The organism is Pseudooceanicola sp. NS-SX9, assembly GCF_057380705.1.
Map to the genome: position 1 here is coordinate 555,819 of NZ_CM170818.1, position 111,885 is coordinate 667,703.

The window sequence follows — 111,885 nt, forward strand, 5'->3', positions numbered from 1 at the left end:
TCTGGGGGTGGGCGGCCTGACCGACCGCCTGGGGGCGGCGACGATGCAGTTCTGGGGGCTGGTGGCGGCGGCGCTGGCGACGCTGCTGGCGGCGCTGCTGCCGGGCTACGGCGCCTTCCTGGTGGTGCGGGCCCTGCAGGGGATGGCGGCCTCGGCCATGGCGATCGGCACGCTGGCGCTGATCCCGGCGCGCTTTCCGCCCAATGCCCGGCCGCTGGCGGTGGCGGCCATGGGGCTGTCGTTCCTGATCTCGGCGCCGGTGGCGCAGATCGCGGTCACGCTGACGGCAGAGGCGGGGCTGACCCGGCTGATGCTGGGCATCGCGGCGCTTTATGCGGTGCTGGCGGTGGTCTTCCTGCTGCTGGGCCTGTCGCCGCGCCCGCAGCGCCGCGTGGCCATGGGGCCATCGGGGCAGGAGGGGCGGCCGCCGCATCGCGATCCGGCGGTGCTGACGGCCTGGGGCTGCTCGATCGTGGTGCTGTTTTCCTACGTGGCCTTCCAGGCGGGGCTGGTCGATCTGCAGGCGCATCTGCCGGTGACGCTGGAGACGTTGCACCTGGTCATCCTGCCGCCGCTGCTGCTGGCGCTGGCCACCGCGCCGCTGGCGATCCGCTTTGGCGCCGGGCGCGTCGCCCATGCCGGGCTGGCGCTGATTGCGCTTGGCGCGGCCATCGCCGCCAGCTGGACCGGCCCCGGCCTGATCGCCGGCACCCTGGTGCTGAGCGCGGGCACCGCGCTGACGGTGCCGGGCCTCATTGCCTTCATCTCGGGGCAGGCGGCGCCGCGCTACCGGGGGCTGGCCCTGGCGATCTACAGCTTCATCATGTTCCTCGGCGCCAGCCTGGCGCCGCCCGCGGCCTCGGTCATGGCGGGGCGGTCGCCGCTGCTGCTGTGCCTGGTGCTGGCCGGGCTGACGGCGGTGGCCTCGGTCGCGATCCGCATGGGGTCACGCCCCCGCTTCGTGCCCTGACCCGGCCCGGCGGGGATATATCCCCGTGATTTCAGGGGCCTCTCTGGTTGTATGTGATGAAATATTGTGCATCCGCACTTTTTATTCATTGCTATGCACCCAGAGCAAGGCGGGTCTGACGGGGTGTCTGTTGCCCGAAGCGGCCAGACATGAGACAACCTCAGTACAGGCGCTAACACAGCACCTGATGAGTTTCCTGGATCTCCTCCTCCTCCCTGAGATCCGGAAATTGGCGGCAGTCCCTCCTCCTCCTCCCTGGGACTGCCGCCCCCTCTCATCCCCTCCTGAAGACGCAGCGGCCAAGGGCCGCTTTTTTCTTGTCTTGTCCGTGGCTTCAGGGCTGGGCGGGTTGGCGGCGCCAGGCCTCGGGGGTGGTGCCGTGGCGGTCGCGGAAGACGCGCACGAAATGCGACAGGTCGCAGAACCCGGTGGCCAGCGCGATCTCGGTCACCGAACGTTCCGAGCGTTGCAGCAGGAACGAGGCCTGCGCCAGCCGCACCCGCAGAAAGGCATCCCCCGGTGCCAGGCCCAGGGCCTCGCGGAAGTGGCGTTCCAGCTTGCGGCGGCTGACGCCGAGATGGCTTGCGACCTCGGTCACGCGGGGCGGGGTTTCCAGGTTCTGCTGCACCAGCGCCAGCGCGCGGCGCACCAGCGGATCGCGGGTCTTCAGTTCCAGCGGGACGCCGGGCTGGGGATCGTCGGCGGCCAGGACCTCGTCGATGATCATGATGTTCAGGCTTTTGCGGGCGGCGGCGCGGCCGATGTGGCGATCAACCAGCCAGGCCGCCAGATGCGCGGAACTGGCCCCCCCCGAACAGGTCAGCCGTTCCCGGTCGACCACGAAGATGCGGTCCGACACCGGCGTGAGGCCGTCGAACTGGTCCAGGAAATCGTCGTGGTGAAACCAGCTGACGCAGCACTGGTAGCCCTGCATCAGCCCGGCGCGGTGCAGGATGAAGGCGCCGGTGCAGACCCCCACCAGCGGGATGCCCGCCCGCGCGGCGGTGCGCAGGAAATCGGTATAGGCGGGGGCGAGGCGCTCGATCTCGTCGATCAGGCCGCCGACCACCACGATGTAATCGAACCGCGAGGGGTTCCCCAGCTTCTCGTCCGGGCTGACCGCGATGCCGCAGCTGGAGCGCACCGGCTGCAGGTCCGCCGACAGCACCGTCCAGCTGCAGTGGATCGGCCGCGAACGGTCGCCCTCGTCCGCGGCCAGCCGCAAAACGTCCACGAAATTGGCAAATGCCGACAGTGTGAAGCGCCGCGCCAGCACGAAACCGATGCGCAGACGGGGCTGAGAGGGGGGGATCACGCTCATGGCGCAAAGATAATGCCAACCTGACGCAAATATCCAGTCCGCGGCGCCGCGTTTCTGCATAACTGTCGCGAACCCTCACGACTCTCCCAGCAGGATGGCGCCATGACCAAGTTCTCTGCCCTGTCGCTCGTCAAGAACGCCCTTACCGGCCACAAGGGCTGGACCGAGCAATGGCCCGAGTGCCAGCCCAAGAAGGAATACGATGTCGTCATCGTCGGCGCCGGTGGCCATGGCCTGGGCTGCGCCTATTACCTGGCCAAGGAACACGGCATCACCAATATCGCCGTGATCGACAAGGGCTGGCTGGGCGGCGGCAACACCGGGCGCAACACCACCATCATCCGCTCGAACTACCTGTATGACGAAAGCGCGCGGCTGTTCGATCACTCGGTCGACCTGTGGCAGAACCTCAGCCAGGAACTGAACTACAACGTCATGTATTCGAACCGGGGCTGCCTGATGCTGGCCCACAACGTCCATGACATCCAGAGCTTCCAGCGCCATATCCATGCCAACCGTCTGAACGGCATCGACAACCGCTGGCTGACCCGCGAAGAGGTCAAGGAATACTGCCCCGCGGTGAACACCTCGGAAAACGCGCGCTACCCGGTGCTGGGCGGCGCGCTGCAGGAACGCGCGGGCACGGCGCGCCATGATGCGGTGGCCTGGGGCTATGCCCGTGGTGCCACGGCGCGCGGCGTCGACATCATCCAGAACTGCGCCGTGCAGGCGATCCGCCGCGGCCCCGACGGGGCGGTGATCGGCGTCGATACCGACAAGGGCTTTATCGGCGCGAAGAAAATCGCCGTTTCGGCCTCGGGGCACAATTCGATGGTGATGGCGACCGCGGGCGTCCGGCTGCCGCTGGAATCCATGCCGCTGCAGGCGCTGGTGTCGGAACCGGTGAAGCCCTGCTTCCCCTGCGTGGTCATGTCGAACGCCGTGCACGCCTATTGCAGCCAGTCCGACAAGGGCGAGCTGGTGATCGGCGCGGGCACGGATGCCTATGTCTCCTATTCGCAGCGCGGCGGCCTGCCGCTGATCGAACACACCATCGCCGCCATTTCCGAGGTCTTCCCGATCTTCAACCGGATGCGGATGCTGCGCAAATGGGGCGGGATCACCGACAACACCCCCGACCGTTCGCCCATCGTCGGCAAGACGCCGGTCAAGAACCTGTATGTGAACTGCGGCTGGGGGACGGGCGGCTTCAAGGCGACGCCGGGCTCGGCGCATCTGCTGGCCTATACCGTCGCCAAGGACGAGCCGCACCCGATCAACGCGCCCTTCTCGCTGGAGCGCTTCACCACCGGGCGGCTGATCGACGAAGCCGCCGCCGCCGCCGTCGCCCACTGAAAGAGGTCCGTCATGCTGCTGATCCATTGCCCCTATTGCGACGAGACCCTGCCCGAACCCGAGTTCGCCTATGCCGGCGAGGCGCATATCGCCCGCCCCGAGCTGCCCTCGGAAAAGACCGATGCCGAATGGGCGGAATTCCTGTTCATGCGCTCGAACGTCAAGGGCGTCCACTTTGAACGCTGGCGCCACATCCACGGCTGCGGGCGCTTCTTCAATGCCGCGCGCCATACCGTGACCGACAAGTTCCTGACGACCTACAAGGCGGGCCAGCCGCGCCCCGAGATTGCCGCCCTGACCGGCGCGAAGGAAGGTGAGAAATGAGCCGTTATCGCATCCAGGGCCGCGGCCGGGTCGATCACTCGGAGCAGGTCTATTTCACCTTCGACGGCAAGACCTACACCGGGCTGCGCGGCGACACCGTGGCATCGGCGCTGCTGGCGAATGGCGTGCACCTGATGGGGCGCTCGTTCAAGTATCACCGTCCGCGCGGTGCCGTGTCTGCCGGCTCGGACGAGCCGAACGCCCTGCTGGGCACCCGCCGCGGTGCCGGCCGGTTCGAACCCAACACCCGCGCCACCCTGCAAGAGATCCGCGGCGAGTTGGAAACGACCTCGCAGAACAAGCTGCCCAGCCTCAAGTTCGACATCGGCGCGATCAATGATGCCGGGTACATGATGTTCTCGGCCGGGTTCTACTACAAGACCTTCATGTGGCCCAAGTCCTTCTGGGACAAGGTGTACGAGCCCTTCATCCGGGCCGCCGCCGGTCTTGGCGTGGCGCCGAACGAAGAGGACCCGGACCACTACGCCTCGCGGTTCCTGCATTGCGACCTGCTGGTCGTGGGCGGCGGCGCGGCGGGCATCATGGCGGCGCTGACCGGTGCGCGCGCCGGGGCCAAGGTGGTGCTGGTCGATGAAACCGCCGAGATCGGCGGCGCGCTGCTGTCGGAACCCGATGTCGTCATCGGCGGCGCCCCCGCCTGGGACTGGCTGAAGGCCCAGCTGGACGAGCTGGAAAGCCTGGGCGCCAGGGTGATGACCCGCACCACCGCCATCGGCTATTATCACCAGAACCTGGTGGGCCTGGCGCAGCGCGTCACCGATCACCTGGACCACCTGCCCGAAGGTGCGCCGCGCGAACGGCTGTGGCGGGTGCGGGCGAAACAGGTGGTGCTGGCGCAGGGCGCGCTGGAACGGCCGCTGGTCTTCGACGGCAACGACCGTCCTGGCGTCATGCTGGCCAGCGCCGCGCAGACCTACCTGAACCGCTACGGCGTCAAGGTCGGCAACACCGCCGTCATCATCACCTGCCACGACAGCGCCTGGTACGCGGCCTTCGACCTGGCGCTGGCCGGTGTGCGCATCGCCGCCATCGCCGACACCCGCGCCCATCCCGATGCCGCCCTGATCAGCCGCGCCCGGGCCCTGGGGATCGAGGTCCTGCCCGCGCATACCGTCACCACCACCCGGGGCCGGCTGCGGATCAAGTCGGTCTCGGTCGCGCCCGTCACCGCCTCTGGCGTCGGCCCCTCGCGGATCATCCCCTGCGATGCGCTGCTGATGTCGGGCGGCTGGACGCCCTCGCTGCATCTCTTCTCGCATACCCAGGGCAAGCTGAAATGGGACCCGGAGGCGCAGGTCTACCTGCCCGACGTCAAGACCGAAGAGGTCGAGATCGCAGGCGCGGGCCGGGGCCTGTGGGGCTATGCCGCCGCGCTTGAGGATGGCGTGGTGGCGGGCCGTGCCGCCGCCAAGGCCCTGGGCCTGCGCGCCACCGCCCGTGCGCCGGGCGTCTCTGTCGACCGTATCGGCACCGGCGAGCCGGTCCGCGATCTGCCCACCAACGGCGATCCGGGCAAGGCGCGCGCCTTCGTCGACTACCAGAACGATGTCACCGCCAAGGACATCCGCCTGGCCGTGCGCGAGGGCATGAAATCCATCGAGCACGTCAAGCGCTATACCACCAACGGCATGGCGACCGACCAGGGCAAGATGTCGAACATGAACGGGCTGATGATCGCCTCGGACGCGCTTGGCAAGGCGCCGCCGCAGGTCGGCCTGACCACCTTCCGCCCGCCCTACACGCCCACCACCTTCGGCACCTTCGCCAACTACATCCGCGGCGAGACCTTCGAGGTGACGCGCAAGACCACGATCGACGGCTGGGCCGCCGAACAGGGCGCCGTCTTCGAACCGGTCAGCCAGTGGCGCCGGGCCTGGTACTTCCCCAAGGCGGGCGAGGACATGCACGCGGCCGTGGCCCGCGAATGTGCCGCCACCCGCAAGTCGGTCGGCATCTTCGACGCCTCGACCCTGGGCAAGATCGAGGTCGTCGGCCCCGATGCGGTCGAATTCATGAACCGCGCCTATACCAACCCCTGGACCAAGCTGGCGCCGGGCCGGACCCGCTATGGCCTGCTGCTGGGCGAGGACGGTTTCATCCGCGACGACGGCGTGATCGGGCGGCTGTCGCAGGACCGCTTCCATGTCACCACCACCACCGGTGGCGCGGCGCGGGTGCTGAACATGATGGAAGACTACCTGCAGACCGAATGGCCGGATCTGAAGGTCTGGCTGACCTCGACGACCGAGCAATGGGCGACCATCGCCCTCAACGGCCCCAATGCCCGCAAGGTGCTGGAACCGCTGGTCGAGGGGCTCGACATCTCGAACGAGGCCTTCCCGCACATGTCGGTTGCGGATTGCACCGTCGCGGGCCTGCCCGCGCGCCTGTTCCGCCTGTCCTTCACCGGCGAGCTGGGCTTTGAGATCAACGTGCCCGCCTCGAAGGGGCGCGTCCTGTGGGAGGCGCTGATGAAGTCGGGCGCCGAATATGACATCTGCCCCTATGGCACCGAGACGATGCACGTCCTGCGCGCCGAGAAGGGCTATATCATCGTCGGCCAGGACACCGATGGCACGGTCACGCCCGGGGATGCGGGGCTGGACTGGGCGCTTGGCAAGAAAAAGCCCGATTTCATCGGTATGCGGTCCCTGTCGCGGCCCGACATGGTGGTGCCGAACCGGCGCCAGCTGGTCGGCCTGCTGACCGATGACCCGCAGGTCAGGCTGGAAGAGGGCGCCCAGATCGTGCTGGACCCGAACCAGCCCAAGCCGATGAAGATGGTCGGCTGGGTCACGTCGTCCTACTACAGCGCCACGCTGGGCCGGACCATCGCCATGGCCCTGATCGAGGGCGGCTTCGGCAAGATGGGCGATACCGTCTACCTGCCGATGATCGACAAGACCCACAGCGCCAAGATCACCGGCACCGTCTTCTACGACCCCGAGGGCGAGAAGGTGAAACTCTGAGAGGATGCGGCAGATGACGTTCGAAAAGAAGACCGCCGGTGGCGTCACCATCGAGGAACTGCCCGCCGAGGCACGTTTTTCCCTGCGCGTCCGAGAGGGGGAACGCGCAGCCCTGGCCGCGGCCCTGGGGCTGGAGCTGACCGCGAAGGTCGGCACCCAGACCAGCGGTTCGGGCCGCAAGGCGCTGTGCCTGGGCCCCGATGAATGGGTCCTGAGCGGCGCGCCCTCGGATGCGGGGGCGATCACCGCCGCCGCCGCCGCGGTCTATGACACCGCCCCCCATTCGCTGGTCGAGATCAGCGAGCGCGAGCAGTTCATCCGCGTCTCGGGGCCCGCGGTCGAGGACATCCTGGCCACCGGCATCGCCCGCGACCTGTCGCGGATGGCGCCGGGGCAGGGCGCGCGCACCGTCTTCGAGGGCACGCCCGTGGTGCTGGTGCGCGAAAGCGCCGACAGCTTCCGGCTGAACATCTGGCGCAGCTTCGCGGGCCATGTGGTGGGGCACCTCTACCACGCCCAGAAGGAATTCGCCTCGGGGCTGTAAGGCCCCTCCGGTCCTGACAGTCCGGTGACCTTGCTTCCGGGGCGGCGGAAACCGCTGGCCCGGACCCGGCGCGCCTGCTTCACTGCCGGTGAAGGAGCGCGCCCATGACCCCCGATCATTTCCTGATGGCCCTCGACATCTTCTCGACCGTGGTGTTCGCCACGACCGGGGCGCTGGTGGCGTCGCGCAAGCAGATGGATGTCTTCGGCTTCCTGTGGCTGGCCTGCGTGACCGGCATCGGTGGCGGCACCCTGCGCGACCTGCTGCTGGGGGTGCCGGTGTTCTGGGTCCAGCATCCCTGGCCGCTGATGCTGTGTGTCGCGGTGGCCGTGGTGCTGCATTTCACCGCCTTCCTGATGAACAGCCGGATCCACTGGATCGTCTGGTGCGATGCCTTCGGCATGGCCTTCGCCGCCACCGCCGGCACGCTGAAGGCGCTGGATCTGGGGGTGTCGGGGACGGTCGCGGTGGTGATGGGGCTGTTCTCGGCCACGGTGGGGGGCATCGTGCGCGACCTTCTGGGGGGCGAGCCCAGCATCATCATGCGCCGCGAGATCTACATGACCTGCGCCACCCTGGGCGGGCTGACGGTGGTGGTCTGCGAAGCACTGCAGGCGCCCGCGACGCTGGCGGCGGTGGCGGGCTTTGTCACCGCGCTCAGCCTGCGGATCGCGGCGATCATGCGCAACCTGACGCTGCCGGCCTTCCGGCCCCGCAAGGGACGTGCCTATCCCGACAGCTTCGCCCCGCCCGAAGATCCCCATGCCTCCTGACCAAAGCAGGGGGTGTTGCGTGCAGGTGTTGCGTCAGGGTTAACTTTCAACCCAGGGTTTAATCCCTTGTTAAGCAATTCTGCCAACTCTGGATCCTTGTAGCATGGGACCTGCGCCGGACGGGGCGCTGGCCCTGCCGGGGCAGGAGACGCGCCATGTCGGTGTTTTGGGGACGTCAGGACGACAGGGCGCGGGGATGCCTGCGATGACACCGCAGGAGCGAGACGAGGGCAGCTCGCTCCTGCGGCCACGCTCCGAGGGGCCGGTGGCCGAGCGTCTGGGGGCAACCTCGGCCGGGGCCGAGATGCGCCTGGCGCTGGAGGCCCAGCTGCGGCTGGTGCAGCGCGGTCTGGGCCTGAGGGCGCTGGCCGTCCAGATCCGCGAGGGGGCCGTGCCGGGGCTTGCGATGCCCGCCGTGATGAGCGGCGACAGCGAAGGCTTTGATATCCTGCGTGCGGCGCTGCGCGGCCGCCATCTGCATGCCGCCGAAGATCCCCGCACCGGGCCATGGCTGCGCAGCCTGCGCCTGGTCTCGGGGGCCGAGGTCGGCCTGCTGGTGCTGTTGCCGGGGACCGGGCTGACCCCTGCGGTCCTGGATGCCGCCGCCGCCGCCTTCGAGGCGCTGTTGCAGGGCTGGTCCGACCGCAGCCGGCTGGAACAGGACCTGGCCGAGAGCCGGCGCCTGGGCACCCGGTTGCAGGACCTGGCCGAACGCGATCCGCTGACCCAGGTGCTGAACCGCGCAGCCTTTGCAGCCCGGATGCGCACCCGCCTGGCCGAGACCTGCGGCGCCATCGCCTTCGTGCTGATCGACATCGACCATTTCAAGAAGATCAACGACCTATATGGTCATCCCTACGGTGACCAGTTTCTGCGCACCGTGGCCGAGGCCATTGCCGGCTGCATGGCCGGTCAGGGGCTGGCAGGGCGGCTGGGCGGCGATGAATTCGGCCTGCTGCTGGAGCTTCCCGCGCCTTGTCGCGGCACTGTCCAATCGGTGATGATGCAGTGCCGCAACAGCATCCTGCGGGCCTGCGCAGTGCTGAACCGCCCCGAACTGGGCCGCGTCAGCATGGGGGCCGCGCTCAGCCCCGCCGATGGCAGCGATTACGAGACGCTTTACGAGCGCGCCGACCTTGCGCTTTATGCGGCGAAATGTTCGGGGCGTGGGATGTCGGTTCTCTATACCGCCGAGCACGGCGCCCGCCGCGACCAGGCCGAGCTGCTGAAAAGCTTTCGCCAGGCCTGCGAGGCCGGGCAGGTGCAGCCGCATTTCCAGCCGATCCGGCATCTGCCCTCGGGGCGGATCACCGGCTACGAAGTGCTTAGCCGCTGGCACAATCCGCGCCTGGGGCTGTTGCCGCCCGCCGCCTTTCAGGAGGTGTTCCGCGATCCCGCCCTGGCCTGCGCCCTGACGCGCCACATCACCCGGGCCGCCCTGGCCCGGTTCGCCGATGCCCTGCCACGGCTGGACCGCGATGCGCGGCTGTCGCTGAACCTGACCTATTTCGATCTGATCGACCGGGAATTCGTCTTCGATTTCCAGACTGCCCTGGCCGAAACCGGCATCGGCTGGAACCGCATCATGATCGAGGTCACGGAGACGGTGATACTGGACGAGGATTCGGGGCAGATCTTCCGCTCGCTCGAGGAATTGCGGCAGCGCGGTGCCAGGGTGGCGCTGGACGATTTCGGGACCGGCTACGGCGGGCTGCGGCACCTGCGCGACTGGCCCGTGGATCTGCTGAAGATCGACCGGTCCTTCGTGCAGGGGCTGTGCAGTGATGCGCGGGATCGGGCCATCGTGCGCTCGGTAGTGGCGCTGGCGCGCGATCTGGGCTATCCTGTGGTCGCGGAGGGGGTGGAAAACGACCAGCAGCTGCGCATGTTGCGTCTGCTGGGCTGCACATTCGGCCAAGGCTACGCTATCGGGCATCCGGAGCCGCTGGAACGGTTTGGGGCCGGTCCCGTTTCCACGTCGTCCATGAATCATGGCATCTCCCCTTGATATGCCGCAAATGCAGCCGGGGGCGCGGGCAGCCGCGCCGCGATGCCCCGGTTTCTTTTAAAATTTGGCAGGAACCCGGATCTTGGGACCATGGATCTGACAGCAACCGCCCTCGAGCACGGAACCCATCCGCTGGTGGCTATCGCGGCCTCGGCCGGCGGGCTGGAGCCGCTCGAGGCGTTCTTTGCCGCCGCTCCCGAAACCGCCGGCTGGAGCTACGTGGTGATCCGCCACCTGCCCGCCGATGGGGTGTCGCATCTGGACCGGCTGCTGGCGCGCCAGTCGGGGCTGCGCATCCTGGAGCTGGCCGATGGTATGACGCTGCAGCCGGACACGCTGTACCTCAGTCCGCCGGGGCATCTGGTCGAGCTGCACGAGGAACAGTTCCGCACCCGTCCGGCCCGCCGGGGGGCGGGGCAGGGGCCGCTCCGGCCGATCGACGTGTTCTTCACCTCGCTCAGCGAACGCGATCCGCGCGCCAGCTTTGCCGTGGTGCTGTCGGGGGCCGGGTCGGATGGCGCCGAGGGGGCGCAGGCCTTGCGCCGGGCCGGCGCCATGGTGCTGGTGCAATCCCCGCAGGAGGCCGATTTCCCCTCGATGCCGAGCGCGGTGCTGAAGGCGGGGGCCGCCAACCGCGTGCTGCCCGCCGCCGAGATCCCCGAAGCGATCCGGGCCCGCATTCAGGATGCCGATGCGCCCGCGCCGCCGCTGCAGCCGGTGGCGCGCACCGCGGCCCAGGCTTTGCTGGAACGCCTGCAGCAAGAGCACGGCCTGGATCTGGCGGCCTATCGCCCGCAGGGGCTGATGGGCGGGCTGGAGGCCTGGCGCAGCCGCCGCAACCTGGCCTCGCTGAACGAGGGGCGCGACCTGATGATCGCCCGCCCCGAGTTGCAGGAGGAGCTTTACGAGGCCCTGTTCTCTAAAGGGGCGGGTTTCTACCGCGATCCTGATGCCATCCGGGCGCTGCGCCGCGAGGCGCTGGAGCCGATGCTGGCCGAGGCCGCCCCGGGCCGTGCCTTCCGCATCTGGGTGCCGGGCTGCGCGGGGGGCGAAGAGGCCTATACCATCGCCATCGAGATGGCCGAGGTGATGCGCACCCTCGGCATCGACCGCAGCTTTCGCATCATCGCCACCGACCTGCACCGCGGCGCCATCGACCGGGGTTCGGCCGGGCGTTACAGCGCGGCCGCGCTCGCGCCTGTCGCCGAAGATCTGCGCACGCGCTATTTTCGTCCCGATGGGACGGGCGGCTTTGTCATCGACCCGATGTTGCGCCAGCGGGTGATTTTTTCGGTCCATGACGTGCTGTCGGACCCGCCGTTCATGAACCTCGATCTGATCTCGTGCCGGAACCTCTTGGGTCTGCTGACCGAGGAAGCGCAGCTGCGGGTGCTGTCGATGTTCATCTTCGGCCTGCGTCCGGGCGGGCATCTGCTGCTGGGGCCGCAGGAAAGCCTGGGTCGGCACGTCATCCACTTCCGCATTCTCGACAGCCGCTGGCGGCTGTTCCGTGGCGCCATGAAGGGGCGGGTGCTGGATCCGGCCATGCTGCCGCAGCGCCCCGCCACCCCCGGGACCGACCCGCAGGAGGACCCGCCCGCCGCCGATGCGCCGCGCGACCGGCGTGGTGACAGCAGCCGCGTCTGGGAGGCGCTGCTGGGGCGGCATGACCGATCCGAAATGGTGGTCGCCCCCTGGGGCCAGGTCGTCGCCGTTTTCGGGGCCGCCGCGCGCTATGTCAGCGTGCCGCCTGGCGGCGACCGCTCGATCCGGGCGGCGCTGCATCATGACCTGCAATTCCCGGTCTCGGTGGCGCTTGGCCGGCTGCGGCAGGATCAGCTGGACCGGTTCGAACGCGACATCAGCCTGCATGACGGCAGTGGCCACAGGCACGACCTGCACCTGACCTGCACACCGCTGTCGATGCCCTCGGGGCCGGATTTCCTGCTGCTGGAGCTGGAAGATATGGCGGGCGCGGCCGCCAGTGTCATCCCGGTGTCGCAGGGCGCGGGCGAAGAGGCGCGGCTGCGCTACCGCCTGCAGGCGCTGGAACGCGACCTGCGGCTGACGGAACATACGCTGGCGCGGATGACCGAAAAGCTGGAGGCCAGCAGCGAAGAGCTGGAAAGCTCGAACGAGGAGCTTCTGGCCACCAACGAGGAATTGCAGACCTCCAACGAAGAACTGCAAAGCTCGAACGAGGAGCTGCATGTGGTCAACGAGCAGCTGGTGACGCTGACCGCCGCGCACGAGACCAGGATGCTGGCCATGGAAGAGGCCGCGCAGGACATGACGCGGATCCTTGAGGGGCTGGGCCTGGGGGTGCTGCTGCTGGACGAAGGGCTGCGGATCTGCCGGTTCGGCGGCCGGGCCGGGCAGGATTTCGGCCTGGAGGAGGATGATCTGGGTCAGCCGCTGGCGCGGGTGGCCGCGCAGATCGCGCTGGCCGATCTTCAGGCCCTGGCCGAGGGCATCCTGGCGGGCGATGCGCCCGGGGCCTCGGTGACAGGGGCCTTCGGGGGGGCGCCGATGCAGCTGCGCCTCAGCCTGCTGGCGCCGCGCCGCCCCGGCGAGGGGCGGCTGATCCTGCTGACCTGCACCCGCCCCGACGCCTGGGACTGACCTGCGGGTTCCGTGCTTGCGGCCGTGCTGCCCCTGCCGCAAGGGCCGCTGCCCCGGCGTGGCATCCGGTCCGGTGGGATCGGGGCGCAGGCCCTGGCGGATCGGGTGCCGCTGCACAGGCCCCGGGCGGATCCGCATGGCCCGCCCTGCAGTCGACCCGCGCCCTGGCCTGGTGCTGAGGTGCCCGGATCGCAACCGTTACGCGCCCCGACAGTGCGCCCTTTCGTGGGCTCTCATTGCCAAGCTGATGAAACGAAAAGGAGGCCGACGCGCAGGAAGCGACCTGCGCGCTGACGACTTTTCCCATCAGGCTGCTCGTCTGATTGCTGTGCCCCTTTGCGTCCAGTCAGATCCTCTGGCAATGCCGGGCGCATGCTTTTGACGATACGCAAGGCGGGGGCAGAACGGGGGGATGTCAGGGCGTGATTTTCCGCACGGAGCGGGCCTGAGCATGCTTTCCGCCCGGGGCCTGGTCCAAGACATGCGCGGCAAGGGCATGCGGGGGGCGTCCTGAAACTGGCCTCTCACCCGGTCCCGAGGCGGGCATCGGGGCCCCCGGAGCCCCCTTGCAGGCAAAATGCCGGGGGAAGGGCCTTGGCACTGTCCCGGGCGGCCCCCGGGGCTAGAGGATGAAATGAGCCGCCGTCAGGTCGGTGATATGGACGCCCGCCACCAGAATGCGGTTGCCATCGCCATCCAGGATGGTCACCCCGGCGGCGGTGTCGACCAGGTGATGCGCGAACAGATCTTCGGCATCGGTGATGGCATCGACATCGCTCAGGTCGATCTTTTCCAGCGCGCCGGTGATGTCGAAATCGGTGATGATGTCCTGGCCAAAGTCGTTGTGGAAGACGAAGGTATCGGCATTGAAATCGCCGGTCAGCCGGTCGTTGCCGGTGCCGCCATCCAGCGTGTCACGACCCGATCCGCCCGACAGCCGGTCATCGCCTGATCCGCCCATCAGCAGGTCGTTGCCGGTGCCGCCCAGCAGGTTGTCGCCGCCGCCACCGCCAAGCAGACGGTCGTTTCCGGCCTCGCCGAACAGGCCGTCGCCGGTGTCGCCGCCGTCCAGCAGATCATCCCCCGATCCGCCGAACAGCCGGTCCAGCCCCTCGCCGCCGAACAGGCTGTCCTGGCCGGTGCCGCCGAACAGGTTGTCGGCCTGTCGCCCGCCGTCCAGCCAGTCATCGCCGGAACCGGCTTCCAGCCGGTCATAGCCGCCTTCCCCCTTCAGCGTGTCGTTGCCCGCATCGCCGAACAGCCGGTCCTGACCGGTGCCGCCCAGCAGCAGGTCATTGTCGCGGTCGCCATGCAGCCAGTCGTTCTCGGATCCGCCAAAGAGGCTGTCGTCGCCCGATCCGCCATACATGTGATCAAAGCCCTGTTCGCCCACCAGCCGGTCCCGCCCGCTGCCGCCATAGATCGTGTCGGAATGCCGCCCGCCGTTCAGCACGTCGTTGCCGGCCTCTCCGTAGAGGGTGTCCATGCCGCCGTCGCCGGTGACGGAATCGTCGCCCTGGTCGCCATGCACCTCGTCGTCGCCGACATTGCCGATCACCATGTCGTCGCCGTCACCGCCCCAGGCATGGTCATTGCCCCAGCCGCCGCGCAGCTCGTCTGCCTCGGTGCCGCCGTCCAGCGTATCGTCGCCCGAGCCCCCCAGCAGCTGGTCGCGGCCGCCTTCGCCATAGAGGGAATCCGCCCCGTCACCGCCTTTCAGCGCATCCCGGCCGGCGCCGGCCGACAGGATGTCGTTGCCGCGCCCCCCCAGCAGGTGATTGGCGGCCGAACTGCCGGTGATCGTATCGTTGCCATCGCCGCCGGCGACATTTTCAAAACTGCCGGTCAGGCTGGCCCAGGTCTGGCCATCCACCCGCAGGCTGCCAGAGGTATCGCCCAGCCGCAGCTGGGCATTGCCGCTAAGTGCGGCCAGGTTGATCCAGTCGCTGCCGCCGTCGGAATCGGTGATCTGGCCGCGGCTGCCCTGTGCCGCCTTCAGGGCCTGGAAATCATCGGTGAAGGTATAGATCTGGTCGGTACTGGCCTTCTGCCCCTCGAAGGTCATGCCGAAGCCGCGCAGCAGGCCGGTATCGCGCTCTGCGTGATCGGTGGCCTGCAGGCGCCAGGTGCCCTGCTGGCTGATGCCGCGCAGCGAGGTGATGCCGAAGGTCCAGGACCCGTCAAAGCTGTTGCTGCCATCCCGGGCCAGCAGGTCGACCTCGGTCCCGTCCGGGGCGATCAGCACCAGCGTCAGATCCGAGATCCAGCTGTGCTTGAAGTCGACCGTGACATAGACGTGGTCCAGCACGATGTCGCCGCTGGCGGCGGTATAGCTCAGCTCGGACGTGCCCAGGTCCTCGATCGCGACGGGGGTTTCGGGAATGCAGGCAATGGTGCGGCTGACCTGCCGGTCGGCCGTGTCGGGGGCCATCAGGCTCCAGACCTCGGCCATGCGCACTGCCGCACGGGCATCGATCATGCCATAGCCGTAGTTGACGTGATAGCTGAGGCCGCCGCCATTCCAGGTGGTGGCGCCATTGGCGAACCAGCTCGAGACCTCATAGCCCTGCGCCCCGCTGCCAAAGCCCGAACCGGTCTGGCCAGCCGAGACCGCCAGGATGTTCTGCACGTCCGTCCAGTGCAGCCGGGCATTGGCCTGAAGCATCAGCGCCGCCACCCCCGAGACAACGGGCGTGGCGGCAGAGGTGCCGCCGAAGGTCGTCGTGCTGTCGCCCGAGCTGTATCCGGCGGTGCTGGTCATGTCGGTGGTGATCGAGGCCGCCGGGGCGGCGACCAGGATGTTGTGGCCCCAGTTGGAATAGCTGGCGACATTGCCCTTGGTGTCGGTGGCGGCGACCACGATCATCTCGTGCAGGTTGTTCAGCCCGTCGCCATGGCCATTGCCGTAGATCCCCAGGGCGGCGGCATAGGCGTCGTTGGCCTCGTTGCCGACGGCCTTGGTAAAGACCGTGCCCAGCCCGTGGCGTCCGGTCTCGGCCGCCATGCGGATGCCGGCGGCCTCGCGCGCCACCTGGCTTTGGGCATCGCTGAGGCTGGCATGGTAATTGAACCCCGGCAGTGACCCCCAGGAATTGTTGACCACGTCAAAGCGCGCGGCCTCTTCGAAGATGCGGAAAAAGTCCTTGGCCGACAGGTAGATCGCATCACGGACGTAGTCGACCGAGGTGATATGCGCCCCGTAGGCGACGCCCAGACCGCCGGATCCGTTGTCGGCGGCGGCAATGATCCCGGCCACGGCCGTGCCGTGACCGGCGTCACTGCTGTTGGGCGTGCCATTCAGGAAGTCGTATTCCAGCGAGGCATCGTAATTGGCGATCAGGTCGGATTGTCCGGCCTCGACGCCCTCGTCGAAGATGCCGATGCGGATGCCGGCGCCGGTGTAGTCCTGCCAGACGTCCTCGATCCCGCCAAGAAGCGAGAAATGCCACTGCTGCTTGTAAAGCGGGTTCAGGCCCGTGGGCATCTGGGGTCTCCGGGTGCGGTCGCGCGACAAGGCTAGGGGATGCGGGTTAATGGCTTCTGCCCTGCAGACGGATCCCTGAAGGGGAAATGAATAGGATTTTCAGTGTGTTCCCAGGTTTGGCCCCGCCTGTGCCCGGCTTTCGCCGCATTGCCCTGCCCCGATGCCGGTAACGAAGGCTTGACCAATCCGCCTTATCCCGGAAGCGGGCTGGTGCAGGACGGATCGACATGCAGGCGCAGGCAGACGGGCAGGAACGGCTTTTCGGGCATCTTTTCCTCAGCGTGGGGGCGATGAAGGCGGGGACGACCTGGCTGTTCTCGGTCCTGGAGCGCCACCCCGAGCTGCATTTCACCCCCGAGAAGGAGCTGCATTACTTCTATCACCGCTACTGCAATCCCGGGCAGTTGTCAGACCGCAACCGCCTGGCCCGTGTGCGCGAGCGTTACCTGGACCGCTACGACCCCGAGACCGCCAATCCCGACCGCATCCGCCTGCAACTGCACTGGGCGGCGCAGTACCTGTCGCGGCCGGTCGATGATTTCTGGTACCGCAACCTGTTCACCCGGCCGCGCGGAGAGCTTTATGCCTGCGATTTCTCGAACCTGCAGGCCCATCTGCCGCAGGAGGCCTGGACCGCGATCGAGGCCAGCTGCACCCGGCTGCGGGTGATCTACACCCTGCGCCATCCGGTCAGGCGACTGTGGAGCCACGTGAAATTCCACCTGCAGGTGACCGGGCAGCTGGACCGGCTGGCCAGCTGGGGCCCGGCCGAGCTGCAGCGCTTTCTGCGGCAGGAGTTCATCTGGTCGAACGCCGAATATGGCGCCGTGCTGCGGCGACTGGGCGCGGGGCTGTCGGCGGATGTGGTGCTGCCGCTCTTCTACGAGGACATGCGCAGCGATCCCCGTGGCGTGCTGGCCCGGATCGAGGCGCATCTGGGCATTCCCCCCCATGACTACCCCGAGGCGCTGGTGACGCGCCGGGTCAATGCCTCGGCCAGCCTGCCGATGCCCGAGTTCTTCCCCGCCCTGGTGGCCGAGGATGTCGCCCGCATCTGCGACGAGCTGCGCGCCCTGGGTCTGAGCCTGCCAGAAAGCTGGGACGCCTGACCCCCCGGCGAGGGGCGAACGTCGCACTGGTCGGCAAAGCGCTCTCCGGGGCGGCAATCCGTGTCTGGCGCGAACCGGTGGCGCATGTGCCTGCGGCACGTGCGCCCGTGCAAGCGGGCCCCTGGACGAAAGCCCCCCCCCCCCGACGTCTGCACGCCCGGGCCGGTGGCCGCAAATGGCCCTGCCTTGGGTGCAACCGGCGTGGCCTGATGCCTTGGCGGGCCTGCTCTGGCGTGGCCCCCTGTCGTGGTCGTGGTCGTGGTCGTGGTCGTGGTCGTGGTCGTGGTCGTGGTCGTGGTCGTGGTCGTGGTGCTGTGCGAAGGGGCCTGTCCGCCGGCGATGTCCGCGACTGACTTGGCAGAGGTTCAGGGCAGGGCGCGCCGGGGCAGGGCATCGGCCAGGGGGATCGGGTCGCGGTTCAGCAGCGGCCGTGTCAGCTCGACGAAGGCCTGTGCCTGCTCGGCAAAGCCGTCGAGGGGGACGGGCGCGACCTCGCGCGTGGGCTGGCGCAGGGTGCGCAGGATCTCGCGGCGCAGGGCTTCGGGCGGGGCGCCGATCGGCAGGGCATGGGCGCGGTCGGGCCCGGGATGTTCCATCGTGCCACCGCTGTCGGTCTGGATCACCCGGATGCCACGCGCCAGTGCCTCGCGCAGGGCCAGGCCGAAGGTTTCCTTCCATTGCGAGGGGAACAGCAGCACGTCCACCTGTGCCCAGAAGGCATCCATGCTGTGCTGTTCATAACGCGGATGCAGGCGCCAGTCGCCCGGCAGGGCCGAGAGGTCCTGGGATCGCCACCAGCTCTCGTGCAGGCCGCCATCTGCCAGCAGCACGCGGAAATCGCTGCGGCCCAGGCCCTCGAAGGCGCGGCGGATCAGCGGCCAGCCCTTCAGCGCCGAGGGGCCGCCGCAGAAGGCGAAGACGGTGCGCGGATCGGCGGCCCGGCGCGCGGCCTGGCGGGCGGCAAAGCCGGGGCCCGGGCGGGTGATGCCGTTGCGCCAGACCTCGGCCCGGGCGGGGGCCAGCCCCGAGGCCAGGCAGAGCCCGCGGGCGAAATCCGATGGGAAGGTCATCAGCGGCACTTCGGCTGCCACGTCGGCCAGCCGGTTCCGGCGGTGGCGCATCGGCGCCATGTCGGGGCCGCAGGACCGGCAGGCCTCGATCCGCACCGGGTCCTGGGCGCAATAGCGGCCGTCGGGGCGGATCATGAACTGGCGGTCGCAGATCCACCAGAAATCATGCGCCGAGACCACCACAGGCACCCCCGCCGTCCGCGCCGCCGCCAGCGGGGCGATGCCCAGTTCCTGGATGCAGTGCAGGTGCAGCAGGTCGGGCTGGAGCTGGTGCAGCAGGCGGGCAAAGACCTCTCCGACCTGGGGATTGTCGTACATCTGGGCATAGCCGCGCCGGGGGGGCAGGTTGATCAGCCAGCTGGCAATGGCGCCGCTTTGCGCGCGGCGCAGGGCATAGTCCGGCAGGTCGCGGCGGCTGACTGCCGAAACGGCGCTGACCTGCCAGCCGTGATGGGCATGCAGGGCACGGGCGACCTCTTCGGCGACGACGGTGGCGCCGCCATAGCTGTAGGGGGCAAAGAAGATGTTGCCGACAAGGACATGCGGGCGGCTCATGCGGCGATCCACCGGATCAGCCCGGGATCGACCACGGGAGACGACAGGCGGGCGCTCCAGCCCTCTTGCAGGATGGTGCGGGCGGCGGCGCCCATACGCGTTAGGGCTGCGCGGTCGCGGGCGGCTGCCTGCAGGGCCTCGGCCCAGTCGTCAGCCCCGGCCAGGACCCGGCCCGTGCCGCCGTCCTCGACCATGGCGGCCATGTCGGACCCCGCGGACACGAAGCTTGGCACCGCGACCGACGCCGCGTCGATCACCCGCACCGCGCTCTTGCAGCGGTTGAACAGGTCGTCCTGCAGCGGCAGCAGCGCCAGATGGCATTGTGCCAATTGCGCCAGATAGTCGGCATAGCCGGTGAAGGGATGGGATTCGATCTGTGGTCGCAGCCGGGCCGGCAGGCGGGCGGTGTCGAAATGGCCCAGAAGCACCAGCCGATGCGCCGGATCGCTGCGCAGCAGGGCTGCAACCGGTTCCGCGATCAGGGCAAAGTCGGCCTCATGGCCATGCGAACCGCTGGCAAAGCACAGCCGCAGCCCGCCCTGGGGCGGGGGCAGGGGGCGGGCCTCCAGCGTCTGGGCATCGGCGAAGTTGCGGCGCAGGAAGACCGGGCGCTGGGTGAATTCGCGGGCGTGGCGCTGCAGCGCCGGGGTCGAGACGCAGACCGCATCGGCGGCATTCATCACCTCGGCATAGGCGGGGGCCTCGGCGATGAAATGCTGGCGCAGGCCGGCCGGCAGGGCCTCCATATTGGCATAATCCGCATAGGCCGGCACCGAAAACAGCGGGTCGTCGATGTCATACAGCACCGGCAGACGCAGCCGTCGGGCCTCGTAAAGGTATTGCGTGACAAGAGGATGGCTGCGCAGGCGGTACAGGATCACATGGCTGGCATCCTGCAGGATATCCATGCAGCGCGGCACGTCCTCGTAATGCGAAAAGGCATAGTCGGCACCGGCCAGGCGGAACAGCTCGGCCGGTTGTTCGACCCGGTACTTGCGGCATTGGGGCAGGTTCAGATCGCCGATCAGGGCGATCTTGCGGCGCCGGTCGGTCGGCACCTGCGCAGGGATGCGAAAGCCGTGCCGCAGCGAAAGCTCGGTCCAGAAGCTTTGCAGATCGCCCGCCCCGGGCTGCCCCGCCTGCGGCTGCAGCATCGAGGGGCGCCCCCCCGCCTGCCACCACAGCCGCATGCGCCTCAGGGTCGCCCGGGCGCCCTCGTGGCGCAGGAAATGCAGCGCGCGCCGCAGCTGCCGGATGCCGATATGTCGTCCCATGATCCGTCCGTGAACCGCCTCTGGTCCAGCGTTACGCGCAACGTGCTGAAGAGACGGTTAATGGCATGCGGATCCCGGGAAATCGGCAAGGCGCACACCGGTCCTTAACGGCTGCGATGCCAGGGTCGCGTCAAAGCGAGGGATGCGGAGGCAAGATGCTGATCCTGATGGCCGTGAAGAATGGGGCCCCCTATCTGCCGGCACAGCTGGCCAGCCTGGAGGCCTCTTTGGCCGCGGGTTGGGCATTGCGGGTGGGCGACGACGGGTCCTCGGACGGGTCTGCCGAGATTGTGCGGGCCTTTGCCGCCGGTCAGCTGCCCGGCCGGGTGCGGCTGTCGCAGGGGCCGGGGCAGGGGGCCGCGGCGCATTTCCTGTCGCTTCTGGCAGGGCTGCCGGATCTGCCGGGGCTGGTGGCGCTGGCCGACCAGGACGACATCTGGCTGCCGGGCAAGCTGACGCGGGCGCAGACGCTGCTGAACCGCGTCCCGGGCCATGTGCCGGCCTTCGTCCATGCCCGCCGGATTGACTGGTGGCCGGTCCGGGACCGCCATCGCCTTTCGGCCCATCCCCGGCGCGCCCCGGGGTTCGAGAACGCCTTGCTAGAGAACGTGGCTTTCGGCAATACGCTGGTTTTGAACCCCGCGGCCGCCCGTCTGGCCCGGCAGGCCGCCCCGCGCGCGGGCGGGGTCTATGCTCATGACTGGTTTCTCTATCAGCTGCTGACCGGGGCCGGGGCTCTGGCGCTTTATGATCCGGAACCTGCGCTGCTGTACCGGTTGCACGGCGGCAATGTGATCGGCGTGCCACACTGGTTGGGCCGCAAGCGGGCGGTGCTGGGCGGCGTCTATGCCCGCCGCGTGGCCGCGCAGCTGCAGGCGCTGCAGGCCTGCGAAGACCTGTTGACCCCGGAAAACCGCACGACGCTGCACGCCTTTGCCCGGGCCCGGGTGGCCCCGCGGATGCGCCGCCTGGGCACGTTCCGCAAGCTGGGCCTGTACCGGCAGACCTGCCAGGGGCGGCTTGGATTCTGGGGGGGGGCGCTTCTTGGCCTGGTCTGATTCTGCTACGCCCGAGCCGCAGAAGATCATGCTGCTGGGCGGCGATGGCGGTTATTCCGGCGTGCCACGGCATCTGGCGCATCTGGTCGAGGGCGGCCGCGGCCTGGTGCGTTTCGTCGTGGTCAGCGATCTGGATCGCGGTGGCTATGCCTTCCTCAGACGGGCTCCGGCGCGGCACATGCAGGTGCGGGGCCTGTCGACCCGCGGCCGGCTGATCTGGCACCTGAGCGCGGCGCGCACCCTGCAGCGCCTGATCGAACGGGAACGTCCGGCGCTGGTCTGGGCCCATGCCCGCATGGCGGTGCTGCTGCTGCGGCTGTTGCTGATCCTCGGCCGGGTCTCTGGCCCGGAGGTTGCGGTGACCTATCACGGTCTGCCCTTCGGCCCGGGTCACCGGCGGCTCTGGGCGGGGCTGTCGCTGTGGTTCGAGCGCCGCTGCCTGGCGCGGGGGCCGCGCCAGACGCTGATCTTCCTGTCAGAGGGCGCGCGCGCGGCGCATCGCAATGCCGTTGGGGCCGCGCTTTGCGACCGGCACCGATGCCTGGTGCTGCCGAATTGCTCGGATCTGGGGATGGTGACGCGCCTCGACGAGGGGCCTGGCCGACGGCGCCTTCTGGTGATCGCCCGCCCCGGCTGGCAGAAGAACCTGGAGCGCGCCTTCCGCATCTTTGCCCATCTGCCCGGCCATTACCGGCTGAGCCTGGTGGGCGAGGGCACGGATCTGCCGCCCCTGCGCCAAATGGCGCGGCGTATCCTGGGGCCTGCGGCGGTGCGACGGGTCGAGTTCATCGGTCCGCTGGACGATCTCTCGGACAGCTTGGCGCGGTCTGATGCCTTCCTGCTGACCTCTCGCTACGAGGGGATGCCGATCGCCGCGCTGGAGGCGTTCGAGGCCGGTCTGCCGCTGGCGATGAGCGATCTGCCCGGCACCCGCGACATCCTGCAGGCCCATCCCCATGCCTGCGCTTTGACATCCGGCGGCGATCCCCGCGAGGATGCGCTGCGTGTCCTGGCCCTGACCGAAGCCTTCTGCCGCGATGCCGCCCGCCGCCAGGCCGAGATCCGGCACGCCTGGAGCCTGCATTACGCGCCGCTGGCCTGGTCGACCCGGATGCGGCGGATGCTGTTTTCCATCCTGCCCCCGCCTGGCCCGCCGCCCGCGCGCCGACAGACGGGGCCGGCGCGGGTGCTGCGCTTTCCCGATCGGGCGCCCCGGGCCGGGCCGGAGCAATCCCGTGATTCGTCCGGCCTGCCGGGGCAGGGGGGCTAGCGCCGGGTGTAGCGGATCACCGGCACGCGGACCGCAAAGCAGGTGCCCTGGCCCGGGGTCGAGGTCAGCGTCAGCTCATGCCCCAACAGGGTGCAGGCGCGCTCGACGATGGCCAGGCCCAGGCCCATGCCGTCGGTGGGGCTGACCGGGGCATTCAGGCGCTCGAACTCGCGGAAAATGTCTTTGCGGCGGTTCTCGGGAATGCCGGGGCCGGTGTCATGGACCTCGATCCGCAGGAAGCGGCCAGACCTGCGGGCGCCCAGCAGGACACGGCCGTTGGGGGTGTAGCGGATCGCATTGCTGAGCAGGTTCTGCAGGATCCGCCGCAGGTAGGTGGCATCACTGGCCACCACCGCCGCCGAGGGGCAGAGCCGCAGCGCCAGCCCGCGCGCCTGCGCCTGGGGCAGCATCTCGTCCGCCAGCTGGCGCATCAGGCGGTCGACGGGCACGGCGCCGACATGGACTTCGACCCGCCCGGAATCGAGGCGCGAGATATCCAGCAGCGCCCCCATCAGGTGCTCGACGCTTTCCAGCGCGCGCCGGGCCTTGCCCAGCACCGGGGCGGCCTGGGTGCCGATGCCGTTGTCCTCGGCCGCGGCCAGGAACAGCTTGGCCGCCGACAGCGGTTGCAGCAGATCGTGGCTGGCGGCGGCCACGAACCGCGTCTTCGAGGCATTGGCGCGCTCGGCCTCGGCCAGGGCGGCCTCCAGTTCTTCGGTGCGTTCGGCGACGCGGGCCTCGAGCATTTCATTGACGGCGCTCAGCGCCCGGGCGGCGGCGCGTTCGGCGGTGACATCGGTGACCGAGATGACGAAGCCGCGGTCCGGCATCTCCTGCGCCGAGACCGACAGGGTGCGGCTGGCGCCCTGGGCGATCTCGAAGATCAGGGGCGCGCGGCCATGCGACTGGCGGGTCCAGGCGCGCAGCCTTGTGGCATCGGTGGTGCCCAGAAAGGCGAACTGGCCGGCCATCCAGCCGATCAGCGCCTCGGCGTCGATGCCGATGTGGAAATTGCGGATCGGATAGGACAGCAGGTCGGCCAGCCGGGCATTCCAGCCCGCCAGCCGGCCGTCCCGGGTGAAGATGCAGACCCCCTGGTCCAGGTGATCAAGCGTCGCCCGGATCAGCCGCGCCTGGTCGTCCAGCATCCGCGCCCGCTCGCGCCGTTCGATGCGCATGATATCGGTGACGTCGGTCTGCAGGATGACGATGCCACCGTCGGGGGTGCGGTGTTCGCTGACCTGCAGCCAGCGGTTGCCGCGCAGGCGGACGTTGAACATGCCGTGCTGGTCGCCGTGGCGCGCCATCCGCCCGGCCCGCCATCCGGCCCGGGTTTCCCCCGCCGGCAGCATCAGGTGCCGGCTGTCGGACACCATCAGCACGTAATCGGTAAAGCTGAGCCCCGGCGCCAGCTGTGCCTGCACGTCCGGCAGTTGCAGCGCGAAACGCGAGTTGAACAGCACCAGTGCCTCGTCTGCGGAAAACAGCGCAAAGCCCTCCTGCACCGTCTCGATGGCATTGGTCAGGTTGGTGCGCGCCTCGTCGGCCTCGTGGCTGGCGGCGGCCAGCCGGGCGTTCGACTGGTTCAGCAGGTCGAGGGCGCGCTCCAGCTCGGCGGTGCGGGCGCGGACCTCCTGTTCCAGCAGGGCGGCGCGCTGGAACTGGGCAAAGGCGGTGCCGGGGGCGGCATTGGCCTGCTCGACCCGGTACATCAGCGCATCGGCAATGGTCAGCAGCTTGACCACCTGGGCGGTCGGCGGATCGTTTGGGTCCAGCAGGTCGCGGGCGGTCATGGGCGGGCCTCGGGGGGGTAGATGGCGACCCCGGTCAGGGTCTGGTTGACATGCAGCGCCCCCATCTGCTCGCCATAGGTCGAGAAGCCGCGCATCCGGTGTTCGCGCATCAGGCCGGACAGGGCGGCGGTCTGCTGGTGATGGCGCGCCTCCAGCCGGCGCAGCAGGCAGTCGCAGCCCAGCACGATGTCGGGACGGGCGTTGCGCGACAGCTCGGCCAGGGTCGAGGAAAGATGCCCGGCCATGTCGGTGCCCTGGGCGACGCTTAACACCAGCCCCAGGCCGATGGCGGAATAGAAATGCAGCGCCCCGTCATCGCCCACCCGCCGGATCGAGCGGACGTGGTATTCGCCCGCCACATGCACCACCAGCGGATGCGAGGCCAGGAAGGCATGGTCCAGCGCCGCGGCCGGAATGTCGAGCAGCCTTGCCAGTTCCCCCGCCGCCGGCGCCCCGTTGATCGAGGTCACGACCCGGCGTTCGGGATCGGCGCCGGTCACCACCATGCGCCGCGCGGTGGGGGCGAAATGGTCGGTCTTGAAGACCTTGACCGGGCAGGTGCCGCGCACCAGCAGCAGCGCCGCGCCGCCGGGCGCGATGCTGTCGCCGGCAAAGACGCGGGTGCTGTCGAAACGTTCCATGTCGCCGGCCGAGCCGCCGAACAGCGGCACCGAGCCAAGCGCCGCCGACACGCCCGGGGCCAGGTGGTCTTCCTGCTGCGACAGGCCGTCGATCAGCAGGAAGGCGAATTCGTGGCGCCAGTCGGGGGCGGCCCGGGCCAGCGCATTGCGGGTTTCCAGCATCTCGCGCATCAGCTGCTCGACCGGCAGCACCGAGGGCGGCGCCAGCGGCAGGACGGCGGCGCGGAAATGGCTGCGGGGCAGGCCGATGGCCAGCACGCGCCCCTCGGCATAGCCGGTCTCGTCGATCTCGCCGGCGGTGGTGCAGCCGATCAGCCGGGCGCCGTCCAGGTGCCGCGCGGCGCCGGCCAGCAGCGCCTCCAGGTCGCAGGCGGGGGCGGCGAACAGGATCACGGCCTCAAGCCCGGGACCAAGGGCGCCGGCCAGCAGGCGGGCGGCATCGGGGGCGCTGGCCGCGACCGAGGCAGCGCGGACGATGGGCGGGGGCGGGGTGCCGTCCGGGCCCTTGGGTGCAGTCATCAGGTGGTCCTCCCCGACCCCCCTCTCCCCGGGGATCGTCAGGGAAATTTGGCCTCTTGCCCGTCCTGTTGCAAGACGTTCGAGAAGCTGGCGCGGCTGGCCAGCAGCGCCGCCTGGGTGCGGCTTTGCACCCCGAGCTTGCGCATGATCGCCGTCATGTGCGCCTTGACCGTGGTTTCCGCGATCGACAGTTCATAGGCGATCTGCTTGTTCAGCTTGCCCTCGGTGATCAGGCTGAGGATGCGCGCCTGCTGGCCGGTCAGCATGGCGATGCGGGCCAGGGCCTCGTCGCGGCTGATGCCGTCGTCATCCTCTTCCTCGGCGGGCAGAAAGCCTTCGGGCAGGTAGGTGCCGCCGCGGCGCAGGGTCTCGAAGGCGGTGCGGAAGACCTCGCGCTGGCTGTGCTTGGGGATGTAGCCCGCCGCTCCCGCCTTCATGGCGGCGGCGACCACGCGGTCCTCGGCCATCGAGGACACCACGACCACCGGCACCCGCGCCGCGCCCTGCATGCGGATCAGCCCGTCAAGGCCGCGCACGTCCGGCAGGTTCAGGTCCAGCACCACGACATCGGGGGCACCGCCCCGGCGGACCTCTTCCAGGGCCTGTTCCAGGGTGGCGGCGGTGCGGATCTGGCTGATCCCGGCAACGCTGCCCAGGGTGATCGCCAGCGCGTCGCAGAACAGCGGGTGATCGTCCACCACCAGCGCCGAGCGCATCTGTCTGTCCGCCATCGGGTCCTCCCTGAACCTGGTGTCGCATCATAGCGGGGGCAGGGGGCCCCGCGCCAGAGCCTTCCATCCTAGACCGGGTGGCGGGGTCATGCACTTGGGCCTTGGTCGCAGGGCTACGACTTTGGTCGTATGGCGGTCCGGCGAACCGCAGGCCTAGCTTGACGTAGCGTCCGGTCCGCCCGCGGGCCGGAAGGCCAAGGGAGGACACATCATGAAGATCACCATGACGGTGAACGGACGCCCCTGCACCGCCGAGGTCGAGGGGCGGACGCTGCTCGTCCAGTTCCTGCGCGACATCCAGGGCCTGACCGGCACACATGTCGGCTGCGACACCTCGCAATGCGGGGCCTGCACGGTGCATGTGGACGGGCTGCAGGTGAAAAGCTGCACCATGTTCGCCGCCGAGGCCGAGGGCGCCCAGGTCACCACGATCGAGGGCATGGCCAATGCCGATGGCAGCCTGTCGGTGATCCAGCAGGCCTTTCAGGACCACCACGGCCTGCAATGCGGCTTCTGCACGCCGGGCATGGTGATGGCGGCGGCGGCGCTGCTGAAGGACAATCCCCGCCCCACCGAGGCCCAGGTCCGCGCGCATCTGGAGGGGAACCTCTGCCGCTGCACCGGCTACCACAACATCGTCAAGGCGATCCTCGCGGCCTCGGGCCAGCCGGTTGCCGTGGCGGCCGAATAGGCCGCCGTCACCCGACGGGCGCGTTGGGAGGCGTGCCCTTTCCAGAGGGAGGAGAGAATGCCTAAGGACGGCATCGGCGCCAGCCCCAAGCGGCGCGAGGACATCCGTTTCCTGACCGGTCGCGGCCGGTACACGGACGACATCAATCTGGCCCGCCAGGCGCATGTGCATTTCCTGCGCGCCGACGTGGCCCATGCCAGGATCAACGGCATCGACACCGGCACGGCCGCCGTCATGCCCGGGGTGCTGCGCATCTTCACCGGCCGCGATTTCGCTGCCTTGGGCGGTCTGCCCTGCGGCTGGCAGGTCACCGACCGCGAGGGCCAGCCCATGCAGGAACCCCGGCATCCGGTGCTGGCCGACGGCAAGATCCGCCATGTCGGGGAAATCGTTGCCGCCGTGGTGGCCGAGACCCTCGAGCAGGCCCGCGACGCCGCCGAGGCGATCGAACTGGACCTGACCGAGCTTCCGGCCGTCATCGACATGAAGGCCGCCTGCGAAGCGGGGGCCACGAAGGTGCATGACGATCTGACCTCGAACCTGTGCTACAGCTGGGGCTTCGTCGAGGACAACCGCGAGGCCGTCGACCGCGCCATTGCCGCGGCCGCCCATGTCACCACGCTGGATCTGGTCAACAACCGCCTGGTCGCCAACCCGATGGAACCCCGCGTGGCGATTGGTGATTATGCCTTCCACGACGACAGTTCCACGCTTTACACCACCTCGCAGAACCCGCATGTGATCCGGCTGCTGATGGGCGCCTTCGTGCTGGGCATCCCGGAACACAAGCTGCGCGTGGTGGCGCCCGACGTGGGCGGCGGCTTTGGCACCAAGATCTTTCACTATGCCGAAGAGGCCTTTGTCACCTTCGCCGCCAAGGAACTGAAGCGGCCGGTGAAATGGACCTCGACCCGGTCCGAGGCCTTCATCAGCGATGCCCATGGCCGCGATCACGTCACCAGGATCGAGCTGGCGCTGGATGCCGAGCACAACTTTACCGCGCTGCGCTGCCTGACCTATGCCAACATGGGCGCCTATCTGTCGACCTTCGCGCCCTCGGTGCCGACCTGGCTGCATGGCACGCTGCTGGCCGGGAATTATCGCACGCCGCTGATCTACACCAATGTGCGCGCGGTCTTCACCAACACGGTGCCGGTCGATGCCTATCGCGGCGCCGGCCGCCCCGAGGCGACCTTTCAGCTAGAGCGCGTCATCGACAAGGCGGCGCGGGAATTGGGCGTTGATCCGGCGGCGCTGCGGCGGCAGAACTTCATCCGCAAGGACCAGTTCCCCTATGCGACCCCGGTGGCCGTCGAATACGACACCGGCGATTACGAGGCGACGCTGGACACCTGTCTGGGGCTGGCCGATTACGCGGGCTTTGCCGCCCGGGCCGAGGCCTCGAAGGCCCGGGGCCGGCTGCGCGGCATCGGTCTGGCGCATTACATCGAGGCCTGCGGCATCGCGCCCTCGAACCTGGTGGGGCAGCTGGGCGCCCGCGCCGGGCTTTATGAATCGGCCACGGTCCGGGTCACGGCCACCGGCGGGATCGTGGTCATGACGGGGTCCCATTCCCATGGGCAGGGGCACGAGACCTCTTTCCCTCAGGTCGTGGCCGACATGATCGGCATTGATGCCTCGCAGGTCGAGATCGTTCATGGCGATACGGCCAATACGCCCATGGGAATGGGCACTTACGGGTCGCGCTCGATCGCGGTCGGGGGCTCGGCGATGGTGCGGGCGACGGAAAAGATCATCGCCAAGGCGAAGAAGATCGCGGGCCACATGCTGGAGGCTTCGGATCAGGACATCGAACTGAAGGAGGGCCGTTTCAGCGTTGCGGGCACCGACCGGTCGCTGGCCTGGTCCGAGGTGACGCTGGCCGCCTACGTGCCGCACAACTACCCCCTGGACGAGATCGAGCCGGGCCTGGAGGAAACCGCCTTCTACGATCCGGCGAATTTCACCTATCCCTCGGGCTGTTACATCTGCGAGGTCGAGGTCGATCCCGACACCGGCCGGGTCGAGATCTGCAGCTTCACTGCCGCCGATGATTTCGGCACCATCATCAACCCGATGATCGTCGAGGGGCAGGTCCAGGGCGGCATCGGCCAAGGCATCGGCCAGGCGCTGCTGGAACATTGCCGCTACGATGCGGACGGGCAACTGCTGTCGGCCAGCTACATGGATTACGCCATGCCGCGGGCCTCGGACGTGCCGGGGATCGTGGTGGACCATTCCTGCTGCACGCCCTGTACCCACAATCCGCTGGGGGTGAAGGGCTGTGGCGAGGCCGGGGCGATCGGGTCTCCGCCGGCGGTGGTCAATGCGGTGATCGACGCGCTGCAGCGCGCCGGCCACCCGGTCGCGCATATCGACATGCCATTGTCGCCCGCCCGCGTCTGGGCGGCGATGCACAGCTGAAGGGAGATCCCGGGATGTACGACTTTGAACTTCTCCGGCCCCGCACCCTGGCCGAGGCCGTCGCGGCCCTGGCCGGGGACGAGGCCCAGCCGCTTTCGGGGGGCCAGACCCTGATCCCGGCGATGAAGCAGCGGCTGAACGCGCCCGGTACCCTGGTCAGCCTGCTGGGGATCGAGGCGCTGAAGGGCGTCTGCCGCGATGGCGACCAGCTGGTCATCGGCGGCGCCACGGCCCATGCGGTGGTGGCGGCGCAGGCGGCGGCCTATCCGGCGCTGGCGGCGCTGGCGGGGGGCATCGGCGATCCGGCGGTGCGCAACCGTGGCACCATCGGCGGCAGCCTGGCCAACAACGACCCCGCCGCTTGCTATCCGGCGGCGGCGCTGGCCTCGGGGGCGACCATCGTCACCGACCGGCGCGAGATCGCCGCGGATGACTATTTCCAGGGGATGTTCACCACGGATCTGGCCGAGGCCGAGATCATCACGGCGGTGAAATTCCCGATCCCGCAGGCGGCGAATTACCAGAAGTTCGAACAGCCCGCCTCGCGGTTCGCCCTGACCGGCGTCTTCGTGGCGCGGTATCCTGCGGGGGTGCGGGTCGCCGTCACCGGCGCCTCGGAGGATGGCGTCTTCCGCTGGAGCGACGCCGAAGAGGCCCTGTCGGCCGATTTTTCCCCCGCAGCCCTCTCGGGGCTGAGCGTTCCGGCCGAGGGGATGATCACCGACCTGCACGGCACCGGCGCCTACCGGGCGCATCTGGTGAAAGTGCTGACGGGCCGGGCGGTTCTGGCCGCCTGACCCCGCCCCCGGGTCCTGGCTGTGTCCGGGACCCGGGTCATTTCGGTTCGGCCAGCCAGCCGGGGGCCCAGTCGATGCCATCGAGCCCGGCAAAGCGCGTGACGCGGGTCAGTTCGGCCTCAAGCCGGGCGATGCGGCCCTTGCCGAACGTGATGCCGCGTTCCGGCCAGAGGCGCGTCACCAGCAACCGTCCCGTCGTGCGGTCCGCCTTCATGTCGATGCGGCCGACCATGGTTTCCCCTTCGAGCAGCGGAAAGACGTAATAGCCGTAGACCCGTTGCGGCGCGGGGACGAAGATCTCGATCCGGTAGCGAAAGCCGAACAGCCGCTCGGCCCGGGCGCGGTCGCGCAGCGCCGGATCGAAGGGGCTGAGGACGCGCATCCGGGCGGGGGCCGGGGGCAGGGCGGCTGCCTCGCGGGTCGTGCCGGGGCGGGCAAAGACCCGGCGGGGGCGGTCGAAGGTGATCTCGATCTCTTCCAGGGTGCCGTCGGCGCAGGCGCGGGCGCACCAGTCGCGGGCCTCGGCCGGGGTGGCGATGTCCCAGAAGGCCGCCAGTTCGCCGCTGGTGGCAAACCCCAGCCGGTCCAGGGCCGCCGCGTTCAGCCAGTCGAGCGTCTGCTGCGGGTCGGGCGTGTCGCAGGGGCCCAGCACGCGCTCGGCCAGGTCGTAATGCTTGCGGAACCCCTCGCGCCGGGTGATCGCCAGCCGGCCGCTGCGCCAGAGGTATTCCAGCGCCGCCTTCGAGGGATGCCAGTCCCACCAGCCGGTGGATTTCTGCGCCTCCGCGGCCTTCAGATCGGCCGCGCAGACGGCGCCATGGGCGGTGACGTGGTCCAGCACCTGCGCCAGTTCCGCCAGAAAGGCCTCGCCCTGCCAGCGCGGCCAGCGGGCGCGCAGCCGTTCAGCATCGCGGGCGAAGCGCAGCTGCCAATGCGGCAGGAAGGCCCGGGGCACGATGGCGGCATCGTGGGTCCAGTGTTCGAACAGGCTGCGGTCGCGTTCTAGCAGCGGCGCCAGATGGCCGGGCCGGTAGGCGGGGCGGCGCGCGAACAGGATCATGTCATGGGCGCGCGCCAGGGTGGTGACGGAATCGACCTGCACGAAGCCCAGCCGCGTCACCAGATCCAGCAGGTCAGTGCCACGGCCGGGGCCTGCGGGCATGTCGCCCAGCAGGTGACGGTGCAGGAACAGCCGCCGCGCGCCGGCCGGGTCCAGCTGCGCGCGGGGCATGGTCAGCTCATCCGCAGGGTGTCGCCGAAGTCGATCTTGGGCGTCAGTTCGACCTTGCCGGCAGAGGGCGCCTCGGGATTTTCGACGCGCTCCAGGATGATCTCGGCGGCGCGGCGGCCGATCTCGTCCCGGCAGCTGTCCATGGTGGCCAGGCGCCGCGGCAGGCCCTTCAGCAGCTCGACATCGTTGAAGCCCGCAAGCCCCAGATGGCCGGGAATGTCATAGCCCTGTTCCATCGCCCACAAAAGGCCGCCTGCGCCCACGATGTCATTGGAATAATAGAGACAATCCAGATCGGGGCGGCGTTGCAGGATGGCTTGGGTCAGCTCTCGCCCCTTGCCCAGGGCCGAGCCGCGCAGGTAGAATTCACTATCCGCGATTTCCAGCCCATCACGGGCCAGGGCCTGGGTGAAGCCCTCGAACCGTTTGCGGGCGCGGTGGTCGAGGCCCAGCTTGGTCCCCAGGAAACCGATCTTGCGATAGCCCGCCCGGGTGATCGCCTTGGCCATTTCCCGCCCGGCGCGGCGGTGCGAAATGCCGACGGCGGAATCGATCGGCTCTCCGTCGGTGTCCATGATCTCGACCACCGGGATGCCCGAGGCCTGCAGCATGGCGCGCGAGGCATCCGAATGTTCCAGGCCCGCGATGATGATGCCCGAGGGACGCCAGGACAGCATCTCGTAGAGGACCTTTTCCTCTTTCTCGGGCTGGTAGTCGGTGATGCCGACCACCGGCTGCAGCGGCGAGGTCTCAAGTACGCGGGAAATGCCGGTCATCACTTCCGGGAAGACCATGTTCGACATCGAAGGGATGATCACTGCAACCAGGTTCACCCGCTGGCTGGCCAGGGCGCCGGCGATCTTGTTGGGCACGTAGCCCATGCGCTTGGCGGCGTGCAGGACCTTCTGGCGGGTGGCCTCGGACACGTCGCCGCGGTTGCGCAGGACCCGGCTGACGGTCATTTCGGAAACCCCGGAGGCCTCCGACACGTCACGGAGCGTCAGGGGGCGGCTGGGCGGCTTGTTCACGGGCATCTTCCTGTCGTTTACCCGGTGATGGTATCCCGTGCCCCCCCCGCTTCGCAAGGTGACTTGCTGTCAGCGGGGCGCGACGTTCCGTTGCCCTGCCCGCACCCGGCCTGCTGTTGCGGGCCACGGGGGGTCAGAATTCTGCCCAGTCATCTTCCCCCGAAGCCGCCGCCGGTGCATTGACCACGGCACGGGTGGCCGCGGGGGCAGGGGCGGGCGCGCGTTCGGGCATCGCCTGGGTTCCCCCGTGTTCCACCTGGAAGCTGCTGGAAATATTGCTGAGTTTCGCCGCTTCGTTGACCATCAGCTTGCCCGTGCCATGCACCGAGGAGGCGACGGCGGCGTTCTTCTGGGTGACGCCATCCAATTGATCGACGGCCGTGTTGATCTCTTGCAGGCCGACGGATTGCTCGCGTGCGGCAGTGGCGATCGACGAGACCGAGGCCGAAACCTTGTCGAATTCTCCGATCATGCCGTCAAAGCTCTTGCCGGCGCGTTCCACCAGTTCGACGCCGCCGGTGACGTTCTCGGCGGATTCCTGGATCAGCGCGTTGATCTCCTTGGCGGCTTCCGAGCTGCGCTGCGCCAGTGCCCGCACCTCAGAGGCGACGACGGCAAAGCCGCGCCCCGCCTCGCCCGCCCGTGCCGCCTCGACGCCCGCGTTGAGCGCCAGAAGGTTGGTCTGGAAGGCCAGATCCTCGATCACCGAGGTGACCTGGGTGATCTTCTTCGAGGAATGCGAGATCTTGTCCATCGCGACCATGGCCTGCGAGACGACATCGCCATTGCGTTTGGCATTATCCTTGGCCCGCAGCATCACCCGGTCGGCTTCGCCGGCGGAATCCGCCGTCAGCTTGACCGAGGCCGAAAGCTGGGTGATCGCGGCGGCGGTCTCTTCCAGGTTGGCGGCCTGTTCGATGGCCCGCTGCGACAGGTCGTTCGAGGCGTTTTCGACGTCGCGGGCGCTGCGGTCGATCTCCTTGGCCGAGCCGACGAGCTGCGAAATCGTCTGGTTCAGCTGCGCCATAGCCCTGTTGAAGCCTTCGCGCAGCCCTTCATAATCGCTGGCAAAGCGGGTCTGGATCGTCGCAGTCAGGTTGCCGCGTGACAGTTCCGCAATCGCCTTGGTCAGATGTTCGACGACCTCGCGCTGCTGGGCGGCCTGTCGGTCCTGCTGACGGCTCATCTCGGCGGCGACCGACAGCTTGTCGCGCAGGTTCTCCAGGTTGCGGGCCAGGCTGCCGACATCCTCGCGCCGGTTCGTCATCGGGATCGGAGCGCTCAGGTCGCCTTCGGCCACGCCCCGGATAGCATTGCCGATGCGCACGAAGGGCCGCGAAATCGACTGGCCGATCACCACGCCGATGACGGTGATGATCAGCGCCAGCACCACGGCCTGGGTGATCAGCACCTGGCGCAGCCCGGTGATCGGGGTCAGCACCTCGGCCTCGTCCTGCTCGACGACCATGTTCCAATGCGCGCCGGGGAAGTCGATGCGCCCGACCATCGTCAGAACGGCCGTGCCATCCGGGTGCAGGACCTTGGAAAACTGGACCTCGCCCTTCACCTTGCTGGCGGTTTTCAGAATGTCGTCGGGCACCTTGGCGAGCATCTTCGCCCCCTGGGGAAAGCGCGAGTCGCTGCGCATCCGCCCGTCGTCGCCCAGCAGGTAGGCCTGACCGGTCTTGCCCAGGCCATCGGCATTGACCATGATCCGGTCGACCATGCTGGTGGGCATCCGGAACACCAGGACCCCCATGGTCTTGCCGTCGCGACCCATCAGCGGCGTCCCCATGAAGGCGGCGGGCTGCTTGCCGATCGGGGCATAGGGGGCGAAATCCTCGAAGGCGACCTGGCCCTCGGGCATCGCCATGGCGGCCTGGACCACCGCACCCAGACCCGAGACCTCGCCAGGGACATTCAGCACGTTGGTCGCGAAATCATCGGTCTTGTCGCTGGAATAGATCACGTCCCCGGCGGCCGAGACCAGGTAGACATCCGCCAGCCCCCGGGAATGGATCAGCTTGACCAGATAGGGATGATATTTCTCGTGGATGCGGTCGTACTGGTTCGGCTTCTCGACCGAGACCATGTTCTCGCGCTGGAAGGGCGGGTTGGGGTTGTTGGTGATATAGGTGGTCTGCAGCGTCTTGGTGGCATCGGCCCCCAGGCCGCTCCAGGCCAGCAGGAAACTGTTGACGGCGGACAGGAGCGTCGGGTTGCTGGCCTGGGTGTCGATCAGGGCTTCGGACTGGGTCAGCATGTCCTCGATCTGGTCACTGCGGATGTTGACCACGCTCTGCATTTTGCGGCGGATCTCGTCCTTCATGATGTCGCTGGCGTCGATGTAGGACGTGTAGGTCAATGTGGCGGCCATCACGACGCTGACGGTTGTGATGATCAGAGGCAGCTTCACGGCCAGGCGCAGGTTCCCGAAAATCGCAAATGGCGATCTCTTCGAAACGACGGCCGGTGTGGCGGCCAGGTGATCGGTCATTATCGCAGTCCTCCAGAGCCTTGGCAGTCAGCCGGGGCGGGAGCCGCCGAGTGGCGCTCCGGCACCCTCCGGGCGGGTTGCGCACCCGGAGTTCAGCGAGAAATGACAGCTGTGCTTTAATGCTGGCTTAAGCCGGGCCCGGCCTGATCCAGGGGCGCGCGGGAATTTACCTTGAATTCGACCGACCCCGGGGCGCAATCGGCCGATGACAAGCCCGTCGCCAGCAGGTAAGACGTCCGAGACGGCGCATGCCGTGGCCCCGTGGCTCAACTGGATAGAGCAATCCCCTCCTAAGGGATAGGTTACAGGTTCAAGTCCTGTCGGGGTCACCATCTTCTTCCTTGTGTGCCAATGCACCATAAGTTTGCACGTTTTGGCGGATTTCATGCCCCCCAAGAGAAATGTCGCGACGGGTGAAGCTTGGCGCTGTTCCTGATGGCTCGAGATCGCGGGCATCGCGACATCGGCGCAGATCGATAGGGTCCGCCTCCGGCCCTTCAGGCTGGGACGGCTTGACGCCGGCCGCAGCGGACAGCGCGAATATCGTGTTGCGACGTGGTCCGGTCTCCCGGGGGATCATCGTGGGCGTCACGACCCTCTGCCGAAAATCCGCGATTTCGGTTGCGGACATCAGCCCCTGCAAACGCGCCGTCTTCGGGCTTTTGACCTGAGTGGCAGCAATATGGCCCCCTCGATCAGAGCGATGATGGCCCAGTAATCTCTCAATCGGATCGAACCGGCAAAAGCTGCCGCAGCCATCTGTTGTTGATGGTAACCGGCCTGCCAGACTGGGGCGCACCGCGTTAAGACAGGTGTCATGAGCGACGTGTCTTATCGGGAGGCGCCTTGCCGGGCGAAGTTCTGGGTGTCGAAGGGCGCCATCCCTGGCGTGATGATGCGATGCCGGAGATCATTCCAGAGGTTGGCATCGCCGCAGCACAACATGGGCGCGCCGGTGGCCGTACCGGACGCGCGCCTCGCAGATCTCCCCGATCCGCATCTCGACAGTGGCCTGAACCCTGCGCCGGGACATGTCGAAGCAGATGGCCCCCTGATCGCCCCCGGTCGATGCAGATCCCGGTGACCTGCGCGTGCAAACGGCCGGGCTTCGGCACTTTCGCCGAATGACGTCCTGCAACATTTCACCTGTCCACAGTGAGGGCCGCGATGATCTTAGTCCGCCGCGTATTCTCATCCCCAGGCGCCTTCAGTCGGCGCATCTCGTCACGTAGCAAGCCACCATATTTGAAGGATGTCGCCTGGCCGATCCCGTTGTTTGCGACACTCGATCGACCGGATCGATTGCTATCCGCTCCAACTGCGACAGATCTCCGCGACCGGCGCGCCTGGCTGGCCCCACTTCAGGATGAAGGCCTTCTGCGCCTCCTCGAACCTCGATGCTTTCATGCCTTTCCGCTCCTTTCCCAGCCAGGAAAGATGAGCGGAAAACCCAGAGTCAAACGGTCCAGTTTTCTGGGGGCAAAGCATATTGCAGGGGCTTCCCCTTGATCGCGCGGGTCTTTACGAGAGGGCGCGCGGCGCCTCAGGCCGTAAAGACCCGTGGCCCGGGGAGCAGGGCCGTCTCTGCATCAAAGGAACGAGACATGAGCATCAAGCGCATCGAAGCGGGCGCCCGCATGAGCCAGGCCGTCGTCTACAACGGCATCGTCTATCTGGCCGGCCAGGTCGGCGAAGGCGCCTCGGTGACCGAACAGACCCAGGCCGCGCTGGCCGAAGTCGACCGCCTGCTTGCCGAAGCCGGTTCGGACAAGGCGCATCTGCTGTCCACCACCATCTGGCTGGCCGACATGGCCGATTTCGCCGAAATGAACGCCGTCTGGGACGCCTGGGTCGATCCGGCCAACGCGCCCGCACGTGCGACCGGCGAAGCCAAGCTGGCAACCCCCGACTACAAGGTCGAGGTCATCGTCACCGCAGCGGTGGCCTGATCTGCCGGGCTGGCGCCGGGGGTGTCCCGGCGCGGCCTCTCCGGTGCCGCCAGGCCCGATCAGGCGGTTGCCCAAGACAGCCGCAGGGCCATCGACTGGCCCTGCGGCTGTGGCCCGGCCGCCCATGCGTCCCGGCCTGACAACCGCATCGCCCTTGATCCGGCGGCCCGGGTGCCTGAGGTCTTTGCGCGGCAGAAGGTCCCCCGAAGACCCGGCCACCTGGCCCTCCAGGCCGACAGACCGCTGGGGATCGCGCCGGGACTTGGCCTCGATCTGTCACTCATCGGCCGCCCCTCCTGTCCCGATGCCGATCCGATCAGCCGTTTCCGCTTCCGTCAGTGGCGCTCGAAGAACATGCTGATGGGGATGCCGATCAAGAAAGCCATGGCGCGCGCATGGGGCGTGATCCAAAGTCGCCGGCGCCGAACCGCCATGGGGTGGGCCAAACGTCCAGGCCATGGATGGCGCGGCGCTGCCAGGCGGCCGCATCACCGGCGCCACGCTGACGCGGCTGCTCTCGACGCCCAGCCCGCAACGCGCCACTCTGACACGACAAAAGCGGCGGCCCCGCCCGGGGATCCGCCGCCCTGCCATTTTCTTGTCCCAAATACCTCGGGGGAAACCGGCCGCAGGCCGGTTGGGGGCAGCGCCCCCTTACGCCGCCAGCCCTTTCGAGCCCATTTCCAGGAATTTTTTCCGTCGGTCCGCGATCAGCGCCTTGCGGTCCAGCTTCGACAGGTCCGTCAACACGGCTTCCAGCGCCCGGCCGACGGCCGCGATGGCTTCCGTGGGCGCCCGGTGCGCACCGCCCATGGGTTCGGTGATGATGCGGTCGATGACGCCCAGCGTGTGCAGGTCCTGCGCCGTCAGGCGCATCGCCTCGGCCGCTTCGCGCATCTTCTCGGCGTTCTTCCACAGGATCGAGGCGCAGCCCTCGGGCGAGATCACCGAATAGACCGAATGCTCCAGCATCGCCACGCGGTTCGCCGCGGCAATGGCCACCGCCCCGCCGGATCCGCCCTCGCCGATGATGACCGACACCATCGGCACCCCAAGCTGCAGGCATTTTTCGGTAGACCGCGCAATGGCTTCCGACTGGCCGCGCTCTTCCGCGCCCTTGCCCGGATAGGCGCCTGCAGTGTCGACCAGCGACACGACGGGCAGGCCGAACCGGTCCGCCAGATCCATCAGCCGGATCGCCTTGCGATAGCCCTCGGGGCGCGCCATGCCAAAGTTGCGCTCCAGGCGCGACTTGGTGTCATTGCCCTTTTCGTGGCCGATCACCACGACGGGACGGTCGCCCAGGCGCGCCAGCCCGCCCATGATTGCCAGATCCTCGGCAAAGTTGCGGTCGCCGGCCAGCGGCGTGAACTCGGTGAACAGCGCGTCGATATAGTCGCGGCAATGCGGCCGGTCGGGATGGCGGGCCACCTGGCATTTGCGCCAGGGCGTCAGCTTGGCATAGAGATCGACCAGCATGTCCGCCGCCTTCTTGTCGAGCGCGGCGGCCTCGGCCTCGATATCCATCTCCTCGTTCTGCCGCGCCATGGCGCGCAGCTCTTCGGCCTTGCCTTCAATCTCGGCCAGGGGACGTTCGAAATCGAGGTAATTGGTCATCAGGGACTCCCACTTCGGTTAGCGCCGTATATGACGGCGAGGGGCGCCGGATGCAACTGGCCAGAGGCCCCGACGCAGCCGGAGGCAGGGCGATGCCGAATTGGTGAAGAGGTTTTTCGCGCTTCAGTGTCGCAGCACCGGCCAGAGCGAGGCCGGCAGCAGCCCCACCATGGTCCGGTAAAAGGCGTGCAGCATTCCGGGCCCCTCTGGAGGTTGGCGCACCGCCTGGCCCGGCAGCCCCCATGGCGTCCGGCAGGGCAGGGTGATCAGCGCATCACGCTCGCCGGTCCTGCGACCTGCAAGGCCTTCCATATCAATGTGCCGGGGACCCTGCCGAACGTCTCGGCCCTGACCCGCATGGTGGTCCTGGCCTCTGCGAAGGACGACAGGGCCCGAGGGCTCAGCGGCAGTAGGCGCGCTGTTCGGCGATGGCCTGGGCGGCACCGGTCAGGTCGATCGGGTGGCTTTGCCCCGAAACCGTCAGCCGGTGACCGGCGCGCAGGCTTTGCAGGAAGGCGTCGCGGGCCTGGGGCGAGGGAAAGTTCACCCGGTAGCTGTAGATTTTCGCCCGGGCGATCTGCGGATCATTGGTGACGCCGGTGGCCTCCATCGGCACCTGCATCCGGTGGCCATCGACCTCAAGGTCGACATCCTTGCCGCGCGGCGGCTTGTTGAAGCCCAGCTTGACCGTGGGGCCACGGCCTTCGCAGATGACCGAGAAATATTCGCCCGCGCGCGCGCGCGGCGTGGTCAGGTACATCAGCAGGCCGTGCTGCTGGGGGTCCTTGCTTTGCATCCACTTGCCGGCAAAGACCTTGGCGACGGGGCTGTCCTGGACATCGGCGCCGGGCTTCGGCCCCTGCGCCAGGGCGGGGCCGGCAAGGGTTGCGGCCAGCAGGGCGGCCAGCATCATTCGGGCGGGACGGTCAAGTAACTTCTGGCGGCGCATGGAAACTCCGGATCTTCGCGACGATGGCCGGAGCCTAGTGTGCAGGCCGCCAAAGCCAAGGGTGGATCCCGCAGGTCAGGGGTATTTCCCGATCACGTTCCATCTATCGGACTGCATGGGGGTGTTTTCCAATGAAAGCGCCCGCAGGTCCTCCTCCCGCGGGCGCTTCACCGAGCATGCCATCAAGTCTTCAAAGAGACGCGGCGATCAGCTCGGCCTGTTTCACGATCACTTCTGCCTGTTTAATGGACGCGATGTCAACCAGCCTTCCCTTGTAAACGGTTGCACCCGCGCCCGTGCGTTTCGCCTCGTCCATGGCGGCCAGAATAGCCTTTGCTTCCTCGACCTTGGCGGTGGGCGGGGTGAAGACCTCGTTCGCCAGGGCGATCTGCTTGGGGTGGATGGCCCATTTGCCGACCATGCCCAGCGTGGCCGAGCGCAGCGCCTGCGCGCGATACCCCTCGTCGTCCGAGAAATCCCCGAAGGGCCCGTCGACCGGCAGCACGCCATGGGTTCGGCAGGCGGCGACGATTGCCGCCTGGGCCCAGTGCCAGGGATCGGACCAGTACCGGCTGCCCTCACGCAACATGTAGTAGTCTTCCTGAGTGCCACCAATACCGGTGGTCTGCATCCCCATCGAGGCGGCGAAATCCGCGGCGCCCAGGCTCATCGCCTTGAGGCGCGGCGAGGCGGCGGCGATCTCCTCGACATGGGCGATGCCTGCGGCGCTTTCGATGATGACCTCGAAGTCGACGGGTTTGGTGCGGCCGGTGGCGCGCTCGATCCCCGTGACCAGCGCATCGACCGCATAGACATCGGCGCCGCAGCCGACCTTGGGGATCATGATCCGGTCCAGCCGGTCACCGGCCTGTTCCATGACCTCGACCACGTCGCGGTACCACCAGGGCGTATCCAGCCCGTTGATTCGCACCGAGAGGATCCTGGTGCCCCAGTCGACGGTGCGAATCGCCTCGATGACATTGGCGCGGGCCTGCACCTTGTCGTCGGGGGCGACCGAATCCTCGAGGTCGAGGTTGATCACATCCGCGGCCGAGGCCGCCATCTTGGCAAAAAGCTTGGGATTGGAGCCCGGGCCGAACAGCTGGCAGCGATTCGGGAAAGCGGGCGCGGGAGGCTGGAGGCGAAACGACATCGGCGATCCTGTTGGTAACAAAGTTGCGTCGATAAGGTTGTTAACGATTATGAAATTACCCATCCGATCTCAACGTGTTTTTGCGTCGCAGCGTTGATTTGTCCGGGTGGTGGATTCTTCGAAGAATGCCGTAAAAAGGCGGACAGTCTTGCGTCTGCAGACCTTTTCACGCGAACTTTGCAAGCACTTTGATGCGATGCAGGCGCAGAGTGCGGGAAATTCCTCAGGGAGCACTGAACAATGATCGAGACCCCGTACCTGCTGTTCCTCGGCGACGCGCCGGACGCCCTTGCCGCCAAAGTGGCCCAGGGCATCAAGGACTGGCGCCCCGAGAACTGCGTGGGCCAGTTCCGCATGGAAGGCTGCAAGGCCGACATGAAGCTGACGGACATGACCCTGGCCGAAGCCAAGGCAGCCGGTGCCAAGACGCTGGTGATCGGCGTGGCGAACCGTGGCGGCGTGATTTCCCCCGCCTGGAAGAAGGTGCTGATCGAGGCACTGGAAGAGGGCTTTGACCTGGCATCCGGCCTGCACAACCTGCTGCGCAACGAGGAAGACCTGGCCGCCGTCGCCAAGGCGACCGGCCGCACCCTGCATGACGTGCGCATCCCCTCGGTCCAGTACCCGATCGCCAATGGCAAGAAACGCACCGGCAAGCGCTGCCTGGCCGTGGGCACCGACTGCTCGGTCGGCAAGATGTACACCGCGCTGTGCATGGACCGCGAGATGAAGAACCGTGGCCTGAAGTCCAGCTTCCGCGCCACCGGCCAGACCGGCATCCTGGTTACCGGCGACGGCGTGCCGCTTGATGCCGTGATCGCCGACTTCATGGCCGGTTCGGTGGAATACCTGACCCCCGACAACGATGCCGATCACTGGGACATGATCGAGGGCCAGGGCTCGCTGTTCCACGCCTCGTATTCGGGCGTGACGATGGCGCTGGTGCATGGCGGCCAGCCCGACGCGCTGGTGTTGTGCCACGAGCCGACCCGCGAGCACATGCGCGGCCTGCCGGGCTACAAGCTGCCGTCGCTGGAGGCGCTGCGTGATGTCGCGCTGACGCTGGCGAAGGTGGTGAACCCCGACGTCAAGGTCATCGGGATCTCGGTCAACACCCAGCACATGGCGGAAGGCGAGGCCAAGGGCTACCTGGCCAAGCTGGAGGCCGAGATGGGCCTGCCCGCCACCGACCCGTACCGCTTTGGCGCCGAGCGCCTGGTGGACGCGCTGCTGGCCTGATCCGTTGCGCCGGAGGCGGGCGTCGCTTCCGCCTCCGGCGGGCATATTTGTGGAAAGATGAAGGAGGCAGGCCCGTGCAGATCGAGGTGAGCCGCGACACGTTCCCGCTGGCGCAGGTGTTCCGCATCAGCCGCGGTGCCCGCACCGAATCCGAGGTGCTGACCGTCCGCGTGACGGACGGCGCCCTGAGCGCCTGGGGCGAATGCGTCCCCTACGCCCGCTACGACGAGACGCTGGACAGCGTTTCCGCCCAGATCGCGGCGCTGCCGCCCGACATCACCCGCAAGGGCCTGCAGGAGCTGATGCCCGCAGGCGCCGGGCGCAACGCGGTCGATTGCGCGTTGTGGGACCTGGAGGCCAAGAAGTCCGGCAAGCGGGTCTGGGAACTGGCGGGGCTGGTCGCGCCCAAGCCGCAGATCACCTGCTATACCCTGTCGCTGGACGAACCGGCCGCGATGGAAGAGCAGGCGCGCAAGAATGCCTGGCGCCCGGTGCTGAAGATCAAGCTGGGCACCCCCGACGACATGCCGCGGCTTGAGGCCGTGCGGCGTGGTGCCCCGAACCCCAGGATCGTCGTCGATGCCAATGAGGGCTGGACCCCCGAGGTCTATGCCGATCTGGCGCCGCATCTGGTGCGGCTGGGCGTGGCGCTGGTCGAACAGCCGCTGCCTGCGGGCCTGGATGACGCGCTGATCGGCATGGAGCGCCCCGTTCCCGTCTGCGCCGACGAAAGCTGCCATGACCGGTCCAGCCTGGCCCATCTGAAGGGCAAGTACGACGTGGTGAACATCAAGCTGGACAAGACCGGCGGCCTGACCGAGGCGCTGGCCCTGCGCGAGGCCGCCCTGGCCGAGGGCTACAAGGTCATGGTGGGCTGCATGGTCGGGTCCTCGCTGGCGATGGCGCCGGCGGTGCTGGTGGCGCAGGGCGCCCTGGTGACCGACCTGGACGGCCCGCTGCTGCTGGCCTCTGACCGGCCGGTGCCGCTGGTCTATGACGAGGCGGGCGTGCATCCTTCCGACCCCGCGCTCTGGGGCTGAGGCCCCGGATCGCAGCCTCCGGGACGAGAACCGCCCGTCCCGGATCCCTTGCAGGTCGCCGTCCCTTCCGGCGACCTGCCCTTTCTTCCCGACGAATGACCTATGGCCTTTTGGTTCCCATGGGAGCAAAAGCCATGCCGTGATGCATCCGTGGCCCGGCGCCGCGGTATCCAAGGAGCGATGAGATGAGCCGCATTGTCTATGTGAATGGTGAATACCTGCCCGAGGAAGAGGCGAAGATCTCCATCTTCGACCGTGGCTTCCTGATGGCGGATGGCGTTTATGAAGTGACCAGCGTGCTGGACGGCAAGCTGATCGACTTTGACGGCCATGCGAAACGCCTGGAGCGTTCGCTGAAAGAGCTGTCGATGAACGCCCCCGTGACCATGGACGAGCTGCTGGAGATCCACCGCCAGCTGGTGACGAAGAACGATCTGGTCGACGGCATGATCTATCTGCAGGTGACCCGCGGCGCCCCGGGCGACCGCGATTTCGTCTTCCCCGATCCCGAAACCACCCCCTCGACCCTGGTGATCTTTACCCAGAGCAAGCCGGGCCTGGCCGACAGCCCCGCTGCCAAGGTCGGCAACAAGGTGATCTCGGTCGAGGACATCCGCTGGGGCCGCCGTGACATCAAGACCGTCCAGCTGCTGTGGCCGTCGATGGCCAAGATGATGGCGAAGAAGGCCGGCGTCGATGATGCATGGTTCGTCGAGGATGGCTTTGTGACCGAGGGGTCCTCGAACAACGCCTATATCGTCAAGGGCAACAAGATCATCACCCGCGCGCTGTCGAACGACATCCTGCACGGCATCACCCGCGCCGCCGTCCTGCGCTTTGCCAAGGAAGCCCAGTTCGACGTCGAGGAGCGCAACTTCACCATCGCCGAAGCCCAGGAGGCCGACGAGGCCTTCACCACCTCCGCATCCGCCTTCGTGATGCCGGTGGTCGAGGTCGACGGCGTCAAGGTGGGCGAAGGCGTCCCCGGCAAGGTCGCCCCCCGCCTGCGCGAGATCTACCTGGAAGAGATGCGCAAGCTGGCCATCTGATCCGGCCCATTTGCTGATGTCGGACGGCCCGTCGCGCAAGCGGCGGGCCGTTGGCGTTTCGGGGGGCGTTGGCCCGATGGGGCGGCCGCGGGGCGGAGGAGGGCGCCTCGGGCGGGGCCGCGACAGGGGGGGCAGGACGGGTGGCCCTGTCCCTGGCGCCGGATCGCCTTAGGTTGCAGGGAAACGGAAAGGATTTCCCATGTCCCGCATTCTGCTGATCGGGGCCACGGGTGGCGTGGGCCACCGGCTGGTTCCCCTGCTGATCGCCGCCGGCCATCAGGTCACCGGCCTGCACCGCGCCCCCGAACAGGCCAAGGCCCTGGCGGCCCAGGGCGCCACCCCCCTGCGTGGCGACCTGATGGAGCTGACCGCGCACGAACTGACGCTGGCCGCGACGGACCATGACATCATCGTCTTTTCCGCCGGTGCCGCGGGCAGCGGGGCCGAGCGGACCTCGGAGATCGACGGGCAGGGGCCGATCAAGGCGCTGGCCGCGGCCGAGGCCAACGGCATCCGGCGTTTCTATCTGGTCTCGGCCTTCCCCGAGGCCGGGCGCGACAAGGCTCTGGGCGAGGGGTTCGAGCATTATATGCGCGTCAAGAAACGGGCGGATGCGGCGGTGGCGGCCTCGGGGCTGGACTGGGTGATCCTGCGCCCCGGCACCCTGCGTGATGAAGAGGCCGACGGCCGGGTCAGCCTGGGCTGGGCGCTTGGCTATGGCACGGTCAAACGCGGCAATGTGGCGGCGGTGCTGGCCACTCTGGTCGATCACCCCGAGATCCGCCGCGAGATCATCGAGCTGACCGACGGCGACCTGCCCATCGACACCGCGCTGGAGGCCATCCGGCGCTGACGGCAAAAGGGCGCCCCGTGGGGCGCCCCTTGTTCCTGGTCTGAATGCGTCGGTGGTCCGAAGGTCAGGCGGCCTTGGCCTTGGCGGGCTCCGGGGCGTGGCGCGAGGCCATCTTCAGCACCGTGAAGCCCAGCACCGCCGAGATGGCCGAGCCCACCAGCACCCCCAGCCGGACCGAGTTCATCAGCGCCGCATCATCGAAGCTGAGCGTGCCGATGAACAGCGACATGGTAAAGCCGATCCCCGCAAGGCAGGCGACGCCATAGACATGCATCCAGCTGGCGCCCGCGGGCATTCGCGCCAGCCCGGTCTTGACCATGATCCAGACGACGGCAAAGACGCCCACCTGCTTGCCGATCACCAGCCCGCCCGCCACGCCAAGCGCCAGCGGGTCCAGCAGGTCGGCAAAGGTCATGCCGGTCAGGTTCACGCCCGCATTGCCGAAGGCGAATAGCGGCACGATGAAGAACAGCACATAGGGCGACAGGGCATGTTCCAGCGCGTGCAGGGGGGATTTGCCGTAGCGGTCCTTGATCGGGATGAAGAAGGCCGTCAGCACGCCCGCCAGCGTCGCATGGATGCCCGATTTCAGCACCAGGAACCACAGCACCGCCCCCAGCAGCAGCAGCGGCGCCACCCGGTGCACCTTGCGCTGGTTCAGCACGAACATCGCCGCCAGCGGCAGCAGCGCCATCAGCAGGTAGTGGACCTGCAGGTCGGCCGTGTAGAACAGCGCGATCACCACGATGGCGCCCATGTCATCCAGGATCGCCAGCGTCAGCAGGAAGATCTTGAGCGAGGCAGGCACCTTCGGCCCGACCAGCGCCAGCACCCCCAGGGCAAAGGCGATGTCGGTCGCCGCCGGGATCGCCCAGCCGCCAAGGTTCGCCGGCTGGCCCAGGTTCAGCGCCACGAAGACGATCGCCGGGCAGGCCATGCCGGCGACGGCGGCCATGCCGGGCATGATCACGTCACTGGGGTTCTTCAGCTTGCCTTCCAGCAGTTCGTGCTTCAGCTCAAGCCCGACCAGGAAGAAGAACACCGCCATCAGACCGTCGTTGATCCAGTGCAGGAGCGAGTTCTTCAGCTCGCTCTCGCCGAACGAGATCTTCAGGTAGGTGTGCAGCCAGTCCTCGTAGGCAGGCCCCAGCGAGGAATTCGCAACGATCAGCGCCAGGGCTGTTGCAAGGATCAGGAATATGCCCCCCGAAGCATCGCTCGAGAAAAACCTGTCCAGTTCGCGCCGCAGCCCCATCAATCCCTCCATCGTTCCGGGTCATCCGGTCCGAAATGGGGACTGACGGGGGAAGCTCAAGGTTTCGTTACCGAAAACTTGCCTTTCAGCTGTCTTTTTCGCCGACGTTCTCGCGGAAGGCGGTCTTGAAGGCCTGCTTCTGGTCGTCCGAGGCCTCGGTCTGGAAACCGGCGGTCCATTCGGCATAGGGCATGCCGTAGAAGATTTCGCGCGCTTCGTCCTTGGTCATCGCGATGTCGCGGTCATGGGCGGCTTCCATGTACCAGCGGCTCAGGCAGTTGCGGCAGAAGCCCGCCAGGGTCATCAGGTCGATGTTCTGCACATCGGTGCGCTTTTCCATCAGGTGATGGCGCAGGGCGCGGAAGGCGGCGGCCTCCAGTTCGATCCGGGTCTGTTCGTCCATGGTGTCTCTCCTGTCTGCTCAGCCCTTGCGGAAGGAATCCGAGCGCATGGTGACGGTTTCCAGCGTGCGGGCGACATCGCCGGGGACCATCTGCTGCAGCGTGGCGTGAAGTGCTGTGGCCAGCTCCTGATGCTGCTGGGCGGGGCGGTTGTCCAGCAGGCGCAGCGTCACGTGCACCATCGCGGCCTCGCCGGTGGCGACGAAGGCGTGAACCTCATGGGCGCGCAGCTTGACGTTGGCGGCGGGGATGCGGGGATCGGCGGACAGCGTGCGCACCAGCGCCCGGCAGAGCGGTTCCAGCCGGTCGCCAAGACCCGAATGTTCGATGACGATATGGGGCATGAAGGGATCCTTTCACAGGCCCGCGTCGGCCAGCGCGCCGGTCAGCACGGGGGCCAGCCGGGCGGCCCAGCGGGCCTGGCTGTCGGGGGTGGCGATCAGGTCGTTGCGCAGTTCGATCAGCGCGTTCGGACGGCCATGGGCCGTGGCGTGCCGGTCGACCGCATCGCCGGGCAGATGCCCGCCATAGGGTTCGTTGGCACCGACGCACAGGTCGCCCTCGGCCTGCAGGCGGGCGATCAGCGGGGCGCTGAGGCGTTCGTCCTGCGCGAACAGCACGCCCACGTGCCAGGGGCGCGGCGGGCGCCCGTTCAGCCGCGGCGTGAAGGAATGCATCGCCAGATAGACGGTATCGGGCCGGGCGGCGGCCAGGCGGGCGACCTCGGCGTGGTAGGGGCGGTAGCAGGCGTCAAGACGCGCCTGCACCTCTTCGGGGCCGGCATGGCGGTTCGCGGGAATGATCGTGCCGTCGTAAAGCTTCATCAGCAGCGTCGGATCGTCCTCGCCGCGGTTCGGGTCGATCACCAGCCGCGAGAAGTTCGTTTCGATCACCGGGCTGTCCAGCAGCGTGCCAAGGGCGCGCGCAACGCCCGCCGCCCCGGGATCATACGCAATGTGGCGCGCCATGTCGCTTTCCGTCAGGCCGAGGCTTCCGCCTGCCACGAAATTCGGTACGGTGTTCGCAGCGTGGTCACAGGTGATCAGCCAGCGTCCCTTACGTTGCGCTCCGGTAACCGTGAAGGGGGCATAAGTCATGAGGGTGTCACCTCCATTGGCAAGTGTCGCCGGAAGGATTATGGGTGAATGTGACCGCTAACATCCGGGGTTTTCGCCCCGAACCGCGACAATAGGGGATGACCTGAATGATACGTCAGCGCAACACGAAAATCGTCGCCACCCTCGGGCCCGCGTCCGAGACCTACGAGACGATCCGCGCGCTTCATGAAGCCGGGGCGGATGTCTTCCGGCTGAACATGTCCCACGGCAGCCATGACGAGATCCGCGAGAAGCACCGCATCATCCGCGAGATCGAGCGCGACATCGATGGCACCATCGGCATCCTGGCGGACCTTCAGGGCCCGAAGCTGCGGGTGGGCGTCTTCGCCAATGATGCGGAGGACCTTGTCGTGGGCGCCGATTTCCGCCTGGACCTGGACAAGACCCCGGGCGATGCGACCCGCGTGAACCTGCCCCACCCCGAGATCTTCGCGGCGCTGGAAGCGGGCGCCAGCCTGCTGGTCAACGACGGCAAGATCCGCCTGAAGGTCAAGGACTGCGGCCCCGACTTCGCCAATTGCGAAGTGACGGTGGGGGGGACGATCTCGAACCGCAAGGGCGTCAACGTGCCCGACGTGGTGCTGCCGCTGGCGGCGCTGTCGGAAAAGGACCGCAAGGACCTGGAATTCGTCTGCCAGCTGGGTGTCGACTGGATCGCGCTGTCGTTCGTGCAGCGTCCCGCCGACATGCAGGAGGCGCGCAAGCTGGTCGACGGCCGCGCCGCGATCCTGGCCAAGATCGAGAAACCCGCCGCGGTGAAGGTCTTTGACGACATCCTGAAGGTGTCGGACGGCATCATGGTGGCGCGTGGCGATCTGGGCGTGGAACTGCCGGTGCATTCCGTGCCGCCGATCCAGAAGCGCCTGATCCGCAAATGCCGCGCCGCCGCCAAGCCGGTGATCGTGGCGACCCAGATGCTGGAATCCATGATCGAGAGCCCGATGCCCACCCGGGCCGAGGTCTCGGACGTAGCGGCCGCCATCTATGAAGGCACCGACGCGGTGATGCTGTCGGCCGAATCGGCTGCCGGCAGCTACCCGGTCGAGGCCGTCACCACGATGGACAACGTCGCCAAGGAAGTGGAGGGCGATCCGCTGTATCGCGAGGTGATCGAGGCCCAGCGGGCGGCGATCCGGGGCATCGGTTCCGTTGCGGACGGCATCGTCGCCGCCGCGCGCGAGATCGCCGAGAAGACCGACATCAAGGCGATCTGCTGCTTTACCCAACGCGGCACGACCGCGCTGCTGGTCTCGCGCGAGAAGCCGCGGGTGCCGATCCTGGCGCTGACCTCGGAACGCTCGACCTCGCGGCGGCTGACGCTGACCTGGGGCGTGAACTGCCTGATGACCGGCGAGCTTTACCGCTTCAAGCAGGCGGTGGTGAACGCCGCCCGTGGTGCCCGCGTCACCGGCCTGGCCACCGAGGCCGACCAGATCGTCGTTACCGCCGGCGTGCCGTTCAACCAGACCGGCACCACGAACATCCTGCGCGTCGCGCCCTGCGACGAACGCCTGATCTTCGCCGCCGACGACGAGTGACATCATGAAGAAGGGCCCTGTCGTGCTGCGCCTCGCCGGGGCCCTTCTGATTCTGGGGGCGGCGGTGTGGATCCTGCTGCCGTTCCTGACCTTCTGGGTGGTGGTGGCCACCGCCTGGCTGGTGAACCACTGGGCGGCGGGGCTGAACCCGACGCTTTGGCCGGTGCAGATCCTGCGCGGCCTGGCGGGGCTTTTTTCGGGCGGCTGACGGTCTGGGGCAGGGGATGCGGAAGCCTCTTGCCAAAGGGCGAATCCCTGCCTATACGGCGGCTTCCTACCGCGCGGCCGGCCAGTGAGGCATGCCGAGTCGCGTGTTCACTCTGAACATAGGAGCTGAAAATGCCCAAGATGAAGACGAAATCGAGCGTCAAAAAACGCTTCAAGGTTTCGGCCACCGGCAAAATCATTGCTGGCCAGGCCGGGAAACGCCACGGCATGATCAAGCGGACGACCAAGTTCATCCGCGACGCACGCGGCACGACCACCCTTTCGAAGGCAGATGAGCAGATCCTTATGCCCATGATGCCCTACGCAAAGAAAAAGAAATAAGGAGGTCGCGACATGTCCCGCGTTAAAGGTGGTACCACTACCCACGCCCGCCACAAGAAGGTTCTCGACGCAGCGAAAGGCTATTACGGCCGCCGCTCCAAGACCTTCAAGGTTGCCCGTCAGGCCGTCGACAAGGCAAACCAGTACGCAACCCGCGACCGCAAGGCGCGCAAGCGTAACTTCCGCGCCCTGTGGATCCAGCGTATCAACGCCGGCGTCCGCGCACATGACGAAGCGATGACCTACTCGCGCTTCATCAACGGTCTGGCCCTGGCCGGCATCGAAGTGGACCGCAAGGTTCTGGCGGACCTCGCCGTGAACGAGCCCACCGCTTTTGCAGCCATCGTCGAAAAGGCGAAGGCCGCGCTCGCTGCGTAATACCCCCTCAAAGGGTAAGATTTCAGGAGAAGCCGCGGACCTTTCGAGGTCTCGCGGCTTCTTGTCTTTCAGGGCCCGCTTTCGTAGCAGGGTGGCAAACCGGAGCAGGAGTGGATCGGATGGACGATCTGAAGACGAAGTACCTTTCGGCGATTGCGGACGCCTCGGACGAGGGCGCGCTGGAAGAGCTGCGGGTGCAGGCCGTCGGCAAGAAGGGCGAGATCAGCCTGAAGATGCGCGAGCTGGGCAAGATGACCCCGGAAGAGCGCCAGCTGATGGGCCCGCAGCTGAACGCCCTGAAGGACGAGATCAACTCGGCCCTGGCGGCCAAGAAGGCGGCGCTGTCGGATGCGGCGCTGGATGCGCGCCTGCGTGCGGAATGGCTGGACGTGACGCTGCCCGTGCGCCCCGGCCGCACCGGCACCATCCACCCCGTCTCCCAGGTCTGGGAGGAATGCACCGCGATCTTCGCCGACATGGGCTTTGCCGTGGCCGAAGGGCCGCAGGTGGAAACCGACTGGTACAATTTCGACGCGCTGAACATCCCCGGCCACCACCCCGCGCGGGCCGAGATGGACACCTTCTACATGCACCGCGCGGAAGGCGATGACCGGGCGCCGCATGTGCTGCGCACGCACACCAGCCCGGTGCAGATCCGCTCGATGGAAAAGCTGGGCGCGCCGATGCGCATCATCTGCCCGGGCCGCGTCTACCGCGCCGATTACGACCAGACCCACACCCCGATGTTCCACCAGGTCGAGGGCCTTGCCATCGGCAAGGACATCTCGATGGCGAACCTGAAATGGGTGCTGGAGGAATTCTTCTCGGCCTATTTCGGCACCAAGGTGAAGACCCGCTTCCGCGCCTCGCACTTCCCCTTCACCGAACCCTCGGCCGAGGTCGACATCCAGTGCTCGTGGGAGAACGGCACGGTGAAAGTCGGCGAAGGCGACGGCTGGCTGGAGGTCCTGGGCTCAGGCATGGTGCATCCCAAGGTGCTGCAGGCCGGCGGGATCGACCCGAACGAATGGCAGGGCTTTGCCTTCGGCATGGGGATCGACCGGATCGCGATGCTGAAATACGGCATCCCCGACCTGCGTGCCTTCTTCGACAGCGACCTGCGCTGGCTGCGCCACTACGGCTTCAGCGCGCTGCAGGTGCCGACGATCCGCGGCGGCATCTGAGGCCCGCGGCCCGGTCCCGAAGGGGGCCGGGTGCCCATCCTGTGCGCGCGCGTCCCGGGATCCGCCCGGGGATGCCGCCTGCAGACCGGACCCGCGCCCGGCTGCCCTGATCCGAGACATCAAACCCTAGCCGGGCGACGCCGCCTGCCGCGCCTGACGCCTGAAGGACTGACACATGAAATTCACGCTTTCCTGGCTGAAAGACCATCTTGAGACCGAAGCCTCGCTGGATCAGATCCTCGAGGCGCTGACCGACCTCGGCCTGGAGGTCGAGGGCGTCGAGGATCCCACAGCGAAGCTGAAGGGCTTCACCGTCGCGAAGATCCTCGAGGCCGAGCAGCACCCCGATGCCGACAAGCTGCGGGTCTGCAAGGTCCTCTCGGACGAGGGCGAGACGCAGATCGTCTGCGGAGCCCCGAACGCGCGCGCCGGCATCACCGTCGTCCTGGCAAAGCCCGGCACCTATATTCCCGGCCTCGACATCACCATCTCGGTCGGCAAGATCCGCGGTGTCGAAAGCTTTGGCATGATGGCCTCCGAGCGCGAGCTGGAGCTGTCGGACGAGCATAACGGCATCCTCGAGCTGGACAGCGGCGAGGTGGGGCAGGATTTTGCCGCATGGCTAGCCGCCAACCGTCCCGCCCTGGCCGACCCGGTGATCGAGATCGCCATCACCCCGAACCGTCCCGACGCCCTGGGTGTGCGCGGCGTGGCGCGCGACCTGGCGGCCCGGGGCCTTGGCACGCTGAAGCCGATGCCCGCCTATGCGCTGACCGAGACCGCCGGCCCCTGCCCGGTGGGCGTGACCATCGACGACAGCGCCAGGGACGGCTGCCATGTCTTCGCCGGTCGCCTGATCAAGGGCGTGAAGAACGGCCCCAGCCCCGAATGGCTGCAGCAAAAGCTGCGTGCCGTGGGCCTGCGGCCGATCTCGGCGCTGGTCGATGTGACGAACTTCTTCACCTATGACCTGAACCGCCCGCTGCACGTCTTTGACGCGGCCAAGGTGACGGGCGATCTGGTGATCCACCGCGCCCGGGGCGGCGAAGAGCTGCTGGCGCTCGACGAGAAGACCTACACGATCCCCGCGGGCGTGCTGGTGATCTCGGACGACAAGGGCGTGGAAAGCATCGGCGGCATCATGGGCGGCGAGGTCTCGGGCTGCTCGGACGAGACGACGGATGTCTTCGTCGAGGCGGCCTTCTGGGACTATATCTCGATCGCGGAAGGCGGCCGGGCGCTGAAGATCAACTCGGACGCGCGCTATCGCAATGAACGCGGCATCGACCCGGCCTTCAACATGGAGGCGCTGGACCGCGCCTGCGCGATGATCGTCGATCTGTGCGGCGGCGAAGTGACCGGCACGGTCGTGGCAGGGGCGGTGCCCGACGTGTCGCGCGCCTATCGCCTGGACACCGATCGCTGCTCGTCGCTGGTGGGGATGCAGATCCCGGCCGAGGAACAGCGCGCCACGCTGGAACGCCTGGGCTTCGTGATGGATGGCGACATGGCGCAGGTGCCCTCCTGGCGCCCCGACGTGCTGGGCGAGGCCGACCTGGTGGAAGAGGTGGCGCGCATGGCCTCGCTGTCGAACCTGCAGCCGCAGCCGATGGCACGGATGCTGCCCGGCGTGCCGAAGCCGATCCTGACCCCTATGCAGAAGCGCGAGCAGGTGGCCCGGCGCACCGCGGCGGCGCTTGGCTACAACGAATGCGTGACCTACAGCTTCATCGACCAGGCAACGGCGGCGATCTTTGGCGGCGGCGATGACGCGACCATGGTGGCCAACCCGATCTCCTCCGAGATGAGCCACATGCGCCCCGATCTGCTGGCGGGCCTGCTGCAGGCCGCGGCCCGCAACCAGGCGCGCGGCATGGCCGACATGGCCCTGTTCGAGGTCGGCACCGCCTTCACCGGCGGCGAGCCCGGCCAGCAGCACCTGCAGGTCACCGGCCTGCTGGTCGGCCAGACCGGTCCGAAGGATGTCCACGGCGCGTCCCGCGCGGTCGACGTCTTCGACGCCAAGGCCGATGTCGAGGCGGTCCTTGCCGCGATCGGCGCGCCCGCCAAGGTGCAGATCCTGCGCGATGGCGCCGCCTGGTTCCACCCGGGCCGCCATGGCCGCATCTGCCTCGGTCCCAAGAAGATGCTGGCCGTCTTCGGCGAGATCCACCCGAAGGTGCTGGCGCAGCTTGACGTGAAGGGCCCCGCCGTGGGCTTCACCATCTGGCCGGAAGAGATCCCGCTGCCGCGCAATGCCTCGGCCTCGAAGGGCGCGGTGCTGCTCAATGACCTGCAGCCGGTCGAGCGCGACTTTGCCTTCGTCGTCGATGCCTCGGTCGAGGCGCTGACGCTGGTCAATGCCGCGGCCGGTGCCGACAAGGCCCTGATCACCGACGTCCGCGTTTTCGACGAGTTCATTGGCGGCTCTCTGGGCGAGGGCAAGAAGAGCCTTGCGATCACCGTGCGCCTGCAGCCGCAGGACGCGACGCTGAAGGAAAAGGACATCGAGGCGATCGGCGCCAAGATCGTCGAGAAGGTCACCAAGGCCACCGGCGGCACGCTGCGCGGCTGAGGGACGGGGTCGGACGCTCTCTCCCGTTCCGGGAGAGACGCCCCGCCCACCGTCCCGCACCCCGGCGGTTCTTTCATCTGACCGGAAATACCCCCGCCGGAGGCGCACGGTTCCGACGGGCGATCCCGTAACGAAAAGGGCGGCCCCCCTGGGGCCGCCCTTTCTGATCCTGCCGCCGCGATCAGCCGCGCGGCGGGATGTTCTTGGCCTTCTCGACCGCCGGGCGGGCATAGAAGCGGTCGACATAGGGCTGCAGATTGGCGAAATCGCTCCAGCCCAGGACCTCCCGGGCCTCGTAGAAGGCGGTGGCGTTCAGCCAGGGCGCGATGGCGATATCGGCGATCGAGAACGCGCCCGTCACCCAGTCGCGGCCCTCAAGCTGGGTGTTGATCACGTTCAGCAGGCGCTTGCCCTCGGTGATGAAGCGTTCGCGCGGGCGGGGATCCTCGATCTCCTTGCCGGCGAACTTGTAGAAATAGCCCAGCTGGCCCAGCATCGGCCCCAGCCCGCCCATCTGCCACATCAGCCATTTCAGCACCTCGTAGCGCGCCGCGCCCGAGGCCGGCAGCAGCTTGCCGGACTTGTCGGCGAGGTAGATCAGGATGGCGCCGCTCTCGAACAGCTCGACGACCTCGCCATTCGGGCCATGGGGGTCGATGATCGCCGGGATCTTGTTGTTCGGCGACAGCGACAGGAATTCCGGGCTGCGCACGAAGGCATCGCCCAGCGGCACGGTATGCGCCTCGTAGGGCAAGCCCATTTCCTCCAGCGCGATCGAGACCTTCACGCCGTTCGGCGTCGGGAAGGAATAAAGCTGGATCGCATCCGGGTTCTGCGCCGGCCATTTCGAGGTGATCGGGTAATCATCGGGGAACATCGCGGTCTCCTGCAGTCGTTTGACGCGATATAAGCGCCGCTTCGCCCGCTCCGCGAGGGCAGTCGCGGCAAAACTGGCTTTGTCCCCGCACCAATGCAGATAAAAGATGCAGGTGACACACGTAAAAAGGGGGTCATCATGCTGAAGGAATTTCGCGCCTTCATCGCCAAGGGCAATGTGCTGGACATGGCGGTGGGCATCATCATCGGGGCGGCCTTTACCGCCATCGTGAAATCCATGGTCTCGGACCTGCTGAACCCGGTGCTGGGGCTGGTGACGGGGGGCTTGGATTTCTCGAATCATTACCTGCTGCTGGCGGGGCAGGGGCCTTATGACAGCCTGGCTGCGGCACGCGATGCGGGGGCGGTGGTCTTTGCCTATGGCTCTTTCCTGTCGGCGGTGATCAACTTCCTGCTGGTGGCCTTCGTGGTCTTCGTGCTGGTGCGCTACGTGAACCGCCTGAAGGACAGCGTCCTGCGCGAGGAAAAGGCCGCCCCCGCCGAGGAAAAGCCCGCCGGTCCCACCCAGCTTGACGTGCTGCTGGAAATCCGCGACGCGCTGAAGAAAGAGCCCCAGATCTGAGGCCCCGGCCATCGGGGGGCTGGTCATTTCCGCGGGGATGGCGCAAGGATCTTGCCCGACTCTGCCCCTGTGCGCGCGGTTTCGCGCGTAGAGGCCCCGATACAGGACGGACCTGCCCCTTGGACCAGATCGACCGCGCCATCCTGCGCGTGCTTCAGAAGGACGGCCGCATTTCGAATGCGGATCTCTCGGACAGGGTGGGCCTGTCGCAATCGGCCTGCCACCGCCGCGTCCAGCGGCTGGAAAAGGACGGGATGATCAAGAACTACGTGGCGATGCTGGATGCCCGCAAGATGCAGCTGGCCACCACCGTCTTCGTCGAGATCGGCCTGTCGGGCCAGGCGGATGAACTGCTTGAGGCCTTCGAGACCGCCGTCGCCCGGGTGCCCGAGATCCTGGAATGCCACCTGATGGCGGGCACGGCCGATTACCTGCTGAAGGTCGTGGCCGAAAGCTCGGAGGATTTTGCCCGCATCCACCGCCAGTCGCTGGCGCGGCTGCCCGGGGTGCAAAGGATGCAGAGTTCCTTCGCGCTGCGCACCGTCTTCAAGACCACGGCGCTGCCGGTCTGACCCCCGAAAAAGCGAAGACCCCCGGGGCGTGCCGCGGGGGTCGTCCATTTTCTTCATGTTCGTTCCGAAGGAAATGCCCTTCGAAAAGGCCGGCGGCCGGGTCTTAGAGGAGACCTTCGCGCTGAGCTTTCTTCCGTGCCAGCTTGCGGCTACGGCGTACGGCTTCTGCCTTCTCGCGCGCTTTCTTTTCAGACGGCTTCTCGAAATGCTGCTTGAGCTTCATTTCACGGAAAACGCCTTCGCGCTGGAGCTTCTTCTTCAGGGCGCGGAGCGCCTGATCGACGTTGTTGTCGCGAACAGAGACCTGCATGTGGTTGTCACCACCTTCCTAGGTTAGAGTTGTCAGATAGTGCAGGAGGTGGCCGTATAGCAGCCATCGCCCTAGTTGTCCAGACGGAAGCCCTGCGCTGTCGCGGGGACCGTCACGAACCGGTCGCAAAGGAGTCATCGTCATGAGCAACGAACACCAGACGTCCGAAGGAGCCCCCGGCGCCCGCGAGGCCATGCTGGAAGCGGCGCTGATGCATGTGCCCTTCGATGGCTGGAGCGAAACCAGCCTGCGCGCGGCTGCCGCCGATGCGGGGATCAGCCTTGAGGCCGCCCGCGCGATGTTCCCGCGCGGTGCCATCGACATGGCGCTGGCCTATCACCACCAGGGCGATGCCGAGATGGTGGCCCGCGTGCAGGCCGAGGACATGGAGGGGATGCGATTCGCCGACAAGGTGGCCCGCGCCATCGAGATCCGGCTGGAGATCGCCGACCGCGAGCTGGTGCGCCGCGGTACCACGCTGTTCGCGCTGCCGCATCACGCGGCCGACGGGGCGAAGGCGGTCTGGGGCACGGCGGATGCGATCTGGACCGTGCTGGGCGATACATCCGAGGATGTGAACTGGTACACCAAGCGGATGACGCTGTCGGGGGTCTATTCGGCCACCGTGCTGTACTGGCTGGGAGACGACAGCCTGGACGGCCATGCGACGCGGGAATTCCTGGCCCGCCGGCTGGAGGGCGTGATGCGATTCGAGAAGGTGAAGGGGCGGGTCTCGGCCTCGCCTCTGGGGCGGCTGCTGGAGGCGCCGCTGGGCCTGCTGGCGCGGGTGAAGGCACCGAAGGGGGCGTCGGATCTGCCGGGCTCCGTAGGGCGCGGGGCATAAGGCCCGGGCGGATTGCCCGGTGACCTCTGTCGGGATGCCTCCGGCGGAGGTATTTGAAACAAGAAAATGATTAGGGGCGGGCGCGGCCTGCCCGGGGGACTTTTGATGCGTGTGATCGAGATTTCGAGGGCCGGCGGGCCCGAGGTTCTGGTGCCGGCCGAGCGGGATCTGCCGCAGCCCGGCCCGGGTGAGGTGCGGATTGCGGTGGCCTTTGCCGGGGTGAACCGGCCCGATGCGCTGCAGCGTGCGGGGGCCTATGATCCGCCGCCCGGGGCGTCGGACCTGCCGGGGCTGGAGGCCTCGGGGACGGTGGTCGCGGTGGGGCAGGGGGTGCCCGAGGGCGCGCTTGGGGCGCAGGTCTGTGCGCTGCTGCCGGGCGGCGGCTATGCCGAAGCGGTCGTGACGCCCTGGGCGCATTGCCTGCCGGTGCCCGCGGGGATGGGGCTGAAGGCGGCCGCCTGCCTGCCCGAGACCTTCTTCACCGTCTGGGAGAACGTCTTTCGCCGCGGGGCGCTGAAGGGGGGCGAGGCCTTTCTGGTGCATGGCGGGACCTCGGGGATCGGCACGACGGCGATCCAGCTGGCCAGGGCCTTCGGGGCGCGGGTTTTCGCGACCGCCGGCAGTGCCGAGAAATGCGCCGCCTGCCTGGCGCTGGGGGCCGAGCGGGCGATCAACTACCGCGAGGAGGATTTCGTCGAGGTGCTGAAGGCCGAGGGCGGTGTCGATCTGGTGCTGGACATGGTGGGCGGCAGCTACATCCCGCGTGACATCCGGGTGCTGAAGCCTGACGGGCGGCTGGTGATGATCGCCTTCCTGGGCGGGCCCAAGGCCGAGGTGAACTTTGCCCAGGTGATGATGAAGCGTCTGCAGGTCACCGGGTCCACGCTGCGCGCCCAGTCCGACCAGGCCAAGGCCGAGATCGCCGAGGAACTGCGCACCCATGTCTGGCCGCTGCTGGAGGCGGGCCGCGTGGCGCCGCTGATCGACAGCACCTATCCGCTGGATCAGGCGGCCCGGGCCCATGCGCGGATGGAGAGCTCGGCCCATGTGGGCAAGATCGTGCTGGAGGTCGCGGGCGCCTAGCGGATCGCGTCGAACTGGGCCTGGTGCAGGGGGCAGTCGCGCGCCACGTCCGGGGCGCAGTCGCGGAACTGCAGGTCGCGGGTCAGGCAGATCCGGGCCTCGCGGATGCGGCCGTCGGTGCAGGTGATGGTGATCGCCCCGGGACCCATCCCGGGGTTGTCCGCCATGAAGGCCGATTCCAGCAGCTTTGGCGACAGCCGGGCGTCGCGGGTCATCTGCTCGATCAGGGTGGGGGGCGTGACGCGGGCATAGGCCTTGCGGGCAAGGGCGAAATAGTCCGGCGCTGACAGGCCCGTGCAGCGGCCGTGGGTCTTCCATTCATGGGAGGCCAGGGCCGTGGTGCCCATGACCGGCTCCATCTGCTTCAGCTGTCGGGCCGTGGGGCCGGGCTGCGTGGCCGGGCAGTCGCGGGGATAGCCCTTTTCGTATTGCGGCCAGAGCCCGTGCAGGATCCAGCCCAGGTCGCGCCCCGGGGCACATTGCGCCGATCCCTTCGCATGGCCCCCGGCGGCGCACCATCCGGGCGACCAGGACAGCGACAGGACGTAATAGTCGAAGTCTCGGGGCTGCTGGGCCTCGGCCCCCCAGGCGGGGGCAAAGACGATGAAAGCCAGTCCCAGAAGGGCCTTGCGCATTCCGCTCTTCCAATTTGCACCTTCCGCGACTATATACGGACCAAGTTCCCCGACAACGGAAACCTGCATCGCCCGGCGATGCCGCCTCGGCCCTCAAGCCAGGCAGCGGGGAAGCTGTAGCTTTTAAGGAGTGCGACATGCAGGGCAAACCGATCATGGCGAAGGCCACCGCGGTCTGGCTGGTGGACAACACGACGATGACCTTCAAGCAGATCGCCGATTTCACCGGCATGCACGAGCTTGAAGTCCAGGGCATCGCCGACGGTGATGTGGCGGCCGGCGTCAAGGGCTTTGACCCGATCGCCAACAACCAGCTGACCCAGGAAGAGATCGACAAGGCCGAGAAGAACCCGCTTCACAAGCTGAAGCTCAAGTTCAACCCCTCGGCCGTGGGCGAGGAAAAGCGCCGTGGCCCGCGCTACACGCCGCTGTCGAAACGCCAGGACCGTCCGAACTCGATCCTGTGGCTGGTGAAATTCCACCCCGAGCTGACCGACGGCCAGATCGCCAAGCTGGTGGGCACCACCAAGCCGACGATCCAGTCCATCCGCGAGCGGACCCACTGGAACATCGGTTCCATGCAGCCGATCGACCCGGTGGCCCTGGGTCTGTGCAAGCAGAGCGAGCTGGACGCGGCGGTGCAGAAGGCCGCGGCGCAGCGCGCCCGCGACGGCCAGGCGATGACCGATGACGAACGCCGCAAGCTGCTGTCGACCGAACAAAGCCTGGGCATGGAAGCCGAACCGCGCATGCCCACTGCCATCGAAGGCCTGGAGACCTTCTCGTTCTCGTCGTCGAACGACGACGAGGAAGAGGACAGCCATGGCGACCTGCTGGATGCCGACAGCTTCTTCAACCTGCCGAAATCCACCGAGGACGAGGACGAGGACGAGCGCTGATCGCGCCGGCCGAATCGTCAAAACATCTGGCCCCGCGACGCGAGTCGCGGGGTCTTTCATGCCCGGGATGAGGGCGTCCGGTGCAATCTGCGGTCGTGCAGCCCAGGGCGGTCCTGCGCCTGCGACTGTAAGTGCACCTTGCGGACCGGCTTGGCGGTTGCCATGGTCGACCGGATCGTTCACCGTCCCGCTGGTACGATAATCGGTCGAAGGGGGTCACCAATGCACATCGCCGTCATCGGGGCCGGGATGATCGGCGCCGCGGCTGCCAGGCATCTGGCGCTGATGGGACAGCAGGTGACCCTGGTGGGCCCTGCGGAACCCGGCGACGTGATGCGCCACGAAGGCCCCTTTGGCAGCCATTACGATGCCGGCCGGATCACCCGTCAGCTGGATCCGCTGCTGTTCTGGTCACGGGCCTCGCGGGCTTCGATCGCGCGCTATCGTGACCTGGAGGCCGAGACCGGCATCACCTTCTTCAACGAGGTGGGCTCGCTGATGGCGGGCCCGGTGGGGTCGGCGCAGATGCTGGGGCTGGAGGCGACGCGCCGCCGTGATCACATCCAGGCCGAGGTTCTGGACATCGCCGCCCTGGCCGAACGGTTCCCCTATCTGCGCTTCGATCCCGGCACCCAGGCGTTTCACGAGGCCACCCGCTCCGGCACGATCAACCCCCGCGCCATGGTTGCCGCCCAGTGCCGGGCGGCCGAGGCCCACGGTGCCCGGTTGCTGCGCGGGGTGGTCGAGGACATCGACGAAAGCGCCGAGGGCGTGATCCTGCGCCTGGCCAGCGGCAGCGTGCTCGAGGCCGACCGGGCCCTTCTGGCCACCGGCGCCTTCACCCGGATGCTGACGGGGGCGCTGCTGCCGTTCAGTGTCTTCGCCCGCACCTCGGTGCTGTTCCGCATCCCCACAGCCGAGGTCGCGCGCCTGGAGGGCATGCCCGCGCTGATCAGCCTGCTGCCCGGCGGCGAGGACCCCTACCTGTTGCCGCCGCTGGCCTATCCCGACGGCGGTCATTACCTGAAGATGGGCGGCGGGCGCACGGATCACGCGCTGCATTCGCACCAGGATCTGCTCGACTGGTACCGCTCCGACGGCAATGGCCGCGCCGCCCAGGAGATCGAGGACCTGCTGCATGAACGCCTGCCGGGCATCCGGGTCGAAGACCGCTCGACGCTGCCCTGCTCGACCACCTACACCCCCGAGGTGACGCCGCATTACAAGCCGCTCTCGACCCGCGTCTTCACTGCCTTCGGCGGCTGCGGCCGGGCGGCCAAGAACTCGGACGAGCTGGGCCGCCTCGGCGCGCTTCTGGTCTGCGACGCCCCCTGGCCGGCCTGGGCCACGGAAACCCACGCCGCCGCCTGATCCTTGCATTTTCTTGTGTCAAATACCTCGGGGGGGTCTCCGCAGGAGACGGGGGCAGAGCCCCCAAACCCGGTGCCCCCAACCCCAGTGCCTCCAAACCCGGAGCTTCCTGCGACCGCGCCGCTTCAGATCTCGCGCCGGGCGCGCAGCGCCGCCTGGATCGTCCCGTCGTCCAGGTAATCCAGCTCGCCGCCCACCGGCACCCCCTGCGCCAGCGAGGTCAGGCGCACCTTTCCCTCCAGCTGGTCGGCGATGTAATGGGCCGTGGTCTGGCCATCGACATTGGCATTCAGCGCCAGGATCACCTCGCGCAGGCCCTCGTCCGCCACCCGTCCCAGCAGGGCGGGAATGCGCAGGTCCTCGGGGCCTACGTGGTCCAGCGCGCTCAGCGTGCCGCCCAGAACGTGATAGCGTCCCTTGAAGGCGCCGCCGCGTTCCATCGCCCACAGATCCGCGACATCCTCGACGACGCACAGCTCGCCGGTCTCGCGCCGCGGATCCAGGCACAGATCGCACAGCGACCCGCTGCAGATGTTGCCGCAGCGGTCGCATTCGCGCACCGTCGCGGCCACCTGCTGCATCAGGTCCGCAAGCGGGATCAGCAGCAGCTCGCGCTTGCGCACCAGCTGCAGCACCGCCCGCCGGGCCGAGCGGGGCCCAAGCCCCGGCAGGCGCGCCATCATCTGGATCAGCGCCTCGATGTCCCCGCCCGCGGCCATGTTGCTCAGAACGGCATCTTGAAATCGGCCGGCAGGCCCAGGCCCTCGGTGATCTTGGCCATCTCCTGCTGGGCGCGCTCGGCGGCACGGGCCTGCGCATCCTTGATGGCGGCCAGGATCAGGTCCTCGACCACTTCCTTTTCATCCGGATCGAAGATCGAGGGATCGATGTCGAGGCTCTTCAGTTCGCCCTTTGCCGAGGAAACCGCCTTGACCAGGCCCGCCCCGCTTTCGCCGGTGACGGTGATGTCGTGCAGGTCGTCCTGCAACTGCGCCATCTTTTCCTGCATCTCCTTGGCGGCCTTCATCATCTTGGCCATGTCGCCCATCTGTCCGAGGCCCTTGAACATCCGTGTCTCTCCTGTTTTGCCGGCCTGGCCGGTCCTGAAACGTTAACCGGTCATATCGCCCCGGCGGGCGGTGCCTGCAAGGGGCGGGGGGCTCATTCGTCCTCGAACGGGTCCCATTCGTCCTCGACCTCGGGCAGGGCCTCGGCCTCGGCCTTGGCGGCGATCGCCTCGCGGCTCAGGACATGGGTGATCTCGGCCTTGGGGAAGGCCGCCAGGATCGCCTGCACCATCGGATGGGCGGCGGCCTCGGCCTTCATCGCCAGCTCCTTGGCGTCGCGTTTCTCGGCGATTGTCGTGTCGCCCTCGCCATTGCCGATGATCACCGCCCAACGGGCGTTCGTCCATTGCTGCAGCCGCGCGCCCAGCCGCTGTGCCAGATCGCGCGGGGCGCCCTCGGCGGGGGTGAACTCGATCCGGCCGGGGCGATAGGACAGCAGGCGCACGCCGGTCTCGACCTCGACCAGTAGCTTGACGTCGCGATTGTCGCGGATCAGCTGGACGACGTGCTCGAAGGTGGGAAAGTGCGCCAGCGCCTGTTCCAGTTCCTCGGCGCGCAGTGCCGATCCCTGTGCACCGCTGCCGCCCGTGCGGGCCGAGGCATAGGCCTGCCCGCCGCCCGCCGCAGGGGCCTCCGCGCGCCCCGCGGACATCGCGAGCCCGCCACCGGGAGCGCCCGCGCCGCGGGGCATCCCACCACCCGGCCCGTCGGGCGGACGCGGTGCATCCTGCAGCCGGCGCACCAGCTCCTCGGGCGAGGGCAGTTCGCTCACATGGGTCAGCCGGATCACCGCCATTTCGGCCGCCATCATGGCATTCGGGGCGGTTGCGATCTCGTCCAGGGCCTTCAGCAGCATCTGCCACATGCGGGTCAGGATGCGCATTCCCAGCTGCTGGGCCAGGGCCACGCCGCGGGCGCGTTCATCGGGGCCGATGGTGGGGTCTTCGGCGGCATCGGGGGTGATCTTGACCACGCTGACCCAGTGGGTGATCTCCGACAGGTCGCGCAGCACCGCCAGCGGATCGGCACCATCGGCATATTGCGCCGAAAGTTCGGTCAGGGCGCCGGCGGCATCACCACGTAGGATCATCTCGAAGAGGTCGAGGACCCGGCCGCGGTCCGCCAGCCCCAGCATGGCGCGGACCTGATCGGCGGTGGTTTCGCCTGCGCCGTGGGAAATCGCCTGATCGAGGAGCGAGGTCGCGTCGCGGGCGGATCCTTCGGCGGCGCGGGTGATCAGCGCCAGTGCGTCATCGGTGATTTCGGCGTGCTCTTTGGTGGCGATCTTGCGCAGCAGTGCGATCATCACCTCGGGCTCGATCCGGCGCAGGTCGAAGCGCTGGCAGCGCGACAGCACCGTGACGGGCACCTTGCGGATTTCCGTGGTGGCGAAGATGAACTTCACATGGGCGGGCGGTTCCTCGAGCGTCTTGAGCAGCGCGTTGAAGGCGCTGGTCGAGAGCATGTGGACCTCGTCGATGATGTAGATCTTGTAGCGTGCCGAGGCGGCGCGGTAGTTCACGCTGTCGATGATCTCGCGGATGTCGTTGACCGAGGTGTTGGAGGCCGCGTCCATCTCCATCACGTCGACATGGCGGCCTTCCATGATGGCGCGGCAATGTTCGCACTGGCCGCAGGGTTCGGTGGTGGGCCCGCCCGCGCCATCGGGGCCGATGCAGTTCATCCCCTTGGCGATGATCCGCGCGGTGGTGGTCTTCCCGGTGCCGCGGATGCCGGTCATGATGAAGGCCTGGGCGATGCGGTCGGCGGCGAAGGCGTTCTTCAGCGTGCGCACCATGGCATCCTGGCCGACGAGATCGGCGAAGGTCTCGGGCCGGTATTTCCGGGCAAGGACCTGGTAGGGGCCGGAGGCGGGGGCGCTGTCGGACATCGGGCTTCTTTCGGATTCGGAGCTTCGGGGCGAAGGTACTGGTCCCTTGGGCGGGCGTAAACCTGTGGCTTCGGGGACGGGAGCGGCGCTCGTGCGCCTGCGGCGCACATCGCCCCGCCCACCGTCCCGTCAGGGGGTGTGGGGGGTGTTTTGGCGTGGGGAGGGTGCCCGCTTGCACGGTTTCTGCGAAACCATGCTGCCGGGCGGCGCGCATTCGCTGTGCGAAAGCGCTGGAGTGAGAGATTGGACATCGACCCAAGCGGGACTCGTTACGGCTGCTTCCTTCCGGACCTGACCGGGTTGGCGAGGCGCTCGCCCGCGCCAACCTCTCGAGAAGCGATATAGGCGAGGGCGCGGCGCATTGCAACCCGTGGAAACGCCGCGCCCGGGCGGGCGCGGCGGCCTCCGGCGGAGGTATTTTCCGACAAGAAAATGGAGGCGGTCCGTCCCCGCGTCAGAGCGTCATGCGGTAGAGGGCGAAGCCGTCCTGGCCCTGGCCCGCGGGTTCGATCCTGACCGTGGTGATCGTATCCGCGTATTTCGCGGCGCCCGGGCCCGACTGGAAGAGGACCGTGGTGCCAGGCATCGGTTTGAAGGTCCAGTTGTTGTCGGCCTTGGGGTCGATCGTGCCCTTCTCGACGATGTAGCGCACGATGATGTCGCGGTTGGTGTCGGGGCCTTCGAAGATCACCGTGTCGCCCATGGCGCCGGGGAAATGGCCGCCGCCCGAGGCGCGGTAGTTGTTGGTGGCCACCACGAAGGCCATGTCATCGGTCACGGGCTGGCCCTGATAGGCGAGGTTGACGATGCGGCTTTCGGAGGAGACCTCCTTTCCATCGGCGTCGTAGCGTTCGGGTTTCGACAGGTCGATCTGGTAGGTCACCCCGTCGATGACGTCGAAATTGTAGCTGGGGAAGCTGTCGGACAGCAGCTGGGCATCCTGCGCCCCGGGCTGGATCTGGTTGAACATTCCCGCCGAGCGGTCGAGCCAGCCGCGCAGCTGCGCCCCCGAGACCTTCACCGCGCGGATCGTGTTCGGGTAGAGGTAGAGATCGGCGACGTTCTTGATCGCGACCGGGCCCACGGGAACCTCGGTGTAGTAGTCCGGGCCGCCGCGGCCGCCGGCCTTGAAGGGTGCGCCCGCCGACAGCAGCGGCAGATCCGCATGGGGCGTGCCCTGCAGCATCTGGCGGATGTACCAGCTTTGCGCCTCGGTCACGATTTGGATCGAGGGATCGTCGGCCACCAGGGCAAAGTAGGAATGCAGCGGCGTTGCCGTCTTGCCGACGGGGCGGCGGATGTAGTCGAGGGTCTGTTCGTGTTCGGGGCGGATGGCGTCCTGCACGAAGGCGGTGCTTTCCACCAGCGGCGTGATCGAGCGGTCGGCCTCGCGCTTGTAGATCGGGCGGGCCTCGGTTTCGGCGGCGACGACGCGCCAGTCGGAGCCGTCACGTTCCAGCAGCAGGTCGATGAGCCCCATGTGCGAGCCCCAGAAACCGCCCATCACCGCGGGCTTGCCGTGGATCGTGCCCTTTTCCGCGTCGACGGCGGCGAAGCCGGTGAAGGTGGGCGAGGGGAAGACCAGGTGCGAATGTCCGGTCAGCACCGCGTCGATGCCGTCGATCGCGGCCAGCGGCACCGAGGCGTTCTCCATCCCGTCTTCGTGGTTGGCGGAGCCGATGCCGGAATGCGACAGGGCGATGATGACCTCGGCGCCCTCTTCCTTCATCTGCGGGATGTAGGCGCGGGCGGTGTCGACGATGTCGCGGGCCTGGACATTGCCTTCCAGGTTCTTGCGGTCCCAGTTCATCACCTGCGGCGGCACGAAGCCGATCAGGCCGATGCGGATCGGCTGTTCCGAGCCATCGCCCAGCGTGACCTTGCGGTCGAGGATCACGTAAGGGGGCAGCAGCGTCTTGTCGCCGGTGGGATTGGCGGCCATCTCCTTGACGATATTGGCGGAAATCACCGGGAAATTGGCGCCCGCCACAGATTTCATCAAGAAATCAAGGCCATAGTTGAATTCGTGATTGCCCAGGGTCGAGGCCTCGTAACCCAGGGTGTTCATCGCCTTGATGACGGGATGCATGTCGCCGTCCTTCATGCCGCGCTCGTAGGCGATGTAGTCGCCCATCGGGTTGCCCTGCAGGAAGTCGCCGTTGTCGATCAGCAGCGTGTTGGTGGCCTCGGCGCGGATCGCCTCGATGCGGGTGGCGGTGCGGGCCAGGCCCACCGTGTCGTCGGGCTTGTCGCTGTAGTAGTTGTACGGGAAAACGTGGACGTGAAGGTCCGTCGTCTCGAGGATGCGCAGATGCGCCTGCTGGGCGGCGGCATTGGCAGAGAAGGGATGCAGTGTCAGCAAGGACGCCCCGGCAATCGTCCCGCCCAGGAAGCCCCGGCGGGACAGGCTTGTGGTGGATCTGGTCATGTGTGTCTCCCCATTTCTTGACCCAGGCGTCAAGGATCGCAATATCTCGTGACGCTCGCATAACGGTTTTTGCGTGACGTGGCGGCGTGGCGCCCCGGATCGGACACGCGGACGTTCCCCGCTGCCCGGAGTTTCGGCATTGCCCTTGGTTCCGGGGCGGGGCAGGGTCGCGGCGAAACGGGAAATGAGGCAGGGCATGACCATCGCGATCGCGGCAGAGGTGACATTCGGCGGATCTGATCTGGACCGGGCGGCGCAGCTGCGCGGCGGCGTGCTGCCGGTCGGGGCGCAGGGGCTTTTGTTCTGGCGCGGATCGCTGCTGGTGCAGCAGGACCTGTCGGCGCTGGCCTTGCTGCCCGCCGATCACCCCGCCTTCGCCGAGGCCCGCCCGGACGAGACGCTGTTTCTGGGGCAGGCCGGGGGGCAGGCGTTCTTTGCCCGCGACATCTCGGGCTGGCAGCCGTCTGAAACCGAGGGGCTGCCGACCCATCCTGCCTTTCCGGCGGGCACGGTGCTGGCGGATCTGCGGCAGGTGATGCACGGCCTGACGCCCCTGCAGGCGGAACTGGCGGCCATCGCCAAGGGGCTTTACGCTTGGCACGGCACCCATCGCTTCTGCGCCCGCTGCGGCCAGCCGTCCGAGGTGGTGCAATCGGGCTGGCAGCGCAGTTGCCCGGCCTGTGGTGGCCAGCATTTCCCGCGCACCGATCCGGTGGTCATCATGCTGATCACCCGCGGCAACCGGGTGCTGCTGGGGCGCTCTCATGTCTGGCCCGAGGGGATGTATTCGATGCCCGCAGGTTTCGTCGAACCGGGCGAGACCATCGAGGCCGCCGTTCGCCGCGAGGTGCTGGAGGAAACCGCGATCCCCGTCGGCGCCGTCGACTACCTGCTGTGCCAGCCCTGGCCCTTCCCGAATTCGCTGATGTTCGCCTGCCAGGGCGAGGCGCTTGGCGATGCGATCACCGTCGATCCGGTCGAGCTGGAGGACGCGCTGTGGCTGACGCGCGAAGATCTGGCGCAGGTCATGCAGGGTGCCCATGCGACGATCCGCGCGCCGCGGCCCGGCTCGGTTGCGGAATTCGTCCTCAGAAACTGGCTTGCGGACAAGCTGCGTTGACGCTTTCCTGACGTTGGGACAGCAACGGCGGAAGGGCAGGGCATGAAGATCGTCGCGCGGCAGGATATCGATGCGCCCATCACCGATGCCTTCGCGCGGATCAGCGATTTTCAGGGCTTTGAACGGGCGGCGATGCGGCGTGGCGCGCTGGTGCGGCGGCTGGATGCGGGCCGCCCGGTGCAGGCCGGGTCTGGCTGGGGGATCGAGTTCCGCTTTCGCGGCCGCAAGCGCCGGATCGAGAGCGCACTGACCACCCTGACCCCGCCCGAGGGCTATCTGTGCACGCTGCAATCCGACGGCATGGAAGGGCATCTCCTGACCGAGCTGACGCCGCTGTCGCCCAGCCGCTGCCGCCTGAGGGTCGAGATCGAGCTGCGCCCGAAGACCCTGTCGGCGCGGCTGCTGATCCAGTCGCTGAAACTGGCCAAGGGGCGGCTGCGCCGGCGTCTGCAGGATCGCCTGCAGGAATTGGCCGCGGGGCTGGACATGAACCGCGACCGCAAGGCGGCGCGCCGCAGGACGGCGCGCGCCGGGTGATCAGGCGGCGCTGTCGGCGTTCGGATTGCCGCGCCGCGCACCTGCCGGATAGACCCCCAGGATCGCCATCTGGCTGGAGAAATAGCGCAGCTCGTCCAGCGCCAGGCGGACGTTGTCATCCTCGGGGTGGCCCTCGATGTCGACGTAGAACTGCGAGGCCTCGAAGCTGCCGCCGACCATGTAGCTTTCCAGCTTGGTCATGTTGACGCCGTTGGTGGCAAAGCCGCCCATTGCCTTGTAAAGCGCCGCCGGAATGTTGCGGGTCTGGAAGATCAGCGTGGTGATCATGCCGTGATCGCCCCGCCGCGAGGTGTCCAGATCGCGCGCCATCACCAGGAAACGGGTGGTGTTGTTGGCCTGGTCCTCGATATGGCGGGCCAGCACGTCAAGGCCGTAGACCTCGCCCGCCAGTTCCGAGGCCAGCGCGGCGCGGCTGGGATCGGTCTGCTGGGAAATCAGATGCGCCGATCCGGCGGTGTCGGAACCGGTGATGCGTTCGATCCCGTGTTCGGTCAGGAAGGCGCGGCACTGGCCCAGCAGCATGGCGTGCGAGGTGGCGGATTTCACCTGCTCCAGCTTCGTGCCGGGCAGGGCCAGCAGGTTGATGTGCACCCGCACGAAGGCTTCGCCCACGATATGCAACCCCGAGCCGGGCAGCAGGTAGTGCATGTCGGCCACTCGTCCGAAGGTAGAGTTGTCGACCGGCAGCATCGCCAGCTCTGCCGTACCGTCACGCACGGCCTGGATCGCGTCTTCGAAGGAATGGCAGGGCAGGGGCTCGTAGCCGGGACGGGCCTCGGCGCAGGCCTGATGGGAATAGGCGCCGGGTTCACCCTGAAATGCGATGCGAAGAGTCATGATTTCTGTCCCATTTTAAGGAGATTGCGCCCCATGGGTGGGCGTTTGGTCGCGGTTAGTACACCTTGCGCGACGAGAGTGGAAGCGGATAGAAACTCGCCTAGAACGTTAGCAACCGTCGAGGGACGCAAGCACATGTTTGACACGATGACCTTCACGAAGATCGTGGGCGGCTTCTGCGGCACGCTGCTGGTTTTCCTGCTGGGGAATTTCGCAGCCGAGGAAATCTATGCAACCTCGGGTGGTCACGGCGAGGGCATGCAGGGCTATCTGGTCGAGACCGCGGCCGCCGATGGTGGCAGCGCCGAGGCCGACAAGGCCCCCAGCTTTGAGGAGCTTCTGGCCAGCGCCGATGCCGGCAAGGGCGAGAAGGTGTTCTCGAAATGCAAGGCCTGCCACAAGATCGACGGCAACAATGCCACCGGTCCGCATCTGGACGGTGTTGTGGGCCGTGCGGTGGGTTCGGTCGCGGGCTTTGGCTATTCCGGTGCGCTCAGCGCCAAGTTCGACACCTGGACGCCCGCGCATCTGGATACCTTCCTGACCAGCCCCAAGGATGCCGCCCCCGGCACCAAGATGACCTTTGCCGGGCTGAAGAAGGCGGAAGACCGCGCAAACGTCATCGCCTATCTGCAAAGCCTGTCGAAATAGGCCGCTCTGGCCCGACATCTGCGGGGTTTGAAGGGCCGTCGGCGGGTGCCGGCGGCCCTTTCCCGTGCGGCATGGCGGCGGATCGGCGGCTTCACGCATTCTCAACTTGAACATGGCCGAGCGCCGACATTAGCCTAATTGCAACCGGGGGTGCAGCAGGCTGTGCCCCGGCCGATGTTCAGAAGGACTGTCGAGGAGCCCCGCATGCACCGTCCCCCGTACCGCACTGCCTCCCGCGTCCGCGGATCCGGGGCGGTGATGACGCGCCGTTCGCTTCTGGCCCTCGGGTCGATGTCGGTTTCGGCGCTGGCCCTTTCGGCGGCGGGTGTCCGGGCCCAGGACACGGCCGCAGACAGCGACGCGGTGATCTCCAGCCACGGCTATTCCTTCTTCGGCGATCTGAAGTACCCGGCTGATTACGCCCATTTCGATTTCGTGAACCCAGAGGCGCCGCAGGGGGGCGAGATCTCGATCCAGGCGTCGGGGACTTTCGACAGCCTGAACCCCTATACGGTCAAGGGCCGCGCCGGGGCGCTGGCCTCGATGATGTACGAAAGCCTGCTGGCGAGCTGCGCCGATGATTACCACGGCCAGTACGGGCTGCTGGCGGAAAGCCTGGAATACGACAAGGGCAAGACCTGGGTGATCTTCCACCTGAGGAAGGGCATCACCTTCTCGGACGGCACGCCGATGACCGCCGCCGATGTGGTCTTTACCCACAACCTGTTCATCGAACAGGGCCTGCCCAGCTATTCCTCGGCGGTGAAGAAGCGCGTCCTGAGCGCCGAGGCCGTCGATGACCTGACCGTCAAGTTCACCTTCGCTACCGGGATTTCCCGGCGCTCGCTGATAAGCCAGGTGGGTTCGACCCCGGTGTTCAGCAAGGCCTGGTTCGACAAGACCGGCGCGCGGCTGGACGAAAGCCGCTTTGACGTGCCGCCGGGCACCGGGCCCTACATGCTCGACAGTTACCAGGTGAACACGCGCATCCTCTACAAGCGCAACCGCGATTACTGGGGCAACGGGCTGCCGGTGAATGTCGGGCGCTGGAACTTCGACACCATCCGGGTGGAATATTTCGGCGATGAATCCGCCGCGTTCGAGGCCTTCAAGGCCGGTACCTACACCTTCCGCCAGGAAACCAGCTCGAGGCAGTGGGCGACGCAGTACGATTTCCCGGCGGTGCAGGCGGGCCATGTCGTCAAAGAGGACCTGCCGGACGGCAATCCTCCGGCGAACTCGGGCTTCGTGTTCAACCTTGGCCGGGCGAAATTCGCCGACAAGCGGGTGCGCCAGGCGATCGCGCTGGCCTATAATTTCGAATGGACGAACCAGAGCCTGCAATACGGGCTGTTCCAGCACCGCCAAAGCTATTTCCAGGACACGCCGCTGCAGGCGAAGGGCGTGCCCACCGGCCCCGAACTGACCTTCCTTGAGGCGCTCGGCGATATCGTCCCGGCGGTACTGAAGACCGATCCGCCCGCGCCGGTGCATACCTCGAGCCCCGAAAAGCTGGGCGATCGCAAGAACATGCGCGCGGCGATGAAGCTGCTGGACGATGCCGGCTGGAAGGTCGGCGACGACGGCATCCGCCGCAACGACAAGGGAGAGGTCCTGTCGATCGACTTTCCCGTCAACTCGGCCTCGGCCTCCTCGCTGGAGCCGATCCTGGACAATTACGCGGTGAACCTGAAGCAGATCGGCATCCGGCCGGACCTGAACAAGGTCGATCCCAGCCAGTACACCAACCTGCGCCGCAAGCGCGATTACGACATGGTCTACGACGGCTACCAGTCGGGCCTGGATACCGGGACGGGGCTGCTGCAGATGTATGGCTCGGAGGATGCCGACGTGTCGGTGTTCAACCCCGCGGGCCTGAAAAGCAAGCTGGTCGACAGTATCATCGAAGCCTCGCTGCACACCGACAGCCAGGAGATGGAGAACGCCTCGCTTTCGGCGCTGGACCGGGCGCTGCAATATGAATTCATCATGGTGCCGACCTGGTACAAGGCGGGCTACTGGGTGGCGCATTTCGACATGTACGGCCATCCCGACATCCCGCCCTATGACCTGGGTTACCTGGATTTCTGGTGGTACGAGAAGGACAAGGCCGATGCGCTGAAGGCCGCGGGGGCACTGCGTTAACCGATGGGCGCCTATATCCTGAGACGCCTGGCGTTGGTCCTGCCGACGCTGCTGGGCATCATGATCATCAACTTCACCCTGACCCAGTTCGTGCCCGGCGGCCCGATCGAACAGATCATCGCACAGGTGCAGGGGCAGGGGGACGTGACCGCGGGCTTTACCGGCGGCGGTGGCGATGCGGCGGATGCGACCCGCAGCGCTGGCGACAGCTATGCCGGTGCCCGGGGCCTGCCGCCCGAATTCATCGCCAAGCTGGAAAAGGAATTCGGTTTCGACAAGCCGCCGCTGGAACGCTTCGGCCTGATGCTGTGGAACTACTGCCGCTTCGATTTCGGGGACAGCTATTTCCGCTCGGTCTCGGTGATCGACCTGGTGAAGGAAAAGATGCCGGTCTCGATCAGCCTGGGCCTGTGGTCGACGCTGATCGCCTATCTGGTGTCGATCCCGCTGGGCATCCGCAAGGCGGTCAAGGATGGCTCCAGCTTTGACAGCTGGACCTCGGGGCTGATCATCGTGGCCTATGCGATCCCGGGGTTCCTGTTCGCAATCCTGCTGCTGGTGGTCTTCGCGGGCGGCAGCTATTTCCAGTGGTTCCCGCTGCGCGGCCTGACATCCGACAATTTCGCGCAATTGTCGTGGTACCAGAAGATCTTCGACTACCTGTGGCACATCGCGCTGCCGGTGCTGGCCTCGACGATTTCCGCCTTCGCGACGCTGACGCTGCTGACCAAGAACAGCTTCCTGGACGAGATCAAGAAGCACTACGTCATGACCGCCCGCGCCAAGGGCCAGACTGAACGCAAGGTCCTTTATGGTCACGTCTTCCGCAACGCCATGCTGATCGTCATCGCGGGCTTCCCGGGGGTCTTCATCAGCGTCTTCTTCTCGGGCTCGCTGATCATCGAGACGATCTTTTCGCTGGATGGCCTGGGGCGGCTGGGCTTTGAGGCCGCGGTGGCGCGCGACTATCCGGTGATCTTCGGCACGCTGTTCATCTTCGGCCTGCTGGGGCTGGTGGTCGGCATCCTGTCGGACCTGATGTATGTCTTCGTCGATCCCCGCATCGACTTCGAACGCCGGGAGGGCTGATCCATGGCATCGCTGGACCTGCCCGCAGCCCCCGCCCAGAAGGGCTGGCTGAGCCCGCTGAACAAGCGGCGCTGGCGCAATTTCCGCCGCAACCGCAGGGCCTTCTGGTCCTTCGTGGTGTTCATGGTGCTGTTCGTGGCGTCGCTGTTTGCGGAATTCATCGCCAACGACAAGCCGATCCTGGTGAACTACCGCGGCCATTACTACATGCCGATCTTCAAGTTCTACCCCGAGACCGCCTTTGGCGGCGACTTCCAGACCGAGGCCGTCTATTCCGACCCGGAGGTCAAATGCCTGATCGAAAGCGGCGGGCTGGACGCCTGTTTCGACGATCCCGAAGGCATCATGGCGCAGGCCGAAACCGGCACCGTCGATGGCAAGACCATCGACAAGGGCTGGGCCATCTGGCCGCCCATTCCCTATTCCTACGACACGCCCGTCGACCGCCCCGGCGCCGCGCCCCTGCCGCCCAACGCCCAGAACCTGCTGGGCACCGACGACACCAAGCGCGACGTGCTGGCGCGGGTCCTCTACGGGTTCCGGCTGTCGATCCTGTTCACGCTGATCGTGACGGTGGCCTCGTCGGCCATCGGGATCGTGGCGGGCGCGGTGCAGGGCTATTTCGGCGGCAAGACCGACCTGTTCTTCCAGCGCTTCATCGAGATCTGGTCCTCGACCCCCTCGCTTTACATCATCATCATCCTCTTCGCGATCCTGGGGCGCAGCTTCTGGTTGCTGGTGGTGCTGACGGTGGCCTTCGGCTGGATGGCCCTGGTGGGCGTCGTGCGGGCCGAGTTCCTGCGCGCCCGCAACCTGGAATACGTGCGCGCGGCCAAGGCCCTTGGGGTGGGGAACGTGACGATCATGTTCCGCCACATGCTGCCCAATGCCATGGTGGCAACGCTGACGATGATGCCCTTCATCGTGACGGGGGCGATCTCGACGCTGGCCAGCCTTGATTTCCTGGGCTTCGGCCTGCCCAGCTCGGCCCCTTCGCTGGGGGAACTGACGCTGCAGGCCAAGCAGAACCTGCAGGCGCCCTGGCTGGGCTTTACCGCCTTCACCGTATTCGCCCTGATGCTGTCGCTTCTGGTCTTCATCTTCGAAGGCGTGCGCGATGCCTTCGACCCGAGGAAAACCTTCCAATGAGCATTCTCGACGTCAGGGACCTGCGCGTGGCCTTCCGCCAGGACGGCCGTCTGGTCGAGGCCGTGCACGGCGTCAGCTTCCACGTGGACAAGGGAGAGACCGTGGCCCTGGTGGGCGAATCGGGCTCAGGCAAATCGGTCTCGGCGCTCTCGACAGTGGCGCTTTTGGGCGAAAACGCGCAGGTCTCGGGATCGGTGCAGTTCGAGGGCCGGGAAATGATCGGCGCCCGCCCCGAGGCCCTGCGCCAGGTGCGCGGCAACGACATCTCCTTCATCTTCCAGGAGCCGATGACCTCGCTCAACCCGCTGCACACGATCGAAAAGCAGCTGGCGGAATCGATGACCCTGCACCAGGGGCTGAAGGGGCGGGGCAAGGGCAAGCGGCTGCTGGAGGCCTGGATGGGCTTCAACCCGCGGCCCTTCCTGATCTTCATCGCGGTCTTCTTCGCCTTCATCGGCGCCTACGGGGCCTTCATCGCCACGGCCCCCAAGGTCCCCAGCTTTTCCTTCCTGCCGGCCTTCGGCGCCGAGGCCACGCTGCGGGTGGCAATCGCGCTGGCGCTGGCGGTCGGGCTGACGGCGCTGCTGTGGCTGGGCAAGGTGGTGCTGGCGGGGCGCCTGCGCGACTGGATCATGGCGTCGGAAACCCGCGACCGCTCGATCGAGCTGCTGAACCAGGTGGGCATCCGCGATGCCGAAAGCCGCCTGACCGCCTATCCGCATGAACTGTCCGGCGGTCAGCGCCAGCGGGTGATGATCGCCATGGCGCTGGCGAATCGCCCGGGCCTGCTGATCGCGGACGAACCCACCACGGCCCTTGATGTGACGATCCAGGCGCAGATCCTGGATCTGCTGGCGGATCTCAAGAAGACCACCCAGCTGTCGATGCTGTTCATCACCCATGACCTGGCGATCGTGCGCCGCATTGCCGACCGGGTCTGCGTGATGAAGGACGGCGAGATCGTCGAGACCGGCCCGACGGCGCAGATCTTTGCCGATCCGCAGCACCCCTACACGCAAAAGCTGCTGTCGGCGGCGGCCGCCGGCGTGCCGCGCGCCCCCGCCGCCGATGCGCCCGCGCTGCTGGAGGCCGACCACCTGCGCATCTGGTTCCCGATCAAGGCCGGGCTGATGAAGAAGGTCGTGGGCCATGTGAAGGCGGTGAACGACGCGACGATTTCGGTCCGGGCGGGGGAAACCCTGGGGATCGTGGGCGAATCGGGGTCCGGCAAGACGACGCTGGCGCTGGCGCTGATGCGGCTGATCGGCTCCGAGGGGGCGATGCGCTTTGACGGCCAGGATATCCGCGCCTGGTCGGTCAAGGAGCTGCGTCGCCTGCGCAAGGACATGCAGATCGTCTTCCAAGACCCGTTCGGATCACTGTCACCGCGGATGACCTGTGAACAGATCATCGCCGAGGGGCTTTCGGTCCACAAGCTGGCCGATGGCCGCAAGCCGCGCGATCTGGTCGCCGAGGTGATGCGCGAGGTGGGCCTGGATCCCGCCGCCATGCACCGCTATCCGCATGAATTCTCGGGCGGGCAGCGCCAGCGGATTGCCATCGCCCGCGCCATGATCCTACGCCCCAGGCTGGTGGTGCTGGACGAGCCCACCTCGGCGCTCGACATGACGGTGCAGGTGCAGATCGTCGACCTGCTGCGCCGCCTGCAGCAGAAATACGGCCTGGCCTACCTGTTCATCAGCCACGACCTGAAGGTGGTGCGCGCGATGTCCCACCGGGTGATGGTGATGCGCCATGGCGACGTGATCGAAAGCGGCACCGCCGAACAGATTTTCGATGCGCCGCAGGAAGCCTACACGCGCCAGCTTTTTGCCGCCGCGATGGAGCGCTGAGCGGCGCCTGCTTTCATCTTTCCATAAATATGCAAAAAACTCGGCTGCCGCATGGACGGCGGCCGGGGCGGGGGCGCTGCCCCCGTCGCCTTCGGCGACTCCCCCGGAGTATTTCGGGCCAGATGACAGGGAACGCGGCGCGTTCAGATGGCTGAGGAATGGCGCGCGCGGGCGCTGTCGTAGGCATCGAAATGACGGGCGACCATCCGGGTCAGGGGCCGGGCGTCCTCGGGGATGAAGAGCCCCTGGGGGGTGACCGAAAGGAGGCCTTCGAAACGGGAGGAGGCCTCGGTGAACATTGCGGTGACGGTGGTGCGCGACAGGGCGAAACTGCCGGCGATCTCGTCGGTCGAGACGCGGAAATCGCACATCAGGGCCTCGATGATGCGGGCGCGCATCCGGTCCTGCGTGCGGAACACGTGGCCCCGGGTGGTCGAGAAGCGCTGCTTGCGGATCGCGCCGGTATGGGCCGATGTGGCGGGGGCGTTCTGTGTGTAACCCTGCGGGAAGCGGGAGATCGAGGAGGCGCCGATGCCGATCAGCACCTCGGCCTGGTCATCGGTATAGCCCTGGAAGTTGCGGCGCAGGCGGCCGGCTTTCTGTGCCGTGGCCAGGCCGTCATCGGGCAGGGCAAAGTGGTCGATGCCGATCTCGGCGTAGTTGTCCCACAGGAAGAGCTTGCGGGCGGTTTCGAAGAGGTCGAGGCGTTCGGTCGGGGTGGGCAGGGCGTCGGAGGGCAGCATGGACTGGCGCCGTGCCATCCAGGGTACATGGGCATAGCCGTAGAGGGCCACCCGGTCAGGTGCCAGAGACAGCAGTTTCTGGACGCTGTCGGTGATTTTGGCGGGGGTCTGGTGGGGCAGGCCGTAGAGGATGTCAGCGTTCAGGCTGTGGATGCCATGTTCGCGCAGCCCCAGGGCCACGTCGCGGGTCACGTCATAGCCCTGTTCGCGGCCGATGCAGGTCTGGATCGCCGGATCGAAATCCTGCACCCCGATCGAGGCCCGGTTCATGCCTGCACGGGCGAGGGCCCGCATGCGTGGGGCATCGACCTCGTTCGGGTCGATCTCGACCGAGAATTCGGCGCCTTCGGCAAAGGGGGCGACCTCGGCGATGCGCCCGGCGAGGGTCTCCATCATCGGGGCGGTCAGAAGGGTGGGGGTGCCGCCGCCCCAGTGCAGGCGCGACAGGCGCACGCCCTCGGGCAGGTGGCGGGCCAGAAGGTCGAGTTCCCCTAGGAGGGTCTCGAGGTAAGCTTCGACCGGAGACATGGTCTGCGTGCCCTGGGTGCGGCAGGCGCAGAACCAGCACAGGCGCCGACAGAACGGCACATGTACATAGAGCGAGATGGCACTGCCCGCGGGGATCGCCTCGATCCAGGCGGCGTGCCGATCGGCACCGACGCTGTCGGTGAAATGCGGGGCCGTGGGGTAGCTGGTGTAACGCGGAACCTTCGCGTCAAACAGTCCCAGGCGGGCGAGTTGCGTTTTGTTGACCATGGGACTAGCTTTTAGGGAAGCAGGCGGACAACGCCTTGACGCAGATCAACACCCTTTCGATTCTCTCTCGGCCCTTGGCACCGGATCCACATGCTTCAGGATAATCTGATCTTTCCCCAGCACGATTGTGTCGGTTGCCCCATCCGGCACCGCGCGGTCTGCGCGCGCTGCGATGCGCATGAGTTGGAGCTGCTGGAGGAGATCAAGTACTACCGCAGCTTCGAGGCCGGCCAGACCGTGGTCTGGTCCGGCGACCGGATGGATTTCGTGGGTTCGGTGGTGTCGGGAATCGCGACGCTGACCCAGACGATGGAGGATGGGCGCACCCAAATGGTGGGGCTGCTGCTGCCTTCGGATTTCGTTGGCAGACCGGGGCGCGAAGGCGCGGCCTATGATGTGGTGGCGACCAGCGACCTGGTGATGTGCTGTTTTCGGAAGAAGCCTTTCGAGCAGCTGATGGAGACGACGCCGCATATCGCGCAGCGCCTGCTGCAGATGACGCTGGATGAGCTGGATGCGGCACGGGAATGGATGCTTGTCCTCGGTCGCAAGACCGCGCGCGAGAAGATCGCGAGCCTGCTGGCGATCATTGCCCGGCGCGACGCGACACTGAATCTGATCATGCCGCAGGGCAATCTGGTCTTCGACCTGCCGCTGACTCGCGAGGCCATGGCGGATTACCTGGGACTGACGCTGGAAACCGTGAGCCGCCAGATCAGTGCCCTGAAGCGGGACGGGGTGATCGTGCTGGAAGGCAAGCGACATGTGACGGTGCCGGATTTCGCGCGCCTTCTGGAAGAGGCCGGGGACGACAACGACGGCGGCCTTCTGGTCTGAGGGCGACCGGGGGCAGTGGGGGCTCTGCCCCCGCAGGCCTGCGGCCTGCTCCCCCGAGGTATTTGAGAACAAGAAAATGGAGAGAGCGGGTTCCGCAGGGCGGGACCGGTTCTTTCATCTGGCCATAAATACTCCCGCCGGAGGCTCGCCCCGGAGGGGCGAAGGGGCGGCCTGAAGGCCGCCCCCCCCCCGCCAGGTCAGTGAGCCAGGAAAATCGGCAGGGCCGAGCTTTCGAGCATGTGGCGGGTGGCGCCGCCGAGGATTGCTTCGCGGAAGCGCGAGTGGCCATAAGCCCCCATGACGATCAGATCCGCGTCAACGTCCGCGGCATGGCGTACCAGCACCTCGGAGATGCGGGGCAGGGTCTTGGAGATGACCTCGATCTCGGCCGAGACGCCGTGGCGGGCGAGCCAGCTGGCCAGCATGCCGCCGGGATCAGAGCGGTCGGGCCCATGCACCGGAGGATCGACGACGACGATGTGCACCTGGTCGGCCTGCTGCAGCACCGGCAGGGCGCGGCGCACGGCGGTCAGGGCCTCGGGGGTATCGTTCCAGCAGACCAGGACGCGCTTGCCTGCGGGCATCGGCACGTCGTTGTCGGGCAGGATCACCACCGGGGCGCGGCCGTCGAACAGGGCGCTTTCGGTGATCGGCTCAAGCTCGGCGCCCTTGCCCTTGCCATAGGGGCGGGGCAGCAGCACCAGATCGGCGAAGCGCGCGCGCCAGCCAAGATGGCGGCCGATATCGCCCAGCTGGGCGACGTCAGTGTCGGTTGCCCAGCGGATCGCGGCACCGGTCAGGTACTCTTTCGCGGCGACTTCCAGGGCTTCGGCTTCTTCGGTGGCGCGGTTGATCGCCTCCTGCATCACCATCGCGTTAGCACCGGCATAGTAGTAGCCGATCTGCGTGCGGTCGACGCCAAGGCAGAGCACATCAAGATGGGCATCGAAGAGTTCGGCCGCCGTGCTGGCCCTTTCGAGGACCTTCTTCACGTCGGCGCCCTCGGTGAGAACGGTAAGAATTGCCTTGTAGGCCATGTCAGCCTCCTGATCTGCATGCGTACGGTCGAATGCTTCGGTCCGTTAACCTGACTTTGGCATGCGGAAAATCGACGCACCTTGATCTTCGTCAACCGGAGCGTGCGAAACGGTTGATACAGATCAAGGCAGGCGAGTCGCGCGCACAGCATTAAGCGCGAAGTCACAATTCCGTGGGGGCGGCAGCCGGCAAACCTGCCGCGCGGGACTGACGAAGGGACGCGAAATGACAAACGTAATCAAGCTTGCGGCGCTGGCCCTCATCACGCTCTTCGCGGCGATGGCGGCCAATTTCGCCCATGACCTGGCTTACAAGGTGAACGCGCTGGTGGTCATGCTGGTGGCGGGAGGCCTGTTCGTCTGGGTGCTGCGCAACACCGACGAGGAGCGCGAGATCCGCGACCTGTCGGGCGAATACATGGACGGGGTGATCCGTTTCGGCGTGACCGCGACCGCCTTCTGGGGCGTCGTGGGCTTTCTGGCGGGGGTGTTCATCGCCTTCCAGCTGGCCTTTCCGGGGCTGAACTTTGAATGGGCCCAGGGCTATATGAACTTTGGCCGGCTGCGGCCGCTGCATACCTCGGCGGTGATCTTCGCCTTCGGGGGCAATGCGCTGCTGGCGACTTCGTTCTACGTGGTCCAGCGCACCAGCGCGACGCGGCTGTGGGGCGGCAATCTGGCGTGGTTCGTGTTCTGGGGCTACAACCTGTTCATCGTGATGGCGGCGCTGTCCTATGTGCTGGGCGGCAGCCAGTCCAAGGAATACGCCGAGCCCGAATGGTATATCGACCTGTGGCTGACCATCGTCTGGCTGGCCTATCTGGCGGTCTTCCTGGGCACGATCCTGAACCGCAAGGAAAAGCACATCTACGTCGCCAACTGGTTCTACCTGTCGTTCATCGTCACGGTCGCGATGCTGCATGTCGTCAATAACCTGGCCGTCCCGGTCAGCCTGTGGGGCGGCAAGTCGGTGCAGGTGTTCTCGGGGGTGCAGGACGCCATGACGCAGTGGTGGTACGGCCACAACGCCGTGGGCTTTTTCCTGACCGCGGGCTTCCTGGGGATGATGTACTACTTCGTGCCGAAGCAGGCGGAAAAGCCGGTCTATTCCTACAAGCTGTCGATCATCCACTTCTGGGCGCTGATCTTTCTGTACATCTGGGCGGGTCCGCACCACCTGCACTATACCGCGCTGCCCGACTGGGCCTCGACGCTGGGGATGGTGTTCTCGGTCATCCTGTGGATGCCCAGCTGGGGCGGCATGATCAACGGGCTGATGACGCTGTCGGGTGCCTGGGACAAGCTGCGCACCGACCCGGTGATCCGCATGATGGTGATCGCCATCGGCTTCTACGGCATGTCGACCTTTGAAGGGCCGATGATGTCGATCCGCCCCGTCAATTCCCTGTCGCACTATACCGACTGGACGATCGGGCATGTGCATTCCGGCGCGCTTGGCTGGAACGGCATGATCACCTTCGGCGCGCTTTATTTCCTGGTCCCGAAACTCTGGGCGAAGGAGCGGCTTTATTCCCTGTCGATGGTCAGCTGGCACTTCTGGCTCGCCACCATCGGGATCGTGCTCTACGCGGCCTCGATGTGGGTCACCGGCATCATGGAGGGGCTGATGTGGCGCGAGGTGGATGCCAACGGCTTCCTGGTGAACTCCTTCGCGGACACCGTGGCCGCCAAGTTCCCGATGTACGTGGTGCGCGGCACGGGCGGCCTGATGTACCTGACCGGCGCGATCATCATGTGCGTCAACCTCTGGCTGACCGCCACCCGGGCCCCGGCCACCAAGGCCGCCGACAACAGCCTGGTTCCGGCCGAGTAAGGAGCTGAGACATGGGTATCCTTGATAAACACGCCATCCTCGAAAAGAACGCCACGCTGCTGCTGGTGGGCTCTTTCGCGGTGGTCACCATCGGCGGCCTGGTCGAGATCGCGCCCCTTTTCTACCTGGAAAACACCATCGAGAAGGTCGAGGGGATGCGCCCCTACACGCCGCTGGAACTGGCGGGGCGCGACATCTACGTCCGCGAGGGCTGCTATGTCTGCCATTCCCAGATGATCCGCCCGATGCGCGACGAGGTCGAGCGTTACGGCCATTACTCTCTGGCGGCGGAATCGATGTATGACCACCCGTTCCAGTGGGGGTCGAAACGCACCGGGCCGGATCTGGCGCGGGTGGGCGGGCGCTATTCCGACGCCTGGCACATCGACCACCTGACCAACCCGCAAAGCGTGGTGCCGGAATCGGTGATGCCGAAATACGGCTTCCTGCTGAAGGCCAAGATCGACGGCCGCTTCATCGAGGACGAGATGCGCACCCACAGGGTCGTCGGCGTCCCCTATACCGAGGCGATGCTGAAGGAGGCGGGGCGCGATTTCGCCGCCCAGGCCGACCCGGATGCCGATACCGACGGCCTGGTCGAACGCTATGGCGACAAGGTGCAGGTGCGCAATTTCGACGGCCAGCCCGGGATTTCCGAGATGGATGCGTTGATCGCCTATCTGCAGATGCTGGGCACGCTGGTCGATTTCTCGACCTTCACGCCCGATGCCAGCCGCTGAGGGGGAGGGAGAGATGAGCACCTATTCCCTGATGCGGGAATTCGCGGACAGCTGGATGCTGCTGATGATGTTCGCCTTCTTCGTGGCGGTGGGGCTGTGGGTTATCCGGCCCGGCAGCCGCAAGACCTATCGCGACACGGCGGGCATCCCCTTCCGCCACGAGGACCGGCCCGCCGCGGCCAAACCTGCCGACGACCGCCCGGGCGCGCCCGGGATGCGCCCCGCGGGAAAGGATCTGTGAGATGAGCGACGATCTTAAGGAAAAGCACGGCACCACCGGCCACAGCTGGGATGGTATCGAAGAGCTCAACACGCCATTGCCGCGCTGGTGGCTGTGGACCTTCTACGCCTGCATCTTCTGGGGGCTGTGCTATTCGATCGCGATGCCGGCCTGGCCCTTGATCAAGGGGGCGACGCCGGGCCTGCTGGGGTTCTCGACCCGGGGGCAGGTCGCCAAGCGCATCGCCGAGGTCGACGCGGCCAATGCGGGCATCAACGCCCAGCTGGCCTCGACCGAGCTGACGCAGATCCCGCAGGACCCCAATCTGAACGGCTATGCCGTTTCCGCCGGGGCGGCTGTGTTCAAAACCTGGTGCGCGCAGTGCCATGGCTCGGGGGCGGCGGGGGCCACGGGCTTTCCGAACCTGCTGGATGACGACTGGCTGTGGGGCGGCAAGATCACCGACATCTACTATACCGTCACCCATGGCGTGCGGAACCAGACCGACCCCGAGGCGCGCTATTCCCAGATGCCGGCCTTTGGCACCGACGGCCTGCTGAAGGCGGATCAGATCGACGCGGTGGTGAACTATGTCATGTCGCTGTCGGGCACGCCGCAGGATGCCACGCTGGTGGCGCAGGGGGCGCAGGTCTTCGCCGACAACTGCACCGCCTGCCACGGCGAAAACGCAAAAGGTGATCGAGATCAAGGCGCGCCGAATCTGACCGATGCTATCTGGCTGTATGGCGGCGACTACGCCTCGATCCATACCACGGTCGAGCAGGCCCGCTTTGGCGTCATGCCCGCCTGGGGCCAGCGCCTGAGCGAGGCGCAGGTGCGCGCGGTTGCCACCTATGTGCATCAGCTGGGCGGGGGCGAATAACCCCGGCCGGCACGACATTCCTCCGCGTGGGGCTACTGCGGAGGGGTACAGGCCCCGGTCGAGACGTCCTGTTCGCGTTTCCATCGACCGAGGCCGCAAAAGGAACGGCCCGTCCCGTGATCCGGGGCGGGCCGTTTCCGTTCACGGCGCCAGGGCGGGTGCGCCGGCGCGGCCCAGGGCCGGGCGGCGGGCCTCGGCTTCGCGGGGCGGGGCTGCCAGGGCGGCCTCATCCTCGGGTTCGGGCAGGCGCAGCCGGGGCAGGGGCCCCTCAGTCAGGGGCTGGACCCGGGCGGCGGTCATGAAAGTTTTCGCGAAGATCTGGAACATTGTCTGGGCTCCTTTGCGGGGTCTGGCCCCGGTGTAGCGCCGATAGGAGCCTTTCTGCTATTCAGCAATCTTTCCGTCGTGTAATCCTGCCTTACATGATCGACTGGCTGGCCCTGCCTCCGCTGACCGCGCTGCGTGCGCTTGCCGCCCTGGCCGAGACGGGCTCGACCGTGGCGGCGGGGGCGCGGCTGAACGTCAGCCATGCCGCGGTCAGCCAGCAGCTGAAGGCGCTGGAGCAGCACCTGGGCCTGCGGCTGGTTGATCGCACTGGCCGCCAGCTGGCCCTGACGGACGAGGGGCGCCAGATCGCCGATGCGGTGATCGGCGGCCTTTCGGGGGTCGAGGCGGTGATCGCGCGGCTGACCGGGCAGGAGGGGGTGCGGCCGCTGACGGTCTCGTGCACGCCGGCCTTTGCCGGGGCCTTCCTGCTGCCGCGGCTGGCGGGCTTCCAGACCGCGCATCCGGGCGTGTCGCTGATGATCGATCCGACCGCCCAGCTGAAGGACGTGGGCCCCGCCGGGGTCGAGATCGCCCTGCGCTACGGCACTGGCGACTGGCCGGGCCTTGAGGCCGAGCTGCTGATCCTGACCCCTGTCGCCATCGTCGCCGCGCCGGATCTGGTGCCGGGCACGGGGATGGTCGATCCGGCGTCGCTGTCGGGCTATCCCTGGTTGCAGGAACTGGGCACCTCCGAGGCCAGCGATTTCCTGTCCTGGCACGGCGCGCGGCTGGAGCTGGGGCAGGGCGTGACCTCGATGCCGGGGAACATGATGCTGGATGCGGCGCGCGATGGCCGGGGCATCGCGGTGATCGCGCGGGCCTTCGCGGAACCCGACATCGCGGCCGGCCGGCTGCGGCTGCTGTACGAGGATCGCCGCAAGAAGGGCTATTACCTGGTGACGCGGCCGGGTCATCTGCGGCCCGTGGCGCGCGATTTCTGCCGCTGGATCCGCGCCCAGGCCCGCGATCTTCCCGGGGGGGCGGGACAACAGGCCGCACACGCATAGGTATGGGGAAAATGTCGGATTTGATACAGGTCAAGGTTGGGTAAGAGGTCTCGGGTAACAAGGCCACAGTGATGCCCAACTCATCCGCAGGGAGACCCCCTTGGCCGCCGAAGACACCAATGCCCCCAAGCTTTACGCCGCGCGCGAGCCGATCTTTCCCCGTAAGGTTTCGGGCACTTTCCGCAACCTCAAGTGGCTGATCATGGCGGTGACGCTGGGCATCTACTACCTGATGCCCTGGATCCGCTGGGACCGTGGCCCGAACCTGCCCGACCAGGCGGTGCTGGTCGACCTGGCGAACCGGCGCTTCTACTTCTTCTGGATCGAGATCTGGCCGCATGAATTCTACTTCATCGCTGGCATGCTGGTGATGGCGGGGCTGGGGCTGTTCCTGTTCACCTCGGCGCTTGGCCGGGTCTGGTGCGGCTATACCTGCCCGCAGACCGTCTGGACGGATCTGTTCATTGCGGTCGAGCGCTGGATCGAGGGCGACCGCAACGCCCGCCTGCGCCTGCAACGCCAGCAGAAGTGGGACGCCCGCAAGTTGCGGCTGCGGCTGACGAAATGGGCCGCCTGGCTGGTCATCGGCCTGGCCACCGGGGGGGCTTGGGTCTTTTACTTTGCCGATGCGCCCTCGCTGCTGCTGGATCTGCTGACCTTCAACGCGCATCCGGTCGCCTATACGACCATGGGCATCCTGACGCTGACGACCTTCTTTTTCGGCGGCTTCGCGCGGGAACAGATCTGCATCTATGCCTGCCCCTGGCCGCGCATCCAGGCCGCCATGATGGACGAGGACACGATCACCGTGGCCTATCGCGAATGGCGGGGCGAACCGCGCGGCAAGCACCGCCGCCGTGCCGCCATGCAGGAACGGGCCGATGCCGCGGCCTCGCTGCGGGTCGTCGGCCCGAAAGAGGGCGGCACGGTGCCCTTCATCGCCATGCCGGGGATGCCCTCGGGGGTGGGCGGCGCGATCCCGGCGAAAGAGACGCTGGGCGACTGCATCGACTGCAACGCCTGCGTCAACGTCTGCCCGATGGGCATCGACATCCGCGACGGCCAGCAGATGGCCTGCATCACCTGCGCGCTGTGCATAGATGCCTGCGACGAGGTGATGGACAAGATCGGCAAGCCGCGCGGCCTGGTGGGCTACATGGCGCTGACGGATGAAACCGCCGAACGCTCGGGCAAGGCGCCGCGATCCGTCTGGCGGCATATCCTGCGGCCGCGCACGATGCTGTACACCGTGCTGTGGTCCGGCATCGGCATCGGGCTGCTGGTGGCGCTGGCGCTGCGCTCGGATATCGACATGACGGTGGCGCCGGTGCGCAACCCGACCTTCATTACCCTCTCCGACGGTACGATCCGCAACGTCTACGACGTCCGCCTGCGCAACAAGCATGGCGAGGAACGCCCGTTCCGGCTGGGCGTCCTGGGCGATCCCGCGATCACCGTCCGGGTCGAGGGCAGCAGTGACGACACGGTGATGGTCGCCCCCGACAGCGCCCATCTGGCCCGCGTCTACCTGGAGGCCCCGAAGGGCACCGCCCCCGCCACCGCCGAACGCACTGGGGTCGAGCTGACGGTCACCGACACCCTCAGCGGCGATCAGGCCCACCGCGACACCGTCTTCAACGGAAGGACCAGATGATGAGCGATACCGGCATGGGCGAACAGGGCTTCCGGCTGAAGGGCTGGCACGTGCTGGCGGGCTTCGTCGGCGCCTTCGGGGTGATCATCGCGGTCAATGTCTACATGGCGACCCAGGCGATCCGCACCTTCCCGGGGCTCGAGGTCGCCAATTCCTATGTCGCCAGCCAGGAATTCGACATCCGCAAGGCGGCGCAGGAAAAACTGGGCTGGACGGTGCGCGCCGATGACGAAGGCGACATGATCCACCTGCAGATCACCGACCGCGAGGGCCATCCCGTCCGCGCGAAGGAGCTGCACGCCACCATCGGCCATCCCACCATGGCCGCCGATGACGTGACGCCGCAATTCGCCTGGAACGGTGCTTTCTACGAGGTGCCGCTGACCCTGCGCGGCGGCAAGTGGATCGTCCGGCTGGAAGCCATCGCCCAGGACGGCACGCTGTTCACCCAGCGGCTTGACCTGCATATCGGGGACTGACCCATGACGACGGCACAGATCTCGGCCCCGTTGTCGGCCTGCCCGGCCTGTTCCGCGGCGCCTTCGGCGCAGGATATCGCGGCGCGGGCGGTGCAGGACGCGACGCTGGCGCTGTCACTGCCGGGGATCCACTGCGCCGCCTGCATCGACACGGTCGAACAGGCGCTGACCGCCCAGCCCGGCGTGCAGGAGGCCCGCGTCAACCTGACCCTGAAACGCGCTATGGTCCGCGCCGCCCCGGGTGTCACCGCCGAGGCGCTGGTGCAGGCGGTGCAGGCCGCGGGCTACGAGGCGCATGAACTCGACGCTGGCACCATCGCCGCCACCGCCACTGACCGCGCCGGGCGCGAGCTGCTGATGCGCCTTGCCGTGGCGGGCTTTGCCAGCATGAACGTCATGCTGCTGTCGGTCTCGATCTGGTCGGGGGCCGAGGACGCCACCCGCGACATGTTCCACTGGATCAGCGCCGCCATCACCTTTCCCGCCATCGCCTTCTGCGCCCAGCCGTTCTTTCGCAACGCGGCGCGGGCGCTGGCGGCGGGGCGGCTGAACATGGATGTGCCGATCTCGCTCGCCATTCTGCTGGCGCTTGGCATGTCGCTTTGGGAAACCATGCTGTCGGGCGAAGAGGCCTATTTCGACGCCGCCCTTACGCTGACCTTCTTCCTGCTGGCGGGACGTTACCTGGATCACCGGACCCGCGCCGTGGCGCGCTCGGCCGCCGAGGAACTGGCCGCGCTGGAGGTGCCCCGTGCCATCCGCCTGTCCGGGGGCACCGAACAGGTCGTGCCGGTCGCGGATCTGTCGATCGGAGACCTGCTGCTGGTGCGTCCCGGCGCCCGGATGCCTGTGGACGCAGAGATCGTCGCAGGGACATCCGAGCTGGACCGTTCGCTGCTGACCGGCGAGACGCGCCCCGTGCCGGCCGCCCCCGGCCAGACCGTCAGCGCCGGAGAGGTCAACCTGACCGGCCCGCTGACCCTGCGCGCCACCGCGGTCGGGCGCGATACCTCGCTGGCGCGGATGGCGGATCTGGTGGCGATCGCGGAAAGCGGGCGGGCGCGCTACACGTCTCTGGCCGACCGCGCGGCGCGGCTTTATGCGCCGGGGGTGCATATCCTGGCGGCGCTGTCCTTTCTGGGCTGGTTTGCCGCCACCGGCGATCTGCGGGTGGCGCTGAACATCGCGGCGGCGGTGCTGATCATCACCTGTCCCTGTGCCCTCGGGCTGGCGGTTCCCGCCGTCACCACCGCCGCCTCGGGGCGGCTTTTCCGCAATGGCCTGCTGGTCAAGCACGAGACCGCCCTGGAGCGCCTGGCCGAGGTCGACACCGTCGTCTTCGACAAGACCGGCACCCTGACCACCGGGACGCCGCAGCCGGTGAACCTGGAGGATCACGACCCGCAGGCCCTGGCCCTGGCGCTGGCCCTGGCCGAGGGGTCTGCCCATCCGCTGTCGCGTGCGCTGGCCCAGGCGCTGCGGGCGCGCGGCATTCCCCCCGCCCCGGTGCGGGATCTGCACGAACGCCCGGGCTACGGCACCGAGGGGCGGCTGGACGGCCGCCGGGTGCGGCTGGGACGCGGCAGCTGGCTGGACGCCCCGCAGGACCCCGCACAGACCGCCGCCTGGCTGGAGGACGGGCAGGGGGCGCCAAGGGTCTTCCTGTTCGCCGACAGCCTGCGCTCGGGCGCCGAGGCGGCGGTGCAGGCGCTGAAGGCCGACGGGCGGCGGGTGCTGCTGCTGTCGGGCGATGCGCCGGCGGCGGTGCAGGCCCTGGCCGAGCGTCTGGGCATCGACGACTGGCAGGGCGGTGCGCTGCCCTCGGACAAGGCGGACCGGGTGCAGGCGCTGCAGGCGGCAGGGGCGAAGGTGCTGATGGTGGGCGACGGGCTGAACGACACGGCTGCGCTGATTTCCGCCCATGCCTCGATTTCGCCGGCATCGGCGCTGGATGCTGCGCGGGTTGCCTCTGATGTGGTGCTTTTGGGTGGCGACCTGTCGCCCATTCCGGCGGCTTTGCGCACGGCCTCTCGCGCCACCCGGCGCATTCGTGAGAATTTCCGAATCGCGACGCTCTACAACGTCGTCGCGGTGCCTCTGGCGATTGCCGGGCTGTGTTCGCCCCTGATCGCGGCGCTGGCCATGTCGGCCAGCTCGGTCACCGTGTCCCTGAATGCCCTGCGGCTGAGGTAGGTGTGATGGATGTTTTGGTTTGGCTGATCCCGATTTCGCTGTTCCTCGGGGGGCTGGGGCTGGTGGCTTTCGTCTGGTCCGTGCGCACGAACCAGTATGATGACCCCGAGGGGAACAGTCAGCGCATCTTGTCCCAGCAATGGGACAACCACCCCAAGCCCTGATCGCCCCCAAGGTGCGTGACGCGGGCCGCGCCCCAGGGCGCTGGCCCGTTTCGTCGTGCCGGGCCGGCGATCAGGTGTCGGGGCCGACCATGAAGCAGGTGCGGTTGCGGGCAATCAGCCGCTGGCAGGTGCGATCCGCCGCGTCGCGGGTCAGCCCGGTGAACAGCGCGTCATAGCCGGTCGCCCCGCGCGAGACCTCGCGCTTGGCGTGCTGCAGCGTTTCGACCTCGGTCATGGCGGTGGTCAGCATGGATTTCTCGGCGCTGAAGCGCGAGGGGAAACGGCCGACGTTGACCGCCCAGACCGGGTCGCCCTTGTCGCGGGTGACCTGCTTCAGCGGGGCCGGAGCGGTGGCCGTGGCGATGACGGGCGTTGCCGGCGTGGCGGGGGCGTCGTCCGAAACCGGGGTCACGGTGGCGGGGATCTCGGCCGGGGGGGCTTCGGGGGCGGCCTTGGGGAACTGCGCCATCAGGTCCGAGGGGCGCGCCATCGGCTGCAGCCGCGTCACCGCCGAGGCCGGGTCGACGGCCGGGGGCATCTCTGGCGGCACGGCCTGGGCCGGCGCGATCGAGGCCAGCGCCAGCGCTGCGGCCTTGGCGTTCACGTCCGGGTTCACCGGCGGCGGCACGACGGCAGCCACGGCAACAGGCTGGGGCTGCGGTCGCAGCTGCGGTCGCAGCGAGGTCCGCATCACCGGATCGGGGGCGGTGTCGCGCTTGGCCACCAGCATCTGGCTGCCACCACGGTAGCGCGGCGGGGCAGGGGGGACGAAGCGGGCGCTGCGCGGCGCCTTGGCAAAGCCCATGTCCAGCAGTTCCTTCACGCGGTTGTCGCGCCACACGGCGGACTGGCCGCCGAAGACGGTGGCGATGATTCGCACGTTGCCGCGCTTGGCCGAGGCCACCAGATTCGACCCCGACGCGACGGTATAGCCGGTCTTGATGCCGTCGGCGCCCTCATAGCTGCTGAGCAGCCGACGGTTGGTGTTGTAGACGGTCTTGCCGCCCGCATCCGCCGAGCGGCGCGAGAACAGGTTGTAGTACTGCGGGTAATCATACAGCAGGTGACGCCCCAGGATCGACATGTCGCGCGCGGTCGACAAATGCCCCGCTGCGGTCAGGCCGTTCATGTTGACGAAATGCGAATTCTTCATCCCGAGCGCCTTGGCGGTGCGGTTCATCCGTGCGGCAAAGGCGGTCTGGTTGCCCTCGATCGCCTCGCCGATGGCGGCGGCGGCATCATTGGCGGATTTCACGGCCGCCGCGCGGATCAGATAGCGCAGCTTGATCTTCTGGCCGGGGTGCATCCCCAGCTTCGAAGGTTCCATCCCGGCCGCGTAACGCGAGATCGTCACCGGCGTGTCCAGGCTGATCTCGCCGTTGCGGATGGCCTCGAAGCAGATGTAGAGGGTCATCATCTTGGTCAGCGAGGCCGGATGCAGCGGCGTGTCCGCATTCTGCGCATACAGAACCTGACCCGTGCGCGCATCCATCACCAGGGCCGCATAGGGCGCCGCCCGCGCCGTCGTGCCCATCAGCGTCACGGCGATGACCGCCACGCCAATCAAAGTCAGGAAATTCGCAAACCATCCGTTCCGGACAAGCCGAAGCCCCCGCGCCGCCATCTGTCTCACCTATTACTGCCTCACTGCTGCCGGTTTGTCCGACTAGCTTTGCGATAAGGTTAACACAGGCTGAATTTAGCGCAAAGTCATGAAAAAAAGGGGATTTGACCTAGCGGCACGGGTCATCCACATGTGGTGATGTCCAAAGGGTCACACACAAGACCGGCCACGCGGGCCGGTCGGCTTAGGTCAAAACTGTTGCAATCGGGTTGCGGTTTTCGCACCTCGGAGCCTTTGAAATCAGGCGATCTCGTCCAGAAGGGCGGAAAGTTGCCCAAGATGCTCCAGGGCATGGAACCTGTCGGCTTGCGCCGGGGGTTCGGCATGTTCCAGCGCCCAGAGCAGCGCCTGCGGGATGTGCACGCCCCAGCCGCCCGCGGCGATCACCGGCAGCACGTCGGATTTCAGCGAATTGCCCACCATCAGCGCCCGCGTGGGGTCGATTCCATGCCGCGCGAACAGCGCCTGGTAGACGGGCGTCGTCTTGTCCGAGACGATCTCGACCTGGTCGAACAGATCCCCCAGCCCCGATTGCGCCAGCTTGCGTTCCTGGTCCAGCAGGTCGCCCTTGGTGATCAGCAGCACCTGCAGGCCGCGCGCCAGGCTGTCCTCGACCGCCTCGCGGGCATGGGGCAGAAGCTCGATCGGATGCGAGAGCATCTCCTGGCCGGCCTCGATGATCTGGCGGATCACGCTGCCGGGGACGCGGTTTTCGGTGACCTCCAGCGCGGTTTCGATCATCGACAGCATGAAGCCCTTGATGCCAAAGCCGTAATGGCCAAGGTTGCGGCGCTCGGCCGCCAGCAGGGCCTGGTCCAGATGCGCGGGATCGGCGTGATCCTTCAGCAGGGCGGCGAATCGCTCCTGGGTGATCTGGAAGAAACGCTCGTTGTGCCAGAGCGTGTCATCGGCATCGAAGGCCACCGCTGCGATATTTTCGCCCATTTCCCAAGGCCTCCTTTTTGTCGCCCTTTCAACTTCGGGGGCACACGTTATATACAGCTTTCTGATCCAGAAACCTCAAGAGCCGGCGCGAAAGGCCGGCGGCGAGCGAGAAAGCGAAGGCGCGCGATGATGCAGAACCGCCCTTGGACGATGGCCGGCAAGGATGGCGGTGACGACAACGACTTTTCCGTCGTGGTCGACACGCGCCCGCGCACCAAGCGGCCGCCGCTCTACAAGGTGTTGCTGCTGAACGATGATTTCACGCCGATGGAATTCGTCGTCATGGTGTTGGAACGGTTCTTCCACATGAACCACGCCCAGGCCTTCGAGGTCATGCTGACCGTGCACAAGAAGGGCGTCGCCGTCGTCGGCGTCTTCAGCCACGAGATCGCCGAGACCAAGGTCGCCCAGGTGATGGATTACGCGCGCAAGCACCAGCATCCGCTGCAGTGCACGATGGAAAAGGAATAAGCCGCCCATGACGGGCCAAGCTATGGCTGCACGCCTCTCTCTTGCGCTGGAGGCGGGGCTTGACCTGTCCTCTGGCCCGATCGCCGTCCTGGCCCCGCGCATGGGGACCGACCTTGCACCGCTGCCGCAGGATCGCCTGCGGATCGTCACCGGTTTCTACCCTGATTACAAGGCGTTCAAGGCCGCGGGCTATGCCTGCGCCGTGGGCCCCGACTGTGCCGCCAAGGCCGAGGGGCCCTGTGCCGCGGTGCTGGTCTGCCTGCCGCGCGAGAAGGCGCGGGCGCGGGCGCTGCTGTCCGCCGCCTGCATGATGACCGAAGGTCCGGTGATCGTCGATGGCCAGAAGGACGACGGCGTCGACAGCCTGCTGAAGGAGGTCCGCCGCCGCGTCGCGGTCGAGGGGCCGGTCAACAAGGCCCATGGCAAGCTGTTCTGGTTCACCGCCTGCGATGCCTTTGCCGACTGGCAGGGCGCGCGGCAGGAGCTGGCCGACGGATTCGTCACGGCACCGGGGGTGTTTTCCGCCGATGCGGTGGATCCGGCCTCGGCGCTGCTGGGCGCGGCGCTGCCGGAACTGGTGGGCCGGGTCGCCGATCTGGGCGCCGGCTGGGGCTATCTGTCGGCGCGCATCGCGATGATGGCGGGCGTCACCTCGCTGGAGCTGGTCGAGGCCGACCATGCCGCGCTTGACTGTGCGCGGATCAACGTGAGCGATCCGCGGGCGCAGTTCCACTGGGCCGATGCCCGCGACTGGACGGCCCAGGTGCCGCTTGACGCGATCGTGATGAACCCGCCGTTTCACGCGGGACGTGCAGCCGACCCCGAGCTGGGGCGCGCTTTCATCCGGGCCGCGGCGCGCAATCTGGCGCCTGCGGGGCGGCTCTTTCTGGTGGCAAATGCCCATCTGGGCTATGACGAGACGCTGCAGGGCCTGTTCACCACGGTGCGCCCGCTGGAGGGCAGCCGCAGCTTCCGGCTGTGGGTGGCGGAGCGTCCCTCTCGCCAAGGGGCACGCGGGCGGGTAGGCTCGGGCCCGGGACAAACAGGGACTTGATGGAATGACATTCTCGATTGCGGGCAAGACCGCCATCGTGACCGGTGCTGCCAATGGCATCGGTCTGGCGATCGGACGGCTGTTTGCCGACAAGGGCGCCAACGTGGTCTTTGCCGACATGGACGAGGAGCGCCTGAAGGCCGAGCTGGGCGATGCCGTGGACGAGGGCAATATCCGCTACTTTGCCGGCGACCTGCGGGAAAAGCTGACGATCGCCAACCTGCTGTCGACGACGCTGGATGCCTTCGACCGGGTCGACATCCTGGTCAATGCCTCGCGGCAGGTGATGCCGTCCGATCCGCTGGACCCCGATGACGACACGGTCGAGGTGATGCTGCAGCAGAACCTGATGACCGCGCTGAAGGTCAGCCAGGCGGTGGCGCGGCGGATGATCAAGCAGGCCGAGGAAGCGCCCGACGCGCCGGCCGGGGCGATCGTCAACCTGTCCTCGATCGCGGCGCGGCGGGCGCATCCGGACCTGATGGGGTTCTCGATCGCGACGGCGGCGCTGGACCAGATGACGCGCAGCCTGGCGGTGGCGCTGGCGCCGCACCGGATCCGGGTGAATGCGGTGGCCTTCGGGTCGGTCATGTCGACCAGCCTGCAGGAGCGCCTGCGCGAGAACGGCGAGGAGCGCGAGCAGATCGAGGATCACACGCCGCTGAGCCGCATCGCGCCTCCGGGAGAGCTGGCGGAAGCGGTGCAGTATCTGGCCTGCGATGCCTCGAGCTTCATGACCGGGCAGATCATGACGGTGGATGGCGGCCGGACGCTGCTGGACCCGGTGGCGGCACCGGCACATTGAGGGGAGGGGGCTCTGCCCCCGCAGGCCTGCGGCCTGCTCCCCCGGAGTATTTACGGCCAGATGACAGGGAACCAGCCCATGGACGAGATGATGGACGAGAAGGCGCGGGCCAGCGCCTGGTTCAGGGAGCTGCGCGATGCGATCGTGGCGGCCTTCGAGGGGCTGGAAGACGCGCAGGACAGTGGCCCGCTGTCGGAGAGGGCGCCGGGGCGGTTCGAGCTGCGCGAGACGAAGCGGCAGGCCGAGGATGGCGCGGATGCGGGCGGCGGGCTGATGAGCGTGATGCGCGGCGGCCGGGTCTTCGAGAAGGTGGGGGTGAACGTCTCGACCGTGCATGGGGTGCTGGGGGCGCGGGCGCAGGCCGCCATGGCGGCGCGCAAGGGGCTGCCGGGGATGGCCGAGGATCCGCGGTTCTGGGCCGCGGGGATTTCGCTGGTGGCGCATCTGCAGAACCCGCATTGCCCGGCGGTGCACATGAACACGCGGATGTTCTGGACGCCGCATGGCTGGTGGTTCGGGGGCGGATCCGACCTGAACCCCTGCCTGGAATATGCCGAGGATACCGCGCATTTCCATGCCGTGCAGCAGGCCCATTGCGACCGTCACGACGCCGCCTTCTATCCGCGCTTCAAGGCCTGGGCGGACGAGTATTTCTACATTCCCCACCGCAAGCGGGCACGCGGCGTCGGCGGGATCTTCCTGGACGATCATTGCTCGGGCGACTGGGAGGCGGATTTCGCCTTCATCCGCGATGTCGGCCAGGCCTTCCTGCCGGCCTATCTGCCGCTGATCGACAAGCGCCGTGCCCAGCCCTGGGATGCAGCCGACAAAGACGCGCAGCTGGTGCACCGCGGGCTTTATGCGGAATATAACCTTGTCTACGACCGTGGCACCAAGTTCGGCCTGGAGACCGGTCATGACCCGGATGCGGTGCTGATGTCGCTGCCGCCGCTGGCAAAATGGGTCTGAGGGCAACGCCACCCCGGTTTTGCAGCCGAACGGGCGGTTTTGGCGTTTAACCCGTGGGCTGACGCTCTAGGTTCGTCCCGACAGGCAGAGGAACGGGACGATGATGCGGACAGTGCGGCTGATGCTGGCGATCGGCAAGCAGGTGGGCGAGATCAACATGGCGCTGATCGCCGCCGGCGTCGCCTTCTATTCCATGCTGGCGCTGTTTCCGGGCATTGCCGCGATGATTTCCTTGTGGGGGCTGGTATCGGATCCGTCGGTCGTGGTGGACGAGCTGCAGCTGCTGCATGGCATCATCCCCGAACAGGTCTATGATCTGGTGTCGGACCAGGTGATGAAGATCAGCTCGGGCAGCGGATCGGCGCTTGGCTGGACGGGGATCGTATCGCTGGTGGTGGCGATCTGGTCGGCGCGTTCGGGCGTTGCCTCGCTGATGCTGGGGCTGAACCAGATCCACGGAGACCCGAACCGCGGCAGCCTCAAGCATTACATCATCGCGCTGCTGCTGACGGTGGCGTTGCTGGGGGTGGGGATCGTGGCGCTTGGCTCGGTGGTGATCGTGCCGCTGGTGCTGCAGCTGGTGCCGCTGGGTATCCTGTCGTCCCTGCTGATCGAGCTGGTGCGCTGGCTGGCCGCCGTGCTGGCGCTGCTGATGGGGCTGTCGCTGGTCTATCGCTACGGGCCCAACAACCGCGGCCAGCGGTTGAAATGGGCCACCCCCGGGGCGGGGCTGGCGGTGACGGGCTGGGCGATCGCCTCGTTCGGCTTCTCGCTCTACCTGACCAATTTCGCCAATTACAACGAGACCTACGGATCCCTGGGCGCCGCCGTTGCAATGCTGTTCTGGCTGTACCTGTCGGCCTTCCTGGTGCTGCTCGGGGCCTCGCTGAACGTGCAGCTGGCCAAGCGCCGCATCCGGGAGGGCAACGCCCTGCCCGGAGACCGCACCACCGTCGAAGGCCCGCGCGAGACCCGCGAAAGCGCCGTCTAGGCGCCGCGCACCGTCTCGATCATCAGCCGGACGTTGTCGGGATCCGCATCCGGCGTGATCCCGTGGCCAAGGTTGAAGATATGCGGCCCGCCGCGGAAGGCCTCGACGATGCGCTTCGTCTCGCGCACCAGCGCCTCGCCCCCGGTGACCATGTGCGAGGACGCCAGGTTCCCCTGCACGCAGCCGTCGACCTGGACATGCGCCGCCGCCCATTCCGGTTCGACGGAATTGTCCAGCGCCACGCAATCGGCGCCGGTGGCACGCGCAAAGCCCACGTATTTCTCGCCCGCCTCGCGGGGGAAGGCGATGACCGGCACGCCGGGGTGGCGCGCCTTCAGTTCGCTGATGATGCGCCTGGCGGGGGCCAGGGCATAGCGGTCGAAATCCTCGCCCTTCAGCGATCCTGCCCAGCTGTCGAACAGCTTGACGCATTCGGCACCCGCCTCAACCTGCTTCGACAGATATTCGATTGTGCCTTCGGTCAGGCGCTCCAGTAGGGCTTCGAACAGGGCGCGGTTCTCGGCCTTCAGCGCATGGGCGGGTCCCTGGTCGGGGGTGCCGCGCCCGGCGATCATGTAGGTGGCCACCGTCCAGGGGGCGCCTGCGAAACCGATCAGCGTGGTCTCCTCCGGCAGTTCCCGCGACAGGATCCGCACGGTCTCGTAGACCGGTGCCAGCACGTCATGAACGTCGCCCGCCGGCTTCAGTGCGTCGAAATCCCCCTGGCTGGTGATGGTCGACAGCCGCGGCCCCTCGCCGGTGACGAACCACAGATCCGCCCCCAGGGCCTGCGGCAGCAGCAGGATGTCGGCAAACAGGATCGCTGCATCGAACCCATAGCGCCGGATCGGCTGCAATGTCACCTCGGCCGCCAGCTCCGGGTTGTAGCACAGCGACAGGAAATCGCCCGCCTGCGCCCGCGTCGCGCGGTACTCGGGCAGGTAGCGCCCGGCCTGGCGCATCATCCAGATCGGCGGCGTCGGCAGCGCCTCGCCCTTCAGCGCCCGCAGGATCGTCTTTTCCGCCATCACCACACCTCTTGCCAAAATCCCGCCACGGATCGCGAACCCACCTGCGGTTGTCAAGCGCACCGGCCCGGACAGGGCGTCGCGGCCCACACATTTTCTTGTTCCAAATACCTCCGCCGGAGGCTGGCCCTGCGACCGCAGGGCCATATCCGCCATCTTGCCAGCGCGCCGCCCGCGCCTTACTCAACCTTCATGACACAGGCTCTTCCCACCCCCGCCGCGCCCCTGAAACTCGGCACCCGAGGCTCCCCCCTGGCCGTCGCCCAGACGCAGGAGACCTGCGCCCGCCTGGCCGCGGCCTTCGATCTGCCGAAGGCCGCGTTCGAGATCGTGGTGATCTCGGTCGCCGGTGACCGCATCCAGGACAAGTCGCTGCGCGAGGCAGGCGGCAAGGGCCTCTTCACCCGCGAAATCGAACAGGCGCTGCTCGATGGCACCATCGACCTCGCGGTGCATTCGATGAAGGACATGCCGGTCGACCAGCCCCCGGGCCTCACCCTCGACTGCTACCTCCCCCGCGAAGACGTCCGCGACGCCTTCGTCTCGCGCCGCCATGCCAGCCTCTCGTCCGTGCCCGAAGGCGCCGTCATGGGCACCTCCTCGCTGCGCCGCCGGGCCCAGCTCCTGGTGCGCCGCCCGGATCTGCAGATCGTCGAATTCCGCGGCAACGTGCAGACCCGCCTGCGCAAGCTCGATGAAAACCTGGCCCAGGCCACCTTCCTCGCCATGGCCGGGCTGAACCGCCTCGGCATGGCGGATGTCGCCACCGCGCCCATCGACCCGGCCGAGATGCTGCCCGCCGTCGCCCAGGGCGCCATCGGGATCGAGCGCCGCACCGATGACCCCCGCACCGCCATGATGCTCCAGGCCATCCACGACACCCCCACCGGCCTGCGCCTTGCGGCCGAGCGCGCCTTCCTCGCCCGCCTCGACGGCTCCTGCGAGACGCCGATCGCAGGCCTTGCCACGCTTGAGGGCACCACGCTGCGCCTGCGCGGAGAGATCCTGCGCCCCGACGGCTCGGAATCGCTCTCCGAGGACATGACCGGTGCGGCCGAAGACGGTGTCCAGATGGGCCGCGCCATGGCCGAGGCCCTGCTCGCCCGTGCCGGTGCCAACTTCTTCGACTGGCGCAAGTGAACGGGCGCGGGGCCTGCCCCCGCGCCGCATGCCTCACAGCCGGTCGCCAAAGATCTCCAGCACGCGGGCATAGACCTCGCGCTTGAACGGCACGATATTGGCCACCAGCTCCTCGGGCGGCATCCATTTCCAAGCGCCAAACTCGGGATGCTCGGTGGCGATGTCGATATCCGCGTCGCTGCCATGGAACCGCATCAGGGCCCATTTCTGCTTCTGCCCTCGGTACTTGCCGCCCCAGACCTTGCCCACCAGGTGATCGGGCAGATCATAGGGGATCCAGTCCTCGCTGATCGCCTCGACCACCACCTTGTCGGCGGTCACGCCGGTCTCTTCCCACAGCTCGCGCAGCGCTGCCTCCAGCGCCGCCTCGCCGTCGTCGATCCCGCCCTGCGGCATCTGCCAGGCCAGGGCATCCGTGTCGATGCGCCGGCCGGTAAAGACATGGCCCGCCGCATTGACCAGCATCACCCCCACGCAGGGGCGATAGGGCAGGGCGGCGATCTCTTCCGGTGTCATGTGAACCTCCATTCGGTGTCGCGGGCACTCTAGCCCCCTGGCGCCCGGGCGCAATCGCAGCCCAACCCCATTTTCTTGTTCCAAAATACCTCCGCCGGAGGCCGGGTGCCGCAGGCGCCCGTTCCGCCCTCAGCCGGCGCTGCCGCCCGGATCGGCACGCCCCCCCGATCCCAACTCGGCGCTCAGCCAGTCCCGGAACCGCGCGAAACCGGGCAGCACCAGGCTGCGCTCGGGATAGATCAGCAGGTAATCCTCGCCCGTCGCCAGCATCCGCTCCGATGCCATCGCCAGCCGCCCGTCCTCCAGCGCGCCGCGCGCCAGGATCGCAGGCACCAGCCCGATCCCCAGCCCCGCCTGCGCCGCATCCATCACCATGTCGAAATGATCGAACCGCGCCCCCCGCAGCGCCAGCCGCGGATCCAGGCCCCCCTCGCGGAACCAGTCCGGCCACAGCGTCGGCCGCGTGCTCTGCTGCAGCAGCGGCCGCTCCATCAACGCCGCATCCGCCAGCGGCCCCCCCGCCACCAGCGACGGCGCCGCCACCGCGACCAGCGTTTCCTCGACCAGGTGCAGATGCTGGGTGCCGGCGGTGCGGTGTGGCCCGCGCTGGATCGCCAGGTCGAAGGGCTCGGCCTCGAAATCGACGGCCCCCAGCCGCGCCGCCACGTCGAAACTGATCCCCGGCGCCACCGCCTGGAAGGCGCCCAGCCGCGGGATCAGCCAGCTGCGGCCAAAGCTCGGCAGCACCGCCATCCGCAGCACCCCCTCGTGGCCGCCGAACGACATGACCGAAGTCGCCGCCTGGTCCAGCGCCTTCAGCAGCATCTCGGCTTCGCGCAGGAAGGATCGCCCCGCATCCGACAGGCTCAGCCGCTGGCGTGCCCGCACGAACAGCGCCACCCCCAGCCGGTCCTCCAGCGCCGTGATCGAGCGGCTGACCGCACTTTGCGTCAGCCCCATCTCGCGCGCGGCGCCGGTGGTGGTGCCCACCCGCGCACATGCGCAAAAGGCTTCAAGCTCTCCGACCGAGGGTATGTATGGCTTGCGCAAAATCCTGGACCTTATGCGTGGGGCTCATGATCCGCGCAGAATTACTCGTTGGCGCGGCAAAGGTCCATGACCTACCCTGCGGCCGAAGATGTGAGGAGACGTCCATGGATACCGTTGCCCGCCCTGTCCTGAAGGACAAGGACCGCCCCAACATGTCGAGCTTCAACTGGGAGGATCCGTTCCTGCTCGACGACCAGCTTGAGGAAGACGAACGGATGGTGCGCGACACCGCCTATCAGTTCGCCCAGGACAGGCTGCAGCCGCGGGTCGAGAAGATGTACATGGAAGAGGGCATCGACCCCGCAATCTTCGCCGAAATGGGCGAGATGGGCCTTCTGGGCGTCACCGTGCCCGAACAATACGGCGGCATCGGCGCGGGCTATGTCAGCTACGGCCTTGTCGCGCGCGAGATCGAGCGCGTCGATTCGGGCTATCGCTCGATGGCCTCGGTGCAAAGCTCGCTGGTGATGTACCCGATTTATGCCTATGGCTCGGAAGAGCAGCGGATGAAATACCTGCCGAAACTCGCCTCTGGCGAATGGATCGGCTGCTTCGGCCTCACGGAACCCGATGCGGGCTCGGATCCCGCGGGCATGAAGACCCGCGCCTACAAGACCGAGGGCGGCTACCGGCTGGTCGGCTCCAAGATGTGGATCTCGAACGCGCCGATCGCCGATGTCTTCGTGGTCTGGGCAAAATCCGAGGCCCACGGCGGCAAGATCCGCGGCTTCGTGCTGGAAAAGGGCATGAAGGGCCTTTCGGCACCGAAGATCGGCGGCAAGCTGTCCCTGCGTGCCTCCGTTACCGGCGAGATCGTCCTTGATGACGTAGAGGTCGGCGAAGAGGCCCTGCTGCCCCATGTCGAAGGCCTGAAAGGGCCCTTCGGCTGCCTCAATCGCGCCCGCTACGGCATCGCCTGGGGCGTCATGGGCGCCGCCGAGGATTGCTGGTTCCGCGCGCAGCGCTACGGGATGGAACGCAAGCAGTTTGGCAAGCCCCTGGCTGGCATGCAGCTCTACCAGAAGAAGCTGGCGGACATGCAGACCGAGATCGCCCTGGGCCTGCAGGCGGCGCTGCGGGTGGGGCGGCTGTTCGACAAGGCGATGGCCGCACCCGAGATGGTCTCGATCATCAAGCGCAACAACTGCGGCAAGGCACTGGAAATCGCCCGGATGGCGCGCGACATGCATGGTGGCAACGGCATCCAGGTCGAATACCAGGTGATGCGCCATGCCCAGAATCTGGAGACGGTGAACACCTACGAGGGCACGCATGATGTCCATGCGCTGATCCTGGGCCGGGCGCAGACCGGGCTGCAGGCCTTCTTCTGAGGGGCGTTGCTGGGGGCGCTGCCCCCGTCGCGCGCTGCGCGACTCCCCCGAGGTATTTAAGGACAAGAAAATGAAGAGGGCCGGTCTTGTCGGGGCGGGACCGGTTCCCTGTCATCTGGCCATAAATACTCCCGCCGGAGGCATCTGAGGTTTCCAGAGGCGCGGTGGCGGCAGGTGAGGCTGGGCGCGGGCCATCGGGCATGTCAGGGTGGCGACATGCTGAGTCACGTGACCATTGCCGTGAAGGATGTTGAGGCCGCGCGTGCCTTCTGGGGGCCCCTGATGGCCCGGATGGGCTTTGTCGAGACCTGGCATCTGCCGGGGCGTGAGGCGAGCTATCGCGATCCGGCGCAGCCCCGGCCGCTGTTTTTCCTGACACAGCCCTTCGAAGGCGCGCCTGATCCCGGCAACGGGCCGATGGTGGGCTTTCTGGCCCGGAATCGTGAGACTGTCCGCGCGGTACATGCGCTGGCTCTGGCTACAGGGGCCCGGGACGAGGGCGCGCCGGGGCTGCGGGCGCGGTATCATCCCGATTATTACGGCGCCTATTTCCGGGATCCGGACGGCAACAAGATCTGCATCGCCTGTCATCAGCCCGAATGAAGACCCCCGCGGCAGGGCGCGGGGGCATTCGGGGGGGTCAGGGTTTCGCCGGGGCGGCGGGGGCCGACGCGGCCGGGGCCGGATCGGCTGTTTTCTGGACCGTGGCCTCTTGGGTCTCGGTCGTGTGGACCTGCGGCCCGAGCGCGGCAAAGCCCTTAAGGATGTCGATCGCATAGGCCAGCTGGTAGTCCTCGTCCCGGAGCTTTGCGGCGTCCTCGGCCTTGGCCTGTTCGTCCTGAAGCTGCTTCAGCTCATCGTCCGAGAGCGAATCGTTGTTCAGCGCACCGCGCAGGTCCGCCTCGGAGCGCATCGGCGTGGCGGGGGCGGCGGTGTCCTCGGGCTTGGCATCCGCGGGCTTGGCGGGGGGCTGTTCGACCACGATGTCGGGCGAGATCCCGAGGTTCTGGATCGAGCGGCCCGAGGGCGTGTAGAAGCGCGCCGTCGTCAGCCGCATCGAGCCTTCGTCGCCCAGTGGCATCACCGTCTGGACCGAGCCCTTGCCGAAGGACTTGGTGCCCACCACGATCGCGCGGCGGTGGTCCTGCAGGGCGCCTGCGACGATTTCCGAGGCCGAGGCAGAGCCGCCGTTGATCAGCACGACGATCGGCTTGCCGTTGATCAGGTCGCCCGGCGTGGCATTGTAGCGCTCGCCCTTATTGGGGTCGCGCGCCCGGGTCGAGACGATCTCTCCCTGGTCGAGGAAGGCGTCGGCCACCTTGATGCCCTGTACCAGCAGGCCGCCGGGGTCGTTCCTGAGGTCCAGCACCACGCCGTCGATCTTGTCGAGGCCACCGTCGGCCTTGATCTGCGCCTCAAGCCCGTCCTTGAGGTTGTCATAGGTCTGGCCGGTGAATTTCGAGATCCTGAGCACCACCGTCTTGCCGACGCTGCGCGCCTTGACCGAGACCAGCTTGATCGTGTCGCGGGTCATGGTGACGTCAAAGGGCTTTTCCTCGCCCTCGCGGACCACGGTCAGGGTGATCTCGCTGCCGACGGGGCCGCGCATCATGTCGACGGCGTCGTTCAGGGTCAGGCCCAGGACGCTCTGGCCGTTGACATGGGTGATGTAGTCGCCCGCCTCGATGCCGGCCTCGGCCGCGGGCGTCCCGTCCATCGGAGAGACGACCTTGATGAAGCCCTTCTCCTGCGTCACCTCGATGCCCAGGCCGCCGAATTCGCCGCGGGTCTCGACCTGCAGGTCCTCGGCCTCCTGGGGGGGGTGGTAGCTGGAATGCGGATCAAGGGACGAGAGCATGCCGTCGATCGCCGCCTCGATCAGCTTCTTGGAATCCACCGGTTCGACATACTGGCTGCGGATGCGTTCGAAGACATCGCCGAACAGGTCCAGCTGCTTGTAGACGGATGCGTCATCCGAGCGGTCCTGGGCCAGCAGCGGCGGGGCAAGCTGGGTGGTGGCCACAAGGGCCACGGCCATGCCGCCAGCCGCTGCCAGGGCGATCTTCTTCATCATTGCTTGTCCTTCGTCACTTCGAACCAGTTCGTCGGGTCCACGGGATCGTTATCCTGACGGACCTCCAAGTAAAGGGTTTCGGGCCGCTGGGGCGCCGTTCCGGCCTCGGCCTGGGCCACCTGTGTCCGGGCTGCAAGCTCTTCGCCACCCATCAGGCCGACGGGGGCGCCGGCCGGCAGGACATCGCCGATCTTGCCGAAGGTGGCGCCCAGACCCGCCAGGATGAAGAGTAGCCCGGATTGGGGCTCCAGTATCATCACGTTTCCGTAGTCCAGCAGCGGGCCAGAATAGCGGATCGTGGCGGCGACGGGGGTGGTGACAAGGGCGCGCGGCGCGGTGGCGATCAGGATGCCGGGGCGGCGGATGCCGGCGGCATCGCGTTCGTTGGCGCCGCGCAGCAGCGTGCCGGTCACCGGCAGCGGCAGGTGCCCCTTGCGGGCGCCGATGCCGGGGATGGTGGCGGCGCGCACCGGCCCGGCGGGCAGCGCATCGAGGTTCGCCGCGACCTCGCGCAGGGTGCTGGCGGTGGCCTGCAGCAGCTGGGTCTTCATCGGGTCGGCGGTAAAGCGCGAGGGCAGGTCGGTGCGTTCCGAGGCCGCCTTGGACAGCGAGGTGCGCGCCTGCTGCAGATCGCGCATGGCACGGGCCAGCGTGTCGGCTGTGGCCTGGCGGGTCTGCTTCAACTCTTGCAGGGATTTCAGCTGATCGGCCAGGGCCTGGGCGCTGGCGTGCAGGGCGGGCGTGGCATCGGCCAGCAACATGCTGGCACGGGCGGTGCCGACGGGGCCATCGGGGTGCAGCATGTGCACCGGGGCCGGGTCGCGCGCCATGCTGATCATCGCGCCCAGCAGGGCCGCGATCTCCTGCCGGCGGGCATCGAGGTCGGCTGTCACCTTGTCCTCGGCCAGCTGGGCGGCGCGCAGGCTTTCGCGCAGCGCCTCAAGCCCGGTCTGGTAGGCGGCGATGGTGCGGGTCAGGGCGGCGATGCGGTCATGCGATCCGGTCGCGTCCTGCATCTGCTGGCGCGCCGCCTCGATCTCGGCCGCGGCGGCGCGGGCCATGGCGGCGGGCGATGTCTGCGCCCCCGCCGCCAGTGGCGGCAGGGCCAGGGCGGCAAGCAGCGCCGCAATCAGACCCCGCCGCACATGCCTCATTGGATGAGGGTCTTGCCGGTCATCTCGGCCGGTTGCTCCAGCCCCATCAGCTGCAGCAGCGTCGGCGCGATGTCGGCCAGACGGCCGGCGCGCAGCGTCGCCCCTTCCGGCCCGCCGACCAGCGCCACCGGCACCAGGTTCGTCGTATGCGCCGTGTGCGGCCCGCCGGTGACCGGATCGACCATGGTCTCGCAATTGCCGTGGTCGGCGGTCAGCAGCATGGCGCCGCCGGCCTTTTCCAGCGCCGCCATGACCTTGGCCAGACCGCGGTCGACGGCCTCGCAGGCGGCGATGGCCGCATCCAGGTCTCCGGTATGGCCCACCATGTCGGGGTTTGCATAGTTGGTGACGATCAGATCATAGCCATGGCCGATCGCCTCGACGAACTTGTCGGTGACCTCTTCCGAGGACATCTCGGGTTGCAGGTCATAGGTCGCCACCTTGGGAGAGAGCGGCATGAAGCGGTCCTCGCCCTCCTTCTGCTTCTCGACGCCACCGTCGAGGAAGAAGGTCACGTGGGGGTATTTCTCGGTCTCGGCCAGGCGGAACTGGGTCTTGTGGTGTTTCGCGACCCATTCGCCCAGCGTGTTGACGATCTTCTGCTTGGGGAAGCAGGTGGTCATGAAGGCGTTGTGGTCGACGGAATATTCCACCATCCCCAGCAGCACCGAAAGGGTGGGGCGAGGGCCGGTCTCGAACCCGTCAAAGCCGGGGGCACCGATAGCCGAGAGGATCTCTCGGGCGCGGTCGGCGCGGAAGTTGGTGCAGAAGAAGCCGTCACCATCCTTCACCCCGTCAAAGCCGGGCAGCACGGTGGGCAGGATGAATTCGTCGACCTTGCCGTTGGCATAGCTTTGCTCGACGGCGGCCCGGGCGGTGGCGGCGGCCTCGCCATGGGCGTTGATCATCGCCTCATAGGCCAGCTGGACGCGCTCCCACCGCTTGTCGCGGTCCATGGCGTAATAGCGCCCCGAGACGGTGGCGATGGCGGCATTGGCGGGCAGGGCGGCTTCCAGCGTCTCCAGATAGCCGAGCGCCGATTGCGGGGCGACGTCGCGGCCATCGGTGACGGCATGCAGCTTCACCGGGACGCCCGCGTTTGCGATGGTCGCGATGGCAGTGATGATATGCGGCAGCGAGCCGTGCACGCCGCCATCCGAAACCAGCCCCATGACATGGGCGGTGCCGCCGGTCTTTTGCAGGGTCGCGATCATCGCCTGCAGCGCGACGTTCTTCTGGAACGAGCCGTCTTCGATCGCCAGGTCGATCTGGCCGAGGTCCATGGCGACGACGCGGCCGGCGCCGATATTGGTGTGGCCGACCTCGGAATTGCCCATCTGGCCGCTGGGCAGGCCGACATCGGGCCCGAAGGTGATCAGCGTCGAATGCGGGCAGCTTGCCATGATGCGGTCGAAGGTCGGCGTCTTGGCGAGAGCGGGCGCGTTGGCCTCGCGTTCCTCGCGCTGGCCCCAGCCGTCGAGGATGCACAGAACGACGGGTTTCGGGATGCTCATGGGAAGTCTCCTGCCTGTTTCGGCAATGGTGTAGCGCGCCCGTGCGGCAGGGTGAACCTGGTTTGCGCAATCACCCGGCGCGCCCGAGGGAAGGTGATCGGGCAGGGGGGCGCTGCCCCCGCCGGCCTGCGGCCGACTCCCCCGAGGTATTTGGGAACAAGAAAATGAAGAGGGCCTGCGGGCCCGGGGCGTGACCGGTTCTTCATCATCTGGCCATAAATACTCCCGCCGGAGGCTGCGCCGCAGGCGCAAGTCGTGTTCAGACGCGGTGGTAGGGAGAGCCTGCGAGAATCGTTGTGGCGCGGTAGAGCTGTTCGGAGAGCATCACGCGCGCCAGCATGTGCGGCCAGACCATCTTGCCGAAGGAGATCAGCAGGTCGGCGCGCGCGCGCAGCGCCGGGTCCAGGCCATCGGCGCCGCCGATCAGGAAGGCCGCGTCGCGCAGGCCGTCGTCGCGCCAGCGTCCGAGCTGGTCTGCGAAGTCGGGCGAGGTCAGCAACTTGCCGCGCTCGTCCAGGCAGATCACTGCGGCACCCTCGGGGATCATGCGGGTCAGCAGTTCGGCTTCGGCCGCCATGCCGCCACCCTTCTTGTCCTCGGCCTCGTGCAGGGTGCAGGGGCCCAGGCCAAGGGCGCGGCCGGTCTTGCCGGCACGGTCCAGGTAATCGTCGATCAGCGCCTTTTCCGGCCCCTTGCGAAGCTTTCCGATGGCGCAGATGTGCAGTTTCATGGTGTCGTCCCGTGACGGCGCCCGCCAGACGGGCGTCGGGCGGGATCAGGCCGTGAGGTCAGGCGCGCGGCGTCGGGGTGCCGGGCTGCATCCACATCTTCTCGAGCTGGTAGAACTCGCGCACTTCGGGGCGGAAGACGTGGACGATGATGTCGCCGGTGTCGATCAGCACCCAGTCGCCGGTTTCCTTGCCCTCGATCTTGGCGGTGTGGCCGGTGGCTTCCTTCAGGCGCTCGACCAGCTTTTCCGCGATCGCGGCGACCTGGCGCGAGGAGCGGCCCGAGCAGACCACCATGAAATCGCCGATGGCCGACTTGTTGGTCAGGTCGATCGTCACGATCTCTTCTGCCTTGTCGTCGTCCAGCGATGTCAGGATCAGGTCGAGCTGTTCGCGTGCCGAAAGCTCATGGTTGGAATTGGCCGCCATCAGGGCTGCCTTTCCAGGCGCGGAGAAATCCGCGGAGGCGTCGAGTGACAGGACATGGTCCTCCCTTGCAGAGCACCGACAAGCCCCGGTGCCGGGCACCTACCCATCATAGCGAAAACCGCCGGTCATTTCAATGTGAGCCGTCCCGCCCGCAACGCATGGCCGCTGCCCGGGCGGGACAGGCCGGTCAGAGGCCGTCTTCGGTCACCAGGTCGGCGGGGCGCACGCCGAGCGAGATCAGCGCCTTGCGGACTTCGCGGACAAAGGGATCGGGGCCGCAGAGGTAGAATTTCTGCCCGAAATCCCCGATGGTTGCCGCCAGGAAGTCGCGGTCGATCCGGGCCCGCTGGACGGTGCGGCCGGGGGCGTCGGTGACGGTGAAGACCACCTGAAGGTCGCGCATCGATTCCCATTCCTCGCGCAGGATGATGTCGTCCTCGGTCTTGTTGGTGTAGATCAGCCGACAGCCCTTCAGGCGCCCCTCGGCCGAGCGGTGGCGCAAGATCGGGATGAAGGGCGTCAGCCCGGCGCCGGCGGCGATGAAGGTGCCGGGGCCCTGGTCGCGAATGGCGCCGAAGGGGGCATCCAGCTCGACCCGGTCGCCGGGGCGCAGATGCGACAGCTTGTTGGTCACGCCGTCATGGTCGTCATAGGCCTTGATGACGAATTCCAGCCGCTGCTCGGCGGGCTGCGAGGTGAAGGTGAAGGGGCGCCCCTCGTCGCGCCAGCCGGGTTTGCCGACGGCCAGTTCGGTCGCCTGGCCGGGGGTGAAGTCAAAGCCCTCGGGGCGGTCGAAGACGTATTGGTAGACGTCATGGGTCAGGGCGGATTTCTCTCTGAGCGTCACCGTGTGAGTCATGATAATCTCCTTTCCCTGAAGAAACCTGCGACGGCGGCGATGGGTTCCCGGGGGGATCTTGCAGCAGGCGGACTTCGCGCTGCGGGAAGGGGAAGGTGATGCCGTTGGCGCGGAAGCTGTCCCAGAGCGCCAGGTAGACATTGCCGCGGATATTGGTCAGCCCGCCGGTCGGGTCGGTGATCCAGAACCGCAGGATGTAGTCCACCGCATGATCGCCGAAGCCGGTGATGTGGCAGACCGGCTTGCGGTCCTTCAGCACCCGGTCGACGCCCAGGGCGGCCTCGACCGCGAGGCGGCGCACCAGATGCGGATCATCCGCGTAGGACGTGCCGAAATGGATGTCGAGGCGGACGAATTCGTTGGAATGCGACCAGTTGACGACCTGTCCGGTGATCAGGTCCTCGTTCGGGATCAGGTATTCGCGGCCGTCGCGGGTGACGACGCTGACATAGCGTGCGCCAAGGGCCTCGATCCAGCCGAAGGTATCGCCAAGCGAGATCACGTCGCCGGGCTTGACGCTCTTGTCGAGCAGGATGATGACGCCCGAGACCAGGTTCGACACCACCTTCTGCAGGCCGAAGCCCAGGCCCACGCCGATCGCCCCCGACAGTACCGCAAGCCCCGTCAGATCGACGCCCACCGATTTCAGCCCGACGAAGAAGGCCGTGCCATAGAGCAGGATCTGCAGCGCCTTCACCGTCAGCACCTGCATCGAGGGGCTGATGTCATGCGAGCGCGTGATCGAGGCGGCGCTGGCATGGGACAGGAACCGCGCCAGGGTGAAGAGGGCGGTCAGGATCACCGCCGCCTGCAGCAGCGTCCAGGCCGACAGCACCGTCCCCGTTCCCAGCGTGAAGGACACGCCGCGCAGCAGCGCCTCGGCTTCGTCCGACAGGCGCAGGATGACCAGCGTCGCCCAGGCCCAGCCGCCAAGGCGCACGATGCTGCGCAGCGCCGGATTGGCGATGGCGCGGGTGCCAAGGCCGATTGCCAGCCAGGCAAAGGCCAGCTGCCCGATCACCCCCAGCAGATGGCTGCGCGACGGCCAGGTGACATTGCGCATGATCCAGATCAGCGGCCAGATCGTCGCCGTGAACAGCATCAGCCGCAGCCTGCGGTGCAGGATCACGAAGAGGCGCAGCCGCCATTTCGGCCAGCCCTCGCGGCGGCGGATCCAGTCGCGCGCCGGGCCCGCCAGCAGCCGTGCCGCCAGGTGGCAGGTCAGGAACAAGACCCCCGCCATCGCCAGCTGATAGCCGACCCAGGGCCGGAACATCAGCTGCGCCATCAGCTGGGCGCGGTGCAGGGCTTCGGCCCACAGGGCCAGCAGGTCGCTCATCTCCGTCTCCGGCTTTGGGTCAGTCTATGCGGGCGGGCCGTCCGGGCAAGCCCCGTCGGCGGGATGGCTGACCCTGCGGCAGGAAAGTCGCATTCCGAATAGAATTTTCCAGATCTCTGCCGGGGCAAGAGGAAGGCCTGTATACAACCATGGGGCGACTCGGGTCATCCCGGGGACTGCCGCGGCCCTTTCGCGCAACGGAACACGCAATGCCCTTTCTGCAAGACTACGATCCCGATCAGCACCTGGCCGTCGTCCGCCTCTGGGGACGGGTGAGCGAGGCCGACCTGGACCGGATGCGCGCTGAGGGGCTGCAACTGCACCAGCATCTGCCGGTCGAGCGTGTGCTGTTCGACCTGCGCGATATCGAGGACTACCCCGCGATCTTCGAGCGCGCGCGGATTTCTCTGGCCCGGCTGGAGGCGCTTTATGCTGCGCAAGGCCGGGTGCTGCAGGTGACGGTTTGCGCCCGGCTGGGGACGCTGGGCTATTGCGTGGGCCGGGTCTACCTGGCCCTGAGCGAGGTGCTGCCGCATCTGTCGATGCGCCTGAGCGAGACCATCGCAGAGGCCTGCCAGACCACTGCCGACGCGCCCGCGCCCGGTGGCTTTTGCTGCAATCCGCTGCTGGCGCGCCTTGGTGCGCCCGGGGCCAGCGGCCTGTCGCGTGACTGTGGGCAATGTGAAATGGCGCCTGCGCGCTGATTGCACGGGCGCAGGGCCGTTCTGCAGGCTTGATGAACGGGGCCGACAGGAGTATCTGGGGCCCCATGACGCAGATTTTCGACATGGATGATCGCGCCCGGCTGCCCTGGCGGTTTCACGGCGCAACCCTGACGGTCCTCGCCCGCCTATGATGCGGCGGCGCGCGCGCATGGCCTGCGCCTTGCGCTCTGCATTCATCTAGCGAATTTCCACGAGAATAAGCCAAGGGAGAGGACTGATGTCCCCCAAAACGCTCTACGACAAGATCTGGGACGCCCACGTCGTTCACCAAGCCGACGACGGCACCTGCCTGCTTTATATCGACCGCCACCTGGTCCATGAAGTGACCAGCCCCCAGGCTTTCGAAGGTCTGCGCATGTCCGGCCGCAAGGTTCGCGCCCCCGAGCGCACCATCGCCGTGCCGGACCACAACGTGCCCACCACCCCGGGCCGTGAAAACCCCGACCAGATGCCCGAGGAAAGCCGCATCCAGGTGGCCGCTCTGGACACCAACGCCCGCGAATTCGGCGTGCACTACTATCCCGTGACCGACGTGCGTCAGGGCATCGTACACATTGTCGGCCCGGAACAGGGCTGGACCCTGCCGGGCATGACCGTGGTCTGCGGCGACAGCCACACCGCGACCCATGGCGCCTTCGGCGCGCTGGCCCATGGCATCGGCACCTCTGAGGTCGAGCATGTTCTGGCCACCCAGACGCTGATCCAGAAGAAATCCAAGAACATGAAGGTGGAAATCACCGGCAAGCTGAACCCGGGCGTCACCGCCAAGGACATCACGCTGGCGGTGATCGGCGTCACCGGCACCGGCGGCGGCACCGGCTATGTCATCGAATATTGCGGCGAAGCGATCCGCGATCTGTCGATGGAAGGCCGCATGACCGTCTGCAACATGGCGATCGAGGGCGGCGCGCGCGCCGGCCTGATCGCGCCGGACGAAACCACCTTCGAATATGTGAAGGGCCGTCCCCACGCACCGAAGGGCGCCCAGTTCGAGGCCGCTCTCAACTGGTGGAAGACCCTCTTCTCGGACGATGACGCGCAGTGGGACAAGGTTGTCACCCTGAAGGGCGAGGACATCGCGCCGGTCGTCACCTGGGGCACCTCGCCCGAGGACGTTCTGGCCATCACCGATGTCGTGCCCGCCCCCGAAAGCTTCAAGGGTGGCAAGGTCGAAGCGGCCAAGCGCGCGATCGAATACATGGGCCTGACGCCGGGCCAGAAGCTGTCGGACATCGAGATCAACACCGTCTTCATCGGCTCCTGCACCAATGGCCGGATCGAGGATCTGCGCGCCGCCGCCGCGATCCTGAAGGGCAAGAAGGTCAAGGACGGCATCCGTGCGATGGTCGTGCCGGGCTCGGGCCTGGTGCGCGCGCAGGCCGAAGAGGAAGGCCTGGCCGGCATCTTCATCGAGGCCGGTTTCGAATGGCGCCTTGCGGGCTGTTCCATGTGCCTGGCGATGAACCCGGACCAGCTGGCCCCGGGTGAACGCTGCGCCGCGACCTCGAACCGCAACTTCGAGGGCCGTCAGGGCCGCGGTGGCCGCACCCACCTGATGAGTCCGGCCATGGCCGCCGCTGCCGCTGTCACCGGTCGTCTGACCGATGTGCGCGAGCTGATGTAAGCCTAAGGGAAGAGGACGCCCGATGAAACTTTCGACCGCCATGATCGCCGTCAGCGTGCTGCTGGCCCTGGGCGGGCTGCTGGCCCTGGTCAGCCCCCTGCTGGCGACCCTTGCGGCGACGACGGTCGTCGGGGTCTTCTTCCTGTTCGCCGGGGCCCTGCAGGCCTGGGTGCTGTTCCAGAACCGCTTCGAGGATGTGGCGGCCGCGCTGGTGGCGCTGCTGTGCGTCGTCGCGGGGGTCTGGATGCTGGCCGACCCGCTGCGGGGGGCGACGTCTCTGGGCATGATCCTGGGGGCGCTGTTCTTCGTGATGGGCGCGGTGCGGGTGCTGATGGCGCTGCAGGTGCGCGGATCGCGGGCGCGGTGGCTTCTGATGCTGTCGGGCACGGTGACGGCGCTGCTGGGCGTGGCCACGGTCTTTGACATCGGCCACATCGCCTCGCAATTGCTGGGCATCCTGCTGGGCTTTACCCTTCTGTTCGAAGGGGCGGGGCTTTTCGCCTTCGGCATGGCGCTGAACCGGCGCGGCTACTGAGATACGGGACCTTCCCGGCGTCACCGCCGGGGCATGAAACCTCTTGGCGGAAGCCAGCGCCCATGCGCAGCCCGCCGACCGGTCAGGAGGACCGAGAGATGGACAAGTTCGAGACCTTTTCGGGGATTGCGGCACCGATGCCGCTGGTGAACATCGACACCGACATGATCATCCCCAAGCAATACCTGAAGACGATCAAGCGGTCTGGCCTGGGCGTC

The 111,885-nt window shown here is 67.4% G+C and carries 101 protein-coding genes, 1 tRNA gene and 1 other RNA gene (2 of these 103 running past the window's edge); 61 read left to right on the forward strand and 42 right to left on the reverse strand.

Annotated elements, in window-relative coordinates; translation table 11 throughout:
- A protein-coding gene (locus AC2ITM_RS02690; RefSeq protein WP_486468300.1) for an MFS transporter crosses the window boundary here: on the forward strand, positions 1-970 show its 3' portion. 176 nt of this gene lie to the left of the window's left edge; the window shows 970 of its 1,146 coding nt (coding positions 177-1,146); its start codon lies off the left edge, out of view; the stop codon is at positions 968-970.
- 334 nt (positions 971-1,304) lie between these two features.
- Here AC2ITM_RS02690 and AC2ITM_RS02695 read toward each other — a convergent pair whose 3' ends face one another.
- A complete protein-coding gene (locus AC2ITM_RS02695; protein ID WP_486468301.1) occupies positions 1,305-2,291 on the reverse strand; it encodes a GlxA family transcriptional regulator in 987 nt (328 codons plus the stop codon).
- 102 nt (positions 2,292-2,393) lie between these two features.
- On the opposite strand from AC2ITM_RS02695, the gene AC2ITM_RS02700 reads away from it, so the two are divergent.
- From AC2ITM_RS02700 to AC2ITM_RS02730, 7 genes are all read left to right on the forward strand, one after another.
- Complete coding sequence (locus AC2ITM_RS02700) at positions 2,394-3,647, forward strand: sarcosine oxidase subunit beta family protein (RefSeq protein WP_486468302.1); 1,254 nt, start codon at positions 2,394-2,396, stop codon at positions 3,645-3,647.
- Positions 3,648-3,659: 12 nt separating this feature from the next.
- Positions 3,660-3,971 carry a sarcosine oxidase subunit delta gene (locus tag AC2ITM_RS02705; protein ID WP_486468303.1) on the forward strand — a complete coding sequence of 104 codons (312 nt, stop codon included), beginning with the start codon at positions 3,660-3,662 and terminating at the stop codon, positions 3,969-3,971.
- Entirely contained in the window at positions 3,968-6,961 is a 2,994-nt protein-coding gene (locus tag AC2ITM_RS02710; protein WP_486468304.1) for a sarcosine oxidase subunit alpha, read from the forward strand. Before AC2ITM_RS02705 ends, AC2ITM_RS02710 begins: the two co-directional genes overlap by 4 nt.
- A gap of 13 nt (positions 6,962-6,974) precedes the next feature.
- Positions 6,975-7,505 carry a sarcosine oxidase subunit gamma gene (locus AC2ITM_RS02715; RefSeq protein WP_486468305.1) on the forward strand — a complete coding sequence of 177 codons (531 nt, stop codon included), beginning with the start codon at positions 6,975-6,977 and terminating at the stop codon, positions 7,503-7,505.
- A gap of 104 nt (positions 7,506-7,609) precedes the next feature.
- Positions 7,610-8,278, forward strand: a complete 669-nt coding sequence (locus AC2ITM_RS02720) for a trimeric intracellular cation channel family protein (RefSeq protein ID WP_486468306.1) — start codon at positions 7,610-7,612, stop codon at positions 8,276-8,278.
- 205 nt (positions 8,279-8,483) lie between these two features.
- A complete protein-coding gene (locus AC2ITM_RS02725; protein ID WP_486468307.1) occupies positions 8,484-10,286 on the forward strand; it encodes a putative bifunctional diguanylate cyclase/phosphodiesterase in 1,803 nt (600 codons plus the stop codon).
- Between the two features lie 90 nt (positions 10,287-10,376).
- Positions 10,377-12,908, forward strand: a complete 2,532-nt coding sequence (locus AC2ITM_RS02730; RefSeq protein WP_486468308.1) for a chemotaxis protein CheB — start codon at positions 10,377-10,379, stop codon at positions 12,906-12,908.
- A 622-nt stretch (positions 12,909-13,530) separates the two neighbouring features.
- Here the strand turns inward: AC2ITM_RS02730 and AC2ITM_RS02735 are convergent.
- The gene (locus tag AC2ITM_RS02735) at positions 13,531-16,392 is read right to left on the reverse strand and encodes a S8 family serine peptidase (RefSeq protein WP_486468309.1); all 2,862 of its coding nucleotides are present in this window, start codon (positions 16,390-16,392) and stop codon (positions 13,531-13,533) included.
- Positions 16,393-16,619: 227 nt separating this feature from the next.
- Between AC2ITM_RS02735 and AC2ITM_RS02740 the strand changes: the two genes are divergently transcribed.
- Complete coding sequence (locus tag AC2ITM_RS02740; RefSeq protein ID WP_486468310.1) at positions 16,620-17,501, forward strand: sulfotransferase; 882 nt, start codon at positions 16,620-16,622, stop codon at positions 17,499-17,501.
- Between the two features lie 365 nt (positions 17,502-17,866).
- On the opposite strand, the gene AC2ITM_RS02745 is transcribed toward AC2ITM_RS02740, so the two are convergent.
- On the reverse strand, positions 17,867-19,126 hold the full coding sequence (locus AC2ITM_RS02745) for a glycosyltransferase (RefSeq protein WP_486468311.1): 1,260 nt from the start codon (positions 19,124-19,126) through the stop codon (positions 17,867-17,869).
- The gene (locus tag AC2ITM_RS02750) at positions 19,123-20,400 is read right to left on the reverse strand and encodes a glycosyltransferase (protein WP_486468312.1); all 1,278 of its coding nucleotides are present in this window, start codon (positions 20,398-20,400) and stop codon (positions 19,123-19,125) included. Before AC2ITM_RS02750 ends, AC2ITM_RS02745 begins: the two co-directional genes overlap by 4 nt.
- Positions 20,401-20,555: 155 nt before the next feature.
- Here AC2ITM_RS02750 and AC2ITM_RS02755 point away from each other — a divergent pair, with 155 nt between their 5' ends.
- Positions 20,556-21,458, forward strand: a complete 903-nt coding sequence (locus AC2ITM_RS02755) for a glycosyltransferase (protein WP_486468313.1) — start codon at positions 20,556-20,558, stop codon at positions 21,456-21,458.
- Entirely contained in the window at positions 21,445-22,728 is a 1,284-nt protein-coding gene (locus tag AC2ITM_RS02760; RefSeq protein WP_486468314.1) for a glycosyltransferase family 4 protein, read from the forward strand. The genes AC2ITM_RS02755 and AC2ITM_RS02760 overlap by 14 nt, the downstream gene beginning before the upstream one ends.
- On the opposite strand, the gene AC2ITM_RS02765 is transcribed toward AC2ITM_RS02760, so the two are convergent.
- Genes AC2ITM_RS02765 through AC2ITM_RS02775 form a run of 3 tightly spaced genes read right to left on the reverse strand, consistent with a single transcriptional unit; the run spans position 22,725 to position 26,412 of the window.
- A complete protein-coding gene (locus AC2ITM_RS02765; RefSeq protein ID WP_486468315.1) occupies positions 22,725-24,521 on the reverse strand; it encodes a sensor histidine kinase in 1,797 nt (598 codons plus the stop codon). The two genes, AC2ITM_RS02760 and AC2ITM_RS02765, sit on opposite strands and share 4 nt — an antisense overlap.
- Entirely contained in the window at positions 24,518-25,681 is a 1,164-nt protein-coding gene (locus AC2ITM_RS02770; protein ID WP_486468316.1) for an FIST N-terminal domain-containing protein, read from the reverse strand. The genes AC2ITM_RS02765 and AC2ITM_RS02770 overlap by 4 nt, the downstream gene beginning before the upstream one ends.
- A gap of 38 nt (positions 25,682-25,719) precedes the next feature.
- Positions 25,720-26,412, reverse strand: a complete 693-nt coding sequence (locus tag AC2ITM_RS02775; RefSeq protein WP_486468317.1) for a response regulator transcription factor — start codon at positions 26,410-26,412, stop codon at positions 25,720-25,722.
- Between the two features lie 208 nt (positions 26,413-26,620).
- Between AC2ITM_RS02775 and AC2ITM_RS02780 the strand changes: the two genes are divergently transcribed.
- Genes AC2ITM_RS02780 through AC2ITM_RS02790 form a run of 3 tightly spaced genes read left to right on the forward strand, consistent with a single transcriptional unit; the run spans position 26,621 to position 30,324 of the window.
- Positions 26,621-27,103, forward strand: coding sequence for a (2Fe-2S)-binding protein (locus AC2ITM_RS02780; protein WP_486469381.1), 483 nt, complete (start codon positions 26,621-26,623; stop codon positions 27,101-27,103).
- Between the two features lie 57 nt (positions 27,104-27,160).
- Positions 27,161-29,527, forward strand: a complete 2,367-nt coding sequence (locus tag AC2ITM_RS02785; protein ID WP_486468318.1) for a xanthine dehydrogenase family protein molybdopterin-binding subunit — start codon at positions 27,161-27,163, stop codon at positions 29,525-29,527.
- 14 nt (positions 29,528-29,541) lie between these two features.
- A complete protein-coding gene (locus AC2ITM_RS02790; protein ID WP_486468319.1) occupies positions 29,542-30,324 on the forward strand; it encodes an FAD binding domain-containing protein in 783 nt (260 codons plus the stop codon).
- A 37-nt stretch (positions 30,325-30,361) separates the two neighbouring features.
- Here AC2ITM_RS02790 and AC2ITM_RS02795 read toward each other — a convergent pair whose 3' ends face one another.
- The 3 genes from AC2ITM_RS02795 to AC2ITM_RS02805 form a co-directional block, all read right to left on the reverse strand.
- Complete coding sequence (locus AC2ITM_RS02795; protein ID WP_486468320.1) at positions 30,362-31,555, reverse strand: winged helix-turn-helix domain-containing protein; 1,194 nt, start codon at positions 31,553-31,555, stop codon at positions 30,362-30,364.
- 2 nt (positions 31,556-31,557) lie between these two features.
- On the reverse strand, positions 31,558-32,583 hold the full coding sequence (locus AC2ITM_RS02800; protein ID WP_486468321.1) for a LacI family DNA-binding transcriptional regulator: 1,026 nt from the start codon (positions 32,581-32,583) through the stop codon (positions 31,558-31,560).
- A 133-nt stretch (positions 32,584-32,716) separates the two neighbouring features.
- A complete protein-coding gene (locus AC2ITM_RS02805) occupies positions 32,717-34,999 on the reverse strand; it encodes a methyl-accepting chemotaxis protein (protein WP_486468322.1) in 2,283 nt (760 codons plus the stop codon).
- Positions 35,000-35,335: 336 nt separating this feature from the next.
- On the opposite strand from AC2ITM_RS02805, the gene AC2ITM_RS02810 reads away from it, so the two are divergent.
- Positions 35,336-35,412: transfer RNA gene (locus tag AC2ITM_RS02810), tRNA-Arg, on the forward strand.
- Here AC2ITM_RS02810 and AC2ITM_RS02815 read toward each other — a convergent pair.
- Complete coding sequence (locus AC2ITM_RS02815; RefSeq protein WP_486468323.1) at positions 35,391-35,711, reverse strand: hypothetical protein; 321 nt, start codon at positions 35,709-35,711, stop codon at positions 35,391-35,393. The two genes, AC2ITM_RS02810 and AC2ITM_RS02815, sit on opposite strands and share 22 nt — an antisense overlap.
- Positions 35,712-36,684: 973 nt before the next feature.
- Between AC2ITM_RS02815 and AC2ITM_RS02820 the strand changes: the two genes are divergently transcribed.
- Positions 36,685-37,029 (forward strand): RidA family protein, encoded by a 345-nt coding sequence (locus AC2ITM_RS02820; protein ID WP_486468324.1) that lies wholly within the window; start codon positions 36,685-36,687, stop codon positions 37,027-37,029.
- 654 nt (positions 37,030-37,683) lie between these two features.
- Here the strand turns inward: AC2ITM_RS02820 and AC2ITM_RS02825 are convergent.
- From AC2ITM_RS02825 to AC2ITM_RS02835, 3 genes are all read right to left on the reverse strand, one after another.
- Positions 37,684-38,646, reverse strand: a complete 963-nt coding sequence (locus AC2ITM_RS02825) for an acetyl-CoA carboxylase carboxyltransferase subunit alpha (protein ID WP_486468325.1) — start codon at positions 38,644-38,646, stop codon at positions 37,684-37,686.
- 400 nt (positions 38,647-39,046) lie between these two features.
- The gene (locus tag AC2ITM_RS02830) at positions 39,047-39,595 is read right to left on the reverse strand and encodes a hypothetical protein (RefSeq protein ID WP_486468326.1); all 549 of its coding nucleotides are present in this window, start codon (positions 39,593-39,595) and stop codon (positions 39,047-39,049) included.
- 190 nt (positions 39,596-39,785) lie between these two features.
- A complete protein-coding gene (locus AC2ITM_RS02835) occupies positions 39,786-40,748 on the reverse strand; it encodes an L-malyl-CoA/beta-methylmalyl-CoA lyase (RefSeq protein ID WP_486468327.1) in 963 nt (320 codons plus the stop codon).
- Between the two features lie 240 nt (positions 40,749-40,988).
- Between AC2ITM_RS02835 and dgcN the strand changes: the two genes are divergently transcribed.
- From dgcN to AC2ITM_RS02855, 4 genes are all read left to right on the forward strand, one after another.
- Positions 40,989-41,987 (forward strand): N-acetyltransferase DgcN, encoded by a 999-nt coding sequence (gene dgcN / locus AC2ITM_RS02840; protein WP_486468328.1) that lies wholly within the window; start codon positions 40,989-40,991, stop codon positions 41,985-41,987.
- A gap of 74 nt (positions 41,988-42,061) precedes the next feature.
- The gene (dgcA, locus tag AC2ITM_RS02845) at positions 42,062-43,027 is read left to right on the forward strand and encodes an N-acetyl-D-Glu racemase DgcA (protein ID WP_486468329.1); all 966 of its coding nucleotides are present in this window, start codon (positions 42,062-42,064) and stop codon (positions 43,025-43,027) included.
- A gap of 185 nt (positions 43,028-43,212) precedes the next feature.
- Positions 43,213-44,076 carry a D-amino-acid transaminase gene (locus tag AC2ITM_RS02850; protein ID WP_486468330.1) on the forward strand — a complete coding sequence of 288 codons (864 nt, stop codon included), beginning with the start codon at positions 43,213-43,215 and terminating at the stop codon, positions 44,074-44,076.
- 199 nt (positions 44,077-44,275) lie between these two features.
- A complete protein-coding gene (locus AC2ITM_RS02855) occupies positions 44,276-44,929 on the forward strand; it encodes an SDR family oxidoreductase (protein WP_486468331.1) in 654 nt (217 codons plus the stop codon).
- Between the two features lie 64 nt (positions 44,930-44,993).
- Here the strand turns inward: AC2ITM_RS02855 and nhaA are convergent, their stop codons facing one another.
- The 4 genes from nhaA to AC2ITM_RS02875 form a co-directional block, all read right to left on the reverse strand.
- Positions 44,994-46,196 carry a Na+/H+ antiporter NhaA gene (gene nhaA / locus AC2ITM_RS02860; protein WP_486468332.1) on the reverse strand — a complete coding sequence of 401 codons (1,203 nt, stop codon included), beginning with the start codon at positions 46,194-46,196 and terminating at the stop codon, positions 44,994-44,996.
- A 73-nt stretch (positions 46,197-46,269) separates the two neighbouring features.
- Entirely contained in the window at positions 46,270-46,587 is a 318-nt protein-coding gene (locus AC2ITM_RS02865) for a DUF1244 domain-containing protein (RefSeq protein ID WP_486468333.1), read from the reverse strand.
- Positions 46,588-46,605: 18 nt separating this feature from the next.
- Positions 46,606-46,929, reverse strand: a complete 324-nt coding sequence (locus AC2ITM_RS02870; protein WP_486468334.1) for a hypothetical protein — start codon at positions 46,927-46,929, stop codon at positions 46,606-46,608.
- Positions 46,930-46,941: 12 nt separating this feature from the next.
- Positions 46,942-47,682, reverse strand: a complete 741-nt coding sequence (locus AC2ITM_RS02875; RefSeq protein WP_486468335.1) for an N-formylglutamate amidohydrolase — start codon at positions 47,680-47,682, stop codon at positions 46,942-46,944.
- Between the two features lie 107 nt (positions 47,683-47,789).
- On the opposite strand from AC2ITM_RS02875, the gene pyk reads away from it, so the two are divergent.
- From pyk to pheT, 6 genes are all read left to right on the forward strand, one after another.
- Complete coding sequence (pyk, locus tag AC2ITM_RS02880) at positions 47,790-49,241, forward strand: pyruvate kinase (RefSeq protein WP_486468336.1); 1,452 nt, start codon at positions 47,790-47,792, stop codon at positions 49,239-49,241.
- Between the two features lie 4 nt (positions 49,242-49,245).
- Positions 49,246-49,449 (forward strand): hypothetical protein, encoded by a 204-nt coding sequence (locus AC2ITM_RS02885; RefSeq protein ID WP_486468337.1) that lies wholly within the window; start codon positions 49,246-49,248, stop codon positions 49,447-49,449.
- Positions 49,450-49,580: 131 nt separating this feature from the next.
- On the forward strand, positions 49,581-49,790 hold the full coding sequence (rpmI, locus tag AC2ITM_RS02890) for a 50S ribosomal protein L35 (protein ID WP_160896555.1): 210 nt from the start codon (positions 49,581-49,583) through the stop codon (positions 49,788-49,790).
- A 12-nt stretch (positions 49,791-49,802) separates the two neighbouring features.
- Positions 49,803-50,168 carry a 50S ribosomal protein L20 gene (gene rplT / locus AC2ITM_RS02895; RefSeq protein WP_486468338.1) on the forward strand — a complete coding sequence of 122 codons (366 nt, stop codon included), beginning with the start codon at positions 49,803-49,805 and terminating at the stop codon, positions 50,166-50,168.
- 119 nt (positions 50,169-50,287) lie between these two features.
- Positions 50,288-51,352 carry a phenylalanine--tRNA ligase subunit alpha gene (gene pheS / locus AC2ITM_RS02900; protein ID WP_486468339.1) on the forward strand — a complete coding sequence of 355 codons (1,065 nt, stop codon included), beginning with the start codon at positions 50,288-50,290 and terminating at the stop codon, positions 51,350-51,352.
- A 175-nt stretch (positions 51,353-51,527) separates the two neighbouring features.
- Positions 51,528-53,927, forward strand: coding sequence for a phenylalanine--tRNA ligase subunit beta (gene pheT / locus AC2ITM_RS02905; RefSeq protein ID WP_486468340.1), 2,400 nt, complete (start codon positions 51,528-51,530; stop codon positions 53,925-53,927).
- A 181-nt stretch (positions 53,928-54,108) separates the two neighbouring features.
- Here the strand turns inward: pheT and AC2ITM_RS02910 are convergent, their stop codons facing one another.
- Positions 54,109-54,804, reverse strand: a complete 696-nt coding sequence (locus AC2ITM_RS02910; protein WP_486468341.1) for a glutathione S-transferase family protein — start codon at positions 54,802-54,804, stop codon at positions 54,109-54,111.
- A 138-nt stretch (positions 54,805-54,942) separates the two neighbouring features.
- Between AC2ITM_RS02910 and mscL the strand changes: the two genes are divergently transcribed.
- Together mscL and AC2ITM_RS02920 are read left to right on the forward strand one after the other, a co-directional pair.
- A complete protein-coding gene (mscL, locus tag AC2ITM_RS02915; protein WP_486468342.1) occupies positions 54,943-55,386 on the forward strand; it encodes a large conductance mechanosensitive channel protein MscL in 444 nt (147 codons plus the stop codon).
- 119 nt (positions 55,387-55,505) lie between these two features.
- On the forward strand, positions 55,506-55,958 hold the full coding sequence (locus AC2ITM_RS02920) for an Lrp/AsnC family transcriptional regulator (RefSeq protein ID WP_486468343.1): 453 nt from the start codon (positions 55,506-55,508) through the stop codon (positions 55,956-55,958).
- A 103-nt stretch (positions 55,959-56,061) separates the two neighbouring features.
- On the opposite strand, the gene rpsU is transcribed toward AC2ITM_RS02920, so the two are convergent.
- Positions 56,062-56,268, reverse strand: coding sequence for a 30S ribosomal protein S21 (gene rpsU, locus AC2ITM_RS02925; RefSeq protein ID WP_486468344.1), 207 nt, complete (start codon positions 56,266-56,268; stop codon positions 56,062-56,064).
- Positions 56,269-56,410: 142 nt separating this feature from the next.
- Here rpsU and AC2ITM_RS02930 point away from each other — a divergent pair, with 142 nt between their 5' ends.
- Together AC2ITM_RS02930 and AC2ITM_RS02935 are read left to right on the forward strand one after the other, a co-directional pair.
- The gene (locus AC2ITM_RS02930) at positions 56,411-57,112 is read left to right on the forward strand and encodes a COQ9 family protein (protein WP_486468345.1); all 702 of its coding nucleotides are present in this window, start codon (positions 56,411-56,413) and stop codon (positions 57,110-57,112) included.
- 105 nt (positions 57,113-57,217) lie between these two features.
- Positions 57,218-58,195, forward strand: a complete 978-nt coding sequence (locus AC2ITM_RS02935; protein WP_486468346.1) for an NAD(P)H-quinone oxidoreductase — start codon at positions 57,218-57,220, stop codon at positions 58,193-58,195.
- On the opposite strand, the gene AC2ITM_RS02940 is transcribed toward AC2ITM_RS02935, so the two are convergent.
- On the reverse strand, positions 58,192-58,830 hold the full coding sequence (locus tag AC2ITM_RS02940; protein WP_486468347.1) for a ribonuclease T2 family protein: 639 nt from the start codon (positions 58,828-58,830) through the stop codon (positions 58,192-58,194). The genes AC2ITM_RS02935 and AC2ITM_RS02940 overlap by 4 nt on opposite strands.
- A gap of 137 nt (positions 58,831-58,967) precedes the next feature.
- Between AC2ITM_RS02940 and AC2ITM_RS02945 the strand changes: the two genes are divergently transcribed.
- Positions 58,968-59,729, forward strand: coding sequence for a DUF1013 domain-containing protein (locus AC2ITM_RS02945; protein WP_486468348.1), 762 nt, complete (start codon positions 58,968-58,970; stop codon positions 59,727-59,729).
- A 222-nt stretch (positions 59,730-59,951) separates the two neighbouring features.
- Positions 59,952-61,100: an FAD-dependent oxidoreductase gene (locus AC2ITM_RS02950; RefSeq protein ID WP_486468349.1), complete on the forward strand. Its 1,149-nt coding sequence runs from the start codon at positions 59,952-59,954 to the stop codon at positions 61,098-61,100.
- A gap of 125 nt (positions 61,101-61,225) precedes the next feature.
- On the opposite strand, the gene recR is transcribed toward AC2ITM_RS02950, so the two are convergent.
- The 5 genes from recR to AC2ITM_RS02975 all read right to left on the reverse strand — a co-directional run bounded on the left by recR (position 61,226) and on the right by AC2ITM_RS02975 (position 66,486).
- Complete coding sequence (gene recR, locus AC2ITM_RS02955; protein ID WP_486468350.1) at positions 61,226-61,819, reverse strand: recombination mediator RecR; 594 nt, start codon at positions 61,817-61,819, stop codon at positions 61,226-61,228.
- Between the two features lie 5 nt (positions 61,820-61,824).
- On the reverse strand, positions 61,825-62,169 hold the full coding sequence (locus AC2ITM_RS02960; protein ID WP_486468351.1) for a YbaB/EbfC family nucleoid-associated protein: 345 nt from the start codon (positions 62,167-62,169) through the stop codon (positions 61,825-61,827).
- A gap of 92 nt (positions 62,170-62,261) precedes the next feature.
- Positions 62,262-64,058: a DNA polymerase III subunit gamma/tau gene (locus AC2ITM_RS02965; protein ID WP_486468352.1), complete on the reverse strand. Its 1,797-nt coding sequence runs from the start codon at positions 64,056-64,058 to the stop codon at positions 62,262-62,264.
- Positions 64,059-64,291: 233 nt separating this feature from the next.
- Positions 64,292-64,390: signal recognition particle sRNA small type (ffs, locus tag AC2ITM_RS02970), an RNA gene on the reverse strand.
- A 122-nt stretch (positions 64,391-64,512) separates the two neighbouring features.
- Entirely contained in the window at positions 64,513-66,486 is a 1,974-nt protein-coding gene (locus AC2ITM_RS02975; protein ID WP_486468353.1) for a bifunctional 2',3'-cyclic-nucleotide 2'-phosphodiesterase/3'-nucleotidase, read from the reverse strand.
- A 196-nt stretch (positions 66,487-66,682) separates the two neighbouring features.
- Here AC2ITM_RS02975 and nudC point away from each other — a divergent pair, with 196 nt between their 5' ends.
- Complete coding sequence (gene nudC, locus AC2ITM_RS02980; RefSeq protein ID WP_486468354.1) at positions 66,683-67,606, forward strand: NAD(+) diphosphatase; 924 nt, start codon at positions 66,683-66,685, stop codon at positions 67,604-67,606.
- A gap of 42 nt (positions 67,607-67,648) precedes the next feature.
- A complete protein-coding gene (locus tag AC2ITM_RS02985) occupies positions 67,649-68,143 on the forward strand; it encodes an SRPBCC family protein (protein WP_486468355.1) in 495 nt (164 codons plus the stop codon).
- Here the strand turns inward: AC2ITM_RS02985 and AC2ITM_RS02990 are convergent, their stop codons facing one another.
- Complete coding sequence (locus AC2ITM_RS02990) at positions 68,144-69,001, reverse strand: prephenate dehydratase (RefSeq protein ID WP_486468356.1); 858 nt, start codon at positions 68,999-69,001, stop codon at positions 68,144-68,146.
- Between the two features lie 135 nt (positions 69,002-69,136).
- Here AC2ITM_RS02990 and AC2ITM_RS02995 point away from each other — a divergent pair, with 135 nt between their 5' ends.
- The 5 genes from AC2ITM_RS02995 (at position 69,137) to AC2ITM_RS03015 (ending at position 75,888) form a co-directional block, all read left to right on the forward strand.
- Positions 69,137-69,652 (forward strand): c-type cytochrome, encoded by a 516-nt coding sequence (locus AC2ITM_RS02995; protein ID WP_486468357.1) that lies wholly within the window; start codon positions 69,137-69,139, stop codon positions 69,650-69,652.
- A gap of 258 nt (positions 69,653-69,910) precedes the next feature.
- Positions 69,911-71,797: an extracellular solute-binding protein gene (locus AC2ITM_RS03000; RefSeq protein ID WP_486469382.1), complete on the forward strand. Its 1,887-nt coding sequence runs from the start codon at positions 69,911-69,913 to the stop codon at positions 71,795-71,797.
- A gap of 3 nt (positions 71,798-71,800) precedes the next feature.
- Positions 71,801-72,886, forward strand: coding sequence for a microcin C ABC transporter permease YejB (locus AC2ITM_RS03005; RefSeq protein ID WP_486468358.1), 1,086 nt, complete (start codon positions 71,801-71,803; stop codon positions 72,884-72,886).
- Positions 72,887-72,889: 3 nt separating this feature from the next.
- Positions 72,890-74,035 (forward strand): ABC transporter permease, encoded by a 1,146-nt coding sequence (locus tag AC2ITM_RS03010; RefSeq protein ID WP_486468359.1) that lies wholly within the window; start codon positions 72,890-72,892, stop codon positions 74,033-74,035.
- Positions 74,032-75,888 (forward strand): ABC transporter ATP-binding protein, encoded by a 1,857-nt coding sequence (locus tag AC2ITM_RS03015; protein ID WP_486468360.1) that lies wholly within the window; start codon positions 74,032-74,034, stop codon positions 75,886-75,888. The genes AC2ITM_RS03010 and AC2ITM_RS03015 overlap by 4 nt, the downstream gene beginning before the upstream one ends.
- A 143-nt stretch (positions 75,889-76,031) precedes the next feature.
- Here the strand turns inward: AC2ITM_RS03015 and hemN are convergent, their stop codons facing one another.
- Positions 76,032-77,387: an oxygen-independent coproporphyrinogen III oxidase gene (gene hemN / locus AC2ITM_RS03020; RefSeq protein WP_486468361.1), complete on the reverse strand. Its 1,356-nt coding sequence runs from the start codon at positions 77,385-77,387 to the stop codon at positions 76,032-76,034.
- Between the two features lie 90 nt (positions 77,388-77,477).
- Here hemN and fnrL point away from each other — a divergent pair, with 90 nt between their 5' ends.
- Positions 77,478-78,224, forward strand: coding sequence for a transcriptional regulator FnrL (gene fnrL, locus AC2ITM_RS03025; RefSeq protein WP_486468362.1), 747 nt, complete (start codon positions 77,478-77,480; stop codon positions 78,222-78,224).
- Positions 78,225-78,421: 197 nt separating this feature from the next.
- Here the strand turns inward: fnrL and AC2ITM_RS03030 are convergent, their stop codons facing one another.
- Complete coding sequence (locus AC2ITM_RS03030; protein WP_486468363.1) at positions 78,422-79,261, reverse strand: universal stress protein; 840 nt, start codon at positions 79,259-79,261, stop codon at positions 78,422-78,424.
- Positions 79,262-79,487: 226 nt separating this feature from the next.
- Between AC2ITM_RS03030 and ccoN the strand changes: the two genes are divergently transcribed.
- The 4 genes from ccoN to ccoP are packed head-to-tail and all read left to right on the forward strand — an operon-like array spanning position 79,488 to position 82,938.
- On the forward strand, positions 79,488-81,095 hold the full coding sequence (ccoN, locus tag AC2ITM_RS03035) for a cytochrome-c oxidase, cbb3-type subunit I (protein WP_486468364.1): 1,608 nt from the start codon (positions 79,488-79,490) through the stop codon (positions 81,093-81,095).
- 11 nt (positions 81,096-81,106) lie between these two features.
- Positions 81,107-81,835, forward strand: a complete 729-nt coding sequence (gene ccoO / locus AC2ITM_RS03040) for a cytochrome-c oxidase, cbb3-type subunit II (protein ID WP_486468365.1) — start codon at positions 81,107-81,109, stop codon at positions 81,833-81,835.
- A gap of 13 nt (positions 81,836-81,848) precedes the next feature.
- Positions 81,849-82,076, forward strand: coding sequence for a cbb3-type cytochrome c oxidase subunit 3 (locus tag AC2ITM_RS03045; RefSeq protein WP_486468366.1), 228 nt, complete (start codon positions 81,849-81,851; stop codon positions 82,074-82,076).
- 1 nt (position 82,077) lies between these two features.
- Positions 82,078-82,938 carry a cytochrome-c oxidase, cbb3-type subunit III gene (gene ccoP, locus AC2ITM_RS03050; protein ID WP_486468367.1) on the forward strand — a complete coding sequence of 287 codons (861 nt, stop codon included), beginning with the start codon at positions 82,078-82,080 and terminating at the stop codon, positions 82,936-82,938.
- Between the two features lie 141 nt (positions 82,939-83,079).
- Here ccoP and AC2ITM_RS03055 read toward each other — a convergent pair whose 3' ends face one another.
- The gene (locus tag AC2ITM_RS03055; RefSeq protein WP_486468368.1) at positions 83,080-83,265 is read right to left on the reverse strand and encodes a hypothetical protein; all 186 of its coding nucleotides are present in this window, start codon (positions 83,263-83,265) and stop codon (positions 83,080-83,082) included.
- A gap of 95 nt (positions 83,266-83,360) precedes the next feature.
- Here AC2ITM_RS03055 and AC2ITM_RS03060 point away from each other — a divergent pair, with 95 nt between their 5' ends.
- The 5 genes from AC2ITM_RS03060 to ccoS all read left to right on the forward strand — a co-directional run bounded on the left by AC2ITM_RS03060 (position 83,361) and on the right by ccoS (position 88,762).
- On the forward strand, positions 83,361-84,272 hold the full coding sequence (locus tag AC2ITM_RS03060; protein WP_486468369.1) for a LysR family transcriptional regulator: 912 nt from the start codon (positions 83,361-83,363) through the stop codon (positions 84,270-84,272).
- 100 nt (positions 84,273-84,372) lie between these two features.
- Positions 84,373-85,926, forward strand: coding sequence for an RdxA/RdxB/FixG family protein (locus AC2ITM_RS03065; RefSeq protein WP_486468370.1), 1,554 nt, complete (start codon positions 84,373-84,375; stop codon positions 85,924-85,926).
- Positions 85,923-86,405 (forward strand): FixH family protein, encoded by a 483-nt coding sequence (locus tag AC2ITM_RS03070; protein ID WP_486468371.1) that lies wholly within the window; start codon positions 85,923-85,925, stop codon positions 86,403-86,405. The genes AC2ITM_RS03065 and AC2ITM_RS03070 overlap by 4 nt, the downstream gene beginning before the upstream one ends.
- 3 nt (positions 86,406-86,408) lie before the next feature.
- Positions 86,409-88,598, forward strand: coding sequence for a heavy metal translocating P-type ATPase (locus AC2ITM_RS03075; protein ID WP_486468372.1), 2,190 nt, complete (start codon positions 86,409-86,411; stop codon positions 88,596-88,598).
- A 5-nt stretch (positions 88,599-88,603) separates the two neighbouring features.
- Positions 88,604-88,762, forward strand: coding sequence for a cbb3-type cytochrome oxidase assembly protein CcoS (ccoS, locus tag AC2ITM_RS03080; protein ID WP_486468373.1), 159 nt, complete (start codon positions 88,604-88,606; stop codon positions 88,760-88,762).
- A gap of 70 nt (positions 88,763-88,832) precedes the next feature.
- Here the strand turns inward: ccoS and AC2ITM_RS03085 are convergent, their stop codons facing one another.
- Both AC2ITM_RS03085 and AC2ITM_RS03090 read right to left on the reverse strand, forming a co-directional pair.
- Positions 88,833-90,320: a D-alanyl-D-alanine carboxypeptidase family protein gene (locus AC2ITM_RS03085; RefSeq protein ID WP_486468374.1), complete on the reverse strand. Its 1,488-nt coding sequence runs from the start codon at positions 90,318-90,320 to the stop codon at positions 88,833-88,835.
- Positions 90,321-90,626: 306 nt separating this feature from the next.
- Positions 90,627-91,331 (reverse strand): HAD family hydrolase, encoded by a 705-nt coding sequence (locus tag AC2ITM_RS03090; RefSeq protein ID WP_486468375.1) that lies wholly within the window; start codon positions 91,329-91,331, stop codon positions 90,627-90,629.
- A gap of 150 nt (positions 91,332-91,481) precedes the next feature.
- On the opposite strand from AC2ITM_RS03090, the gene clpS reads away from it, so the two are divergent.
- The 5 genes from clpS to AC2ITM_RS03115 all read left to right on the forward strand — a co-directional run bounded on the left by clpS (position 91,482) and on the right by AC2ITM_RS03115 (position 95,621).
- Positions 91,482-91,802: an ATP-dependent Clp protease adapter ClpS gene (clpS, locus tag AC2ITM_RS03095; protein ID WP_486469383.1), complete on the forward strand. Its 321-nt coding sequence runs from the start codon at positions 91,482-91,484 to the stop codon at positions 91,800-91,802.
- Positions 91,803-91,809: 7 nt separating this feature from the next.
- Positions 91,810-92,856, forward strand: a complete 1,047-nt coding sequence (locus AC2ITM_RS03100; RefSeq protein ID WP_486468376.1) for a class I SAM-dependent methyltransferase — start codon at positions 91,810-91,812, stop codon at positions 92,854-92,856.
- 4 nt (positions 92,857-92,860) lie between these two features.
- Entirely contained in the window at positions 92,861-93,661 is an 801-nt protein-coding gene (locus AC2ITM_RS03105; RefSeq protein ID WP_486468377.1) for an SDR family NAD(P)-dependent oxidoreductase, read from the forward strand.
- A 78-nt stretch (positions 93,662-93,739) separates the two neighbouring features.
- On the forward strand, positions 93,740-94,630 hold the full coding sequence (gene hemF, locus AC2ITM_RS03110; RefSeq protein WP_486468378.1) for an oxygen-dependent coproporphyrinogen oxidase: 891 nt from the start codon (positions 93,740-93,742) through the stop codon (positions 94,628-94,630).
- 100 nt (positions 94,631-94,730) lie between these two features.
- Positions 94,731-95,621, forward strand: a complete 891-nt coding sequence (locus AC2ITM_RS03115; protein ID WP_486468379.1) for a YihY/virulence factor BrkB family protein — start codon at positions 94,731-94,733, stop codon at positions 95,619-95,621.
- Here the strand turns inward: AC2ITM_RS03115 and hemE are convergent.
- Positions 95,618-96,652, reverse strand: a complete 1,035-nt coding sequence (gene hemE / locus AC2ITM_RS03120; RefSeq protein ID WP_486468380.1) for a uroporphyrinogen decarboxylase — start codon at positions 96,650-96,652, stop codon at positions 95,618-95,620. The genes AC2ITM_RS03115 and hemE overlap by 4 nt on opposite strands.
- A gap of 189 nt (positions 96,653-96,841) precedes the next feature.
- On the opposite strand from hemE, the gene hemC reads away from it, so the two are divergent.
- Entirely contained in the window at positions 96,842-97,789 is a 948-nt protein-coding gene (hemC, locus tag AC2ITM_RS03125) for a hydroxymethylbilane synthase (RefSeq protein ID WP_486468381.1), read from the forward strand.
- A 33-nt stretch (positions 97,790-97,822) separates the two neighbouring features.
- On the opposite strand, the gene AC2ITM_RS03130 is transcribed toward hemC, so the two are convergent.
- Positions 97,823-98,305 carry an RNA pyrophosphohydrolase gene (locus AC2ITM_RS03130; protein WP_486468382.1) on the reverse strand — a complete coding sequence of 161 codons (483 nt, stop codon included), beginning with the start codon at positions 98,303-98,305 and terminating at the stop codon, positions 97,823-97,825.
- A 129-nt stretch (positions 98,306-98,434) separates the two neighbouring features.
- Positions 98,435-99,355 carry a LysR substrate-binding domain-containing protein gene (locus AC2ITM_RS03135; protein ID WP_486468383.1) on the reverse strand — a complete coding sequence of 307 codons (921 nt, stop codon included), beginning with the start codon at positions 99,353-99,355 and terminating at the stop codon, positions 98,435-98,437.
- A 104-nt stretch (positions 99,356-99,459) separates the two neighbouring features.
- Between AC2ITM_RS03135 and AC2ITM_RS03140 the strand changes: the two genes are divergently transcribed.
- Both AC2ITM_RS03140 and AC2ITM_RS03145 read left to right on the forward strand, forming a co-directional pair.
- Positions 99,460-100,686, forward strand: coding sequence for an acyl-CoA dehydrogenase (locus tag AC2ITM_RS03140; RefSeq protein WP_486468384.1), 1,227 nt, complete (start codon positions 99,460-99,462; stop codon positions 100,684-100,686).
- Positions 100,687-100,902: 216 nt separating this feature from the next.
- Entirely contained in the window at positions 100,903-101,289 is a 387-nt protein-coding gene (locus AC2ITM_RS03145; protein WP_486468385.1) for a VOC family protein, read from the forward strand.
- A 37-nt stretch (positions 101,290-101,326) separates the two neighbouring features.
- Here AC2ITM_RS03145 and AC2ITM_RS03150 read toward each other — a convergent pair whose 3' ends face one another.
- The 7 genes from AC2ITM_RS03150 to AC2ITM_RS03180 all read right to left on the reverse strand — a co-directional run bounded on the left by AC2ITM_RS03150 (position 101,327) and on the right by AC2ITM_RS03180 (position 108,783).
- Positions 101,327-102,757, reverse strand: a complete 1,431-nt coding sequence (locus AC2ITM_RS03150; RefSeq protein WP_486468386.1) for a S41 family peptidase — start codon at positions 102,755-102,757, stop codon at positions 101,327-101,329.
- On the reverse strand, positions 102,757-103,914 hold the full coding sequence (locus AC2ITM_RS03155; protein ID WP_486468387.1) for a murein hydrolase activator EnvC family protein: 1,158 nt from the start codon (positions 103,912-103,914) through the stop codon (positions 102,757-102,759). The genes AC2ITM_RS03150 and AC2ITM_RS03155 overlap by 1 nt, the downstream gene beginning before the upstream one ends.
- A complete protein-coding gene (gpmI, locus tag AC2ITM_RS03160) occupies positions 103,911-105,428 on the reverse strand; it encodes a 2,3-bisphosphoglycerate-independent phosphoglycerate mutase (protein WP_486468388.1) in 1,518 nt (505 codons plus the stop codon). Before gpmI ends, AC2ITM_RS03155 begins: the two co-directional genes overlap by 4 nt.
- Before the next feature lie 259 nt (positions 105,429-105,687).
- Entirely contained in the window at positions 105,688-106,158 is a 471-nt protein-coding gene (gene rlmH, locus AC2ITM_RS03165) for a 23S rRNA (pseudouridine(1915)-N(3))-methyltransferase RlmH (protein WP_486468389.1), read from the reverse strand.
- Between the two features lie 58 nt (positions 106,159-106,216).
- A complete protein-coding gene (gene rsfS / locus AC2ITM_RS03170) occupies positions 106,217-106,585 on the reverse strand; it encodes a ribosome silencing factor (protein ID WP_486468390.1) in 369 nt (122 codons plus the stop codon).
- A gap of 187 nt (positions 106,586-106,772) precedes the next feature.
- Positions 106,773-107,444, reverse strand: a complete 672-nt coding sequence (locus AC2ITM_RS03175; RefSeq protein ID WP_486468391.1) for an FAD-binding oxidoreductase — start codon at positions 107,442-107,444, stop codon at positions 106,773-106,775.
- Complete coding sequence (locus AC2ITM_RS03180; protein ID WP_486468392.1) at positions 107,398-108,783, reverse strand: mechanosensitive ion channel family protein; 1,386 nt, start codon at positions 108,781-108,783, stop codon at positions 107,398-107,400. Before AC2ITM_RS03180 ends, AC2ITM_RS03175 begins: the two co-directional genes overlap by 47 nt.
- 209 nt (positions 108,784-108,992) lie before the next feature.
- Between AC2ITM_RS03180 and AC2ITM_RS03185 the strand changes: the two genes are divergently transcribed.
- The 4 genes from AC2ITM_RS03185 to leuD form a co-directional block, all read left to right on the forward strand.
- Positions 108,993-109,487, forward strand: coding sequence for a hypothetical protein (locus AC2ITM_RS03185; protein WP_486468393.1), 495 nt, complete (start codon positions 108,993-108,995; stop codon positions 109,485-109,487).
- A gap of 238 nt (positions 109,488-109,725) precedes the next feature.
- Positions 109,726-111,132 (forward strand): 3-isopropylmalate dehydratase large subunit, encoded by a 1,407-nt coding sequence (leuC, locus tag AC2ITM_RS03190; protein WP_486468394.1) that lies wholly within the window; start codon positions 109,726-109,728, stop codon positions 111,130-111,132.
- 22 nt (positions 111,133-111,154) lie between these two features.
- Complete coding sequence (locus AC2ITM_RS03195; protein ID WP_486468395.1) at positions 111,155-111,667, forward strand: HdeD family acid-resistance protein; 513 nt, start codon at positions 111,155-111,157, stop codon at positions 111,665-111,667.
- Positions 111,668-111,765: 98 nt separating this feature from the next.
- A protein-coding gene (gene leuD / locus AC2ITM_RS03200; protein WP_486469384.1) for a 3-isopropylmalate dehydratase small subunit crosses the window boundary here: on the forward strand, positions 111,766-111,885 show its beginning. Its footprint extends 486 nt past the window's final position; 120 of the gene's 606 nt are visible here — the first part of the coding sequence; the start codon lies at positions 111,766-111,768; the stop codon falls past the right edge of the window.

Excerpts from the sequence above, each read along its gene's own strand:
- nudC (WP_486468354.1), top strand. The coding sequence starts at position 66,683 with ATGACCATCGCGATCGCGGCAGAGGTGACATTCGGCGGATCTGATCTG.
- AC2ITM_RS02835 (WP_486468327.1), bottom strand. The coding sequence starts at position 40,748 with ATGTCGTTTCGCCTCCAGCCTCCCGCGCCCGCTTTCCCGAATCGCTGC.
- AC2ITM_RS02830 (WP_486468326.1), bottom strand. The coding sequence starts at position 39,595 with ATGCGCCGCCAGAAGTTACTTGACCGTCCCGCCCGAATGATGCTGGCC.
- AC2ITM_RS02995 (WP_486468357.1), top strand. The coding sequence starts at position 69,137 with ATGTTTGACACGATGACCTTCACGAAGATCGTGGGCGGCTTCTGCGGC.
- AC2ITM_RS03090 (WP_486468375.1), bottom strand. The coding sequence starts at position 91,331 with ATGGGCGAAAATATCGCAGCGGTGGCCTTCGATGCCGATGACACGCTC.
- ccoO (WP_486468365.1), top strand. The coding sequence starts at position 81,107 with ATGGGTATCCTTGATAAACACGCCATCCTCGAAAAGAACGCCACGCTG.
- AC2ITM_RS02720 (WP_486468306.1), top strand. The coding sequence starts at position 7,610 with ATGACCCCCGATCATTTCCTGATGGCCCTCGACATCTTCTCGACCGTG.
- AC2ITM_RS02750 (WP_486468312.1), bottom strand. The coding sequence starts at position 20,400 with ATGGGACGACATATCGGCATCCGGCAGCTGCGGCGCGCGCTGCATTTC.
- mscL (WP_486468342.1), top strand. The coding sequence starts at position 54,943 with ATGCTGAAGGAATTTCGCGCCTTCATCGCCAAGGGCAATGTGCTGGAC.
- AC2ITM_RS02985 (WP_486468355.1), top strand. The coding sequence starts at position 67,649 with ATGAAGATCGTCGCGCGGCAGGATATCGATGCGCCCATCACCGATGCC.
- nhaA (WP_486468332.1), bottom strand. The coding sequence starts at position 46,196 with ATGGAGGGATTGATGGGGCTGCGGCGCGAACTGGACAGGTTTTTCTCG.
- pyk (WP_486468336.1), top strand. The coding sequence starts at position 47,790 with ATGATACGTCAGCGCAACACGAAAATCGTCGCCACCCTCGGGCCCGCG.
- rpsU (WP_486468344.1), bottom strand. The coding sequence starts at position 56,268 with ATGCAGGTCTCTGTTCGCGACAACAACGTCGATCAGGCGCTCCGCGCC.
- AC2ITM_RS03015 (WP_486468360.1), top strand. The coding sequence starts at position 74,032 with ATGAGCATTCTCGACGTCAGGGACCTGCGCGTGGCCTTCCGCCAGGAC.
- AC2ITM_RS02770 (WP_486468316.1), bottom strand. The coding sequence starts at position 25,681 with ATGACTGCACCCAAGGGCCCGGACGGCACCCCGCCCCCGCCCATCGTC.
- AC2ITM_RS02820 (WP_486468324.1), top strand. The coding sequence starts at position 36,685 with ATGAGCATCAAGCGCATCGAAGCGGGCGCCCGCATGAGCCAGGCCGTC.
- AC2ITM_RS02910 (WP_486468341.1), bottom strand. The coding sequence starts at position 54,804 with ATGTTCCCCGATGATTACCCGATCACCTCGAAATGGCCGGCGCAGAAC.
- AC2ITM_RS02865 (WP_486468333.1), bottom strand. The coding sequence starts at position 46,587 with ATGGACGAACAGACCCGGATCGAACTGGAGGCCGCCGCCTTCCGCGCC.
- rplT (WP_486468338.1), top strand. The coding sequence starts at position 49,803 with ATGTCCCGCGTTAAAGGTGGTACCACTACCCACGCCCGCCACAAGAAG.
- ccoN (WP_486468364.1), top strand. The coding sequence starts at position 79,488 with ATGACAAACGTAATCAAGCTTGCGGCGCTGGCCCTCATCACGCTCTTC.
- AC2ITM_RS03155 (WP_486468387.1), bottom strand. The coding sequence starts at position 103,914 with ATGAGGCATGTGCGGCGGGGTCTGATTGCGGCGCTGCTTGCCGCCCTG.
- AC2ITM_RS02815 (WP_486468323.1), bottom strand. The coding sequence starts at position 35,711 with ATGTCCGCAACCGAAATCGCGGATTTTCGGCAGAGGGTCGTGACGCCC.
- AC2ITM_RS03150 (WP_486468386.1), bottom strand. The coding sequence starts at position 102,757 with ATGAAGAAGATCGCCCTGGCAGCGGCTGGCGGCATGGCCGTGGCCCTT.
- AC2ITM_RS03185 (WP_486468393.1), top strand. The coding sequence starts at position 108,993 with ATGCCCTTTCTGCAAGACTACGATCCCGATCAGCACCTGGCCGTCGTC.
- AC2ITM_RS02700 (WP_486468302.1), top strand. The coding sequence starts at position 2,394 with ATGACCAAGTTCTCTGCCCTGTCGCTCGTCAAGAACGCCCTTACCGGC.
- AC2ITM_RS03145 (WP_486468385.1), top strand. The coding sequence starts at position 100,903 with ATGCTGAGTCACGTGACCATTGCCGTGAAGGATGTTGAGGCCGCGCGT.
- AC2ITM_RS02705 (WP_486468303.1), top strand. The coding sequence starts at position 3,660 with ATGCTGCTGATCCATTGCCCCTATTGCGACGAGACCCTGCCCGAACCC.
- AC2ITM_RS03105 (WP_486468377.1), top strand. The coding sequence starts at position 92,861 with ATGACATTCTCGATTGCGGGCAAGACCGCCATCGTGACCGGTGCTGCC.
- ccoS (WP_486468373.1), top strand. The coding sequence starts at position 88,604 with ATGGATGTTTTGGTTTGGCTGATCCCGATTTCGCTGTTCCTCGGGGGG.
- fnrL (WP_486468362.1), top strand. The coding sequence starts at position 77,478 with ATGCTTCAGGATAATCTGATCTTTCCCCAGCACGATTGTGTCGGTTGC.
- AC2ITM_RS03075 (WP_486468372.1), top strand. The coding sequence starts at position 86,409 with ATGACGACGGCACAGATCTCGGCCCCGTTGTCGGCCTGCCCGGCCTGT.
- AC2ITM_RS03100 (WP_486468376.1), top strand. The coding sequence starts at position 91,810 with ATGACGGGCCAAGCTATGGCTGCACGCCTCTCTCTTGCGCTGGAGGCG.
- dgcN (WP_486468328.1), top strand. The coding sequence starts at position 40,989 with ATGATCGAGACCCCGTACCTGCTGTTCCTCGGCGACGCGCCGGACGCC.
- AC2ITM_RS02850 (WP_486468330.1), top strand. The coding sequence starts at position 43,213 with ATGAGCCGCATTGTCTATGTGAATGGTGAATACCTGCCCGAGGAAGAG.
- AC2ITM_RS03140 (WP_486468384.1), top strand. The coding sequence starts at position 99,460 with ATGGATACCGTTGCCCGCCCTGTCCTGAAGGACAAGGACCGCCCCAAC.
- AC2ITM_RS03060 (WP_486468369.1), top strand. The coding sequence starts at position 83,361 with ATGATCGACTGGCTGGCCCTGCCTCCGCTGACCGCGCTGCGTGCGCTT.
- AC2ITM_RS03175 (WP_486468391.1), bottom strand. The coding sequence starts at position 107,444 with ATGACTCACACGGTGACGCTCAGAGAGAAATCCGCCCTGACCCATGAC.
- AC2ITM_RS02790 (WP_486468319.1), top strand. The coding sequence starts at position 29,542 with ATGTACGACTTTGAACTTCTCCGGCCCCGCACCCTGGCCGAGGCCGTC.
- AC2ITM_RS02960 (WP_486468351.1), bottom strand. The coding sequence starts at position 62,169 with ATGTTCAAGGGCCTCGGACAGATGGGCGACATGGCCAAGATGATGAAG.
- AC2ITM_RS02990 (WP_486468356.1), bottom strand. The coding sequence starts at position 69,001 with ATGACTCTTCGCATCGCATTTCAGGGTGAACCCGGCGCCTATTCCCAT.
- pheS (WP_486468339.1), top strand. The coding sequence starts at position 50,288 with ATGGACGATCTGAAGACGAAGTACCTTTCGGCGATTGCGGACGCCTCG.
- rlmH (WP_486468389.1), bottom strand. The coding sequence starts at position 106,158 with ATGAAACTGCACATCTGCGCCATCGGAAAGCTTCGCAAGGGGCCGGAA.
- AC2ITM_RS02825 (WP_486468325.1), bottom strand. The coding sequence starts at position 38,646 with ATGACCAATTACCTCGATTTCGAACGTCCCCTGGCCGAGATTGAAGGC.
- hemC (WP_486468381.1), top strand. The coding sequence starts at position 96,842 with ATGACACAGGCTCTTCCCACCCCCGCCGCGCCCCTGAAACTCGGCACC.
- AC2ITM_RS02855 (WP_486468331.1), top strand. The coding sequence starts at position 44,276 with ATGTCCCGCATTCTGCTGATCGGGGCCACGGGTGGCGTGGGCCACCGG.
- AC2ITM_RS03045 (WP_486468366.1), top strand. The coding sequence starts at position 81,849 with ATGAGCACCTATTCCCTGATGCGGGAATTCGCGGACAGCTGGATGCTG.
- ccoP (WP_486468367.1), top strand. The coding sequence starts at position 82,078 with ATGAGCGACGATCTTAAGGAAAAGCACGGCACCACCGGCCACAGCTGG.
- AC2ITM_RS03180 (WP_486468392.1), bottom strand. The coding sequence starts at position 108,783 with ATGAGCGACCTGCTGGCCCTGTGGGCCGAAGCCCTGCACCGCGCCCAG.
- AC2ITM_RS02930 (WP_486468345.1), top strand. The coding sequence starts at position 56,411 with ATGAGCAACGAACACCAGACGTCCGAAGGAGCCCCCGGCGCCCGCGAG.
- AC2ITM_RS03030 (WP_486468363.1), bottom strand. The coding sequence starts at position 79,261 with ATGGCCTACAAGGCAATTCTTACCGTTCTCACCGAGGGCGCCGACGTG.
- AC2ITM_RS02935 (WP_486468346.1), top strand. The coding sequence starts at position 57,218 with ATGCGTGTGATCGAGATTTCGAGGGCCGGCGGGCCCGAGGTTCTGGTG.
- AC2ITM_RS02725 (WP_486468307.1), top strand. The coding sequence starts at position 8,484 with ATGACACCGCAGGAGCGAGACGAGGGCAGCTCGCTCCTGCGGCCACGC.
- AC2ITM_RS02875 (WP_486468335.1), bottom strand. The coding sequence starts at position 47,682 with ATGACTTATGCCCCCTTCACGGTTACCGGAGCGCAACGTAAGGGACGC.
- AC2ITM_RS02945 (WP_486468348.1), top strand. The coding sequence starts at position 58,968 with ATGCAGGGCAAACCGATCATGGCGAAGGCCACCGCGGTCTGGCTGGTG.
- AC2ITM_RS02730 (WP_486468308.1), top strand. The coding sequence starts at position 10,377 with ATGGATCTGACAGCAACCGCCCTCGAGCACGGAACCCATCCGCTGGTG.
- AC2ITM_RS02765 (WP_486468315.1), bottom strand. The coding sequence starts at position 24,521 with ATGACCGCCCGCGACCTGCTGGACCCAAACGATCCGCCGACCGCCCAG.
- leuC (WP_486468394.1), top strand. The coding sequence starts at position 109,726 with ATGTCCCCCAAAACGCTCTACGACAAGATCTGGGACGCCCACGTCGTT.
- recR (WP_486468350.1), bottom strand. The coding sequence starts at position 61,819 with ATGGCCGCGGGCGGGGACATCGAGGCGCTGATCCAGATGATGGCGCGC.
- AC2ITM_RS02785 (WP_486468318.1), top strand. The coding sequence starts at position 27,161 with ATGCCTAAGGACGGCATCGGCGCCAGCCCCAAGCGGCGCGAGGACATC.
- gpmI (WP_486468388.1), bottom strand. The coding sequence starts at position 105,428 with ATGAGCATCCCGAAACCCGTCGTTCTGTGCATCCTCGACGGCTGGGGC.
- AC2ITM_RS02745 (WP_486468311.1), bottom strand. The coding sequence starts at position 19,126 with ATGAGCCGCCCGCATGTCCTTGTCGGCAACATCTTCTTTGCCCCCTAC.
- hemF (WP_486468378.1), top strand. The coding sequence starts at position 93,740 with ATGGACGAGATGATGGACGAGAAGGCGCGGGCCAGCGCCTGGTTCAGG.
- AC2ITM_RS02870 (WP_486468334.1), bottom strand. The coding sequence starts at position 46,929 with ATGCCCCATATCGTCATCGAACATTCGGGTCTTGGCGACCGGCTGGAA.
- AC2ITM_RS02755 (WP_486468313.1), top strand. The coding sequence starts at position 20,556 with ATGCTGATCCTGATGGCCGTGAAGAATGGGGCCCCCTATCTGCCGGCA.
- clpS (WP_486469383.1), top strand. The coding sequence starts at position 91,482 with ATGGCCGGCAAGGATGGCGGTGACGACAACGACTTTTCCGTCGTGGTC.
- AC2ITM_RS02775 (WP_486468317.1), bottom strand. The coding sequence starts at position 26,412 with ATGGCGGACAGACAGATGCGCTCGGCGCTGGTGGTGGACGATCACCCG.
- rpmI (WP_160896555.1), top strand. The coding sequence starts at position 49,581 with ATGCCCAAGATGAAGACGAAATCGAGCGTCAAAAAACGCTTCAAGGTT.
- AC2ITM_RS02735 (WP_486468309.1), bottom strand. The coding sequence starts at position 16,392 with ATGCCCACGGGCCTGAACCCGCTTTACAAGCAGCAGTGGCATTTCTCG.
- rsfS (WP_486468390.1), bottom strand. The coding sequence starts at position 106,585 with ATGGCGGCCAATTCCAACCATGAGCTTTCGGCACGCGAACAGCTCGAC.
- AC2ITM_RS02965 (WP_486468352.1), bottom strand. The coding sequence starts at position 64,058 with ATGTCCGACAGCGCCCCCGCCTCCGGCCCCTACCAGGTCCTTGCCCGG.
- AC2ITM_RS02795 (WP_486468320.1), bottom strand. The coding sequence starts at position 31,555 with ATGCCCCGCGCGCAGCTGGACCCGGCCGGCGCGCGGCGGCTGTTCCTG.
- AC2ITM_RS03130 (WP_486468382.1), bottom strand. The coding sequence starts at position 98,305 with ATGACACCGGAAGAGATCGCCGCCCTGCCCTATCGCCCCTGCGTGGGG.
- AC2ITM_RS02695 (WP_486468301.1), bottom strand. The coding sequence starts at position 2,291 with ATGAGCGTGATCCCCCCCTCTCAGCCCCGTCTGCGCATCGGTTTCGTG.
- AC2ITM_RS02950 (WP_486468349.1), top strand. The coding sequence starts at position 59,952 with ATGCACATCGCCGTCATCGGGGCCGGGATGATCGGCGCCGCGGCTGCC.
- AC2ITM_RS02885 (WP_486468337.1), top strand. The coding sequence starts at position 49,246 with ATGAAGAAGGGCCCTGTCGTGCTGCGCCTCGCCGGGGCCCTTCTGATT.
- AC2ITM_RS02740 (WP_486468310.1), top strand. The coding sequence starts at position 16,620 with ATGCAGGCGCAGGCAGACGGGCAGGAACGGCTTTTCGGGCATCTTTTC.
- AC2ITM_RS03055 (WP_486468368.1), bottom strand. The coding sequence starts at position 83,265 with ATGTTCCAGATCTTCGCGAAAACTTTCATGACCGCCGCCCGGGTCCAG.
- AC2ITM_RS02715 (WP_486468305.1), top strand. The coding sequence starts at position 6,975 with ATGACGTTCGAAAAGAAGACCGCCGGTGGCGTCACCATCGAGGAACTG.
- AC2ITM_RS02710 (WP_486468304.1), top strand. The coding sequence starts at position 3,968 with ATGAGCCGTTATCGCATCCAGGGCCGCGGCCGGGTCGATCACTCGGAG.
- AC2ITM_RS03070 (WP_486468371.1), top strand. The coding sequence starts at position 85,923 with ATGATGAGCGATACCGGCATGGGCGAACAGGGCTTCCGGCTGAAGGGC.
- hemN (WP_486468361.1), bottom strand. The coding sequence starts at position 77,387 with ATGGTCAACAAAACGCAACTCGCCCGCCTGGGACTGTTTGACGCGAAG.
- pheT (WP_486468340.1), top strand. The coding sequence starts at position 51,528 with ATGAAATTCACGCTTTCCTGGCTGAAAGACCATCTTGAGACCGAAGCC.
- AC2ITM_RS02940 (WP_486468347.1), bottom strand. The coding sequence starts at position 58,830 with ATGCGCAAGGCCCTTCTGGGACTGGCTTTCATCGTCTTTGCCCCCGCC.
- AC2ITM_RS03005 (WP_486468358.1), top strand. The coding sequence starts at position 71,801 with ATGGGCGCCTATATCCTGAGACGCCTGGCGTTGGTCCTGCCGACGCTG.
- AC2ITM_RS03115 (WP_486468379.1), top strand. The coding sequence starts at position 94,731 with ATGATGCGGACAGTGCGGCTGATGCTGGCGATCGGCAAGCAGGTGGGC.
- AC2ITM_RS03010 (WP_486468359.1), top strand. The coding sequence starts at position 72,890 with ATGGCATCGCTGGACCTGCCCGCAGCCCCCGCCCAGAAGGGCTGGCTG.
- AC2ITM_RS03000 (WP_486469382.1), top strand. The coding sequence starts at position 69,911 with ATGACGCGCCGTTCGCTTCTGGCCCTCGGGTCGATGTCGGTTTCGGCG.
- AC2ITM_RS02975 (WP_486468353.1), bottom strand. The coding sequence starts at position 66,486 with ATGACCAGATCCACCACAAGCCTGTCCCGCCGGGGCTTCCTGGGCGGG.
- AC2ITM_RS03195 (WP_486468395.1), top strand. The coding sequence starts at position 111,155 with ATGAAACTTTCGACCGCCATGATCGCCGTCAGCGTGCTGCTGGCCCTG.